This is a genomic window from Cupriavidus sp. UME77, from assembly GCF_014170355.1.
Taxonomy (GTDB): Bacteria; Pseudomonadota; Gammaproteobacteria; order Burkholderiales; family Burkholderiaceae; genus Cupriavidus; species Cupriavidus basilensis.
On sequence record NZ_LZZU01000074.1, the window covers coordinates 1 to 112863 of the forward strand.

General features: G+C 62.9%; 106 protein-coding genes and 1 riboswitch (1 of these 107 only partly in view). Of the genes, 58 read left to right on the plus strand and 48 right to left on the minus strand.

All coding sequences use genetic code 11. The annotated features are described in order from the left end of the window. Nucleotides 1–82 precede the first annotated feature (82 nt). Nucleotides 83–1051: a tripartite tricarboxylate transporter substrate binding protein gene (locus A9975_RS28965; RefSeq protein WP_183035740.1), complete on the plus strand. Its 969-nt coding sequence runs from the start codon at nt 83–85 to the stop codon at nt 1049–1051. A gap of 141 nt (nt 1052–1192) precedes the next feature. Next, nucleotides 1193–2164, plus strand: a complete 972-nt coding sequence (locus A9975_RS28970; RefSeq protein ID WP_183035741.1) for a M14 family metallopeptidase — start codon at nt 1193–1195, stop codon at nt 2162–2164. 73 nt (nt 2165–2237) lie between these two features. Here A9975_RS28970 and A9975_RS28975 read toward each other — a convergent pair whose 3' ends face one another. The 7 genes from A9975_RS28975 to A9975_RS29005 all read right to left on the minus strand — a co-directional run bounded on the left by A9975_RS28975 (nt 2238) and on the right by A9975_RS29005 (nt 7752). Beyond that, complete coding sequence (locus tag A9975_RS28975) at nt 2238–2765, minus strand: Sbal_3080 family lipoprotein (protein WP_183035742.1); 528 nt, start codon at nt 2763–2765, stop codon at nt 2238–2240. Between the two features lie 161 nt (nt 2766–2926). Continuing rightward, complete coding sequence (locus tag A9975_RS28980) at nt 2927–3160, minus strand: hypothetical protein (protein ID WP_255503844.1); 234 nt, start codon at nt 3158–3160, stop codon at nt 2927–2929. Between the two features lie 296 nt (nt 3161–3456). Then, entirely contained in the window at nt 3457–3660 is a 204-nt protein-coding gene (locus A9975_RS28985) for a hypothetical protein (RefSeq protein ID WP_174424410.1), read from the minus strand. A gap of 45 nt (nt 3661–3705) precedes the next feature. Then, entirely contained in the window at nt 3706–4284 is a 579-nt protein-coding gene (locus A9975_RS28990) for an OB-fold putative lipoprotein (protein ID WP_183035743.1), read from the minus strand. Between the two features lie 351 nt (nt 4285–4635). Continuing rightward, nucleotides 4636–5049: a hypothetical protein gene (locus tag A9975_RS28995; protein ID WP_183035744.1), complete on the minus strand. Its 414-nt coding sequence runs from the start codon at nt 5047–5049 to the stop codon at nt 4636–4638. Between the two features lie 118 nt (nt 5050–5167). Further along, on the minus strand, nt 5168–6385 hold the full coding sequence (locus A9975_RS29000; RefSeq protein ID WP_183035745.1) for an acyltransferase: 1218 nt from the start codon (nt 6383–6385) through the stop codon (nt 5168–5170). Between the two features lie 191 nt (nt 6386–6576). Continuing rightward, a complete protein-coding gene (locus A9975_RS29005; RefSeq protein ID WP_183035746.1) occupies nt 6577–7752 on the minus strand; it encodes an acyltransferase in 1176 nt (391 codons plus the stop codon). A 245-nt stretch (nt 7753–7997) separates the two neighbouring features. Between A9975_RS29005 and A9975_RS29010 the strand changes: the two genes are divergently transcribed. Next, the gene (locus A9975_RS29010) at nt 7998–8675 is read left to right on the plus strand and encodes an isoprenylcysteine carboxylmethyltransferase family protein (RefSeq protein ID WP_183035848.1); all 678 of its coding nucleotides are present in this window, start codon (nt 7998–8000) and stop codon (nt 8673–8675) included. Between the two features lie 100 nt (nt 8676–8775). On the opposite strand, the gene A9975_RS29015 is transcribed toward A9975_RS29010, so the two are convergent. Then, the gene (locus A9975_RS29015; protein WP_150986431.1) at nt 8776–9228 is read right to left on the minus strand and encodes a PA2169 family four-helix-bundle protein; all 453 of its coding nucleotides are present in this window, start codon (nt 9226–9228) and stop codon (nt 8776–8778) included. A 415-nt stretch (nt 9229–9643) separates the two neighbouring features. Between A9975_RS29015 and A9975_RS29020 the strand changes: the two genes are divergently transcribed. The 3 genes from A9975_RS29020 (at nt 9644) to A9975_RS29030 (ending at nt 13108) form a co-directional block, all read left to right on the plus strand. Beyond that, nucleotides 9644–10483, plus strand: a complete 840-nt coding sequence (locus A9975_RS29020; RefSeq protein ID WP_183035747.1) for a GyrI-like domain-containing protein — start codon at nt 9644–9646, stop codon at nt 10481–10483. 709 nt (nt 10484–11192) lie between these two features. After that, nucleotides 11193–11732 carry a hypothetical protein gene (locus A9975_RS29025; RefSeq protein WP_183035748.1) on the plus strand — a complete coding sequence of 180 codons (540 nt, stop codon included), beginning with the start codon at nt 11193–11195 and terminating at the stop codon, nt 11730–11732. Nucleotides 11733–12397: 665 nt separating this feature from the next. Continuing rightward, complete coding sequence (locus tag A9975_RS29030) at nt 12398–13108, plus strand: hypothetical protein (protein WP_183035749.1); 711 nt, start codon at nt 12398–12400, stop codon at nt 13106–13108. A 155-nt stretch (nt 13109–13263) separates the two neighbouring features. Here A9975_RS29030 and mnmE read toward each other — a convergent pair whose 3' ends face one another. Together mnmE and A9975_RS29040 are read right to left on the minus strand one after the other, a co-directional pair. Next, nucleotides 13264–14718, minus strand: coding sequence for a tRNA uridine-5-carboxymethylaminomethyl(34) synthesis GTPase MnmE (gene mnmE / locus A9975_RS29035; protein ID WP_183035849.1), 1455 nt, complete (start codon nt 14716–14718; stop codon nt 13264–13266). Between the two features lie 14 nt (nt 14719–14732). Continuing rightward, on the minus strand, nt 14733–15605 hold the full coding sequence (locus A9975_RS29040; protein WP_255503846.1) for a CHAD domain-containing protein: 873 nt from the start codon (nt 15603–15605) through the stop codon (nt 14733–14735). A gap of 278 nt (nt 15606–15883) precedes the next feature. Here A9975_RS29040 and A9975_RS29045 point away from each other — a divergent pair, with 278 nt between their 5' ends. Then, nucleotides 15884–16321, plus strand: a complete 438-nt coding sequence (locus A9975_RS29045) for a PaaI family thioesterase (protein WP_183035751.1) — start codon at nt 15884–15886, stop codon at nt 16319–16321. 76 nt (nt 16322–16397) lie between these two features. Further along, nucleotides 16398–16784: a VOC family protein gene (locus tag A9975_RS29050; protein ID WP_183035752.1), complete on the plus strand. Its 387-nt coding sequence runs from the start codon at nt 16398–16400 to the stop codon at nt 16782–16784. 238 nt (nt 16785–17022) lie between these two features. On the opposite strand, the gene yidC is transcribed toward A9975_RS29050, so the two are convergent. From yidC to rpmH, 4 genes are all read right to left on the minus strand, one after another. Further along, on the minus strand, nt 17023–18693 hold the full coding sequence (yidC, locus tag A9975_RS29055; RefSeq protein ID WP_183035753.1) for a membrane protein insertase YidC: 1671 nt from the start codon (nt 18691–18693) through the stop codon (nt 17023–17025). Between the two features lie 22 nt (nt 18694–18715). Continuing rightward, nucleotides 18716–19000: a membrane protein insertion efficiency factor YidD gene (yidD, locus tag A9975_RS29060; protein ID WP_082054956.1), complete on the minus strand. Its 285-nt coding sequence runs from the start codon at nt 18998–19000 to the stop codon at nt 18716–18718. Between the two features lie 15 nt (nt 19001–19015). Continuing rightward, on the minus strand, nt 19016–19477 hold the full coding sequence (rnpA, locus tag A9975_RS29065) for a ribonuclease P protein component (protein WP_150985330.1): 462 nt from the start codon (nt 19475–19477) through the stop codon (nt 19016–19018). Nucleotides 19478–19595: 118 nt separating this feature from the next. After that, entirely contained in the window at nt 19596–19730 is a 135-nt protein-coding gene (gene rpmH, locus A9975_RS29070) for a 50S ribosomal protein L34 (RefSeq protein ID WP_017229861.1), read from the minus strand. A 1021-nt stretch (nt 19731–20751) separates the two neighbouring features. Between rpmH and dnaA the strand changes: the two genes are divergently transcribed. The 6 genes from dnaA to A9975_RS29100 all read left to right on the plus strand — a co-directional run bounded on the left by dnaA (nt 20752) and on the right by A9975_RS29100 (nt 30033). Next, nucleotides 20752–22557: a chromosomal replication initiator protein DnaA gene (gene dnaA / locus A9975_RS29075; RefSeq protein WP_183035754.1), complete on the plus strand. Its 1806-nt coding sequence runs from the start codon at nt 20752–20754 to the stop codon at nt 22555–22557. A gap of 457 nt (nt 22558–23014) precedes the next feature. Beyond that, nucleotides 23015–24139: a DNA polymerase III subunit beta gene (gene dnaN / locus A9975_RS29080; protein ID WP_150985332.1), complete on the plus strand. Its 1125-nt coding sequence runs from the start codon at nt 23015–23017 to the stop codon at nt 24137–24139. A gap of 227 nt (nt 24140–24366) precedes the next feature. After that, a complete protein-coding gene (gene gyrB, locus A9975_RS29085) occupies nt 24367–26904 on the plus strand; it encodes a DNA topoisomerase (ATP-hydrolyzing) subunit B (RefSeq protein ID WP_183035755.1) in 2538 nt (845 codons plus the stop codon). Nucleotides 26905–27048: 144 nt separating this feature from the next. Next, nucleotides 27049–27909: a DUF6216 family protein gene (locus tag A9975_RS29090; protein WP_183035756.1), complete on the plus strand. Its 861-nt coding sequence runs from the start codon at nt 27049–27051 to the stop codon at nt 27907–27909. 118 nt (nt 27910–28027) lie between these two features. Continuing rightward, the gene (locus tag A9975_RS29095; protein ID WP_183035757.1) at nt 28028–29242 is read left to right on the plus strand and encodes a DUF262 domain-containing protein; all 1215 of its coding nucleotides are present in this window, start codon (nt 28028–28030) and stop codon (nt 29240–29242) included. A gap of 2 nt (nt 29243–29244) precedes the next feature. Continuing rightward, nucleotides 29245–30033, plus strand: coding sequence for a HEPN domain-containing protein (locus A9975_RS29100; RefSeq protein ID WP_183035758.1), 789 nt, complete (start codon nt 29245–29247; stop codon nt 30031–30033). A gap of 859 nt (nt 30034–30892) precedes the next feature. Here A9975_RS29100 and A9975_RS29105 read toward each other — a convergent pair. The 5 genes from A9975_RS29105 to A9975_RS29125 all read right to left on the minus strand — a co-directional run bounded on the left by A9975_RS29105 (nt 30893) and on the right by A9975_RS29125 (nt 35381). After that, entirely contained in the window at nt 30893–31315 is a 423-nt protein-coding gene (locus A9975_RS29105; protein WP_370565735.1) for a very short patch repair endonuclease, read from the minus strand. Between the two features lie 59 nt (nt 31316–31374). Beyond that, a complete protein-coding gene (locus A9975_RS29110) occupies nt 31375–33027 on the minus strand; it encodes a hypothetical protein (protein ID WP_183035759.1) in 1653 nt (550 codons plus the stop codon). Nucleotides 33028–33037: 10 nt separating this feature from the next. Further along, nucleotides 33038–33280: a helix-turn-helix domain-containing protein gene (locus A9975_RS29115; protein WP_183035760.1), complete on the minus strand. Its 243-nt coding sequence runs from the start codon at nt 33278–33280 to the stop codon at nt 33038–33040. 106 nt (nt 33281–33386) lie between these two features. Further along, nucleotides 33387–34205 carry a hypothetical protein gene (locus tag A9975_RS29120; protein ID WP_183035761.1) on the minus strand — a complete coding sequence of 273 codons (819 nt, stop codon included), beginning with the start codon at nt 34203–34205 and terminating at the stop codon, nt 33387–33389. Nucleotides 34206–34337: 132 nt separating this feature from the next. Next, nucleotides 34338–35381 carry a DNA cytosine methyltransferase gene (locus A9975_RS29125; protein ID WP_183035762.1) on the minus strand — a complete coding sequence of 348 codons (1044 nt, stop codon included), beginning with the start codon at nt 35379–35381 and terminating at the stop codon, nt 34338–34340. 704 nt (nt 35382–36085) lie between these two features. Between A9975_RS29125 and A9975_RS29130 the strand changes: the two genes are divergently transcribed. After that, nucleotides 36086–36640: an HNH endonuclease signature motif containing protein gene (locus A9975_RS29130; protein ID WP_183035763.1), complete on the plus strand. Its 555-nt coding sequence runs from the start codon at nt 36086–36088 to the stop codon at nt 36638–36640. Nucleotides 36641–36782: 142 nt separating this feature from the next. Here the strand turns inward: A9975_RS29130 and A9975_RS29135 are convergent, their stop codons facing one another. Continuing rightward, the gene (locus A9975_RS29135; protein WP_183035764.1) at nt 36783–37052 is read right to left on the minus strand and encodes a DNA-binding protein; all 270 of its coding nucleotides are present in this window, start codon (nt 37050–37052) and stop codon (nt 36783–36785) included. A 615-nt stretch (nt 37053–37667) separates the two neighbouring features. Here A9975_RS29135 and A9975_RS29140 point away from each other — a divergent pair. The 7 genes from A9975_RS29140 to A9975_RS29170 all read left to right on the plus strand — a co-directional run bounded on the left by A9975_RS29140 (nt 37668) and on the right by A9975_RS29170 (nt 40932). Beyond that, nucleotides 37668–37961 carry a DUF1484 family protein gene (locus A9975_RS29140; protein WP_183035765.1) on the plus strand — a complete coding sequence of 98 codons (294 nt, stop codon included), beginning with the start codon at nt 37668–37670 and terminating at the stop codon, nt 37959–37961. 188 nt (nt 37962–38149) lie between these two features. Then, the gene (locus tag A9975_RS29145) at nt 38150–38491 is read left to right on the plus strand and encodes a DUF1484 family protein (RefSeq protein WP_183035766.1); all 342 of its coding nucleotides are present in this window, start codon (nt 38150–38152) and stop codon (nt 38489–38491) included. A 305-nt stretch (nt 38492–38796) separates the two neighbouring features. Then, the gene (locus A9975_RS29150; protein ID WP_183035767.1) at nt 38797–39090 is read left to right on the plus strand and encodes a DUF1484 family protein; all 294 of its coding nucleotides are present in this window, start codon (nt 38797–38799) and stop codon (nt 39088–39090) included. Between the two features lie 423 nt (nt 39091–39513). Continuing rightward, nucleotides 39514–39711, plus strand: coding sequence for a type II toxin-antitoxin system VapB family antitoxin (locus tag A9975_RS29155; protein WP_183035768.1), 198 nt, complete (start codon nt 39514–39516; stop codon nt 39709–39711). Continuing rightward, the gene (locus A9975_RS29160; protein WP_183035769.1) at nt 39708–40079 is read left to right on the plus strand and encodes a type II toxin-antitoxin system VapC family toxin; all 372 of its coding nucleotides are present in this window, start codon (nt 39708–39710) and stop codon (nt 40077–40079) included. Before A9975_RS29155 ends, A9975_RS29160 begins: the two co-directional genes overlap by 4 nt. A gap of 240 nt (nt 40080–40319) precedes the next feature. Next, the gene (locus A9975_RS29165; RefSeq protein ID WP_183035770.1) at nt 40320–40505 is read left to right on the plus strand and encodes a hypothetical protein; all 186 of its coding nucleotides are present in this window, start codon (nt 40320–40322) and stop codon (nt 40503–40505) included. A gap of 34 nt (nt 40506–40539) precedes the next feature. Then, the gene (locus A9975_RS29170) at nt 40540–40932 is read left to right on the plus strand and encodes a hypothetical protein (RefSeq protein WP_183035771.1); all 393 of its coding nucleotides are present in this window, start codon (nt 40540–40542) and stop codon (nt 40930–40932) included. A 230-nt stretch (nt 40933–41162) separates the two neighbouring features. Here the strand turns inward: A9975_RS29170 and A9975_RS29175 are convergent, their stop codons facing one another. Then, nucleotides 41163–41537, minus strand: coding sequence for a hypothetical protein (locus A9975_RS29175; RefSeq protein WP_183035772.1), 375 nt, complete (start codon nt 41535–41537; stop codon nt 41163–41165). A gap of 293 nt (nt 41538–41830) precedes the next feature. Here A9975_RS29175 and A9975_RS29180 point away from each other — a divergent pair, with 293 nt between their 5' ends. Then, nucleotides 41831–42196: a helix-turn-helix transcriptional regulator gene (locus A9975_RS29180; RefSeq protein WP_183035773.1), complete on the plus strand. Its 366-nt coding sequence runs from the start codon at nt 41831–41833 to the stop codon at nt 42194–42196. A gap of 8 nt (nt 42197–42204) precedes the next feature. Here A9975_RS29180 and A9975_RS29185 read toward each other — a convergent pair whose 3' ends face one another. From A9975_RS29185 to A9975_RS29210, 6 genes are all read right to left on the minus strand, one after another. Beyond that, nucleotides 42205–43479, minus strand: a complete 1275-nt coding sequence (locus tag A9975_RS29185; protein WP_183035774.1) for an MFS transporter — start codon at nt 43477–43479, stop codon at nt 42205–42207. Between the two features lie 81 nt (nt 43480–43560). After that, nucleotides 43561–44640 (minus strand): ACR3 family arsenite efflux transporter, encoded by a 1080-nt coding sequence (arsB, locus tag A9975_RS29190; protein WP_183035775.1) that lies wholly within the window; start codon nt 44638–44640, stop codon nt 43561–43563. A gap of 3 nt (nt 44641–44643) precedes the next feature. After that, nucleotides 44644–45138, minus strand: coding sequence for an arsenate reductase ArsC (locus A9975_RS29195; protein WP_183035776.1), 495 nt, complete (start codon nt 45136–45138; stop codon nt 44644–44646). Between the two features lie 19 nt (nt 45139–45157). Further along, entirely contained in the window at nt 45158–45652 is a 495-nt protein-coding gene (locus A9975_RS29200; RefSeq protein ID WP_183035777.1) for an arsenate reductase ArsC, read from the minus strand. Between the two features lie 10 nt (nt 45653–45662). Continuing rightward, on the minus strand, nt 45663–46145 hold the full coding sequence (locus A9975_RS29205; RefSeq protein ID WP_183035778.1) for an ArsI/CadI family heavy metal resistance metalloenzyme: 483 nt from the start codon (nt 46143–46145) through the stop codon (nt 45663–45665). Nucleotides 46146–46179: 34 nt separating this feature from the next. After that, a complete protein-coding gene (locus tag A9975_RS29210; protein ID WP_183035779.1) occupies nt 46180–46506 on the minus strand; it encodes a helix-turn-helix transcriptional regulator in 327 nt (108 codons plus the stop codon). Nucleotides 46507–46746: 240 nt separating this feature from the next. Between A9975_RS29210 and chrA the strand changes: the two genes are divergently transcribed. Further along, nucleotides 46747–47973, plus strand: a complete 1227-nt coding sequence (chrA, locus tag A9975_RS29215) for a chromate efflux transporter (protein WP_183035780.1) — start codon at nt 46747–46749, stop codon at nt 47971–47973. 26 nt (nt 47974–47999) lie between these two features. On the opposite strand, the gene A9975_RS29220 is transcribed toward chrA, so the two are convergent. From A9975_RS29220 to A9975_RS29245, 6 genes are all read right to left on the minus strand, one after another. Then, the gene (locus A9975_RS29220) at nt 48000–50486 is read right to left on the minus strand and encodes an arsenate reductase (azurin) large subunit (RefSeq protein ID WP_183035781.1); all 2487 of its coding nucleotides are present in this window, start codon (nt 50484–50486) and stop codon (nt 48000–48002) included. Between the two features lie 15 nt (nt 50487–50501). Next, a complete protein-coding gene (locus A9975_RS29225; protein ID WP_183035782.1) occupies nt 50502–51020 on the minus strand; it encodes an arsenate reductase (azurin) small subunit in 519 nt (172 codons plus the stop codon). Between the two features lie 450 nt (nt 51021–51470). After that, the gene (locus A9975_RS29230; RefSeq protein WP_183035783.1) at nt 51471–52214 is read right to left on the minus strand and encodes a hypothetical protein; all 744 of its coding nucleotides are present in this window, start codon (nt 52212–52214) and stop codon (nt 51471–51473) included. Between the two features lie 13 nt (nt 52215–52227). Next, complete coding sequence (locus A9975_RS29235) at nt 52228–53805, minus strand: hypothetical protein (RefSeq protein ID WP_183035784.1); 1578 nt, start codon at nt 53803–53805, stop codon at nt 52228–52230. A gap of 58 nt (nt 53806–53863) precedes the next feature. Further along, the gene (locus A9975_RS29240; RefSeq protein WP_183035785.1) at nt 53864–54370 is read right to left on the minus strand and encodes an SMI1/KNR4 family protein; all 507 of its coding nucleotides are present in this window, start codon (nt 54368–54370) and stop codon (nt 53864–53866) included. Continuing rightward, nucleotides 54367–54546: a hypothetical protein gene (locus tag A9975_RS29245; RefSeq protein ID WP_183035786.1), complete on the minus strand. Its 180-nt coding sequence runs from the start codon at nt 54544–54546 to the stop codon at nt 54367–54369. Before A9975_RS29245 ends, A9975_RS29240 begins: the two co-directional genes overlap by 4 nt. 56 nt (nt 54547–54602) lie before the next feature. Here A9975_RS29245 and A9975_RS29250 point away from each other — a divergent pair, with 56 nt between their 5' ends. Then, nucleotides 54603–55355 (plus strand): hypothetical protein, encoded by a 753-nt coding sequence (locus A9975_RS29250; protein WP_183035787.1) that lies wholly within the window; start codon nt 54603–54605, stop codon nt 55353–55355. An 8-nt stretch (nt 55356–55363) separates the two neighbouring features. Here A9975_RS29250 and A9975_RS29255 read toward each other — a convergent pair whose 3' ends face one another. Further along, nucleotides 55364–56446, minus strand: coding sequence for a YafY family protein (locus A9975_RS29255; RefSeq protein WP_183035788.1), 1083 nt, complete (start codon nt 56444–56446; stop codon nt 55364–55366). A 260-nt stretch (nt 56447–56706) separates the two neighbouring features. Between A9975_RS29255 and A9975_RS29260 the strand changes: the two genes are divergently transcribed. The 3 genes from A9975_RS29260 to A9975_RS29270 all read left to right on the plus strand — a co-directional run bounded on the left by A9975_RS29260 (nt 56707) and on the right by A9975_RS29270 (nt 58062). After that, on the plus strand, nt 56707–57030 hold the full coding sequence (locus tag A9975_RS29260; RefSeq protein WP_183035789.1) for a hypothetical protein: 324 nt from the start codon (nt 56707–56709) through the stop codon (nt 57028–57030). Nucleotides 57031–57061: 31 nt separating this feature from the next. Continuing rightward, nucleotides 57062–57340 (plus strand): hypothetical protein, encoded by a 279-nt coding sequence (locus A9975_RS29265; protein ID WP_183035790.1) that lies wholly within the window; start codon nt 57062–57064, stop codon nt 57338–57340. 212 nt (nt 57341–57552) lie between these two features. Further along, complete coding sequence (locus A9975_RS29270) at nt 57553–58062, plus strand: DUF6882 domain-containing protein (protein WP_183035791.1); 510 nt, start codon at nt 57553–57555, stop codon at nt 58060–58062. A gap of 52 nt (nt 58063–58114) precedes the next feature. Here A9975_RS29270 and A9975_RS29275 read toward each other — a convergent pair whose 3' ends face one another. Further along, nucleotides 58115–60421: an EAL domain-containing protein gene (locus A9975_RS29275; RefSeq protein WP_183035792.1), complete on the minus strand. Its 2307-nt coding sequence runs from the start codon at nt 60419–60421 to the stop codon at nt 58115–58117. A gap of 674 nt (nt 60422–61095) precedes the next feature. Between A9975_RS29275 and A9975_RS29280 the strand changes: the two genes are divergently transcribed. From A9975_RS29280 to A9975_RS29335, 12 genes are all read left to right on the plus strand, one after another. Then, the gene (locus A9975_RS29280; protein ID WP_370565767.1) at nt 61096–63612 is read left to right on the plus strand and encodes a filamentous hemagglutinin N-terminal domain-containing protein; all 2517 of its coding nucleotides are present in this window, start codon (nt 61096–61098) and stop codon (nt 63610–63612) included. A gap of 119 nt (nt 63613–63731) precedes the next feature. Continuing rightward, nucleotides 63732–65468: a ShlB/FhaC/HecB family hemolysin secretion/activation protein gene (locus A9975_RS29285; RefSeq protein WP_255503894.1), complete on the plus strand. Its 1737-nt coding sequence runs from the start codon at nt 63732–63734 to the stop codon at nt 65466–65468. A gap of 104 nt (nt 65469–65572) precedes the next feature. Next, nucleotides 65573–66379 carry a peptidyl-prolyl cis-trans isomerase gene (locus A9975_RS29290; protein WP_183035793.1) on the plus strand — a complete coding sequence of 269 codons (807 nt, stop codon included), beginning with the start codon at nt 65573–65575 and terminating at the stop codon, nt 66377–66379. A gap of 78 nt (nt 66380–66457) precedes the next feature. Continuing rightward, nucleotides 66458–74563, plus strand: coding sequence for a filamentous hemagglutinin N-terminal domain-containing protein (locus A9975_RS29295; RefSeq protein WP_183035794.1), 8106 nt, complete (start codon nt 66458–66460; stop codon nt 74561–74563). A 96-nt stretch (nt 74564–74659) separates the two neighbouring features. Then, a complete protein-coding gene (locus A9975_RS29300) occupies nt 74660–75358 on the plus strand; it encodes a hypothetical protein (RefSeq protein ID WP_255503901.1) in 699 nt (232 codons plus the stop codon). 554 nt (nt 75359–75912) lie between these two features. Next, nucleotides 75913–76206: a hypothetical protein gene (locus A9975_RS29305; RefSeq protein WP_183035796.1), complete on the plus strand. Its 294-nt coding sequence runs from the start codon at nt 75913–75915 to the stop codon at nt 76204–76206. 61 nt (nt 76207–76267) lie between these two features. Further along, nucleotides 76268–76678, plus strand: coding sequence for a hypothetical protein (locus A9975_RS29310; protein WP_183035797.1), 411 nt, complete (start codon nt 76268–76270; stop codon nt 76676–76678). Continuing rightward, nucleotides 76675–77133 (plus strand): DUF2846 domain-containing protein, encoded by a 459-nt coding sequence (locus A9975_RS29315; RefSeq protein ID WP_183035798.1) that lies wholly within the window; start codon nt 76675–76677, stop codon nt 77131–77133. The genes A9975_RS29310 and A9975_RS29315 overlap by 4 nt, the downstream gene beginning before the upstream one ends. Nucleotides 77134–77491: 358 nt before the next feature. Next, entirely contained in the window at nt 77492–77986 is a 495-nt protein-coding gene (locus A9975_RS29320; RefSeq protein ID WP_183035799.1) for a hypothetical protein, read from the plus strand. A gap of 58 nt (nt 77987–78044) precedes the next feature. Beyond that, nucleotides 78045–78638 (plus strand): hypothetical protein, encoded by a 594-nt coding sequence (locus A9975_RS29325; RefSeq protein WP_183035800.1) that lies wholly within the window; start codon nt 78045–78047, stop codon nt 78636–78638. Nucleotides 78639–79075: 437 nt separating this feature from the next. Further along, a complete protein-coding gene (locus tag A9975_RS29330) occupies nt 79076–79618 on the plus strand; it encodes a hypothetical protein (protein WP_183035801.1) in 543 nt (180 codons plus the stop codon). Beyond that, entirely contained in the window at nt 79611–81959 is a 2349-nt protein-coding gene (locus tag A9975_RS29335; protein WP_183035802.1) for a DEAD/DEAH box helicase family protein, read from the plus strand. The genes A9975_RS29330 and A9975_RS29335 overlap by 8 nt, the downstream gene beginning before the upstream one ends. Before the next feature lie 27 nt (nt 81960–81986). Here the strand turns inward: A9975_RS29335 and A9975_RS29340 are convergent, their stop codons facing one another. Genes A9975_RS29340 through A9975_RS29355 form a run of 4 tightly spaced genes read right to left on the minus strand, consistent with a single transcriptional unit; the run spans nt 81987 to nt 88666 of the window. Next, entirely contained in the window at nt 81987–83165 is a 1179-nt protein-coding gene (locus A9975_RS29340) for a Wadjet anti-phage system protein JetD domain-containing protein (RefSeq protein ID WP_183035803.1), read from the minus strand. Then, a complete protein-coding gene (locus A9975_RS29345; RefSeq protein WP_183035804.1) occupies nt 83162–86536 on the minus strand; it encodes an ATP-binding protein in 3375 nt (1124 codons plus the stop codon). The genes A9975_RS29340 and A9975_RS29345 overlap by 4 nt, the downstream gene beginning before the upstream one ends. Next, nucleotides 86529–87200 carry a DUF4194 domain-containing protein gene (locus A9975_RS29350; protein ID WP_183035853.1) on the minus strand — a complete coding sequence of 224 codons (672 nt, stop codon included), beginning with the start codon at nt 87198–87200 and terminating at the stop codon, nt 86529–86531. The genes A9975_RS29345 and A9975_RS29350 overlap by 8 nt, the downstream gene beginning before the upstream one ends. 11 nt (nt 87201–87211) lie before the next feature. After that, the gene (locus A9975_RS29355) at nt 87212–88666 is read right to left on the minus strand and encodes a DUF3375 domain-containing protein (protein ID WP_183035805.1); all 1455 of its coding nucleotides are present in this window, start codon (nt 88664–88666) and stop codon (nt 87212–87214) included. 522 nt (nt 88667–89188) lie between these two features. Here A9975_RS29355 and A9975_RS29360 point away from each other — a divergent pair. The 5 genes from A9975_RS29360 (at nt 89189) to A9975_RS29380 (ending at nt 92928) form a co-directional block, all read left to right on the plus strand. Beyond that, the gene (locus tag A9975_RS29360) at nt 89189–89455 is read left to right on the plus strand and encodes a type II toxin-antitoxin system ParD family antitoxin (protein ID WP_183035806.1); all 267 of its coding nucleotides are present in this window, start codon (nt 89189–89191) and stop codon (nt 89453–89455) included. Beyond that, entirely contained in the window at nt 89455–89757 is a 303-nt protein-coding gene (locus tag A9975_RS29365; protein WP_183035807.1) for a type II toxin-antitoxin system RelE/ParE family toxin, read from the plus strand. Before A9975_RS29360 ends, A9975_RS29365 begins: the two co-directional genes overlap by 1 nt. Before the next feature lie 63 nt (nt 89758–89820). After that, nucleotides 89821–89934: riboswitch (SAM-I-IV-variant riboswitch) on the plus strand. Between the two features lie 28 nt (nt 89935–89962). After that, the gene (locus A9975_RS29370; protein WP_183035808.1) at nt 89963–91087 is read left to right on the plus strand and encodes an ADP-ribosylglycohydrolase family protein; all 1125 of its coding nucleotides are present in this window, start codon (nt 89963–89965) and stop codon (nt 91085–91087) included. Nucleotides 91088–91228: 141 nt separating this feature from the next. Next, a complete protein-coding gene (locus A9975_RS29375) occupies nt 91229–92500 on the plus strand; it encodes a DUF445 domain-containing protein (RefSeq protein ID WP_183035809.1) in 1272 nt (423 codons plus the stop codon). Nucleotides 92501–92592: 92 nt separating this feature from the next. Beyond that, on the plus strand, nt 92593–92928 hold the full coding sequence (locus tag A9975_RS29380; protein ID WP_183035810.1) for a nucleotide pyrophosphohydrolase: 336 nt from the start codon (nt 92593–92595) through the stop codon (nt 92926–92928). Between the two features lie 65 nt (nt 92929–92993). Here A9975_RS29380 and A9975_RS29385 read toward each other — a convergent pair whose 3' ends face one another. Continuing rightward, nucleotides 92994–93488: a hypothetical protein gene (locus A9975_RS29385; protein ID WP_183035811.1), complete on the minus strand. Its 495-nt coding sequence runs from the start codon at nt 93486–93488 to the stop codon at nt 92994–92996. 273 nt (nt 93489–93761) lie between these two features. Here A9975_RS29385 and A9975_RS29390 point away from each other — a divergent pair, with 273 nt between their 5' ends. Then, entirely contained in the window at nt 93762–95243 is a 1482-nt protein-coding gene (locus A9975_RS29390) for a M81 family metallopeptidase (protein WP_183035812.1), read from the plus strand. 71 nt (nt 95244–95314) lie between these two features. On the opposite strand, the gene A9975_RS29395 is transcribed toward A9975_RS29390, so the two are convergent. From A9975_RS29395 to A9975_RS29405, 3 genes are all read right to left on the minus strand, one after another. Further along, a complete protein-coding gene (locus A9975_RS29395) occupies nt 95315–95866 on the minus strand; it encodes a glutathione peroxidase (protein WP_183035813.1) in 552 nt (183 codons plus the stop codon). A 120-nt stretch (nt 95867–95986) separates the two neighbouring features. Continuing rightward, the gene (locus A9975_RS29400) at nt 95987–96379 is read right to left on the minus strand and encodes a type II toxin-antitoxin system RelE/ParE family toxin (RefSeq protein WP_183035814.1); all 393 of its coding nucleotides are present in this window, start codon (nt 96377–96379) and stop codon (nt 95987–95989) included. A 23-nt stretch (nt 96380–96402) separates the two neighbouring features. After that, nucleotides 96403–96696, minus strand: coding sequence for a type II toxin-antitoxin system Phd/YefM family antitoxin (locus tag A9975_RS29405; RefSeq protein WP_183035815.1), 294 nt, complete (start codon nt 96694–96696; stop codon nt 96403–96405). A 228-nt stretch (nt 96697–96924) separates the two neighbouring features. Here A9975_RS29405 and A9975_RS29410 point away from each other — a divergent pair, with 228 nt between their 5' ends. The 5 genes from A9975_RS29410 (at nt 96925) to A9975_RS29430 (ending at nt 101764) form a co-directional block, all read left to right on the plus strand. Next, the gene (locus A9975_RS29410; RefSeq protein ID WP_043342689.1) at nt 96925–97194 is read left to right on the plus strand and encodes a MoaD/ThiS family protein; all 270 of its coding nucleotides are present in this window, start codon (nt 96925–96927) and stop codon (nt 97192–97194) included. 43 nt (nt 97195–97237) lie between these two features. Then, nucleotides 97238–98392, plus strand: a complete 1155-nt coding sequence (locus tag A9975_RS29415; protein WP_183035816.1) for an exo-alpha-sialidase — start codon at nt 97238–97240, stop codon at nt 98390–98392. A gap of 64 nt (nt 98393–98456) precedes the next feature. Beyond that, on the plus strand, nt 98457–99329 hold the full coding sequence (locus A9975_RS29420; RefSeq protein WP_183035817.1) for a DUF72 domain-containing protein: 873 nt from the start codon (nt 98457–98459) through the stop codon (nt 99327–99329). Nucleotides 99330–99429: 100 nt separating this feature from the next. Then, nucleotides 99430–100851, plus strand: a complete 1422-nt coding sequence (gene dbpA / locus A9975_RS29425) for an ATP-dependent RNA helicase DbpA (RefSeq protein WP_183035818.1) — start codon at nt 99430–99432, stop codon at nt 100849–100851. Nucleotides 100852–100915: 64 nt separating this feature from the next. Then, on the plus strand, nt 100916–101764 hold the full coding sequence (locus tag A9975_RS29430; RefSeq protein ID WP_150985410.1) for a PA4780 family RIO1-like protein kinase: 849 nt from the start codon (nt 100916–100918) through the stop codon (nt 101762–101764). A gap of 16 nt (nt 101765–101780) precedes the next feature. On the opposite strand, the gene A9975_RS29435 is transcribed toward A9975_RS29430, so the two are convergent. Beyond that, on the minus strand, nt 101781–102347 hold the full coding sequence (locus A9975_RS29435) for an acyloxyacyl hydrolase (protein ID WP_183035819.1): 567 nt from the start codon (nt 102345–102347) through the stop codon (nt 101781–101783). 174 nt (nt 102348–102521) lie between these two features. Then, entirely contained in the window at nt 102522–103691 is a 1170-nt protein-coding gene (locus A9975_RS29440) for a DUF2855 family protein (protein ID WP_220810935.1), read from the minus strand. A gap of 50 nt (nt 103692–103741) precedes the next feature. Here A9975_RS29440 and A9975_RS29445 point away from each other — a divergent pair, with 50 nt between their 5' ends. Then, the gene (locus A9975_RS29445; protein ID WP_183035820.1) at nt 103742–104461 is read left to right on the plus strand and encodes a TetR/AcrR family transcriptional regulator; all 720 of its coding nucleotides are present in this window, start codon (nt 103742–103744) and stop codon (nt 104459–104461) included. On the opposite strand, the gene A9975_RS38310 is transcribed toward A9975_RS29445, so the two are convergent. Further along, nucleotides 104436–105083 carry a CDGSH iron-sulfur domain-containing protein gene (locus A9975_RS38310; protein WP_183035821.1) on the minus strand — a complete coding sequence of 216 codons (648 nt, stop codon included), beginning with the start codon at nt 105081–105083 and terminating at the stop codon, nt 104436–104438. The genes A9975_RS29445 and A9975_RS38310 overlap by 26 nt on opposite strands. Nucleotides 105084–105338: 255 nt before the next feature. Between A9975_RS38310 and A9975_RS29455 the strand changes: the two genes are divergently transcribed. The 3 genes from A9975_RS29455 (at nt 105339) to A9975_RS29465 (ending at nt 108668) form a co-directional block, all read left to right on the plus strand. Beyond that, nucleotides 105339–105788 carry a CBS domain-containing protein gene (locus tag A9975_RS29455; protein ID WP_183035822.1) on the plus strand — a complete coding sequence of 150 codons (450 nt, stop codon included), beginning with the start codon at nt 105339–105341 and terminating at the stop codon, nt 105786–105788. Between the two features lie 675 nt (nt 105789–106463). Next, nucleotides 106464–107954, plus strand: a complete 1491-nt coding sequence (locus A9975_RS29460) for an MDR family MFS transporter (protein WP_183035823.1) — start codon at nt 106464–106466, stop codon at nt 107952–107954. Nucleotides 107955–108029: 75 nt separating this feature from the next. Then, entirely contained in the window at nt 108030–108668 is a 639-nt protein-coding gene (locus A9975_RS29465) for a glutathione peroxidase (protein WP_183035824.1), read from the plus strand. 14 nt (nt 108669–108682) lie between these two features. Here the strand turns inward: A9975_RS29465 and A9975_RS29470 are convergent, their stop codons facing one another. Then, complete coding sequence (locus A9975_RS29470; RefSeq protein ID WP_183035825.1) at nt 108683–109957, minus strand: MFS transporter; 1275 nt, start codon at nt 109955–109957, stop codon at nt 108683–108685. 169 nt (nt 109958–110126) lie between these two features. On the opposite strand from A9975_RS29470, the gene A9975_RS29475 reads away from it, so the two are divergent. Both A9975_RS29475 and A9975_RS29480 read left to right on the plus strand, forming a co-directional pair. Further along, nucleotides 110127–111080: a LysR family transcriptional regulator gene (locus A9975_RS29475; RefSeq protein ID WP_183035826.1), complete on the plus strand. Its 954-nt coding sequence runs from the start codon at nt 110127–110129 to the stop codon at nt 111078–111080. 62 nt (nt 111081–111142) lie between these two features. Next, entirely contained in the window at nt 111143–111934 is a 792-nt protein-coding gene (locus A9975_RS29480; protein ID WP_183035827.1) for an MBL fold metallo-hydrolase, read from the plus strand. A 21-nt stretch (nt 111935–111955) separates the two neighbouring features. On the opposite strand, the gene gstA is transcribed toward A9975_RS29480, so the two are convergent. After that, a complete protein-coding gene (gene gstA, locus A9975_RS29485) occupies nt 111956–112582 on the minus strand; it encodes a glutathione transferase GstA (protein WP_150985417.1) in 627 nt (208 codons plus the stop codon). 147 nt (nt 112583–112729) lie between these two features. On the opposite strand from gstA, the gene A9975_RS29490 reads away from it, so the two are divergent. Further along, nucleotides 112730–112863, plus strand: the beginning of a protein-coding gene (locus tag A9975_RS29490; protein WP_183035828.1) for a LysR family transcriptional regulator. The gene runs 778 nt beyond the window's last position; 134 of the gene's 912 nt are visible here — the first part of the coding sequence; its start codon is at nt 112730–112732; its stop codon lies off the right edge, out of view.

A 112863-nucleotide genomic window follows, 5' to 3' on the forward strand; every position in this document is an offset into this window, starting at 1 on the left:
TGCATGCTCTCTAAGATCGCCGCATGCCTGCATACCTTGCCTGTCTGCATACGGCGCAAATCTAGAAACGGAGAGACCTGCCATGAACAAACTGCTGCGTGCGGCTGCTGCCGCATCCTTCTGCCTGCTTGCCGGCGGCGCTAGCGCCTCGGGCTGGCCGACCAAGCCGATTTCCCTGGTGGTGGGCTACACCGCGGGTGGCAGCGTCGACCTGGTGGCGCGCACCATCGCGCCGGAACTGGGCAAGCGCCTGGGCCAGAGCGTGGTGATCGAGAACCTGGGCGGCGCGGGCGGCACTATCGGTGCGTCCAAGGTGGTCAAGGCCGACGCCGACGGCTACACGCTGCTGATGGGCTCGGGCAGCGAGGTCTCGATCGCGCGCCTGACCAACCCCGCCGTGCGCTACGACGGCGAGCGCGACCTGGCGCCGATCACCTTCGTCGGCACCCAGCCGATGGTGCTGGTGGGCAAGTCCACGCTGCCGGCCAAGAACGCCGATGAGCTGATCGCGCTGGCCAAGGCGCAGCCGGGCAAGCTGGCCTATGCCTCGTCCGGCGTGGGTACCCCGCTGAACCTGGCCGGCGAGCTGATCAAGCAGCAAGGCAAGGTCAACATCACCCATGTGCCCTATAAGGGTGCGTCCGCCATGTCCACCGACCTGCTCGGCGGCCAGATCGACCTCGCTGTGATGGTGCTGTCGTCGGCGCTGCCGCATATCCAGGCTGGCCGGGTCAAGGCCTACGGCGTGACCGAAGGGCGCCGCGCCCAGGTGGCGCCCAACGTGCCCGCGCTGGCGGAAAGCAGCGCGCTCAAGGGTGTGGACATGGGCGTATGGTTTGGCCTGATGGCGCCGGCCAATACGCCGCGCGCCGTGGTCGATCGCCTGAACACCGAGATGCAAGCCGTGCTGGCCATGCCCGACGTGAAGAAGAAGCTGGCCGAGGCCGGCGTGGAAGTGGCGCCGGGCGGCCCGGGCCAGTTCGCCAGCTTTATCAAGCGCGAGACGGTGAAGTACAAGAGCATCGTCCAGACTGCCGGCATTCACGAGTAAGGGGACGGCGGCAGGCGTACCATTTGCTTGTCGCAAGCGGCGGTGCGGGCGGTTGCCGCCCGCCTTCCCCCGCTTCATTTGCTACTTTCTCTACTTTCGCTGTTCAGTCGCTATCACTGGCACGCTTGCCGACCAAAAAACATGACGACCACTGCCCCCAGCTTCGACGCTTACCCGGTTGAAGTCGAATTCCCCGATATCTCCGCCTACGCCGCCGGCAACGCCGGCGTGCCCTACGTCCACACCTTCGACAGCGGCGTGCCCGGCCCGCACGTGATGGTCAACGCGCTGACCCACGGCAACGAGGTGTGCGGCGCCATCACCGTCAAGGCGCTGCTGGACCTGGGCCTGCGCCCGCGCCGCGGCCGCCTGACGCTGGCCTTTGCCAACGTCGACGCGTACCACAGCTTCGATGCCGCCCGCCCGGATGCATCGCGCTATGTCGACCAGGATTTCAACCGCGTGTGGACGGCCGCCGTGCTGGACGACACCACCCGTGACTCGTCCGAGCTGCGCCGTGCGCGCGCCATGCGCCCGGTCATCGACACCGTGGACCTGCTGCTCGACCTGCACTCCATGCACGAGAAAAGCCTGCCGCTGATCGTGTCCGGCCCGCTCGACAAGGGCATCGCCCTGTCGCGCGCCGTGGGCGCGCCCGCCAACGTGATCGTGGACGAGGGCCATCCGGAAGGACGGCGCATGCGCGACTACGAAGGCTTTGGCGACCCCGCCAGCGCCAGGAACGCGCTGTTGATCGAATGCGGCCAGCACTGGGAAGCCGCTGCCGTGGGCGTGGCCCAGGACAGCACCGCGCGCTTCCTGCTCCATGCCGGCGTGATCGATGCGGCCGACGTGCCTGCGGGCTGGCTCCTGCCCGTGGCGCCGCAGCGGGTGGTACGCGTGACCGAGCCCGTGGTCGCCAGCAGCATGGATTTCCGCTTCGCCGGCCCATACACCGGGCTGGAAACCTTTGCCGAAGCCGGCACCGTGATCGGCTGGCGCGACGGCGAGCCGGTGGTCACGCCGTATCCGGATTGCGTGCTGGTGATGCCGTCGCTGCGGCAACTGCGCCCGGGCGTGACCGTGGTGCGGCTGGGGCAGCTGGTAGGCTGACTGGCTGATGTAAGTGCGCAGATGCGCACTTATCGCTGTATTGGGTACGCCGTCGTCAAGGCGGCGGAGGTGCTCAGGCTGGCGTAGCTGGCGATTGCGGCGCGGCCGGCGCACCTGGCGTGCCTGCCGTGGACGGCTTTGGCCGCATGCCGGGCAGCAATTGCTCGAACAGCTCGTCGATCTTCATCTCGGGCGGGACCAGGTTGCTCAGGTTGATGCCACCGGCGCTGCGCAGGGCATCGTAGTTCGCCTTGCCGGCGCGCTCGCCGTTGATATAGACGATGATCTCCGCCGTACTCAGGAAATCGCGCCAGTAGGTCTGGCGTTGCATGTAGACCGTGGCGGTATAGGGGCACGACGCCACCGACGATCCGGGCGACAGCATCTTGAACTCAAAGCCGCGCTGCTGCACCGAGTCGCGGATGAATTCCGCATAGGCATTGCCGCCGCTGCCCGGGTTGGCGATCACGCAAAACAGCGTGCCGTCGGCGGGCTGCATGGAGGCGATACGGTCGCCGCGGTCGACCGGGACGACGGCCTGGTACGTGGCGCAGCCGGTGACCAGCAAGCCAAGGCTGGCGGCTAGCAGTGCTTTTTTCATGATGTTCCTGGAAACGCTGGTGCAAGGGTGCCGAACCGTGTTGTCGGCAAGCGCGCCAGGCAACTTTAGGCCATTGCGGCGGCGGCAATCGTTCGAACAGAACGGGTAAACCGGTCCTGTGCCGGTTCTGCGCCGGTTCTGCGGCTCCCCCGAGCTTTGCCTCAGAGCACAATGGCCTGGCGGCAGCGTAGCGCCATCACCTGCGCCTCGAAGGCGCGCGCCGCGCGCTGCGCTAGCTGGTCGCGGCGGCAGCCCGGGCGGCCATGATCCACGGCGAGGTGACCGAGGCCGGACACCTGCCACTCGCGGCGCGTGATGGCGAGGATGTTGGCGAGCGCCTGGGCTTGCTGGACTTGGCGGGCAGGCAGCGTGCCCCGGGAGAGATCTTCCATCATGATATTCAGCGCGGCCCTCGCTCCAGGGGAGCTTCGGGCCGCTTTGGGCCTTGTCCCGTCGTTGACGTTTGTTCGTATCGTGATGGAAAGATAGACAACGCCGGAACGCGCCACTATCGATAGCGCACCGATCCTGCTGTGGGATGTGTCCTACATGCCGCCGTGCTGGAAAAAACAGTGGGCTTCGCTTCAAGTGGCTCCTGGCTAAGCCACCCCTCTCCCCGGCCCTCTCCCCCTGAGGGGAGAGGGAGAGACAGCCGTCGTCATGGCGCGCGGTCTTGGCCCGGTCGGCGGCCTCAGGCCTTTGCCGCCCCCCCGCTGGCCATCGTGCCCACCACCATCAGGCAGATCGCGGCAAGGAACACCCCCACCAGCAGGATCTGCAGGCGCCCCACCGGGCGGCCCTTCAGGAAGGCGTTGCTGATGAACGGTGGCGAGACCAGGCCCACCACGGTGACGATCAGGATGGTCAGGGCGAGTACGGAAAGCAGGGTTTGCATGCTGGATATCGATCTGGGTAAATCCGGGTAAGTCAGTGCTCGCGCTCAGTTGGCGCCGCCACGCACAAGGCAATCTTCGAGGATCGGCGAGCCCTCCACCTGGCCCGCCCCAGTGCATTCCACGGCCACCTTCTGTCCGCGCCGGACCATGGTGCCGCGTGCCTCGACCTCGCAGGTGCGCCCGGCGGGGCCGCAGATCTGGATCGGCAGGAGCTTGGCGCGCACCACCAGGGTCGGGCTATTGGAGCGGATATCCAGGAAGACCGTGTCATTTCCCTCGCGCCGCACGCCGCTGGCCACGCCCTCCACGATGAAATACTTGCCCAGGTAGCGGTCGTTGGCCGCGCCAGCGTTCTCCTGGTAATCGTCGACAAGGGTGTCCGCCTGGTATTGCGGCAGGATGTCGGTGGAGCGGTTCGGGTCGATGCTGATCGGGTCCAGCGTGCCGTTCTTGGGCACGCCGCGCGCGCCGGCGTTGGGCTCCGGCACCGCCGCGGACGCTGCCGCGACCGGCTCGGGGGCCGGCTCTTCCTGCTGCGCTTCATGGTTGCCGGTGAGCCACAACATGCCAAGGACGGCAAGGGCGACAACGCCGATAAGGATTTGCTGGGTACGGTTCAACATCCGGGGTTTCCTGCGATAGAAATAGGCCATTGCGCTGGCAGGCACCGGCCGCGCGCATCAAGCGCGCGCGCTGCGTGCCGGCGCACTCGGCTCGGCTGCCAGCCCGCCTGTGGCAAGGCCTGGCGGTGCCAGGCCGGGCGCTCGGGCGGGGCTTGCCAAAAAAGTTGCCCACAGCTTTGCCCACAGGGTTGTTCGGTCTTCTCCACAGACTTGTCCACAGCTTGGGCTGGGTGCCGCGTGGGGATCCGGGTGGGCATGCGCATGCACTTCATGGCGGTGGCGTGACGTAAGGCTGGCTTGCTACGGCGCTGCCGGGCTGCGCCGCATCAAGCCGCAACCGGCAAGCCGCGATCAGTGAAGGTGCCGCAGCCCGGTTTCGTCATCGTCTTCGTCCTCGTCTTCCCAGTCTTCATGTTCGACCGGGGTGTCCGGCGCCATGTCGAACACCATCGAGTGGTGCTGCACGGTGAACCAGTCACGGAACTGCTGTAGCGTCAGCGTTTGCGGCCACAGGCTCTCGTCGAACCACTCCCCCAGCATGAATTCGAACAAGCCGCGCCAGCGCTGTTCTACCCATTGCAGCGCTTCCGAGGTGGTCGAGACATCGTCCGGCACCAGGAACACACTCTGGTCTTCGCGTACATGCTCAAGGGTCAGCGTGGCTACCGGGTCGATATCCACGGCCATGATCCATTCGAAGAAAGGCTGCTGCGGCACCAATACGACGAGCGAGCGATTGAGGGTAAAGCGGGGATGATCGGTCATGGCAGGGGCTCGTTCGCTGAAACGGCCCATTGTAGCGGTTGGCCGTGCCCGCATGCGATTCATCGGTGGGCCGGCGGCCCGGCACTGCCAGGCCGCCGCCCGCCGCGGATCAGCGCGCCTAGATGATGGGCCGCCCGCGCCTGGCGGGGTCGGCCCCAAATGTGTCCCGCGCCGGCAAGGCGGCCGATGGCGGGGGCGGCGCTGGTGTGGGAACCCGGTTGGGGAACAGCGTGTCCTTGAGCCCCAGGAAGCGTTTTTCGATCAGGTGCCAGCTCAACAAGGCCGCTGCGATGGACGCGCACAGGCACGCCGCCGAAAAGCCCAGCTGCCACGGGATCTGGCTGCCAAACAGCAGGCGCGGCTCGCCGAACGCCTTGACCGCCGCCACGCGGATGATCGGGTGGAACACGTAAAGCGCGTAGCTGTACTTGCCCAGGAACACCAGGTACCGGTTGCTGAACACGGCGTGCCGGTCCGTTGCGCAGGCCGCGTAGACCAGGCCCACCGCCACCACGGCAACCACCGAGAAGCCCACGGTATAGATCAGCGGGCTGGATTCCAGCCGGGAACCCATGGCCGCCAGCCCGCCCGCCAGCACCAGCAGCGCCAACGGCGCCGCCTTCACCAGCCAGGGCTTGAAGTGCAATCCGCGCCGGACCGCCATCGCCAGCAACGCGCCAGCCACCAGGCCATCCAGCCGGGCCGGCGTGAACACCGAAATGGCGTCCGCGCTATAGCCTTGCAAGACCATGCCGACGCGCACCGCCAGCGTTCCCGCCAGCAGTACCAGGCAGAGCCGGCGCATGGCGCCCAACGGCAGTAGCAGCACCAGCAAGGGCCACACGGCGTAGAACTGCTCCTCGATGGCAAGCGACCACAAGTGCCCCGCGCCCGCCCCGAAGAACGTGCCGGTCAGCGCCTGCTTGAGGTTGGACAGATACAGCACGAACCACGGCCAGCTGGCCTGCACCGCCTCCAGCTTGGCCTGCTCAATGGCGCCGATGCGGTGCGAGATCAGCGGGAACAGCAGCAGAAACAGGACGGCCAGGTAGAAGTAGTACAGCGGAAAGATGCGCAGCACGCGGCGCCCGTAGAACGCGCGCAGGTAGTTGGGCGCGCCCTTGGTGCGCAGCAGGATGCCCGTGATCAGGAATCCCGACAGCGCAAAGAAGATATCCACGCCGATCCACCCCGTCATCGACAACTGGTAGAACAGGCGGTCGAGCGGCAGGTCCGACACCAGGCCCACATGGGCAAAGTGATAGAGCATGACAATCAGGACCGCCAGGCCCCGCACACCGTCGAGCGCGCAAACGTGTGTACCGTCTCGGTTCATGTTCACTCCCTGCCTGGGATGGCCACGCCCGGCGCGGGCGGGCCCACCGGGCTGCCGTGGTGCAATGTCAAAAGGTACCGCGCGGCCTGGCCTGCGTTGGTGTGGCAGCCAACACAGGCCAACACGGCTCAATACGGCTCAACCCACAGGCCAGCGCGGCGCAATGCCCGCTTATGCCCGCTTATGCCCGCTTACAAGGCCTGCTGCGGCAAGTCCTGGAGCGGTTCGGCCTCGACGCTGCGCGCAGGCGCGCCGCCCTCCTCGCTCACCGTCTCCAGGGCTGTTGCCCGCGCTCGCTTGCCAAGCCAGCTCCTGAGCCGCAGGAAAGGCGCTTCAACCAGCAAGTAGCTCAGCGCCGCGGCTGCCAGTGCCTCCAGGATGCAAAAGGGAAAGCGCATCGCCAGCGGCGATGCCGTGCTGGTAAACAGCTGCTGCCAGACGTACAAGCTGAACGAGATCGTGCCCACGAACACAAAGGCCTTGCTCCTGAGCAGGCGCGATATCCACAACTCCGGCCGCTCCACCACGGCTAGGATCAGCAGGCCGACCGCCGCCGCCAGCGCCACCGGGCCATAGGTCGCCGTCCAGATGCCGCCGGCCAGGGTGCCGATGAGCGGCAGGCCAAGCAGCAGTACCAGGATCAGCGCCGGCAGCGCGAACGCGCCGGCGAAGCGTGCGTTCAGTTGCGCCTTCAGCCGCTCGCGGTCCAGCGCGATATAGCATCCCATCAGCACCGGGTCCACGCCCGTGTGCAGCATCAACCCCAGTTGCCCGCGCAACGAAGGCGTCGTGAAATAGCAGAGCACCCGCACCAGCGGCATCAGCATGATCACCAGCACCAGCCAGCGCGGATCCTTGCCGCGCAGCAGCAGTAACAGCACTGGCGGCCATAGCCAGTAGAACTGCTCGTCCAGCGCCAGCGTCCAGAAATGGCCGAGCAGCCACGCGCCGGCGGGATGCGCCATGTTGACGTTGCCCAGCCCGAGCATCTCGGAGTAATTCCAGAGGTGCGCCGCCGCAAACAGGAGCTGCCGCGCATCCACATCGATCAGCCCGACAATGCCAAACAGGCCCATCGCGATCAGGTAGACATAAAAAGCCGGCCAGATGCGCAGCGCGCGGCGGCCGTAGAAACGCATCAGCTTGATGGATCCGCAGGCCCGCCACTCGGCCTGCAGCAGCTCCGTAATCAGGAAGCCGCTCAGCACGAACGAGATAAACACGCCGACGCCGCCGTTCGCGAAATACCGCAGCGGCGCAAGCAATCCCGTGTACCCCCCCTTGGTCATATGCTCCGCATGGCTGATGACCACCAGCATGACCGCGACGCTGCGAAGCCCGGTCAGCTCTAGAACGCGACGGCTCATCTGTCTCACCCCCTCAAGGTGTCGGGGGAGGCGCGGTACTCTGCCATGCTCCCTCGCTTGCCGCCGCGCCATGACGCTCTGCGGCGTCGCGGTGGCCGCGCGCGGCGCGCGCAACCGGTGGGCATGCGGGATGAAATCTAGCTTGCCCCGCGGGCGCGCTCTGTGCGCCGGCATACCAAGTGCGTGCTAACGTGCAAGCATGACAAATGCGCGGCTACCGGTTCGGCGGCAAGGAGGCAGGCGCCATGGGATTCAAGGTCGGAATGACGCTGGCGGCGGAGGGCCTGCTCTTTGCGGCCCTGCTGTTCGGCGCGGCGGGCACGCTGGCCTGGCCCGCCGCCTGGGCCTATCTCATCCTGTTTTTTGGCGGCGGCTATTGGCTCACGCAACGCCTGGCGCGGCATGACCCCGCACTGCTTGCCGAGCGCATGAAGATGCCGCTGCAACGCGGCCAGCCGTTCTGGGACAAGATCCTGCTGCCGTTCGTGCTCGTGGCGTGGATCGCCTGGATGGTGCTGATGGGCCTGGATGCGGTGCGCTTTCACTGGTCCGCGATGCCGTTGTGGCTGCAGTGCCTGGGCGCGGTGCTGGTGGTGCTGTCATTTCTCCTGATCGACCGCGTGTTTCACGAAAACACCTTCCTCGCGGCCGTGGTCAGGATCCAGGCCGAGCGCGGGCACCAGGTGGTGTCGAGCGGCCCCTACGCCGTGGTTCGCCACCCGCTCTACGCCACCATGCTGGTGTTCCTGCCGGCCAATGCGCTGATGCTCGGCTCCTGGTACGGCGTGGCCGCATCGCTGCTGCTCATTGGCGGCATCGTGCTTCGCACGGCAATGGAAGACCGCGAGCTGCAGCGCGGCCTCAAGGGCTACGCGGCCTATGCGGCCCGGGTGCGATACCGGCTGGTCCCCTTCGTCTGGTAGTACGTCAGGCGTCAGGCAGGCAGCCGGTCTTTGCTGCGGTCTTTGCTACGGTCTTTGCCACTTATTGCAGGGGATTGCCGACGATCAGCGCATCGCAGCCTCAATGAATCTGCATCCCGCGCATGGCGTGGATGCGATCGTGGTGCCACTGTATGCCCTCGTACTGGCGCTGCACCACCGCGCGGATCTCGGGCGGCATGTCCTTCGTCAGTGCCGACTGGTACTCGCGCTTTGCCGTTTCCTCATCGCGCTCGCACAGCTGCAGCACCGCATCGTCGTTGTGCGGCGCGATCACGTGCAGCACCTCCATCCAGCCGCGATGCAGCGTGCCACCCATGCTGCCGCGATCCCGGGGCTCCGCGCCCAGCGATGTCACCAGTGCCTGCAACTCCATCACCGAGGCGCGGCACGATTCCGCCGTGCCCGTGAGGATCGCGCGTATCTCGGGGTTATGCACCTCGCGGGCGCCGGTCGTGCAGCTGAGCTCGCCATCCTTGCCGACCTCGATCAGGTGGTTCAGGGTGCCGACGATTTGTCCTTGCGCGTTGGTCATGATGATCTCCTTGCCGGTCTTGCATGGACAGGAGCCTGTGTGAATTCTCGTGCGAATTCTGGTGTGAACCCCCGCGTACATCCGCGCCGCACGCTACACGCCTGGCGTCGATGCCGCTGCGGGATTCAGGCCCCTGCTTCCTGTGCTTGCCTTGCCTGGTTGGCTTGCCGCGCGGCACTTCTGCTATGGGCTCGCGCGCTGGCAGCCGCGTGGACCAGCGCCGGGCGAGATGGGGGTGGGATTTCAGTATAGGAGGGTGTGCGGACTCATAGGGGCGAGGGCTGACCGGTTTGTGCACCGCAGCTTGCCGGAACCGACCCGCATGCGCTTGCCTGCACTTTGCGCTAGCCAAGCCACAAAAAAACCGCAAAATCTGCAAACCGGCTGCCGGTAGATTGCACGCCATGGAGACCACATGAAACCCGAGACCCGAATCCAGTACGCCCAACGCATGGAACCCGTCCTGCGCTGGCTGGCAAGCCACCCCGACGCGGACCCGGAGTTGTACCAGCTGGCCGACCTGGCCTGCCTGTCGCCGTATCACTTCCATCGCGTCTATCGCGCCATGATGGGAGAAACGGTGAACGCCACGGTACAACGCCTGCGCATGCACCGTGCGGCGATCGCGCTGGCGGGTACCGAAGCTTCATTGCGTGATGTGGCGCTGCGCGCCGGCTACGAGTCGGACGCGGCGTTCAACCGGGCATTTGGCGCGGCCTTCGGCATCCCGCCGGGGCGGTATCGCGCAGCCCGCTCCGGTCCCTTCAACCCTCAGGAGCTAGGCATGTATCCCATCACGATCGAGACCTTTCCCGGCACCGTGCTGGCCACGCTGCCCCATCTTGGCAGCTATCAGGAAATCGGCCCGGTGTTCACCCGCGTCTTCATGCTGGCGGCCAGCCGGGGCCTTGCCAGCCCCGACGCCACCGGCTTTGGCGTGTACTTCAGCGATCCCGAGCAGGTGCCGGCAGCGCAATTGCGTTCGCTGGCCGGCATGCCGGTTGCGCCGGATGCCGACTTGGGCGAGGAACTGGAGCGATTCGAAATCCCGGCGGGCCGCTGCGCGATACTGACTTACACAGGTCCCTACAACGAGATGGGCAAGGCGTACAACTGGATGTTCTCGGAATGGCTGCCGAACAGCGGGGTCGTGCCGGCGGACTTTCCCATGTTCGAGCAGTACGTGAACGATCCTCGCACCACGCCGCCCGCGCAGTTGCAGACGCGGATCTGCCTGCCGGTGAAGCAGGGCTGACGCGCACCGCACAGGCACGCCCGCTTGCGCGCGCTGACATTCCCCCCGCGCCGGGGTAACGACGCCTGCCGGGGTGATCATGCGGATTTCAGAATTTCCGCTATCGGCCACGTACAGGTAGCCGCTTGCATCGAGCGCCACGCCAAACGGGTTCTCGAACGAAGCGGCGGTCCCGGTGCCGTCGGCGGACCCCGCCTTTGTGGAGCCCGCCAGGGTGGACACCCGCGCTTGCGCTGCGCCGCAGGAAATCGTCACGTTCGTCACCGCTGCTGTGGCGACGCCGCTGCCATTGCTCACCGAGCAGGTTTGCCCAAGCCGCTGCGTACCGATCGTGACCGCATAGGCGCTGTTGAGCGCAACGGGGGTGGCGAAGGTAAAGGCGCCATTCGCGGTCAGCGTCAGCGGGGCGGCGCCGTTGTTCAGCAGGTTCCATGCAAAAAATGGGAAATTTCGCAATGACAATGAGTGCGATTCGCATTTATGATCTGAGCGTTAGGTTATCCAACGATAAGCGCTTACCTCAGCAGGCCTAACACGCAGATTTATTGCTCGGTGTTGGATATGGTCTTTGCGAAGGAAGACGCCACGAATCTCACATTCAGGAGCAACGCTTCGGGCCGGGACGGAAGCGAAACCAGGTTCAATGGCCTGTGCATATTTCAAGCCATTGCTGCCGGTTCCTTGGTTTTCAACTATCGGAGGTTTCAAAATGATCCGCCATTCTTTCGGCTTGGTTCTGCTTCGTAAACTGCCAATCCAGTGTTTTAGTTTCCCCCGGTGGAAATCAGTGCTTGCTGTCACCTTTGTCGGATTTTTAACTGGATTGTCGCTCGCAGAGAACGGGACGGCCGACGCAGAAAACCTCCCTCTTCCAGTAGCTATTGCCGCAGGCATCGTTGCATCGTGGGCCGCTTTTATTCTTATCTACGCAATTCTCAATTGGTGGGTTCGGCGCGGTGCTCGATGGGATGGCAAAGGGGACCTGTTTAATCTTCTGGCAGCCGCCACTCTGTTTTCTGGAATTATTTCAGGTGTACTATTTTTGTTTATTGATTCGCCTGTCGTCATGCTTGTGGTTTGGTTGTACTCGATCTTGATTGCCGTGGAGGCTCTAAGTACGACCATGGAAAATGTGACCCGCATTTATTCACTCTGCGGAGTCTTGATGGCGCAGGCCATTTCCATGTTATTCTGCGCACTTATTCTTACGACCCTCTTCTCCATATTCCTCAGATTTATCAAGAACTGATCGATCTGAGGCAGATCAGCTATGCCAGCCTTATCTGCCAAGTAAATGAAGGAAACCGATAGTGCGGTGTTCCCCGCCGCTGTATGGGGTGGAATGATGCTGGAGGAAGGTTAATCCCCACATTGGTTGCGAGTATGCCGTATATGCCGGCATACCATTTCGTCAGCGTCGTGTCTCACCATATTAACCGGAGGTAAGGTTAGCAAAGTGTCAGTGCGACTACTGTTTAGTCTCGCCGACTCTTTGGGAGATTCCCTTGGAAAAACTAAAGACCGTCATTGGATCCCTGATTTATTTCCTGTTCGAGGTTTGTGTGGGGATGATAGCCGGGTATCTTCCCGCTATCATAATCGGCCTTGCTTTGTATTTCCTTGGGATGGAAGCCAAGGATTGGATAGAGAGAATACTCTCGAGGTCATGATCAGGCGATCTTGGAGAGATAGATTGAAGCGTTTGATGGTTATCCATCCTTGCGGTGCTCAGGCTATCCGCTAGCGTAGTCGCGGTATCTCACGATGCATAGCCTGGCCGGGCTACGCCCACTCGGCAGACTGCCGGAGCGCTCGACCAGTTACCAGTTGACTATCCAGGTACGCCGCTAAGTCCCCTCGCTTTGGCATCCCCTCTTCTTCTTTCTTGCCGGCTGTCCTTGCTGCCCGCCATCCATGTCAGTCCGCTCCGCCAGCACCTTCTTCGCCAGACTCATTCCCTCGATCATCGCCGACCTGCGCAGAATAGCGAGCCGTTCCCGCGGCGAAACGACGGTTGAGGACTTGCAGGCCGAGGCCTGGCTGGTGGCGAATGAACTGAGCAGGGATCGCGACCCACCTCCGGACGCGGGGGACACAGGATTTCATCAGCAGATCCTGGGGAGGCTCTACAACCGCTTCGTGAAGTTCGCCGACAAGCGATTTCGCTTTGCGGTGCGCCTGGACGAGCAGCGCGAGGACGACGACGGCGGGATGCGAGAGAACCCTATTGCCACCGCTCTGGCGGCGCCAGAAGACTCGGACCCGTCCTTCGCTCTGGCCGCGCGAGAGGAGGAGCACTCGCAGGAGCAGAAAGTACTGGGCCGCTTTGCCGAGGCCGTTGCCTACCTCCGGGTCTTCGCGAACATGGGGGACGACCGAGCTGCCATCGCAGACCACTTTGCGATTGCAGCCCGTACCCTTCGCCGGCGACTGCGGCGGGCAGAGTACACGGTGAAGCTGCAGACGTCCCTGTTCGACGGTATCACATCCATTCCCGATGACTTCGTGCCGCCCCGGCAGGCGCGGAAGTACCCGCCGGGAATCCATGATGCCGAGGGTCCGCCAACGGCTCGCGGGCAGGGCCGGTTGTTTATTCGCGCCTACATCCCGATACGCAGGTGTTGATGGCGCCCCCTCAAGCCGCGGAAGGTTGTCGCGGAAACCGCATAGCGTTCAGCTTCATGTGCGCAAAGATCTGCCCGGGTCATGAGCCCGGCACCTTGCCGCACAAGGGTTTGGCGGCCCATCATTGGCGTCGCTTGGCAACCCTTGCCATGCGGCTACTTGCCAATACAAAACCGCGTAAAAATCGTCCCCAGCAGATCATCGCTGCTGAACTCGCCGGTGATGCTGTTGAGATGGTCCTGCGCCAGGCGCAGTTCTTCGGCGAACAGGTCCAGCGCCTGCGCCTCTTGCGCCGCGCGCTCTTCGGCCAGGTCCAGGTGCGATTGCGCGTTGCGCAGCGCGGTGAGGTGCCGCTCGCGTGCGAGGAAGGTGCCTTCGTTGCCGGATTGCCAGCCCACCAGCCGCAGCAACTGGCTGCGCAGCAGGTCGATGCCGGCGCCGGTGCGCGCGGAGATCCATACCTCGGCCGGGTTCGGGCCGATGGCGGCTACCACGTGCGGGCGATCCGCGCCGAAGTGGCGCTCGCCAACCTTGGGCGCCAGGTCGATCTTGTTGACCACGCGCAGGATCGGCGAGCCCGGCGGCAGGTGGCCGGAGAGGCGGTCGTCGATGGCGTCGTCGATCTCCGACAAGCCGTGTTCCACGTAGTCGGCCGCGTCCACCAGGTGCAGCACCAGGTCGGCGCGGCCCACGGCTTCCCAGGTGCGCTCGATGCCGATGCGCTCGACTTCGTCGGTGGCGTCTTCGCGCAGGCCGGCGGTGTCGATGATATGCAGCGGGATGCCTTCGATCTGGATGGTCTCGCGCACGCGGTCGCGCGTGGTGCCGGGAATCGGCGTGACGATGGCGAGCTCCGCGCCGGCCAGCGCGTTGAGCAGCGACGACTTACCCACATTGGGCTGGCCCGCCAGCACCACCGACAAGCCCTCGCGCAGCAGCGAGCCCTGCTTGGCCTGCGCCAGCACGCCGGCCAGCGCATCACGGATATTGGCCAGCTGGCCGCGCGCGTTGGACGCTTCCAGAAAGTCGATCTCTTCCTCGGGGAAATCCAGCGTGGCTTCCACCAGCATGCGCAGGTGGATCACCTGCTCCACCAGCGCGCGGATGGCGTCGGAGAACACGCCCTCCATGGAGCGCGCGGCCGAGCGCGCGGCGGCTTCGGTGCTGGCCTCGATCAGGTCGGCCACGGCTTCCGCCTGGGCCAGGTCGAGCTTGTCATTCAGAAAGGCGCGGCGCGTGAACTCGCCGGGCTCGGCCAGGCGCAGGCCCATCTCGCGGCCGGCATCCAGGCAGCGCGCCAGCAGCATCTGCATCACCACCGGGCCGCCGTGGCCCTGCAGCTCCAGCACTTCCTCGCCGGTGTAAGAGTGCGGCGCGGGGAAGTACAACGCCAGGCCGTGGTCGATCGCCTTGCCGTGTGCATCCAGGAACGGCAGGTAGGTGGCGTGGCGGGCTTTCAGCGCCTGGCCACACACGGCCTGCGCAATCGTGCTCACGTCGGGGCCGGACACGCGTACCACGCCGATGCCGCCGCGCCCGGGCGCGGTAGCAATGGCGGCGATGGGCGTGGTGCGAGCGGAGCGAGGCTGGAGGGAGTGGGTTGCGGTCATGGCGGTCGTGGCAGTCATGCCGATATTGTCGCAGATCGATCCGGCGCAACCGTGGCATCCGGCGCATCCGACACATCCGGCGCATGCGCTGCATCAGCTACATCTGCTGTATCTGCCGCATCCATCGCGGGCATGTTCAGGCACTCCATCATCAGGCGGCGTGCCACCGCGCCGTCGATCAGGTCGCCCAGGCTGCCTTGGCGCTTCACCAGCTTGCGGTGCAGGCGCTTGGCATAGCGCTTGGCCAGTACCGGCTCCAGGGCCTCGATCACATAGCGCAGCCGCTTGCTGCCAATGCGAAAGCGATGCACGCGCGCCAGGTCTTTCGAGCGCGCGGCGCGCGCCAGCGACTTCACGCGCTTGCTTGCGCGGCGCACCCGCCGGCGCGCGAAGTCTGCCAGCCGGTCCTGCGCGGCGGCGCCCGCGCGCTGCGCGCCGCCATCGCCCAGGTGCATGAGGTCGCGGTGCAGCACGGGCAGCGGCCAGTGCTGGTGTTCGGTGAGCTGCGCCAGCATGGTGGCGCGTGCGTAGTGGCGGCGCGTAATTGCGGTGTCAAGCACCGCCAGCAGCACCGGATCCTCAGGCTGCAAGTCCAGCGCCGGGCGCAAGGTCGTGCTGACGAACACGTCCCAGTCGCGCACGTCGCTGGCGGCCTGCGCCAGCTTGCGCAGGCAATCATCCCAGCGCGCGCGGATGGCCTTGGGCAAGGCCGGGGCAAATGCCCAGCACACGGCGCGCAGACGCCGCACCGCTACACGCAACGCATGCACATCGTCGGGATGGTCGCGCCGGTGCAGGGCATCCAGCTGATCGGCAACCGCCACCAGGCCCGCATCGCCAAGCGCGATGAAGGCATCGATGGCGCGCATGCGGGGGTGCAGCTGCATGGGAAGGTTGGCGGCGCGCATAACGTATCGGCGTGGGCATAGCTACCGGAACAGCCTGATCTTGCGCAGGCCAGCTTCAGGGCATGTTTCCGGGCGCGGTTCAGGGCATGTTTCAGGGCACGTCTAATCAGTGTAGGCGATTGTGCCGGTTGCGCCGCACTCCATTGACAGCCCGCGCGCTTCGGGTTGCAATGCCTGCTGGCAACGCCAGCCGGCCAGCCATCACAACAGCCATCACAAGGCCGTACCCGATCACCACCCGTGCGAGGAGCAGCGCCATGTCCACCGAACAAGAACGGCTTTTGCTGCGCGACACCATCGAGGCCGGCTTTCGCCAGGCTGCCTTTGTCGCAGACGTAGGCATCCGGCTGGTGGATTGCGGGCCGGGCTGGTGCGAGAGCGAACTGCTGGTCACGCCCCGCCACCTGCAGCATGGCGGCATCGTGCATGCCGGCGTGCAAGCCACCATGGCCGACCACACCGCCGGCGCGGCCGCCAGCACCATGCTCGACGCCGGGCGCCATGTGGTCACCGCCGAATTCAAGATCAACCTGCTGCGCGCCGCCCGCAGCGATCGCCTGACCTGCCGCGCCGACGTATTGAAATCCGGCCGCACCATCATCGTGGTCGAGGCCGATGTCTTCGCCAGCGTGCACGGCGAGGCGGTGCTCGTCAGCCGCTTCAACGCCACCATGAGCGTGCTCGACCTGGCCTGAGCCAACACTGTGCCAATACCGGGCCAACCCTGCGCCAACGCCGGACGACAAAAAACACCCAAGGAGAAACAACAAGATGATCGATCACACAGGCGTTGTCGTCAGCGATTTCGCGAAGAGCCGGGCCTTTTACACCGCCGCGCTGGCCGCGCTCGGCTTCATCAAGAACATGGAGTTGCCCGCCAGCGTGACCGGCTACGCCGACGTGGCGGGCTTCGGCCCGCCCGAGAAGCCCGAGTTCTGGATCAGCAGCGGCACGCCCAACCAGCCACCGCTGCATATCGCCTTTCGCGCGGACTCGCGCTCGCAGGTGGATGCCTACTACAAGGCCGCGCTGGCGGCCGGCGGCCGGGACAACGGCGCGCCGGGTTTGCGCCCGCACTATCACCCGAATTATTACGGCGCCTTTGTGCTGGACCCGGACGGCCACAATATCGAAGCGGTGTGCCACGCGCCTGAGTGATACGGGGGCGCCTGCGCCAGCCACATCGTGCTGCACTTCACGCGGCTCCTAGCTAAGCCACCCCTCTCCCCCTGAGGGGAGAGGGATTAACTGCCGTCGTCATTCCAAGCGGCTTTGGCGCATCGTCGGCTTCGTTCAGGCGCCGCCGGAAGCAAAAAAAAGCCCGGTGCATCGCACCGGGCTTTTTTGTCGCCAGCGGGTTTGCCACCCGCCGGCACGATTCACTGCAACTTCAACTTCAGCCCTTGGCCACCGCGGCGGTCTTCGCCTTGTTCTTGCCAAGCATCCGGTTGATCTGCCATTGCTGCGCGATCGACAAGACGTTGTTGGTGACCCAGTACATCACCAGGCCAGCCGGGAAGAAGAAGAACATGAACGAGAACACCAGCGGCATGATCATCATGACCTTGGCCTGCACGGGGTCCGGCGGGGTCGGGTTCAGCTTGGTCTGCACGAACATCGACACGGCCATCAGCACCGGCAGGATGTAGAACGGATCCGGCACCGACAGGTCATGGATCCAGCCCAGCCAAGGCGCGCCGCGCATTTCCACCGACGACAGCAGCACCCAGTACAGCGCAATGAACACCGGGATCTGGATCACGATGGGCAGGCAGCCGCCCAGCGGGTTGACCTTCTCGGTGCGGTACAGCGCCATCATCTCCTGGTTCATCTTCTGCGGATCGCCCTTGTGGCGCTCGCGCATCGCGGTCATGCGGGGCTGCAGGTCCTTCATCTTGCCCATGGACTTGTAGCTAGCCGCCGACAGCGGGAAGAACACCAGCTTGATCAGCACGGTCAGCGCGATGATCGACCAGCCCCAGTTGCCCAGGAAGCCGTGGATCTTTTCCAGCAGCCAGAAGATCGGCTTGGCCAGGATGGTCAGCCAGCCATAGTCCTTCACCAGTTCCAGGCCCGGGGTGATCTTCTCGAGCATGCGCTCTTCCTGCGGGCCGGCGAACAGGCGCGCATCGGTGGTCACCGTGGCACCCGGGGCGATCGAGCCCAGCGGCTGCTGCACGCCCACGCGGAACAGGTTGTTGTCGATCTTCTCGACGTAGAAGCTGTGCTCCTTGCCCGATTGCGGAATCCACGCCGAGGCAAAGTAATGCTGCACCATCGCCACCCAGCCGCTGGTACCGGCCGCGGGGACCGAAGCCTTGCCCTTGCCGATGTCGTCGAAGGTGATCTTGTGGTACTTGTCGGCGTCGGTGTAGATGGCCGGGCCGGTGAAGGTGCTATAGAACTGCGACTGCTCGACCTTGCTGCCGTCGCGCGTCAGTTCCATGTACAGCGTCGGCGAGATCGGCTTGCCGCTGTCGTTGGTCACGGCAAATTTCGTGTCGACAACGTAGCTGCCCTTGTGGAAGGTATAGGTCTTGTCCAGCTTGACCCCGTCCTTCTCCGCCGTCAGCGTTACCGAGACCTTGTCCGAGCCAGCCAGGTCGCGCGGGCCCGCCGAAGCGGTAAACACCGTGGTGTGGTTGGGCAGGTCGCCACCGATCAGGCCGGAGCGGGCCATATAGGTGCGGGTCTGGTCACGCTCGAACAGCACGACCGGCTTGCCGTCGTGATCTTTCTGGTTGAGCAGTTCCAAGCGCGTCAGGATGCCGCCGGCGGTATCGATCTGGGCACGCATCACGTCGGTGCTGACCACGATCTTCTCGCCGCTGGGCTGGGCCGCGGCTACCGGGACGGACGCCGGAGCGCCTGCGGCGGCGCCGGCAGTTGCATTGGCCTTGGGCACATCGCTTTGCGGGGCCGAAGCGCCGCCTGCGGTTGCCGGAGCCTGCTGCGTCGCGCTCGGGAAGAACATCGACTGGTGACCGTTGGCGCGCTGCCAGTTGTCGTAGAGCAGCACGAGGGCCATCGAGAAGATGACCCAGAGTATGGTGCGTTTGATATCCATGTCTCGCTGTGGTCGGGGGAAATCAGGGGCGGGGTAGCCGGATCGTGACTGGATGGCCAGTCGCGGGGCGAGCCCGGTCTTGCTTGGTTGCCGATGCCGGTGGCACCGGATCATACCCGCCATCCGTGAACGGATGGCAACGGCATAGCCGGCAAGCGGCCAGCCAGCTGCCGCGCCCTGCGCCATGGCACAGGATCGCTTCGCGGGCGTAATCGGAACAGGTGGGCAGGAAGCGGCACTGCGAGCCAAAAAACGGGCTCAGGGCGATCTTGTAGATGCGCAGCAGGGCAAGCAGGATTCGCTTCATGGCAGCGGGCCGGTGTCAGGCAGGAGCGCCCGAGGGCGGGACTTCCGTGGGCGCAGCCTCGGCGGACTTCGGCGGCGACACCCCGGAAGGGGCAGCAGGGCGCGGGGCAAGCGGCTTTACCGCTACCTCGAACAAGCCGGTCAGCTCGGCCAGGCACACCCGGCGTATCGCGGTGCGGCTGGCAAACTCCGCGCGCGGAAACTTGGCTTGCAGGCGCAGCAGCACATCGCGGCCCGCGAGTTTGTCCTGCCGTTGGCGGAACAGTTCCCGCACCATGCGCTTGACCAGGTTGCGCTCGGCGGCACGCGCCGCGAACTTCTTGCCAACCACCACGCCCAGGCGGGCTTGCGGCAGGCCGTTCTCGCCCACATACAGCACGAAATGCTGGCTGCGTCGGCGCGGACGCAATGCAAAAACGGATGAAAACTCATCCGTTTTTGTGAGCCTCGCGGCTTTAGGGTAGGCAAAGGTAGTCACGCTAGGCAAAGCGAGCGGAAAAGCTGTGCTTGGCTGCTGGCTACCGGCCGTCCAAAAGGCGAGGCGAGTGGCCAAGGCGGCGCAAGCTGCTGCACCGCCGTGGCCGGTCGCCAGGCCCTTAGACTGCCAGGCGCTTGCGGCCCTTGGCGCGACGCGCGTTGATGACGGAACGGCCGCCGCGGGTCTTCATGCGCACGCGGAAACCATGGGTACGCTTGCGGCGGGTAACGGAAGGTTGGTATGTACGTTTCATGTTGCACTCTCTGGTTGATCTGGGCTCGCCCGGCTTCCGGCGTTAAGCCGGGCGCCGCCGCGTATGGTTCGCATGGGGCTGCCGCGGTTTGCGGTGTTGCCGACTGCTGTGGTGATCTTGCTGCCGGCCGTGTATCTCGCGAATCGATGGCACCGACGAATCGGACATCGACGCCGCGCGAAGCAGTTGTGGGAGGGAATCTTGCCGGAGCAGAAGCGTAAAACCGTAAAACCAACGCATCCGTTCCAACCCCATCAGCCTGCCCGGCCCGCTGCCTGTTCCGGCCAATCCAGCTGTTTCCGGCGCGTCTCAGCTTAGTCAAAAACCAAGGATTCGCACCAGTCTTGCACGGAACAGGTCAGACCCGGCGATGCGCATACGTGATCCCCTGCGGCATCGCAGAACCCGCCATTTAACTGAGTTTCGCGCGACGTGTCAAGACTGCAGATGGATTAGCGCCTTGTGAAGCACCCCTGCCTTAAAAACACGCAACAGGCCGTTGTATTTCATTGTCCACAATCGCCAGTGGGTAAGTTTTTTTTCTTCAGGGGTGCCACCCGGGGTTGGCCAAGGTGAGCGAAGTCACTGTTTCGACTAGGTTTTCCCGTGTTTTGGCTACCCGGAAACCCGCGCCAGAACTAGGGTTGTGCACAACAATCCACTGCTTTTTCACAACTTATCCACAGACTTATCCTTTGTGGATAACTTAGGGCGGGGGGTACAATCCGGGTCCAAACACCACACGGGCTGCGTGGCGCAAGCGCAACCCGGGCAACACCCCTGGCATGCCGGACAACGGACGCGCAACGGGCAAGCGGCGATTTCATCGCCTCGCTCGTCAGCGGCTCCCGCTTGTCGCGTCGATCACCATGGGGGCCCGGGCTGCGGGGTCAATTGCGGATCGCTTGGCGATCGCTTTCAGGTTGCATGGACTAACGGCAGGGATGCATCACCGATCCTTGCCTGTCGTCCATTCGGCCGGACTGTCCATGCACCGTGGCGAACACCGAACAACAAAACAATGCAAGATTTCTGGCAGGCAGCAGCCGCGCAACTCGAGCGCGAACTGACGCCGCAACAGTTCAAGACCTGGATCAAGCCGTTGGCGCCTGTCGCCTTCGACGAGGAAGCGCACGCGCTGCGCATCGCCGCGCCCAACCGCTTCAAGCTCGATTGGGTAAAGAGCCAGTTTTCCGGCCGCATCACCGCGCTCGCCTGCGAATACTGGGAAGCCAACGTCAGCGTTCACTTTGTCCTGGACCCCGCCGCCTCGGGCCGGGCTGCCGCCGGCTATCCGCAGCAGGCCGGCCAGCCGGGCCAGCCCGGCATGGCGGCGCAGCACGCCGGCCCCGGCTATCCGTCCGGCCAGCCGCTGTCGCAAAACTTCGGCCAGCCCGGCATGCAGCCGGGCCAAGGCGGCCAGGGCTATGGCCCCATGAACCAGGCCGGCGGCCAGCGCGGCGGGCAAGCGCCCTACCCCGGCAACCCGGGCAATGGCAGCAACGGCGGCAATGGCAGCAACTACCCCGGCAGCGCCAACCAAAGCAACATGGGCGGCATGGGCGGCGAGATCGTCGACATCGACGTGCCGCAGCTGGACCCGGCCGAAGCCAGCGCCCGCTCCTACCGCGTGCAGCCGTCGCAGCAGCCCATGCAGGGCGGCCACCCCGGTAACCAGGGCGGCCATCCGGGTCATCAAGGTCATCCGGGTCATCAGGGCCACCAAGGGCACCCGGGCCAGCAAGGCCACCAAGGCCACCCCGGCAACCAGCATGGCGGCCAGCAGCAGAACGACTCGGTGCACGAGCGCTCGCGCCTGAACCACATCCTCACCTTCGACAACTTCGTCACCGGTAAGGCCAACCAGCTCGCGCGCGCCGCCGCCATCCAGGTGGCCAACAACCCCGGCAAGTCCTACAACCCGCTCTATCTGTATGGCGGCGTAGGCCTGGGCAAGACCCACTTGATCCACGCCATCGGCAACTTCATGTTGCTGGAGAACCCGCGCGCCCGCATCCGCTACATCCACGCCGAGCAATACGTCTCCGACGTGGTCAAGGCCTACCAGCGCAAGGCGTTCGACGAGTTCAAGCGCTACTACCACTCGCTGGACCTGCTGCTGATCGACGATATTCAATTCTTCTCCGGCAAGAACCGCACGCAGGAAGAGTTCTTCTACGCCTTCGAAGCCCTGATCGCCAACCGGGCGCAGGTGATCATCACCAGCGATACGTATCCCAAGGAAATCAGCGGCATCGACGATCGCCTGATCTCGCGCTTCGACTCCGGCCTCACGGTCGCCATCGAGCCGCCCGAGCTGGAGATGCGCGTCGCCATCCTGATGAAGAAGGCCGCCGCCGAGAATGTGAGCGTACCCGAGGAAGTCGCCTTCTTCGTCGCCAAGCATTTGCGATCCAACGTGCGCGAGCTGGAAGGCGCGCTGCGCAAGATCCTCGCCTTCTCCAACTTCCACGGCAAGGACATCACCATCGATGTCACCCGTGAAGCGCTGAAGGACCTGCTGACGGTGCAGAACCGCCAGATCTCGGTTGAGAACATCCAGAAGACCTGCGCGGATTTCTACAACATCAAGGTCGCGGACATGTACAGCAAGAAGCGGCCCGCCAATATCGCGCGGCCCCGCCAGATTGCCATGTACCTGGCCAAGGAACTCACGCAGAAAAGCCTGCCGGAAATCGGCGAGCTGTTCGGCGGGCGCGATCACACCACCGTGCTGCACGCGGTGCGCAAGATCGCCGACGAACGCAGCAAAGACGCGCAGCTCAACCACGAGCTGCACGTGCTGGAACAGACGCTCAAGGGCTGACCCCGAGCGTCGGATCGTAGCGAAACAGCAGTGAAGCAATAGTGAAGCAGCATTTGCCAGCCCGGTCACGCCGGGCTGGCATACTGTAGGGTACGCGCCGGGCAGGATCCGGCGCATGAATCAATCGGAAAGCAACACCGGGGCATTGCGGAACATTGCCATGAAAACGGCCTGGGCTAAGGCTTTGCGGTGAGTCGGGACGAGCGGGCGGAGGGGGCGGCCAGCGACAACAGTCGCCAGCCACCGAAGAAGTCTGAATTTGTGTCGTTTTGCGCACAATTTCACCCTCCGATCGCGCTTCTCCCGCTTCACCGCAGCGGCTTATCCTTGGTACAATGGCGAATTAACTTGTTGATTCCAAAGCGTTTTGGAAGCAGTTCTGAAAACTGCGCAGCAAGTTAGTGCCAGTCAGTGCGCACCCGCGGTCGCTTACTACAAACGACGAAGGATAAATTCAATGCAATTGGTCAAAACCTCGCGAGACAATCTGCTGCGTCCGCTGCAAATCGTGAGCGGCATCGTGGAGCGCCGCCACACACTCCCGATCCTGGCCAACCTGCTGATTCGCAAGTCCGGGTCCAACGTATCCTTCCTCTCGACCGACATCGAGATCCAGATCACCACGCACGCCGAATGCGGCGTAGGCAGCGACACCGTGGCCACCACCGTGGCCGCCCGCAAGCTGCTCGACATCCTGCGCGCCATGCCCGACGGCGAAGTCGCCCTGTCGCTCAACGACAAGCGCATGACCGTGCAGTCCGGCAAGAGCCGCTTCGCGCTGCAGACCCTGGCCGCCGAAGAATTCCCCACGGTAGCCGAAGCCAGCGAGTTCGGCGCATCCGTCAGCCTGCCGCAAAAGACCTTCAAGCACCTGCTCGCCATGGTTCACTTCGCCATGGCCCAGCAAGACATCCGCTACTACCTCAACGGCATGCTGCTGGTGGTAGACGGCAAGAAGGTCATGGCAGTCGCCACCGACGGCCACCGCCTGGCCTACTGCGGCGTGGAGCTGGATGCCGAAGCCACCAGTGGCGAAGGCGCCCCGTCGCGCCAGGAAGTGATCATCCCGCGCAAGACCATCCTCGAGCTGCAGCGCCTGCTGGAAGACAACGACGATCCCGTGCAAGTGCAACTGGCCGCCAACCAGGTCAAGTTCACCTTCGCCAATATCGAGCTGATCTCCAAGCTGGTCGAAGGCAAGTTCCCGGACTTCCAGCGCGTGATCCCCAAGGGCTACAAGAACGCCTTCGCCATCGACCGCGTCAAGCTGCAGCAAGCCCTGCAACGCACCGCCATCCTGACCACCGACAAGTTCAAGGGCGTGCGCTGCATCCTGGATACGCACGTACTCAAGATCAGCTCCACCAACGCGGATCAAGAAGAAGCGCAGGAAGAACTCGAACTTGATTATTCGGGCGACGCGCTCGACATCGGGTTCAACGTCACCTATTTGCTGGACGTGCTCGCCAACCTCAAGAGCGAGCAAGTCCAGGTCAGCCTCGGCGACTCCAATTCGAGCGCGCTGATCACCGTGCCGGAAGACGACAACTTCAAGTACGTTGTCATGCCGATGCGCATTTGATGAGCCGGTAACAAGGACCACAAGATACGCAAAACCGGAGCATCTAACGGCACACCACGGCTTGCGCAGCAGCCCCAGGGGCCCCGCGCAAGACCCGCCGCACCAGGGGCCGGATCGTCGAGATCCGCCCCTTTTGCCGTTTTTATGTAACCCGCTATGCGGCCCGATCCGGGCGCGCCCATCCGGGCGTGACGAGAGATCGCCGCATTCGCCGTGAGTAAGAGAACATGACCGAAGAGCAACAACCGCAATCGCAACCGCAACAGCAAGACAGCTACGGCGCAGGCTCGATCCAGATCCTGGAAGGCCTGGAGGCGGTGCGCAAGCGTCCGGGCATGTACATCGGCGACACGTCCGACGGCACCGGCCTGCACCACCTCGTATTTGAAGTGCTGGACAACTCCATCGACGAAGCCCTGGCCGGCTGGTGCACGGAAATCACCGTCACCATCCACAGCGACAACTCGATCTCCATCACCGACAACGGCCGCGGCATTCCCCCGCTCGTCAAGTTCGACGACAAGCACGAACCCAAGCGCAGCGCGGCCGAAATCGCCATGACCGAGCTGCACGCCGGCGGCAAGTTCAACCAGAACAGCTACAAGGTCTCCGGCGGCCTGCACGGCGTGGGCGTGTCCTGCGTCAACGCCCTCTCCAAGTGGCTGCGCCTGACCGTGCGCCGCGACGGCCAGGCCCACCTGCTCGAGTTCGCCCAAGGCGCCGTGCAAAACCGCGTAGTGGAAACCGTGCCCGGCCCCGACGGCGTGCCCGTGGAAGTCTCGCCGATGAAGGTCATCGGCCCCACCGACAAGCGCGGCACCGAAGTCCACTTCCTCGCCGACGAAGAAATCTTCACCAACGTCGAGTTCCACTACGAGATCCTGGCCAAGCGCATCCGCGAGCTCTCGTTCCTGAACAACGGCGTGCACATCCGCCTGGCCGATCAACGCACCGGCAAGGAAGAAGACTTCGCCTTCTCCGGCGGCGTCAAAGGCTTCGTTGAGTACATCAACCGCGGCAAGAGCGTCCTGCACCCCAACATCTTCTACGCCAACACCGAAAAAGACGGTATCGCCGTAGAAGTGTCCATGCAGTGGAACGACGGCTACAACGAACAAGTACTCTGCTTCACCAACAACATCCCGCAGCGTGACGGGGGCACCCACCTCACCGGGTTGCGCGCCGCCATGACGCGCGTGATGAACAAGTACATCGAAGAAAACGAGATCGCCAAAAAGGCCAAGGTAGAAACCACCGGCGACGACATGCGCGAAGGCCTGGCCTGCGTGCTCTCCGTCAAGGTGCCCGAGCCCAAGTTCAGCTCGCAGACCAAGGACAAGCTCGTCTCCTCCGAAGTGCGCCTGCCCGTGGAAGAACTCGTCGCCAAGGCCCTGGGTGACTTCCTGTTGGAAACCCCGGGCGACGCCAAGATCATCTGCGGCAAGATCGTCGACGCCGCCCGCGCCCGCGAAGCCGCCCGCAAGGCCCGCGAAATGACCCGCCGCAAAGGCGTGCTCGACGGCATGGGCCTGCCCGGCAAGCTCGCCGACTGCCAGGAAAAAGACCCCGCCCAGTCCGAACTCTTCCTGGTGGAGGGTGACTCCGCAGGCGGCTCCGCCAAGCAAGGCCGCGACCGGAAGTTCCAGGCCATCCTGCCGCTCAAGGGCAAGATCCTGAACGTGGAACGCGCCCGCTTCGACAAGATGCTCTCCAGCCAGGAAGTGCTCACGCTGATCACCGCGCTAGGCACCGGCATCGGCAAGGACGACTACAACCTCGAAAAGCTGCGCTACCACCGCATCATCATCATGACCGACGCGGACGTGGACGGCTCCCACATCCGCACGCTGCTGCTCACGTTCTTCTACCGCCAGATGCCCGACATCATCGAGCGCGGCCACGTGTATATCGCCCAACCGCCGCTGTACAAGATCAAGCACGGCAAGGAAGAGCGCTATATCAAGGACGACAACGAGCTCAACGCCTACCTGCTGCGCCTGGCCATGGAAAAGGCCGCCCTGGTCAACCCCGACGGCAGCGAAGTTGCCGGCGACGCCCTGACTGAGCTGGCCCGCCAGTACCAACTGGCCGAAGCCGTGATCGGCCGCCTGGCCCGCATCGTGGACAGCGACGCCCTGCGCGCCATTGCCGACGGCATCGAGCTGGACCTGGACAGCGCCGCCGCCGCCGAAGCCTCAGCCACCGCGCTCAAGGCCAAGCTGTCGGAAATGCACGCCAAGACCCTGCTGGGCGCCGCCGTGAATGACGACGGCACGGCAGACGTCTATGCGCAGTTTGACGAGAAGACGGACAAGCACCGCCTGATGATCGCCCGCCGGCATCACGGCAACGTGCGCCTGTCTCACCTGGACGCAGACTTTGTGCACGGCGCAGATTACGCTGCGCTGTCGCTGGCCGCCAAGACCTTCCAGGGCCTGATTGCGGAAGGCACCAAGGTGCGCCGTGGCGAGGGCGAAAAGATGCGCGACCAGACGGTGAATGACTTCCATGCTGCCATGCAGTGGTTGTTGTCTGAGGCCGAGCGTGGGGTGTCTCGTCAGCGCTATAAGGGGCTGGGGGAGATGAATCCTGAGCAGCTTTTCGAAACCACCCTTGACGTGACTCAGCGCCGTTTGCTGAAGGTGCAGATTGAGGATGCTATTGCGGCGGATCAGATTTTCACCACCCTTATGGGGGATGAGGTTGAGCCGCGTCGGAATTTTATTGAGAGTAATGCGTTGGTGGCTCGGAATATTGATGTTTGAGCGGCATCGCTAAAAATCCCTAATAAAAGAACCAATCTCTATATGAGGTTGGTTTTTTTTGTCAAAAATACTATCAAGTGATGTTTTCGTTGCCCGCCTCTGTGTCCAGAGGATTGCTGGCGATCTCGTATAACGGAGAGTGAGTTGGAAATATTTGAAGGGGTGAAAGGACTGGTAAGCCTAGGCACCGCACTAGGTATCTCATCGGTGATGCTCGGGTCCATCGTGGTGGCATGGTTGGTCTGGCGGCGGACGAGGTCAACCCATAGTCTAATGACGAGGCTATGGCTCCGGTTTGACCGAAATTCAAAAAATACTGATCAAATTATTGCCGGTTTTTTAAGCGGACAAACGAATCTAATGCAATTTAGATTCACGACGGGAGTGCCTGCCAGAACCCTTTTGCAGGCGCAAAATCTTATCAAGTGGACCAATTCCAACGATGAAAATATCGATACGGTAAAGGCATGTGGGGAGTATTTTGATATTGAGTTGCCTGGATTAAAAGGGAAAGCCCATTTGCCCGGAAAATGTAAGCAGAGATTTCTGTTTTTAATCTTTATTTCCCTCTTTGTAGCCGCTGCACTTGTTGCCGTCGGTGCAATTCAATCCTCGGCAATTTTGCGCACGAAGGATAGTGGGCTTACCTTCCTGTTGTCGCAAGATAGCGCGGTGATGTTCTGGTCGAATGCCTCCTTTGGGGCAAAACAGTGCAAGGAAGACCGCACCGATATCGCGCTGGCAACTAAATTCAAAGGGTTCGAGGTCGAAGCGATATGCGATCTCCTTGTTGAGGGGCGGGCTTCGGAGTATGTGCGCACGAACGTGCAGTTGCAGCGAGTAATGCTTCCATTCATTTCGGGATTTATGGCAACAATCGCCTTTATGTGCTTGGCTTCTGTATCGTGTGGCATTAATGCCCTCGCAATGTCGGGCAGGTTGGAAAAGAAAAAGGGCCTGGCTCTTGCTTTAGCCGACGATGGAAAGAAGTCAGTTCAGCCGTAGATCAGGCGGAAACTAATATGCGAGTTTGATTTGTTAATGTGCATGTCCGAGATGTACCTCTTGAAAAGTAGCGGGTATCTGCTGTTACAATCTAACTAACAACATGTAAGGTGACAAAATGGTCGACGGCCCTGACGAATTAGTTGATGAGATCGAAGCATCAGAAGATGATCCTTCGAGTGAGGATGTGCGGGAGGCAACCGATGAGAGCGTTGAAGACGAGTTGGTCAGGCAGCCCTTTCGTGTTGTTTATCAAACGAATAATTTCTTGCTTCCACAGATTCGCGATCTGATTATCGTTGGGGACGATGTAAATCTTCGCCCGGAATATCAACGCCGACTCAGATGGAGCAATCAGCAAAAGTCGCTTCTAATCGAGTCGCTTTTGCTAAATGTACCTGTCCCTCCGGTGTTTTTCTACGAGAACGATCTAGCCCGATACGAGGTTATGGATGGCCAGCAGCGATTGAATGCCATCAAGGAATTTCTGAATAATGAATTTCAACTCCGTGGCCTTCAGATTATATCTTCCTTGAATGGCCGGTCTTACGCAAAGCTACCGCCCAAAGTCAAGCGAAGTCTCGATCGCGCCTCAATATCTGCCATCGTCTTGCTTCAGGAGTCTCAAGGGAAAATAAAGAAAGCTGGCTCATCTCGATTTTATGAACTGAGGCGATTTGTTTTTGAGAGGCTGAATACAGGAGGGAAGAGGCTTAGCGCGCAAGAGATTAGAAATGCCATTTATGGGGGCGAATTCAATGATCTTATTGTTCGTCTTTCTCGTAATGAAATTTTCACTCGAGTTTGGGGGATTCCTGCGTATACAAATGCAGATCCAAACGAATATTACGAGGAAGAGAGCCGGCAGAAAAACAGTCTTTATAAAACCATGGGGGACTGTCAATTGGTGCTTCGTTTCTTTGCGCTTGACAATGATGAACACATTCACGGTTCAATGAAATCCATGCTCGATCGTTGCATGGAGCGCAATCTCGATATCACGCGCGACGAGGCAAACGCTCTCGGTGAGCGCTATGTTTTACGCCTTGCACTTGTTGATCAGCTATTCGATGGCGTTCCTTTTCGGCTAAATCAGAAGTCAGGAGATAGTCGGCCCATCGCTGGTGTTTACGACGGGGTGATGATCGCCGTGGATCAGTTCTGGCGGAAGCGCACCAAGCTGCTGGCAAACAAGCAGGCAATACAGAATGACTATGCCGCTTTGACCAGAAAACTCGCCAAAACGGGGACACTTACCGGTGCGGCAAACACGGCGGCAGATATTAAGGAGCGAATCGCTCTCTTTCGCGATCTTTTTAAGGCATACGTGTAGTCATGGCAGCAGCCGATCTTCAAGGACCATTGGATGATTTTATTGGCCGAATTTTTCATATTCGTGCTGCCATGGTCGCTATCGAGTCCGCCGCGAAATCTCCTGGAACGCTAACAACAGCACGCAGCGAAGTTGATTTAAGTAAAATTGGTTTGCAAACTGGCAACACCGTAAATGCTATGGCATTAATTTTTCTGGCGTCAAGCTTTGAGGAATTTGTTCGTGAGGAGATAGTGCAGTGCGCTGGCTATCTTTCCGAACGTTATGCCCATCTAAACGATGATGTTCGTCATGGAATCAGAAATGCATATTGGGGGGCTGCGTTAGATAAGCTCAGATTCAATTCATCCATCTTGACAAAGCGAAAGCCAAAAGTCCCGGATGTGAATGTCATCGGGAAGGCGCGCGCTCTGCTGGATTCCTTGCAAGGGTTCGCAATTAGTGACGATGCAAGCAAACTTGAAGGATCATTGTTTGGTCAGCACTCCAATAATTTTCGGCCGCACGTAGTTAATGAAATCGCTCATCGTCTGGGGATAAAGGAAATATTGCTTAGCGTAGCCGAAAATACGAAGATAAAATCTTATTTTGGCGTAACCGTAAAGAGTATCGCAGCTGAGCGGCTCAAGGCGAAGCTCGACGAATTTTATGATCGTCGCAACGAAATTGTGCACTCGTTGACTGGCAACACCGGATATGCGGTTGACGTTGTGATGGATTACATAAAGATGTTCGAATTGACCGCTGAGTCAATGACGAATGTTTTAACTAAGGAGTTGGCGAGTTGGTAGGCGATGAGGTCCTATTTTTATAATTTCCAATTCATATCCGCTGTGGTATGAGTGCTCGTTGGATCCATGAAGACAGCCTTAGCTAGGTAAAGGCGTTTGGCAGCGCAAGCGCCGGCTGGTGAAGCTATTAAATATGGAGCGGAACGAGGGATGAATCGAATATCTCGTGATGGCGCTCACACTGCCTTCACGGACTCCCCCTTTCCTTTCGATCCCCCTTCCTGCAGTACCAAACAGTCCGCAGTCCTCATCGTTCCGGCGTGCGACGCTTTTGCTTAGCCTGACACGTTGCGTACCGCGATCACTTGCCATGCCGCCGATGTTGCTACATTGGAAAGCCCTAGACGGGAAACCCCACCTCACGGGGGTGTTGGATTGCATCGCCTGAGTCGTTAATTTGTCGGATCCACCGTCAATGATGGTGGTGTCGGGGAATTTTGACAGTTCTCACCTCCGTATTCGATGCTGGCGCTACTCGCCCGGAGGAATCAATTCAAATAAGGGTAAAGAATGAGCGTAATGTGGGGGATCTCTTTGTTTCTAATCGCGGTGGTTGGGCTTTGTGGAACCATCGCGACGGCATCAAAAGAGTTTAGAGGGATTTTCCTACCGGGCAAATTTGCTAAGTTAGGCGTATTGACAGGGAAAGCAAAGCAAGAAATTGTCTCCAAAGTCGGTCCACCAACGCATGTTAGTGTGCAGCCGGAGGGAAAAATGCTCTTGCAGTGGATTTTCAAAGATTATCATATAGCGCTCTTGTTTGATGGGGACGTATGTGAGGGTATTACGCACGAAATGGCGTCTAGGTAATAACGATGGACCATTACCAGTGGCGGCCCCGGGGCAGGTTGCCGTTTCCTTAGTCACTTGCCATAAAGGCCGTTAAACGGACTATTAAGGACGATGAATCTCTTAGCTCGCATTCCCAGACAACGAGGACGCGCCAGCCTAATTTTTCGAGCGCCGTTTTCGTATTGAAATCCCGTTGCTTCGTTCGTTCTCGTTTAGGGAGCCAATAGTCGCAGTTGGTAGTCGGCAGCCGTCGTCCCGTTTTACAGTCATGACTATGCCAAAAGCATCCGTGAACCAGGATTGCGCGCTTCCGCCCAAGATAGGCAATGTCGGGTGTCCCTGGCAAATCGCGTCGGTAAAGTCGATAGCCAGGATATCCGATCTCGCGCAGCAGCCTACGCACAGCCAACTCTGGCTTCGTATCGGTAGCCCGAATCGCCGACATGATTCGAGATCGTTCTGGAGTGGTAGAGAACTTGTAAGCTGCCACCCGCGATCCTTCTGGTGATCCTATGGGCAAGATACCAGAATCCCCCGCACGTTCGTCGCCTATATGGCGAGCGCCGGTTGCAACAACGAGTTAACAACTTGCCTAACTTCGTGCGGCATGCGCTTTGCAGATAGCGGCAGGCGCACATACTCTTCGAATTCGGCTTCAAGTGCACCGGGCGGGGGGCACGTTGCGAAAAAGTCACGAAAAGTGACCGCTGAAAGCTCAATCTTTACACCGTCGATTATTTCCAGCGGTCGTGGATGGTCAGCCAACTTATGGGCCACAAACACTATTCGAATTTTCCATCGATCAAGTTCAGCGATACCAATCAACTCTTCCTTGCGGCGCTTGAAGACCTTTCGAAGCGTGCGAACGTGCTCATCGATATACACGGTCGATAGCTCCCCGCCGTGGGCCTCATAAGCGACAATTTCCAGACTCGCCGCATGCTGGAAGTCGATGTCACCCAGTTTGCGTTGGCTCAGATTTGTAGCATTTACTGAGTCTTTCAGACCACGCCCGCGCCAGCCAGCCGCCTGCAGGTGTTTTCCCGACACGAGGGCGTCCAAGACCCTCTGTTCCAAGATGCCAAAGGTGCAGGTATTTCCCGTCGCCACGGCGTCCAATATCGATTTGATCTCGGGGCTGGCTAGCACCGCAGGAATTGGGTCGGCGAGCAGCTCCTTGAGTCGCATAAGTCGATGCAGAAGAAGGCGAACCCAGCGTGCAAGCTCCCTGCGGGCGGCGAAGCTCATTACCTCCATGCCCGAGAGGACAAAAACGAGCGCAGATGCCCCTGGCAATTCGGAAGGCTTCTTGCTCCTGGCCCAGGACTCGTCAATGCGTTCCACCGATTTTGCGTTGTTTAGGAATGGATTGCCGGCAGTGGCGAGTGCTGGCGGATACTGGTCGAAGAGCCACAGGGCTGCGCGGCCGCGCGGAGCGAATTCGTATAGATCAGTTATGGCGTGGTCGAAGGCATCTGCAATGACACACTGATAGTGCAGGATCTGGAGGTACGGTACGTACGCGAACGTCTCTTCTTGGCCGGCACTTATATTGACGCGCAACAAGTCCGTGAGAGCCATTTCCATGTTCCCCTCGAAACCGAGCCGACTGGCCTTATCCGAGACAAGCTGAATTGCCGTTGCTAAATCGGCATCCGCAAATGCCTTAAGCTCTGAGTTTTGGTCTCGAGTAAAGAGTCTCTGAACATTCTTAAGCTCTAATCCCGGCTCCAGCTTCACCGCTTGAAGTGCTGTGGCGATAGACTGACGGCTAAAGCCTACACGCGGATCAATCTCTGCAAGCAATTTGGCAATCTGAGCAGAGGAAAGTCCTTCATCTGCCGCGAGATCAACAATGAGAAAGATGTGGCTTAGAAAAGCTGTCGCCTGGAAATGCGACATCAAATGTGCTTCGACCAATTTACGGTGAAGCGTGAAATAACAATTCGCGACCGGCACTCCATGGGAGTTATCCGCTCTTTTTAGTACGGCAACCACAACGGTTTTAAATAGATCAGAGGGCAGTCCGCTTTCCTGCCACGCATCGATTTCGTTAGCAATCGAAGGCGAAAACTCGTGGAACGAAATACCTTTAGCTTTGAGTGCCTGTGCGAGTGCGATGCCACACGCGCACTCTTGCCCAGATCTAATCGGTAGCAAAAGGCTTCTCAGAAGGGGACGCAGTTGCCCTGCACTAGCCATTGATTGTCCGTTAGGTCTTGTTACTGTGCTGCGCTGTTAATAGGACAGCCGCCTCGATGCCCAGAGCATTGGCGAACTTATAAATAGTCTCCAAGCTGACATTTCGATGACCACGCTCGCAACTGCTCACATAGGTGTGGTCCAACTTTGCAAGAGCTGCTAATGCCTCCTGAGACAGTCCAGCCTCCAACCTGAGTTGGCGAAGTCGTTGGCCAAATGCCGTCTTAGGGGTGATCGAATTTTTGAGCGCCATGGTTCCCCAATCATGACTCGGATTTTGACTATGAGTCTACGGACTATGAGTCAAGTCTTCGAAATTTGAGCGCCTTGTGGCTCGCGTCTTGGGGATGTGCAATCGGCTAGTCAGCTGTTATCACGGAAGCTATTTTTTCTGCCAAAGCTCGGATTGAGCTTGTGCTAGTTTTAAGTTCAGCTTCTATTTGGTGGCGGTGGGCGACAATTTTACGGGGAAGGATATTCAGCAGATCGTCCTTGAGGCAAACAGATTCTGCATGGTTTTCGAGATACTTGTTGCGTATCTCGAGCCATGAGCGCTGCAAATAGGTGGGGCAAAATCTAGTGAGCTCTATGGATCTTGCGGGGTCATTATATCCAAAATCTTGGATATTCCATTCTGACGTTGATGCTATGGGAAACTTGGGCCCGGCGATGGCGATGTCTGAACCGATGGAGGTTATTATGGGAATATAACCCGATGCTTCCCGTTTGACGGATCGGGCATGCGCCTCATCATTGATCAGAAATAATCTCTTCGACGCATCCCAAATTAGGCACTTGGCCTCAAGGCGCTCGGTTCGATTATCCCACGACACGCTGATGTCCACATCGTCGACAGGGCCTCCTACTGAAAAGAGGTCGTGGCAAATTGCATCCAGGCCAAATGCCTTCTCAAGATGGATGATGGCGACTATTTCACCGAGAACACCTTGGACATCGTTCGCGCGATTGCCGGCCGGGCCGCGATCCCTGTTCTCTACACGAATTTTGTCGTTAGCAAGCGTTCTGAGTTCGGCGATAGCAACAGCTGTTACCCATAACGAACGATCGAGAGCGATCTTCCTCACTTCGTGCAGTCTTTCCACCCCTTCAGGGGCGGGAAGGCTGTTATTTTGCACCAGTGGCGCAGTTGCCATTGCGGCATCTGTCGGCGTAGTCATTCAATTCTCAAGATATTGCCTATGCAGAAGGCACATCTTAGTTGATCGTCTACTATTCGGGCAGCCACCCCAAGGGGGGGCTTGCCCGAAGCCAAGATCTATTGAGGGTGCCGCAGTTGGAGTCCGTCTAGACTAGGTCTTTTCGACCGTGCGGATTTTTGGCGCCCTTTTCTTTTGCGGCCGAACTGCATTCAACGACGACAAAACGGCTATTCCGACCATCTTCGCCAAGTCTGGCGGAACCGCGTTGCCAATTTGCGCATAGTGCTGATTGCGACGTCCGATGAACTCAAACCAATCGGGAAACGACTGCAATCTAGCTGATTCACGGACTGTCAAACGGCGGCATTCATTGAGTGTCCCGCTGCGTGGCCTTCCCCCGTTAGACAAATGGTCATGATATTTTCGAATTATGCCTTCGGGGTCGAGAATATGCGTCCTATTCCCCCCGGCGGTCGCGGGAATGGTGAGAGAAGGCGCATCCATGTTTAATGGGCGTCCCTTTCCATTGAGTAGCATCCCGGCGTATGGGCTTTTCCGGAGAATCGGATTCTTGGCGAGGACAACCTTTGCGCGATTCGGCTCATCGTGAGGAACGTCGGCGAGCGCTTGACGGACTGTCTGGTACTTCTTGCTGCCGTGTGGGCCATGCGTTGGGGATGGAAAGGAAAAAGGCGTTCCAGGAGGTACGCCGACAATAAACAATCGTAGTCGTTTCTGGGGAACACCATAATCAGCAGCGTTCAAGACCTTCCAATGTACGTCATAGCCCAGGACTTCTAGTTCGTGAAGCCTCGCGTCCAGGTAGGGTCGAAACCGTGCCATAGTCAATCCATTGACATTCTCCAGTAAGAATGCCTTAGGCTTGATTTCTCGAACCGCTCGAATGAATTCGGGGACCATGTCACGGACGTCGAGATGCCCCATTTGCTTTCCAGACACAGAGAATGGCTGGCATGGAGGACCACCTGCTACCAAGTCAATGGCGCTTGCGTACGTAGTAAAGTCAATGTCCCGAACGTCGTCGCAGACGTGTAGGACTTCCGGCATGTTCTTGCGATGCGTTTCAACGGCCGTTGCGTCATATTCCACTGCGACGCGCACGTCCCATCCAGCCATTTTTAGGCCCAATGAGAGGCCACCTGCGCCGGCGAAAAGGTCGATTGCTCGATTCATTCGTTCTCTAGTTCAATATCGCGAAGCGCGAGAGTTACTGCCAAAACCGCCGCTGGCGGCGCCTCGACGACTTTCCGGTCCAAGGTCAGCAGAGGATAGGGCCATGCGGAAATCTAGACGATGTTCTGCCATCTCACCCATCAAGATCGCCGCAACTGCGAAGTGCGTCGGGACCTCACCGGTCCGAGCATAGTTCGTCACGGAGTTCGGGTTGAGGCGTACCAAAGTGGCAAATTCCTTCACCGTAACTCCTGCTTTGCCTAACTGCCGGCGGAACTCGTCATATGTCATAGGCGGGATCATACCATGGGATTGCCGGCTGACGAACGCATATTTTTGTGTGTTGATCACATAAAGAAATGTGTTTGTGGGTGCTGAGGTATGGTCCGGGTTGAAGCGCGGAGAAATCGGTTTCGTCCAGCCGCAACTGCATTGGCACATTGCCCGACGGCACTCCTCCACCCTCCTAGCGAGCGTCACGTCTTAGGAAAAATCCTAAAGGATGTGGGAATATTCCTATTCGGACGGGAATTAGAACGAGGGGACCGATGGACGGATGGACGGATGCCGAACTTGCAGCGGCAGTCGACGCATACAGGGACATGGCGAGGCGTGAAGCTGCCGCTCAGCCTTACAACAAACGTGAAGTGTATCGGGCGCTTCAGCGTGCATATGGCCGTACCGAAAAGTCATACGAGTATCGGATGAAGAATATCTCCGCAGTTCTCCTGGAGATGGGTGAAGAGCCGATTCCGGGGTTGAAGCCGGCCGGCAATGTTGGGACCAACGTAAAGGTGCGTCTTATTTCGCTGCTTGCCGATCCGGGAGGGGAGCGCGTCCCCCGAACTCAGCCGAGTCCGAATGGCACGCGCTCTATCAGGAGGATCACGCAGACAACTGTGTATGACCGTGATCCAGACGTTGTGCGAAAAGCCAAGCAGCGTGCGAGCGACGGCAGATGCGAATGCTGTGGCGAACTCGGTTTTGAGACGGATGTTGGTGGCTATTACCTGGAAGCACATCACGTCGTGCCGCTGAACTGCGGCGGCCCTGATACGGTTTGGAACGTTGTGGCAATCTGTTCGAACGATCATCGGCGTGCGCACTTCGCGCAAAACAGGTCGGCCCTTCGTGATCAGTTGGTCGGTGTTCTTGGCAATCACTATCCCGACCGGCTCGGGGAACTGCTTGGACTCTGCCGCTCTATGGATGCGCTTCCGGATCTTGCTGAGCAGTTCGAACTAGATCCGAATTCCTGAGCCGACTGTTGGGCGTCCCCCTTCGTGCCGATGTTGTCCGCGGATTTGCTGTCAATGTTCCACCTAACCGGGCAACGTTGCGGGTGGCGCTTGTTTCTTGGTTCTGAGCCTGCGCTTGGCTGAATGCCTTGCCTGGCCCTTCTCACCGAACCTTCTTCAAATCCCTCTCAATTCGCTCAAGAATCGGCGACGTGTGCCCGTTGCCCTCGTCGGTCCGCCCGGTAACCAGCCAATACGCATACTGCGGCCAGATCTCCGCCATCTTCTCGATCATTTCTTGCGTGAAGCGCTGCTTCCCCCGGCAGGCGTTCTTCCAGCTGTCCGCCTTGATCCCAGTCAAGTCTTCCATGTGCTTGTACCGGCGATGGCCTTCTGCCACAAAATCTATCAATTCTTCGACGCGATTGCGCATTTCAATTAGGATAATTTATCCTTGTTGGGTACATTCGTGCACATGGCGCTTCGCCCGCATCGCAAGCGGATCGCGAGGCAGCATGGCTAGTAACGACCGCCCGTACTGGCTTCTTCGCCAGCGGCGAGGCGGAACTGTTCGCGCACTGCCACTAAGCCGCTGGCAGATATGGCCGTACCTCTGGCAAGAGTGCCAGATATGCGTAGGCGTCCACCAAGCAAGAGCTTGGAGGATGCGGCGCGGGCGTGAGCAAAGCGAGCCACGCTTCCAGAGGAAACAAGAGTCACATTATGGCTTATGCCCAAGCTTCCCATGGCGGTTTGCTGAGTCCTGCATCGCCAAACGTCGCGCTTGCTAGTGAGCCTTCGCAATATCGCTACCACTGAATCAAAAACGGGATCCCTGTAGCAGTCCCTCACCAGAGGGGACCTGCAGGACATAACCGGGGTAACCGCAGTGCCCAGCACCCCGCCAGTACCTTGGCGGGGAACGGGTTGTTAAGCGTTTGGGGAACGAGACGATCGCTGCCCCTTCTGCCGGTCGGCCAAATCCAGCAAGCCGACACGGGCGGGACGACCACTCAACACACCCCGCTATTCGCCAAAAGGTGATCCCATGACTGCACGTCTGAAAACTCTCGCTCCTGCAACCGATCCATCCGAGTTCAGCATGCTTGCCCAAGCGCTGCTGCCGGAGGAGTCCACGTCTGCACCGACTGACTCCACCCACGAAACCATCCACCAATCCTGCCACGACCTCCTGCGCGTCAGCGCAGGCCTGGAATCCCTCCTGCTCCTGCTGGAGCTACAGGCCGACGAGCAAGCCGCCAACAACGGCCTGCATGCCCTGCTGGCTCCGCTAAAGCAGCAGCTGGACCAGGCAGTGAACCGCGTGCAAGCGCTGTACTGAGCCACACCCGTTCCCCACACCCGCACCGCCGCCCGCAAGGCCGCAGGCGGTGGGGAGTCACACGCCGATCGACGCAAGCACCCACCGCCGCCGCGTGCCGGGACGATGGTCGCCAACGCCGCCCATCGCCATACCGATGTCCGCGATTGCAACCTGATCGCACCCCGATCACAAAACAGGAGGTACCCATGACCGTCCGCCAACGTCGCCCGCGCACCGCCGCCGAAGCACGGGAAGCCGCCGTGGAAGCCAGGCTGATCGCCGAGCCCTTGCTGCCGGGCAACGAAGCCGGTCCGAGCCACGACGCTACCCACCGAGGCTGCCATGAACTGCTGCGCATCAGCGCGCATCTGGAATCCGTCATCACGCTGCTGAACCTGCACGCGAGCGATAGCCGCCTGCATGCCTTGCTGATGCCGCTAAAGCAGCAGCTGGACCAGGCATTGAACCGGTGCCGGCGCTGTACCCGGGCCTGCGGGGTTCGTTCGCGGTCCGCGCCTGCGTCGCGGCCCGCTTCTGCCCCGACGTAGGCAAGGTCTCTGGCCGAACGGCGTAGCCACGTAAATCATGCCGTTGGCCCACTTGGCCCATATCACGACCACCGAATCAAAAACGGGATCCCTGTAGCAGTCCCTCACAAGAGGGGACCTGCAGGACATGACCGGGGTAACCGCAGTGCCCAGCTCTCGCCAGTACCTTGGCGGGGAACTGGGTTGTTGAGCATCTGGGGCGCGAGGCAATCGCTGCCCCCTCGCCCGGCCGGCCTAACCCAGCCAGCCGGCACGGGCGCGACGACCAATCAACACACCCTGTCATTCGCCAAAGAGGTGATCCCATGGCCGCACGTATGAAAACACTCGCTCCCACCGCCGATGCATCCACGCTCAGCATGATTGCCCAAGCGCTCTTGTCGGAGGAAGCGACACCCCCGCCGGATGACCCCAGGCGCGAAGCCATCATGCAGAGCTTCGACGAACTCCTGCGCGTCAGCGCGGGCCTGGGCACCATCCTGACGCTGCTCGATCTACAAGCCGACGCGGCAATCGATTGTGTTGGCCTGCATAGCCTGCTGGCGCCGTTGCGGCAGCAGCTTGACGCGAGCGTGAATCGCATCGACGCGTTGTTCTGAGAGCCGATGGCTGGGCGGCATCCGCTCAGCCGTCAACGTCGCGCAGGTTGCATGGCGGCGTAGTCGGGAAGCTGAACTAACACTGCCGTCGCTTTGCGCAGCGTCCAGATGAGAGCCCGCCTCTCAAATTCTCGACGCACTCCCGTACTAAGTGACATGTCTTCACGTCACTACGGACCTTTCCCAACGCCAATCAGGCGATCCGCAGGCACATTGGCAAGGCGTTCGAGCACGCCGAGTGTCGGCGACCTGACAAGCGACGGAAGGCATGCACGATGCGCTCGATCCGTTTGCCCGCGCCGTTTACTCCTTTCAAGACTCGGCGCAATGTTGCGGCAGATGCGCTCACCACGAGACCACGAAACGCACCGCTATAAGCATCAAACGATGCTATATTGAGTGCTCACACTTATGGAGGCTCCCATGCGTACGACGATTTCGCTTGATGACGACTTGATCGCCAAAGCTCAGGCTTATACGGGTGTGGAAGAAAAAACGGCACTCGTGCGCGAAGCGTTAAAGGCCTTGATCCAGCGTGAAGCCGCGAAACGACTCGCGAATCTTGGCGGTAGCCAACCGGGCATCAAGGGGGCGCCACGTCGTCGGTTGGACGTCGAATGATCCTTGTCGACACGTCGGTCTGGATTGACCATATCAACGCTTCTGATCCGATGCTGATTAGCCTGCTTGCCGAGGGGCGTGTGCTGGCTCATCCCTATGTGATAGGCGAGATCTCACTCGGTAGTTTGCGTGACCGTGACGTCGTGCTTGGCGCGTTGCTCGATCTGCCGCGCGCGCCAGTAGCCACACCGGAGGAGACGTTTTATCTGATCGAGCGCGAAGGATTGTTCAATCGTGGAATCGGATTTGTAGACACGTCGCTGTTGGCGTCTGCACGCCTACAACCCGGCATCACCATCTGGACGCGCGACAAGCGATTGAAGAAAGTTGCCGATGAACTCAATCTCAGCGCAGTGCTTGCGCACTAGAAAACGGAAATGGCGGGTGGGGAGGATCGGGCAGTCGGCAAGCTGAGCCCACACTGCCATCGCCCTGCGCGGCGTCCGGATGAGAACCCGCCTCCCAGCTTCATGTCGCATTCCCGCTCACTAAGGGAATTATCTTCGTGTTCTTGCAGAAATTTCCCAAAGCCGATCAGGCGATCCGCGGGCACATTGGCAAGGTGTCCGGCCACTTTGCGTGTCGGCGACCTGACAACGGAGGATGGCATGGACGATATGCGAGAGGCCCTGAAACATGGCGACAAGACCGGCACCGGCGGGGTGCTGATGTCCAATGCAATGGCGAAAAAGGATTTCTTCCATCAGCTATGCACCGCCGAACAGGAGGCTGCGGCAAAGAACCCGCAGGGCATTGAGAATGCTGATAACTTGGCCGCCTATGTCATTGTCTAAATGCTTCCGCACCGTTGCTGCAACAGCAGCGATCTTGGCGCAGCCTGCACTGGCTTGCAGCTTCGACATTTCCTTCAACAGCAATTTCGAGCCAGGCGCGGTTCGCCTGCCGGCGTCGGAAGTTCGCAAATTGGCGGAATGGATGGTCGACTCTCCCGGGAGATATGAGAACAAGGAGGAGTTTCACATTCTCGTCTACGAGGCCCCTACCGTTGGTGTCAGTCATGCTCTCGCACGCAAGCGCGTATCTCACCTGGAGCATTTGCTGACGACTTTTGGTGTGCCGGTGAGCATGATTTCCATGGAAATCCCCCGCTACAAACCTGGCAAGTCGGCGGAACCGCCGAACTTTGCGCATATCAATTTCATGCCGGGGTGCCCGCACCCTTGCTGCCCAGCTCCGGAACCGACCTCGCAGATTCGCTAGGGGGGCGCTGGATGACGTCTCCCTGCCCGGCAGCCTCTTCGTCAAACGGCATCGAACTGGAGGCGCTGCGCGACGCAATTGCGGCGGGCATGGCAAGTGGCACCCCTAAGCCTGCTGAAGATGTGCTTGCGAGGCTGGAGAGCAAGTACCGCGCTGCGGGCACGAGCAAGCACCGCTGACGCGGCACACGATCACGCCGCGCGCCGGGCAGGATCTGGCGTCCACAGTCCTCACCGGCTTTTCTTCCTGCACCTGTCGATGTGAATCTTTCTCAGTTTCGCCGGCGATATCTGCGGCATGTCGTACGCAATGTTGGTCGCCTCGGTGGCCGTGGAGAGAAAGATCGGGTCGCCCCCGCCAACCTGACTCAGCTTTGTCAGCACATCTTGCCGGGGCACGCCCGTATCGCGTTGTTGCGCGGCCATGAAAAGGAGGTCGGCTACGCACTGGCAGACCGACATCCTTTGCGCCTTGCTGACGTCGTCTTGCCGCGCTGGCGTTTGCGCATAGGCTGCGGCAGCGGCAAACAGGGCCGCGAGAGACAGGGCCGCGACAGACATGGCAACGGCCGCAATCATTGCGGCTCGCACAGCTTGGTGATGCATATTGTTTTGCCCCCTCTTCTGTTGAGGTGGTCGGGTCCTGCACGCTGGCTCCGCGCTTGTGAAGATTATTCTCTTGTGCGGGAGGTGATCTGTGTGGCACCGAACCTTCGGCGTCGCTTTCCACGCGCAGGTCTTGTGAAGGGATGGGATTCCCGATGGCGCCGCTACCGGGGCGCATGCCGCATGAACACGCGCCCTGGACCGTGCCGCGTGAGGTTGGGATTGGGGATGCGGCCCGCTGGCCTTCGTTCTGGGGGAGAATACGCGGTAGCACCACTACCGCGAGCCTTCTGATGGACAGCGAAACCGCCGTAAAAGCCCTGGCCGCGCTGGCGCAGCAATCTCGCCTGGCGATCTTCCGCCTGCTGGTCCAGGCCGGTCCGCCTGGCATGTTTGCCGGCCGGATTAGTGAGGCACTCGGTTTGCCGCCGGCAACACTGTCGTTTCATCTCAAGGAACTGGCCAATGCCGGGCTGATCGCGAGCCGGCAGGAAGGCCGGAACGTTATCTACCAGGCCCAGTACCAACGGATGAACGAACTGCTTGGGTTCTTGACAGAGCACTGCTGCGAAGGGGATCCGCAGGGCTGCGGTGTTGCGGCGTCTGTGTGTCAGCCCGCGTTTCCTGCGCGCCCCGGCGCGCGGGCAGACAAGACCTAGCCCTGTCGTCACTGACCGGGACGATTCGCCTCGATCTTCGCCTTGCCTACCGTGGCCGCCGCGCCCCTCGGTTGCCGCGTCGCCGCAACGAGCAGCATCAGGGCGAGCGATGCCAGGCTAAGGAGTACCAGGACCAGCCCGGCAAACGCCACTCCGCTCGACGATACCAGCGAGAAGCACAGCGGCGCGATCGCCATGGACAACAATGTGGGCCGCGCCAGCCGGCCGAGCAAATTGCCTACCGGCACGCGGGGAAAGAGTTCGGCGGGTAGCGTGCCCCGCACAATCGTCAACAGGCCATTGCTCAGGCCGTAGACCACGGCAAAGGCCATGCCCGTCCCAATGCTACCCGGGCTGCTGGCCAGCAGCAGGAGCGCCACAACTAGCAGGCTGAGGGAGAGCCAGCCTACCTGCGCCGGCCGCAACCGTTTCGCGAAGACCAACTCCATCACGCGCCCGGTCACCTGCATTGGCCCGATGACGCTGGCCACCATCACCGCCTGGGCGGTGCTGAGCCCACCGGCCTGCAGCAGATTCAATAGGTGGACGGAGAGTGCACCGAAGACGAATAACGCCGCAGCAAAGGCGCCGGCAAGCAGGAAGAACGGCTTTCCTGCCACCGCCGAAGGTGACGCGCCAGTGGCACGAGCCGCGACCTGTGGCTGCGCGCGCGCTGATAGGCGAGGAAGAACCAGTCCATGCAGCGGCAAACAGACGGCGATCTGGATGCCGGCGAACACGAGGAGCGTCATGCGCCAGCCCAGCTCGGCGTTCAGAAAGGCGGTCAGCGGCCAGAAAACGGTGCTGGCGAACCCGCCGAACAGGGTCAGCGTCGACACGCTGCTGCGATAGCGAGCCGCATCCAGTTGATGCAGCGTGGCGAAGGCCGGGTCATAGAGCGCCATGGGCATGGCCAGGCCGGCTAGCATCCAGGCCGCATAGACGGTCCACACTTCCGTGACGCAAGCCATCGCCAGCAGTGCTGTCGCAGCGACCAGCGACCCCACGCAAAGGACCCGTTTCCCTCCGCGGCGGTCGATGGCTCTGCCGACACGCGGTGCGCACAGGGAGGACGTCAGCAGGGCGAACGTGAAGGCGCCAAAGATCTCCGGCTGGCTGAGATGCAGATCGGCCTGTATGGGCTTGGCGAGGACCGCGAACGCATAGTACAGGCTCCCCCAAGATGCAATCTGCGCGATGCCCAGCGCAGGGATCGTGTGAGCCAGCTTGGTAGGCGATACTGGCCTGCCCTCCAACCGCTCGCCGTCGGATGCCTCGTTCATGCCCATCCCTTGCCGAAAAAAGGAACGCCCGGCAAGTTGCAGTTGCCGGGCGTGGAGCGATTGTGCTGGTGCCTTATGCGCTCAGGCCTTCGCGCCTGCTTCGTACCACTTCTGGGTCCGATTGACGATACCGACGACCAGCAGCATCACCGGCACCTCGATCAGCACGCCCACCACCGTCGCCAGCGCGGCGCCAGACTTGAAGCCGAAGAGGCTGATAGCCGTCGCCACGGCAAGCTCGAAGAAGTTGCTCGCGCCGATCAGGCTGGACGGGCCGGCGACACAGTGGGCCACACCCAGCTTGCGGTTTAGCAGATAGGCCAGTCCCGAGTTGAAGAAGACCTGGATCAGGATCGGCACGGCCAGCAGTGCGATCACCAGCGGCTGGTCAATGATCGCCTTGCCCTGGAAGGCAAACAGCAGGATCAGGGTCAGCAGTAGCGCAGCGATGGAATACGGCCCAACTTTGTGGGCAACGCGCTGGAAGTACGCAACACCTTTGCTCAGCAGGAGCTTGCGCAGGGCCTGTGAAATCAGGACCGGCACCACGATGTACAAGCCAACCGACGTGAGCAGCGTGTCCCACGGCACGGTGATGGACGACAAGCCAAGCAGCATCGCGACCACCGGAGCGAATGCCACCACCATGATGGCATCGTTCAGGGCCACCTGGGAGAGCGTGAAATAAGGATCACCCTTGCAGAGCTGGCTCCACACAAACACCATGGCCGTGCACGGCGCCGCTGCCAGCAGGATCAGCCCGGCGATATAGCTATCCAACTGCTCGACAGGCAGCATGGGCGCAAATAAGTGTCGAATGAAGATCCAGCCGAGCAGCGCCATCGAGAACGGCTTGACGGCCCAGTTGATGAATAGCGTGACACCAATTCCCCGCCAGTGAGACTTGACTTGGCCCAGTGCGCCGAAATCGATCTTCAGCAGCATGGGGATGATCATCACCCAGATGAGAATCCCGACCGGAAGATTCACCTGCGCGTACTCCATGCCACCGATTGCCTGGAAAACGCCCGGCAACGCCTGGCCGAGCATGATCCCGACGACGATGCAAAGCGCGACCCAGATGGTCAGGTAACGCTCGAAGAACCCGATCGCCGGCTTCGTTGAGACGTGCGTTGAGGACGTTGCTTCGTGTGTGGTCATGGTTCAGCTCTGCGAGATGCGTTGCAGGGCTTCCTGCAATTGCGCATTGCTCAGTTCTTTGATCGGCAGCAATAGCAGTTGCAGCATGCGGTAGCCGATGGCTTGTCGCGTGAGCTCGAACGCAAGGCGCTTTGCGTCGTCGCCGCCCTGCGCGTGCGAGGGATCGGCATACCCCCAGTGCACCTTGACCGGGCTGCCCGGCCAGTATGGGCACGCCTCGGCCGCGGCGCTATCGCACACGGTGATCACGATGTCCATCTTGGGGGCATCGTCGCCGACGAACTCGTCCCAGCTCTTGCTGCGAACCCCTTCTACATCGACGCCGGCCTGGCTTAGCGCCTCGAGTGCAAACGGGTTGATGCGGCCGCTTGGGGCGCTGCCGGCGCTATAGGCCCGGACATCCTTGCCTAGCTGCTTTGCCAGATGGTTGAGCATGCCTTCGCTCAACACGCTGCGGGCCGAGTTGTGGGTACAAAGGATCAGGACGTTGGTTGTCATGGGAACCGCCTAGTGATGGTCAGCTTTGCCCGATATCGCGCACTGCCTTCTGGAGGGCAACGGCATCGAGCTTAGGGATAGGGAGGGACAGGAACAGTTCGATGCGTCGCTTCAGGGTGATGGCTGCATCGTTGATCGCCTGCTGCCTCTGCGCCTCAGTCCCTTCGCATGCGGCCGGGTCCGGCACGCCCCAGTGCGCCGTCATCGGCTGACCGGGCCATACCGGGCACATTTCTCCGGCGGCCTTGTCGCAAACCGTGAAGACAAAATCGAGTTGCGGCGCGCCGTCCTGGGAGAACTCGTCCCAGCTCTTGCTGCGCAAGGCTTGCGTGGGCAGTCCGTAGCGCCGCAGGGTCGCCAGCGCGAGGGGATTCACCACACCCGTCGGGTGGCTGCCGGCCGAGTAGGCCCGGAAGCGCCCCTTGCCCAGATGGTTCATCAGCCCCTCGGACAGAATGGATCTCGCCGAATTCCCGGTGCAAATGAAGAGCACGTTATAGGTCTTTTCGCTCATGTTGGCCTCTTCAGCAGCACGACGAGTTAGCCTTCACGGCGATGCCAATCGGCTTGCCCTGCGGGGCGCGCGGCGCGCAACATGCCGAGTCGGCGCTGGCGGATTCCACGGGCCGGCTTTCACTAAACACCGGTACGTTCCCGAGCGTATGGAAATGCTCCCAGGCGATGCCTTGGGGATCCGTGACCCAGTGCTTTTCGCTGCGTGCGTAGCAGCATGTTGTCTGCCCCTCATCCAGCAGCGCCATATCGGCGGCTTGCGCGCGGTCTTTCAGCGCCGCCAGCTCTTGCGCGTCGTCGGTCTGGAACCCCAGGTGATCCACGCCAGGCTCACCGCCGCGGGTGGAGATGGCGAAGTTCACTCGCGGGTCTTCCAGCATCCACTTGGCGTAGTCACTCTCGATCCGGGTCGGCTCGGCCGCGAACAGCTTCGTGTAGAAGGCAATGCTCTTGCCGAGGTCCTGGACATTGAGGTGGATATGAAAGCGCTTCATTGACGTTCCCCTTTCGTTCCCGTTTCGTTCCCATTTAGCACGCACAAACGGTAGTGGCGGCATTGTCGAGACAGGCCTCGCCTTGGCAGCAGTTGGCTGTCAGAAAGCCAAGCAGGTCATTCATGTGCGCAAACGCGGCGCGATAGATCAGACGCCTGCCTTCACGCTCTTGCGTGATCAGGCGGGCATGCATCAACTCCTTCAGGTGGAAGGACAACGTTGCGCCGGGCACCCCGATCTGTTCGGTCATGGCGCCGGGCGTCAACCCGGATGGCCCGGCCACCACCAGCAAGCGAAAAACCTGTAGCCGCAGGCCATGGGCCAGGGCGGCGAGAGAGCGGATGGCATCGTTTTCTTCCATATTTCCATAATATTGGAAATGTTGGCCAAAAACAAGGGCGACGAATGTGGGTGACGAATGGGGTGACGAACGCGGGCTAGGCGCGTGCCAAGTCGACGATAGGCGACGCCGGCTGGACGGTGGGCTGTGTCCGCTGGCGCGGTGGTTTGACGCTTGTCATCCAGGGTCGTTAGCATGGCGGGATGATCGATCTTCGATCGCGGAAATCGATTGTTTGCCAACCGAAGCGGAGTTGAATGGATGCTAGCCACCGAGAATGAGGTCAAGAGGGACAGGGATGCCATAGGCAATGCCTGGGCGGTGTTTCTCGCTTTCCTCCGGCTGGGCCTGACTTCCTTTGGGGGGCCGATTGCCCACCTGGGCTACTTCCGAGCGGAGTTCGTCACGCGTCGGCGCTGGCTGAGCGAGCGCAGCTACGCGGATCTGGTTGCCCTCTGCCAGTTTTTGCCCGGTCCCGCCAGCAGCCAGGTTGGCATGGCGATAGGCCTGTCGCGCGCCGGCTTCATGGGCGCGGTGGCGGCCTGGGTAGGGTTCACGTTGCCGTCCGCAGTGGCCCTGGTGCTGTTCGCGCTCAGCATTTCGACGTGGGGCGATGTGATACCGGCCGGTGCGCTGCACGGACTGAAGGTGGTGGCCGTGGCCGTGGTCGCGCAGGCCGTCTGGGGCATGGCCCGCAGTCTGTGCACGGACACTACCCGTATCACCATTGCGGCGTTCTCTGCCTGCGTGGCCCTGCTTTGGCCGAACGCGTGGGGACAGGTCGGCGTGATCGCTGCGTCCGCCGTGGTGGGCCTGGCGATGTTCAAGCCAGCGCGCGATATCACCCACGACCCGCTTCCGATCTCGATCAGCCGGCGCGTTGGGGGCTTGCTGCTGGGCGTTTTCTTTATCCTGCTGGCGGGTCTGCCTCTGGCCGTGCAAGCCTGGCCCAATCAGACGCTGGCGGTAGCGGGTGCGTTCTATCGTGCGGGATCGCTGGTCTTTGGCGGGGGGCACGTGGTGCTGCCGCTCTTGCAAGCCGCGGTTGTGCCCAGCGGCTGGGTAACCAATGACACCTTCCTGGCGGGCTACGGCGCAGCGCAGGCGGTGCCGGGGCCGCTCTTTACGTTTGCGGCGTTTCTCGGCGCGTCCATGACGGTTGCGCCGAGCGGGTGGGTCGGTGCGCTGGTGTGCCTGGTGGCTATCTTTGTCCCGTCGTTTTTATTGGTAGGCGGTGCGTTGCCGTTCTGGGAGCAGCTGCGCCGCAATGTGCGCACGCAGGCGGCGCTTGCCGGCGTGAACGCGGGCGTGGTCGGGTTGTTGCTAGCTGCGCTCTATCATCCCGTGTGGACCAGCGCCGTGCACGGGCCCGCCGACTTCGGGCTCGCGGTGATCGCGTTTGTGGCGCTCATGTTCTGGAAGCTTCCGCCGTGGCTGGTTGTCATCTGCAGCGGAGCGGCCGGGTGGCTGCTGAGCGTCGCGCTTTAACCTTCGCGCCGCCACCCGGGTTCGCGCTAGGTGCGGTCAAACCGTCGCCGCTTGAAGCTGACGGTGTCCTTGAAGTCCTGCATGCTGCCAACGCGGCGCAGGTCCGCCCAAGTGCCCTTGTAGTACGGCACCACATTGCGGTCGGTCCACGGCGTGGTCACGTTGCCCATGACCCCGTTGAAATGGCCAAACTGCATGAACGTCTGGTTGCGTTTGATGTCTGGCTCCAGGTAGGCAAGGGCATAGGTGGAGCCGTAGTCGTTATAGACTTCGACCACGTCGCCGGAGGCCACGCCCAGCGCCTGCGCGTCCGCTGGATGGATCTCCAGATAGGCCATGGGCACCCGCGCACGCACGAATTCGTTGAACTGGTCGTGGTACATCGTCTGCCACACCTCGTTGACCCGGCCGTTGTTGATCCAGAAGTGATACTTGGCCTTCTGCTCGGCGACTGGCTTCGGCAGCCCGGGCCAGGTCGCTGGCTTGAACTCGGCCTTGCCGTCGGGCGTATCGAACTTGCCGTCCATGTAGAGCATTTCGGTCCCGACCAACTTGCCGTTGCTGTACGTCTTCGTGGGCAGTTGCACGCCATTGTTGCCCATCGCGCGCAGGCGCTCGTAGGTGACCAGGTTGCCGGTCGCGCCGCCCTGGCTATCGATCGGGACGGCACCCGGCTGGCCCGCCTGGCGGAAGCCGTCATTGAAGGCGTCCTCTTCGGTCCGCCAGTCGAAGCCGCCAAAGCGCGCGGCCATCTCGCCCTTGCCCTCGGCCTCGTACAAGCGCTTGAGCGTATTGGCGATATCGGCGGCGATCAGGCAGTCCGGGCGCGCGGTGCCCGGTGGGTCCATGAACTTGTCCGATAGGCGCATCCGGCGCTCGCCGTTCATCGAGGTCAGGTGCATCTCGCCCGGATGCGCGGCCGGCAGCATCAGGTGGGCGGCGTCAGCCAGGCTGGTGGGATACAGGTTGATGTTGGTCAGGAACAGCCCGCCCTTGCTTTTCACGGCGTCGTAGATCGCATCCGCCATCTGCGCCGCGGTGGCCCCGCGCTGGCGTGCCATTGCCTCTCGCACAACCGCGGTGCGCCGCAGGATCACGGCGCGGTGCTCCTGCGCATTAAGTGTGGTCTGGAATGGGTTGGCGCCCCACGCCGTGTACATCAGCCCCTTGCCGTGGATGATCTCCTGGTCCACGTAGATCTTGGTGCTGCCAGGATAGGGCGGCCTGGCATAACCCTCCTGGTGCCCGCCCATGCGCACCACGCCCGTGCCGCGCCGGCCGACGTTGTGCGTGGCCAGGACCAGGTCCACCAGCGCGGACTGGATGAGGTAGTTGTCGTTGCCCCAGATGATGCCCTTCTCATAGGCATGCATCGTATGCGGCCGGTGGCCGGACGCCTTTGGCTTGTAGGCCCACTGCGCCGCAAGCCTGAGCTTGTCGACTGGCACGCCGGTGATGCGGCTGGTGTCTTCCAGCGACAACCGGTTCGCGCGCAGCGCCGCATCGAATCCCTTGGTATAGCCCGCTATGAATGCCTGGTCGTGCCAGCCCTGGTCGACCACATGGGTCAGCAACCCATCGAACAGGGCAATGTCGGTGCCGGGCTCGATATCCAGGTGCAGCACGTTGTCCTTGCCGGCCGCCTGCTCCGCCACCGCGATCGTGGTGGTGCGGCGCGGGTCCACGAAGATCACCTTGGCCGCGGCAATGCTCTCGCCCGGGAAGCGCGTCTTGCGCTTGTCCATGGTCTGGCCCTGCAGATTCGGCAGCCAGTGCGCCAGGAAGTAGTTGGTCTGGGTCTCGTAGGAGTTGCAGCCGATTGCCATGATCACATCGGCGAGTTCGGCATCCTCATAGCTGTTGTTGAGCTCGCCGATGCCCATCTCGCGGGTGGCATGGCATTCGGAGTTGTAGGCCGGCCGATTGTGGATCCGGACCAGCGGCGTCTTGAGCGCCGTGAACATCAGCTTGCCAGTGCCCCAGGTGTTCTCGAAGCCACCGCCCGCGCCACCGTGGTCAAAGCAATCGAACGCCAGCGCGGCGGGCCCGTCGCGATCCAGTATCCGCTTGGTCACGCCGGCGTACAGGGCCAGCGCGTCATCCCAGCTGGTATCGACCCATTGGTCGGCCATATAGACGCGCGGGCTGCGCAAGCGCGCCCTGGCCACGCCGTCCGGGTTGTACATCACCTTGGCCAACTGACCGCCTCGCGTCGACGACAAGCCCTGGTTCACGCTGCATTGCTTGTCGGGCACGATGAGGATGTTGTGGCGCTGGCCGTCCCGGTCGGTGACGGTGTTCTGCATGTTTGGCGTCATCACCACCGCCAGCGCAGGCAGCTGCTTGCGAAAGTCCAGCCCCAGCGCGTTCTGGCCGGGCGCGCGGCCCCCCTCGATGTTCTCCGGCCATTTGTAGACGTGATAGCCGCACCCGACGATGCAGAAATGGCAGGTCAGGTTGGTCCGCTGCGCATTCACGGGTGGCAGCGCCACCCGATCCTTGTTGGTTGCCATGGCAGTACGCCCCCTTCACAGCAGGTTGGCTTGACGCCCGTAGATCAGCCCCTCGACACCGATGGCTTTCACCGTGCCATCGCTGGCGTTGTACTGCAGCTGGACCATGGGCAGGTTTTCGGTGGCTTGTCCCGACACCATCTGGCCGCTTTTCTCGGGGTCGAAGATGCTGAAGTGGCAGGGGCATTTGAAGGTGCGCGCGCCAGCGTCGTAGGCGACCGGGCAGCCCATGTGCGTGCAGAGCGTGCTGTAGGCCACCACGTCGCGGTCGGGGCCGACCCCGCCTGGCACCGGCATCCCCATCTTGATGGCGACGCAGGGCGACGACGCGTCCGGGTAGAGGAAACTGACCGGCGTATTGACCCGCAGCTGTCCGATCTGCGCGACCACCCTAGGGGTGAAAGGCAGCGTCGTCCGGCCCGGATCGCCGGGGGGTGGCGCGGCTTGCGCCGGGGTGGGCAAGCTTCCAGAAACACCAATGCCGGCGGCCGCGCCGCCGGTGGCCTTCAGGAACTCTCTGCGCGTGATGGACATGATCACCCCCTCCTGCGGAATGCGATCGCGATGCCCGTCGCGGGTCGCCGGCATTCCGTGGTCGTTGGCATGGGGGCATGCTTGCGGCCGCAGCCCCGGTGGGGCCACGCGGCGATGACTACCGCCGATATTTTTGGAAATATTTAATTATTTCTAGAGCAACGGCGCGGCGAATGCAAGCTGCACTGCGGTACAGATACCGTCGCCATGGCCGCGGGAGTGAAAGGCTAAGCAAACAACGTTCAACGTTGCGCGAATCTCGACCCCCGTGGGCATGTCTGTCGTAAAGCACAACGCTGGTGTGTTCCCCTCTCCCATGAAATGGGAGAGGGGAACTACGGCAGCGCTGGATTGGGCCCAGCGATACATCGACCCACAAAAACGTCCGATGAACCGCTTTTTTTCAACCGGGGCACGCGCCGCCCGATCCGGCACCGCACTAGCCGTGACTTACCTGGCGCCGAAGTGCAGCGCCAACTGAAGCGCAATCGATAGCACGCTCAGGCTCAGCGCGGCCACGATGGCATAGCGGGTGCGCTTTGTGCTCTGCAGCTGCTCCGCACGGAGCTTGGCGAGTTGTGTCTGTGCGGCCTGGGCGAGTTGGCTTTCCATGCCTTGGAGCAGCACCTGGTTCGCCGATTCCATCTTGGCTTCGGCGGCTTCCACGCGTTGCACGCAGCCGATGAGCTTGAGGGCTTGTTCCTGGGACACGCCCTTGGCTTGCAGCAGGCCTTCGTTGGCGGCGTGGATCGCGGTTTGCTGCTGCGCCAGTTCGTCCTGCTGGGCGCGGATCTGTTTGTTCTGCTCGGCAAGCGCGGTGGCTTGCTGGCGCAGCTGTGATTGCTGCTCGAGCAGCACCTGCTGCTGGTCGCTGAGCACCTTGGAGATGGCGGTGTTGACGGCCAGCAGTTCCGCGGATCGCTGGGTCAGGCTGCCAATCGATTGGCTAAGGTCAAGGCTGGCATCCTTGATCTTGTCGTCGAGGTCGTTCCACCAGTTGCTGACAAAATTGCTGCTGGACTTCTCGCGGCGCAGGCGGGCGAGGCGATTGCCGTCGCCTTCCGTGGCGTTCTTGGCGTCTGCCATGCGGGCGACCAGTTCCTGGATCTTGCCGGAACTAAAAATATGCTCTGGCAGCTCCACCGAGGAGAATGCTTGAACGATCTGTAGATCCTGCTTGCCTGCGTAACTCATGCTGCTGTCCGTTTTAGAGATTGTTCAGGAATGCGTCGATTTGGTGCTGACGGCTTTCGATGCTGGCTACGCCGTCGTGGCTGCGGCGAACCTGCTCGCGCGTCTGGGCATTGGTGTGTTCCAGGCTGGCGAGGGTGAGCGCGCTGGCTTGCCCTGCCTGGCCATAGGCCGCGCCGATGTCGGCGTAGCCATGCATGGCCTGGGCGTACTGTTCGACATTGCGCAGGGAGGCGTCACACAGGGCGCACAGTTCTTCCGCGAACCGGGTGCGGCGTTGTGCGTCGGCCATCAGTTCGTCCAGCAGCTTTTCGTCGCGTGCCTGCCGGTCAAACGCGCTGTCGATCTGATAGGCGAGGTAGGCGGACAGCAGGCCACTGACAATGCCTACCAGCACCGGGGAGACCACATCAGCAAATGGCTTGAGCAAGGGGATGGTGAGCATGAAGGCTGACACACTCTCTTCGAGCAGCACGCCGACCGTGGTGGCGACGACGGTGGCAAGGATCTTCAGCGCGGCCTGCATGGCCTCGCGCGGCGTCATGTGTGCCGGCCGCATGGCGATGAGCTTGAACGCGCGGTAGAGGCCGAGCAGTACCTCGCGCAATGCGGTGACGATGCGTTTGGCCGTGGTGATGAACGAATTGATCAGGAACGTGAGCAGATTGCTCATGAAGCCGCTGACGCCGCCGCCAAGCAGTTGCCCCATGGCATCTGGCAGCTTTGCGGCCACGGTTTGGATGACGCGGCCAAGGCGCTCGCGAATGTCCTGGAAGAGCGTTTTGCCTGCCGCCACGCCGCGTTTGATCAGGACCTTGAACTCATTGAACAGGCCGTTGACCAGTTCGGTGAGCAGCAGCCCCAGCGCCTGGCGCACGGCCATGCGCGCGGCTTGGTCCAGGCCGGTGGTCAGGAGCTCGCCGGTTTGCTTTTTGAGCAGGCTGGTGTCGATCGTGGCGTTGATCTTGTCGGAGGCGGTGCGGTAGGCCTCGTCCATGCGCTTGGGATCTACTTCATAGTGCTCGGCGTTGGTTTTGTCGTCCTGGCCGGCTTTATTGGCACGGGCCCATTCCCGGGCATCCTTGTCGCTCTTGGAGCGGTTCAGGCTGGCGTCGGTGCCGACAAGGTTGGCGTCGTCGTTGAGGAGCGTCTTGATCTTGTCGACGCTGGCAGTGCCGTCCTTGACTTCGCCAAGCGCAAGGTGCGCGCGGGGATCGGTGGCAACGGCCTTGAGCGCAATGACATGGTCCAGGTCGAAGTCTTCGCTGAGTGGCTTGCCGGTGTAGCCATCGATGCCGCTTTGCGCCGCGTTGTCGCGCTTGCGTTGCCAATCGGTGGTGCTCGCCGCGTAGCTGGCGCGATCGAATTCGTCGGCGCTTTGCCGGAAGCGCGCGTATCGCGCCTGGTCGTCGTCCGTTGCGGTGGTGCCTTGGGCGAAGTTGTGGGTGGTGGTGACGTTGCCACCGGTCTTGTCCTGGAACATCGCCGTGGACAAGCCAAAGGGGCCGATGATCTGCGCAAGCACGTGCTGCTGACAATCGTCGAATAGGGTTTGAAGCCGTTGCTCACGCAGCTGCGTTGCGGATTCTCTCATTGCTTGTTCTCGCTTGTTCTTGCTGGCTTTTGGTTGGGCTTGGCTGTAGTTCGGTTGCCTATTGCTGGCGCGCGATGAGTTGCGAGAACCATTGGCCGAAGCTGTCCGCAATGCGCTCTCTCCTGGGGGCGTCGTGCCACAGGGCGATGACCTGGCCGTACTGGCCGCCGGTATCCGGGTCCAGGTCCAGGCAGAGGTGATCGCCGGCCCCGTTGTAGGTGAAGGGGATCCATTTTGGCGACCACCACAGTGGCTTCACCCCGGGATCGGGCCTTGCTGTCATTTCCGCGAACTCGCCGCTGGCCCAGAGCTCATGCCACACCTTCCACTCACGCAGCACGCGCGCGGTGCAGAGGAATTCGGCGCCGTCGAAGAGCCATTCGGCGTGGCGATCCTGGCCGTCGTGCACCAGCAGGCATTGCACGTAGTCATCGGGCAAGGACACGCCGAGCTCGCGCTCAAGGTCTGCCACCCGTTCGGCAGATGCGGATGGGTTGAGTCCTGCCAGACGGTCCGGGTGATGTGCTGTCAGCCGGGCTAGCAGGAGATGCCATTGCGTGTTCATCTTGAATTCCAGTAATGCGTGTTGCCGAGTGATGCGTTCGCCAATTCCAGATCGGCCATTCCTTCGATAACTTTAGGGAAATCTCGGATCTTTTTTTGCGCAGCCGGTTGAGGTTGCATGGGGGCATGGCATTCAACCGCACAACAGGCATGAATATTGGAGGCGACACCGGACATTGCACTGTCCGGTGCGGGCAGCAGACTTGCGGCTACCGATACACAGGAGCCAGCAAATGCATCAGAACGAAACCCTCGACATGACCATCGGCCACGACGTGCTGATTCCTATCAAGCCGCTGCGGCTTGCGATTCAGCGCTGGGGTTTCTCGGCGGAGGAAGTGCAGGGCGTGATCATGGATTGCCCGACGTTTGCGGGTGCTCTTGAATGGATGCAGGCCGGGCATCCCGGCGCGCGCGCCGATGTGGTTGTCCACCTGGTTGACGCGGCGCGCCTGACCGGCGCCAACGGGGGCGCGATGTGGAATGCCATGGGGCCGGTGCAGGCGATGAGGAAGGCGCGCAGCACCGGCAGCCTTGAGATTGCGCTTGTGCTCGGTTCTGCCAGCCAGCTGCCGTCCGTCCGCGCGGGCAGCTGGATCCTCGCTGGCTCGCGCAGCCTGGCGAGCGCGCTGGGCATTCTCTTGCGCTCGACGCTGGATCCGGCCGCGCTGTTGGCTGCGGGCAGCGAGCCGCTTAGCTGGCTGCGGGAGCTGGCATTGCTGGATACCACCTGCTTGCTGCTGCAGCAAACCGACCCCGCGCCCGAGCGCCTGGCCGGCAAGATCGAAGAGGATCTGGTCGCCCTGATCGGCGGAGGCTATGCGGCGCCCTCCTGGATCTCGATTGCGGGCCCGAGCGCGGCCATCGCCGCGCTGCGCCGGCGCACCGGGGTCATGGCCCGGCGCTTGAGGTACTCCGCGCGCCCTTTCGAAAAGGCGAGCGCCGATCTGGTGGTCGCGTTTCCCTGGCCGGATCTGGTGCGTTAAGGCTTCCCTTAGGTGACCGACCCCAAGGGCGATGGCTGCGGGGCTGTTGGCACGGCGGCGCTGCCATCGCTATCGCCATCGCTATCGTTGTAGTCGTCGTCGGCGTACATGGAAGCGGCTTCTCTAAGGAGCCTGCCGATCTCGCGCCGGACACTTGCCGGCGCAATGACTTCCACAAACGGCGAGCACTCCAGCAGCAGGTTGTTCAGCGCGATCGACGGCGCAACGGTTGCGGTCAGGACAAAGCCGCCCTCCTCTTCCGTGATGCACTGATCTTCGGAGAGCCGCACGGATCGGAACTGGCTCGGGACGGAACCACGCTCGCGCACGCGCAGAACGAGCGGCTCGGGCGTGCTGGCGAACCACTCCAGCGCCTTCTCCTCCTTGATAAAGGCCTGCAGGTCGAACCCGTGCTCACGCTTGAGCACGAAGCCGCGGTTCTCCACCGCAAGCATGCGGTCGAGCCGCATCAACCAGGGCGAGCCCTGCTTGCCGCTGGAGCGGCGGTGCTTAACCACCAGGTACCAGAACGAGCCCTTCTCGACGATGGCGTAGGGCAGCACCTCGTATTCCTTGGGCTGCGTGATCTCCCTGGCGGCCACCTGGTAGCGCACGAACAGCGTCTGGTCCAGGTACAGCGCGGCCCAGATGGTCTCGAAGACCTGTTCGTCGACGGTTGGCGGGATCAAGGGATAGCCGGCGTCCAGGCGCGCGGTCTTGCCCATCCACGCCAGCGCGCTCTCTGAGCGGCTGTCGATGGGGTTCGCGCGGAGCACGCGCGCAGCGCCTTCAAAGTATCCTTCGAGGTCGCCGATGATGCTATTGGGAAGGTGGTGTCGCGCAAGCTGCCGCAGCTTGAGCAGCGCCAGCGAAAGATCGATCGATGGCCGGACGGCCGCTGCCGGCCCGTTTGCCAGCAGTCTCCACCGTCTTGCGGAGCCATTGCCCTGACCCGCGAGGTAGTTTTGTTCTTCCAGCGCGGCGAAGGCACGGCGAACGTCCTTTTCCTGGTCCCCTGGCATCCCCAGCTTTGCCATGACTGCCCGCTTGAGTTCGGGAGACTTCCATGCATCGCGACGCTGCGAAGCCATGATGTCCAGGACAGCGCGTTGCACTTCGGCGGGAGTCGGCATTTGGGTGAGGCATGAGGTTTGTTGTCGCCGGTATCGTATTCGGACTGGACAAGCGTTGTCCAGTTACAAGCCCGCACGCTGATCGAGTCCAGCCTATGCCGGCTACGGCATAAACCTGTAAACTCGGCGCGGCTTCGATCCCGAAGCCTGCCTGCGGGATGTGCCGGGTTGGATTGGTTAGAAACGGCGGACGCGAACACGCCGACAAAGGAAATGCAATGCCACGATCTACGTCCGACCCGGTCACCACGGGCCGTGCTCTGCTTGGCGTCGGATCGCTACTGATCTTGACGGTGGGTGTGCTGCTCCTGGTGTTGCGGATCGCGCAGCAGAACTACATCATGGCCCTTGGCGTGGTCTGGGTGGCCAACGGCCTGACCCTGATCCTGCATGCGCTGTACTGGTGGCGCTATGGCTTGTCCAGGCGCTGGAAGGCGGCGGTGGTCCTCCAGGGCTTGCTGACGATCGCGCCGCTGCTGCTCGGAGAGTACGGGCTGGTCTTGATCTTTTTCATGCTGGGCGGGGCGATCCGCTTCTGGTAGCGCCAGCTTTTACCGAGACATCAGAATGGGTGTGGAATACAAGATCGTCGTTGACCTGCCGTCCGAAGACATCGCCGAGAAAATCCTCCGCCGCGCGGGCGGCGGGGCAGGCAAGAAGGGGGCCTCAGGTTTTGATTTCAGGTCGCCGGGGAATTCGGGCCAAATGCCCGATGCCATCGCCAGCGTGGCGCCCTACGGATTCTATTTTTGTAGTTTCTCGGGAATCAATGGCCTGAGCGCCGAAGTGCTTGGCTTCATCGTTGGCGCCGCCGCCGCATACGGAAAGGTGCTGGTGGAGGATCTTGAGTAACGCGGCTGCCGGAACCAATGCGCTGGTTTGCTCCCCTCTCCCATGAAATGGGAGAGGGGACGGGGGAGAGGGCGGGCGCTCGCTCAACGTGATGCACCTCGCTTTTGCGCATGCCCGCCCTCTCCCCCAACCCCTCTCCCGCCATGCGGGAGAGGGGAGCTGCGGCAGTGCCGGATTTAGCCCAGCGATGCATCGACCCACACGAAAATCGAATGAACCGGAAGTTTGAGATGCAACGCCACCCACATCACCAAGATCCTCTGGACGCGCAGTACGACAGGTTGAGCCGGAGCGCGCTCGATGCCTATCGCGCGAAGCAAGCGGCCTTTACGCGCGTTCTGGCTCGGTTCTCGCAATGGAGTATCGACCACGAGCCGATGCACTTGCATTTCACCGGGACAGAAGGCCAGGCTCAAACCTTTCAGATCACGCCGATCGGGACCTATCTACCCGCGCAAGAGGACTGGGCATGGGCCTGGGGAAATGATGCGTTCCCGGAGGCTTGTCGAAACAGTGCATCTCGCATCAAGGGTCTTCGCGAAATGACCGGGTACGGAATCTTTGAAACCCCGCACTTCCGTACCAGCCTCAACGAGGTTGATGCACTGTGCGCATTTTCCCTCCAGGTGCTAAACGGCATGGCTGTCTTCAAAGTCAAGGACGAAACGCCATGGGTCTACTATGTCGTCGAACCAGCGTTGGATACGCTGCCCCCAAAATAGCCCGAGGCGGGCGACGGTGCCGCGCAGAACTGTAGCCTTGGGAGATCGTGGCCTACTTTGCGTCCGCCGCCGAGCCAAGCTCGCGTAGCCGGCGTGCAAATTCCTCCGGCACCACGGGCCGGCAGAATAGAAAGCCCTGTTGTCTCTCGCAGCCTAAGGAACGTAGATAGGCTGCCTGTTCCGGGGTTTCCACGCCCTCCGCCGTGACGCTCATGCCGAGCGAATGCGCCATCGCGACAACGGCGTGGGTAATCGCGGTGGAGTCGCGATTGTCTGGCAGCCCGGCGACGAAGGATCGATCGATCTTGAGGTTATGAAGCGGGAAGCGCGTCAGATAGGATAGCGACGAGTAGCCCGTGCCGAAGTCATCGACGGAAATCCTCACGCCGGTACGGGCCAGCGATGTCAGCGCCGGCATCACGGTCTCGCTATCCATCATCAACAGCCCCTCTGTGATCTCCAGCTCCAGCGCACCGGGCTCGAGCCCCGCGCGCGCGAGGCAGCCCTGGACCATTTGCGCCAACCCCGCGTTGATCTGGCGCGGGGACAGGTTCACCGCAATCGATAGATCCGGTGCGATGGTTCGCCGCCATTCGGCTGCCTGCGCGCACGCTCGATCCAGCACCCACTGGCCAATGGCGACGATCATGCCTGTCTCTTCCGCGACCGGTATGAACTCCTCGGGCGAGACGTTACCGAGTTCGCTGCTATGCCATCGCAGCAGGGCTTCCGCGCCAACCGCGCTTGCGCTCTGGCTGTCCACGATGGGCTGGTAAACGACATTGAGTTCGCCTGCGCTCAGCGCGCGCCGCAAGGATTGCTCCACGGCAAAGCGGCGTTGCATGCGCAAGTTAAGCGAGGCCGTAAAGAACTGGAAGCTATTGCGCCCCAGTTGCTTGGCGTAGTACATGGCGGAATCCGCATTGCGCAGCAGCGTTGCGGCGTCACGGCCGTCTTCTGGGAACAGGCTGATGCCAATCGAAGCGCCAATAAAATACGCGTTCTCGCCGACCGTGAACGGCTGTGCAATGGACTCGAGAAGCTGCGTGGCCAGCGCGGCGAGCTCTTCGGCGCTGCGATAGCCGCGTATCACGATCACAAATTCATCGCCGCCCACACGTGCGAGCGTGTCGTCGTCTCGCACACAGCGGGTCAGCCGCTGGGCGACGCTGCGCAGCAGGGCGTCGCCGGTTTCATGCCCCGCCGAGTCGTTGACCAGCTTGAATCCGTCCAGGTCGACGTAGACGATGGCAACGCGCGGCGGGTCTTGTCCGTCGTTGTCGCCGGGCGCGAGTATTTCGGTCATCCGGTCGGCGAGATAGCTGCGATTGAATAGTCCCGTCAGGGAATCTCGCGTCGCGAGATACTTCAAGCGCTGGGTGGCGTCGCGTACCGGCCCGATATCCACAAAGGAGACCAGCAGGGAACCCGGTGCCGTCTCGCCGGGCTTGATGATCGGGACCACGTTCTCGCTGACCCAGATGATCTCGCCATTGATCAGTTCATGCCCGATGACCTGGCCCAGAACCGGTTGCCCCGTTGCTATCACGCGAGACGTTGGCAGGTCCTGGAACGCGATCGGGGATCCGCCGTCATGAAAGGACCGCGCAACCTTGCCGTAGATATTGCTGCCAACCAGCGACGTCGCCGAGCCGAACATGCGCTGCGCACTTGGGTTGCAGGCCAGCACGATGCCGCTTGGCGTTAGCACGAGGATGCCTTCGCTCAGAAGATCGACAACGAAGCGATGATGCTCTTCGCTCTGCGCAAGCCGTTGCGCAATCGCATCCTGATGCACGGCAAGGCCCACGCTCTGCCCGATGGTCCGGAGGATCGTCTCTTCCTTGGCCGTTGGTCGCCGCGGGACGCGATAGTAGACCGCAAACGCCCCGAGCACCTTCCCGGCATCGTCCAGGAACGGCATCGACCAGCAGGCGCGCAGCCCGACCGGCAACGCAAGCTGCCGATAGTCGTTCCACAAGGGATCCGTGGCGATATCCTCCACCACCACCATGCGCCGCTCGAACATGGCCGTGCCGCATGAACCGATGCCAGGGCCGATCTGGAGCCCGTCGATCGCCGCGCTGAACGCGTCGGGCAACGAAGGCGCCGCGCCGAATTTCGCGTGCGTGCCATCGGCATCGAGCAGGAGGATGGAGCAGGACGGCCCTTCGCCAAGCATCGCCTCGGCGCGGCGGCACACCTCGGCGAGCAGTGCCGGGAGAGGCATATTCCGCGTGATCAGCCGCAGCACCGTTTGCTCGAATGCCAGCATCTCGTCGGCCAGGTCGGCGGGAGGGCGACTGGTTGGTAGCGCTGCGGCATTGCCGGGATCGGCTGGCACCGGGCCTTCTTTCATTGCTGCGCTCCCTGGTTGAGGCTGGCGGGTGGGGACATTCTACGAACATTGGCTCGTTCTTGCGACCAAAACAGCTACCTCGGTGAAGTCGTTGTCATCGGCTGGCGCTAGCCTCGATACGCGATCTGCCTTCCTTCGCCCGCCTCTCTCTCTCGTCATCGGCCCACACGCTTCGCCCTCCCTACGTAGGGTGAAGCCTCGCGGTCAGGGCGCCGTTATAAACGGACGCCTTTCTTCCTTTCTTCCTTTCTTCCTTTTGCCCCTTCAGGAGCGATCACCGCCCCTGCGGAAAGCTCGGTTGAGACCATGAGTTCAGTTTCACTAACACCTGATTAAAGCATGGCCGTTGTTGCAGACACAATTGTTGAATCTTTGTTAGATCCATTGACTGATGCGTTTGCCGAGCCATCAGAAGCGAATACACACCAGAAGATTGGGAAATTTCCCAAACTTTTTCCGATGGCGCTCTGCTAATGTCGCGTCCAAATTCAGCGCGGCAGAATCGGCCGAATAAGCCGAATCGGCAGCATTGCAGTGGCGTTTCCTTGTTGAGCATGGGAAGCGTCTTACGCATCGTCTTATCCGATTTCGTCTGCGCGCACTTTGAGAATGGGAGAGGTCCTGTGCGGCTTGGCGAGATTGGGATGGAGCACCAAAAGACGACGGTCACCGCAATGGCGGCGCATGGCCTGCGCCTTTCCGCTCTGGCCTGGGGCGCGCTCCTGCTCGCGGGCACTTGCCTTGCCGCTGGCGTGGTGCCCGATGGCGGTGCCAATGCGCCCACGGTCACGGTGGGGGCCAATGGCCGCATCACGGTTGGCATCACCAATGCGGTTGGCGGCGTTTCCACCAACACCTACCGGGACTTCAACGTCCCGCGCGCCGGCGTGGATCTGGATAACCGCGCGGTGCTCGCCCGCACCATCCTGAATCAGGTCACGAGCACCAATCCGTCACTGCTCGAAGGGCCGTTGAATGTGCTGGGAAACCGCGCCAATGTCATTGTGGCCAATCCCAACGGGATCACCGTGAATGGCATGACGGTGCAGAATATTGGCAATCTCGCGCTGACTACCGGCCAGGTGTCGTTCAACGATCTTACCGTCGCCAACGGCCAGTTACAGCGCAATGTTGTCCTCACTACCAGCCAGGGGGCCATCGATATCGGCCCTGGCGGCCTGTCGGGCACCCTGCTGAACCTGGAACTGGTCGCTAAGCAGATTCGGGTGGGCGGTAAGGTCGAAAACCTTTATGGGGATGCCAACGCCAGGATCCGTGCAGTGGCGGGGACCGGTCGCGCCGAGATCGATACAAGCCTGTCCCCGACGGACAACGACCCTGACAAAAAGCATCCGTGGGTGACATACACCGCGCCCGAAGTGAACCCGGGCCAGGGCATCGCGCTGGACATCACGGCCGCGGGTAGCCTGAGCTCAGGGCGGATCGAACTGATGGTGACCGATCAAGGCGCCGGGGTGCGCCATGCCGGCTCGGCCTACGCCACCGCCGGCGATTTCGCGGTCTCCGGCACTGGTGATCTGCAGCTCGCCTCCGGAAAGATCCAAGCGCGGCAGGATGTGGTGATTGGCACTGGCGGCATGCTTGGCACGGGCGACCTGGATGCCGGCCGCCATCTGCAAGTCACCTCCGACCGCATTGACCTGCATGCCACCACGCTGGCCGCCGGTACCCACACAACAGGGGATCTGGTGATTGGCGCGGCAGGCCAGGCACACAGTGAGCCCATCAAGCTGACTGGCTCGGTGCTGAGCGCCAGTGGCGGCATCGGGCTCCTGGACGCGGGCGCGGGCATTGCGCTTGCCGGCACGCAGGCCTCGGCCGCGGGCAACCTCGTCATTGCCACATCGCGGCTCCAGACCACGCTGGCTGACAAGCGCACGGCACTGACTTCGCGCAATGGCTCGCTGCGCATCCAGGCAGACACGGCAGCGTTGTCCGGTACCGATGTCGACGGCGTAGCCGGCACCGGTATCCAGGTGCGTGGTCTTGCGTTGCAGGATACCGCCATACGCGCCTCCGGCGCCGCCGTGGCAATCGATGCCGCCGGCAGCTATGTCCAGCGTGACAGCAGTGTGCTGGCCGCAACCGATGTGCGGCTGCATGCGGGGTCGGTGCTGCTTGACTCGGCCGCCGCACAATCGACGCTGGTGGCCACCCAGGGTGGCGTGCTGCTGCAGTCCGACCGCGAGCTGACCAGCCAGGGCGCGCTGATCCAGGGGCAATCACGCATCGCGGGGCAGGCGCAGTCCGCCGGCGCCGTGACCGTGCTGACCGGCGGCACCGTGCTCAATACCTCCACCCCCGACTATCTTGGGATCTTCTTCGGTGCCGGTGACGATGTCACGGTCCGGGCCGGGGGCGATGTCATCAACCGCTATGGCCGCATGTTGTCGAACGGCTACCTTGCCGTGACGGCCGGCGGCGACCTGCGCAACGAGATCACCAAGCAAGCCGGCGCCAATGGCGAGCAGCCAAGCTACCAGACCGGCAGCGGCCAGCGCTGGCTGGTGCTGACCAAGACCAGCGCGCGCTTCGACGTGGACTATGGCCAGGTCGACCGGCCGGCGCAGATTGCCTATCTGCTCTCGGACAAGGGCACCACGCTCAGCGGGCGCAACGTCATCAATACCGGCGGGGAAATCTATGCCAACAACGGCGACATCAAGGTGCGCGCGGCTGACACGTTCCGCACCGAAGGCATCACCAGCGGCGCCGCGCATTATTCCCGCAGCTGCATGATCATCTGCCGCACCTCGGCGTCATCGACCACCACCGTGACGGGAGGCCTGTTGTCCGCCGGCGGCGATATCGACATCCAGGCGGGCAAGCTGGCCGCGAACGTAGGCGGGCGCGTGCTGGCGCTGGGTGACTTGACGGTCAATGCGCCACTCACCTATGCCGCCGGTGTGACCGGCTACTCGGCGATCGCGCGCGACCGGGGCTTCAAGGCCTTCTTTGGCGACACTTGGGCCAGGCTCTACGCCACGGACATCGGCGGCAGCTGGATGGCGGCGGGCCGCACGCGCATCAGCGGCAACACCGTAACGGATGGGGGCAGTTTCGAGGGTGACGTGGCCATTGCGGGCACCACCACGGTGACGCGCCCGCGCCAGCGCGTTCCCGTCACCGTCGAGAACCACCTCGGTTTCACTTCCTGGGTGTGGCAATGATGTGGCGCGCTTCCCGACTCCGACTCCGACTCCGATTCAGGCTCCGGCTTCGGCACCGGCTGTCCGTGACGGCCCTGGCGATCCTGTCTGCCGGCTCCGTGCAGGCTCAGGTACCGCCAATGCCGTCGCCATCGGCAGCGCCATTGCCTCAACTCACGCCGGAGGACCCGGCGCAGCGCCTGTTGCGCGAGCAGCGCCAGCGCGACCTTGAGCGTGAGGCCACGCAGCCACCGGCCCGGATCGAGAGCCAGCAGGTTCTGTCACCCGACACGCCCATCGAGGCGGTGCCCGAGACGTCGGCCACGTTCGAGATCCAACGCATCCAGGTGATCGGCAATACCGTGCTGTCCGATGCCGAGATTGGCGCCATCACGGCACCGTTCGTTGGCAAGTCATTGGGGACCAATCGCATCAACCTGTTGCTGCGGCGCTTTACCGAAGCCTTTGTGGCGCGGGGCTTGATCACCACGCGCGCTTATCTGGGCGAGCAGAACCTTGCCTCCGGCGTGCTGATGGTCACTGTTGTGCCAGGCACGGTCGAATCGATCCGTCTCAACGGGCGCACCATCCGCCCGCGCGGCAGCGAAGGCCGCGGTGATGGCAGAGATGGTGGAGATAGCAGAGATAGCGGATGGTTCGATACCGTGGGCGGCGGGCTGCTGACAGACGCTGGCACCGGCTGGCAATTTCCCGCGCCGGGCGACACCTTGCGCCTGCAGGACCTGGAGCAAGGGGTTGACCAGGTCAACCGCCTGCGCCGCAACCGCGCCGAGCTGCAGATACTGCCGGGGCAAACGCCGGGCAGCTCGGTGGTGGCGCTGGCCAACCAGCCCGGCGACCGATTCCGCTTCAATGCCGGCGTCGACAACTATGGCAGCCGCACCACGGGCATCTCGCGCACGCGGCTGGGCATCGATGCCGACAACGCACTGGGCTTCCAGGAGGCGGTGTCCGCCAGCTATGTGGGCACGCGCGACACCAATGCGGCCGTGCTCTCGGCGGCGGCGCCGTTCGGCTACAACACCTTCAGCTATACCGGCTCGATCTCCGAGTACCAGACCGCCATTGGCGATACCGCGCTGCTGTATGGCCGCACCTTTGGCCACACGTTGGGCTGGAACCGCGTCCTCACCCGCGACCGGAGCGGGCGGCAGGCGTTGGACCTGACCCTCACCTATCGCAAGAGCGAGCGCGAGATCAACAACCTGGAGCTGGATCCCCAGCGGCTCACCGTGCTGCGCGCGGCCTGGAGCGGATTGCGGCGCTTTGCCGCCAACGACCAGCAGGGCTATGCCACGGCCGAGGCCGGCGTCTCGCGCGGGTTGCGGCTGATCAATGCAAGCCGCGACCCCGCCGACATCCGCTGTGACGAAGCGCATGCGCAGTTCACCAAGCTCGATGCCAATGCCAGCCTGCAACTGCCGTTGCCGCGGGCCTTCGACACGGCCCTGCTGGCCTGGCGTGCGCAGCTCGTGGCGCAGTGGGCCAACGTGGCGCTGTTCGGCTCCGAGCAGATCTACGCGGGCGGCGTCAGCACTGTGCGCGGCTTCCGCGAAGGCGCCATCGCCGGCGACCGTGGCGCGTATCTGCGCAACGAGATGGTGTGGGCCAACGCGCCCGCGCTGGCCGGCATCCGCATGGAGCCGTACCTGTTCCTGGACGGCGGCCAGACCCAATCGGTCGCAACCCGTGACTGGCAATCGGTGGCCGGCACCGGCGCCGGCATCCGTCTCTCGGCCCAATGGGCCAAGCAAACATTCACCAGTGAACTGCTGGTTGGCGTGCCGCTTGCGCAGCCCAGCTATCTGGGCACAAAGGCGCCGCTCTTGTTGGCCACGCTCAACTGGACTTATTGAGCTGTGCCGATGAGTTGGGCTTGAAGCGGCCTGGCAGAGCTCAGAACGCAGAACACCGAACACAGAACTCCGATACCCGATATCCGATGTCAAAGGAAACCAACATGCAATCCCAGATCTTTCGCCTTATCGCCACCACCGCATTGGCCTTCAGCCTGCAACCTGTCTTTGCCGCTTCGGTCAACGGCGTGGCCATCCCCGATGACAAGATCACCCGTGCCATGCAGCAGGCACAACTCCCCGACAACGACGCAACACGCAACGCCATCAAGCAGCAGCTGATCGCGCGCGAGCTGTTCCGCCAGGAAGCGGCCAAGGCCAAGGGGCTGGAAGCGCGGCCCGATGTGCAGCAGGCCCTGCGCGAGGCGAAGGACGCCATCCTGACGCAGGCCTGGCTCAAGGACCAGATCAAGCCCGCACCGGTCACCGAGGAGCAGGTGCGCTCACGCTACAACGCCATCGTGGCAAGCCTGGGCGATAAGGAATACAAGGGCCGCCTGATCGAGCTCGCCGACGATGCCGCGGCCGCCGCCGCGCTTGCGCGCATCCAGGGCGGCGAGGACTTCGCCAAGGTGGCGCAGCAGGTGAGCCTCGCGCCGTCCAAGGCCAGCGGTGGTGCGATGGACTGGCTCAGCTTCAAGGTGCCGGCGCAGGAAGGCCAGACCCAGAACCTGCCCTTGCCGCTTGCGCAAGCGCTGTCCACCCTGCCCGCTGGCGCGGTGAGCGCCACCCCCGTGGCCTGGAACAACCGCCGCTTCCTGGTCAAGGTTGACGAAGTGCGCGCAACCCGTGTCCCGGCCTATGACACCGTCAAGCCCGGCATCCAGCAAGCGCTGCAGGCGCAGGAACTTGAGCGGGCCACGACCACGCTGGTCACGCAGTTGCTGGGCAAGGCAAAGATCACGCAGTAAGGCGGCCCGCAAAGGCCGCCCGCCCTCCTACGCAACCCGCCCCAAGACATCCAGCTCGACGCACTGCCAGGAAGCACCATGTACCGCGTGAAACAAGCCGCTCTACCTCAGGACAACGCACAACCCGATCCGTCGCCCGGCCTCTGCATGGCCGAGCGTGGCCGTCGCCGCTTGTGGGTGCGTGCGCTGGCTGGCGTGGTGGCCATCACGACCTGGATTGCGCCGCTGCAGGTGTCCTTGCAGCAAGCCCGGCAGGCGGCAGGGGCGTTGGCGGCGGGCGCCTCGGATCCGGCTAGTATCGCGATGCAGTCCGGCGCCGCGCGGCAAAGCCTGATGCGCTGGGCGGTCGCGCACTTGCCGGTGACGGTCAGCTTTGGCCCTGCGGCGGCCCATGCCGCGCCGGTCACCGACCCGAACGCGCCGGTGCGTTTCACCCCGTCGATTGGCACCACCAGCGGACCGGGCGCGCCGGCAGGCGGCGTGCCCGTGGTGGGCATCACCACGCCCAACGCAGCCGGTATCTCGCTCAACCAGTACCGTGCATTCGTGGTCGATCCGATCGGCCTGATCCTCAATAACAGCACTACCGGCGGCGGCACGTTCCTCGGTGGCCAGGTTGGCGCCAACGCCAACCTGGCCACCTCTGGCCCGGCTGGCCTGATCATCAACCAGGTCACCAGCCAGACGCCCGCCCAGGTCAACGGCACCATCGAAGTGTTCGGCGCCCCGGCCGGGGTTGTGATCGCCGCGCCCGGCGGGGTCTATACCCGTGGTGCGAGCTTCACCAACACCACCCAGGTCACGCTCACCACCGGCGTGCCGCAGTTCCTGTCGGGCACCGGGACAGCCACCAGCTTTGATGCTGCCACCGCCGCCGGCTTCCTCGTGCAGGGCGGGCGCGTACAGATCGCCAACCCGTCGCCGGGGAACCCAAACGGCGTGGGCATCGAGGGCACGGTCGGCAACATCAACCTGATCGCCGAGTCGATCGGCGTCGATGCCGCGCTCTACGCGGGCAACCAGATCAACCTGGTGGCCGGGCGCCAGTTGGTCACGCCCGCAGCTGTGTCCCCCGCTACGCCATCCGGCGGCGCCTTTGCCACCACGGCCACCGGCGCAAACAACGCGGCCAGCAACACCAGTGCCGCCAGCGGCCTGGCGATCGACGCTACCGCGTTCGGTGCCATGACTGCCGGCCAGATCCAGATCGTGAGCACCGCCGCGGGCCTGGGCGTGCGCACCGATGGCAATCTCGCCGCGTCGGCCAACAACCTGACGCTGGACTCCGCTGGTAACCTGAAGGTTGGCAGCACCTACGCCAAGCAGGCGGTCGCGCTCAATGCCGCCGGGGCCGTGGTGGCGTCGGGCAATGGCCACAGCGAGGCCGGATACACCCTCAACGCCGGGCAGGACGCCACACTGGGCGGCACGCTGAACGCGGGCAAGGCCGTGGCGGTGTCGGCAGGTGGCTCGATCAGCGGTGCCGGTGGCATCCAGGCGCAGAACGCCGTCACCCTGGCCGCCGGCGGCAGCGTGGATGTGGGCGGCGCGGTCAGTGGATCGCAGATCGCCATCTCGGCGGCGGGCAACGATGGCCGTGGCGATATCCATTTGCGCGGCGATGTCAGCGCACCAGGCACGATCCAGCTCAACGCGGCGCGCGACACCACCATCGACGGCAGCGCGGTCTCGGCGGCCGATCTGGACCTGTCCACGCAACGCCATCTCGCCATCAACGGCATGGCGGGCAGCACCGGCGGCAATGTGTCGCTCACCGGCGTCACCGGCAACGTCACCACCACCGGCAATGTCGTGTCGCCCGGCACGCTTGCCGTTACCGCGGGCACCGATGCCAATCTCGGCGGCCAGGTGCTCGCCACCGGCCCGGTTGGCGTCACCGCCCGCAGCGGGAGCATCACCACCAGCGGGCAGATCGGCAGCAATGCCGGCCTCTCCCTCACCGCTGCACAGAATGTCACGGTGGGCGGCCAGGCCCAGAGCGCGGGCAAGGCCACCATTACCGCCACCGCCGGCAGCGCCGCGATCAACGGTGCGCTGACCAGCGATGGCGATGCCACCATCGCGGCGGGGCAGAACGCCAACGTGGCCGGCAGCCTGGCCAGCGGTGGCAACGCCACGATCCAGGCTGCGGCCGGCTCGGCCACGGTGAGCGGAGCGCTCTCCAGTGTGGGCAGCGCCACCGTGAACGCGGGACAAAACCTCACCCTGGGCGGTAGCGTGCTGACCGGCGGCGATCTGGCGGCCACGGCCGGACAGACGCTCAAGGCGGGGCAGCTCACCTGGGTGGGCGGCAACGCGACGTTGCGCGGCACGGATATCCAGGTCGGCTCGGCGGCGGGTTCAGGCACAACCGGGGGCAATGCCGTCACCGGCACGCTCGATGCGTCGGCCACGCGCAGCCTCGCCCTGACCGGCGACACCACGGCCGCCAATATGACGCTGGGCGGCCAGTCCATTGCCAACAGCGGGGCGACGATCGCCACGCAGCAGCTCGCGGTCAACGGCGGTGCCGTGAGCAATGCCGGGACGCTCGCCGGCAACCAGGTCAGCCTGACTGCCTCCACCCTGACCAACCGCGGCACTGTCGGCGGCCAGACCGTCAACGTCACGGCGGCGAATGCCCTGGACAATGCCCAGGGCCTGATCGCGGGTGCCAGGAATCTCACCGTCACCAGCGGCGCGCTCGCCAGCAACCAGGGCGGCACCCTCTTCGCCGGCGACCTCACCGGACGCGCGCCCACGGTGGGCGACCTGACGCTGAGCATCACGGGCGGCAACGGGAGCTTCAACAACGCGGCGGGCCAGATCCTGGCGGGCAACAACCTCACGGTGAACACGCCGAACCAGGTGTTCGACCCATCGGCGGCCACCGCCGGCACGCTGAACGCCAACGCCACCCTCACCCTCGCCGCGCTGGCCATCAACAACACCGGCACATGGAACGTGCCGGGCGGCAACGTGGTGCTCAATGCCAGCCAGGGCATCACCAATACCGGCACGATCCAGAAATCCGGCGACCTGACCCTGGCCACCGGCGGCACGCTCACCAATGCCGGGCAGATCGTCAGCGGCAGCCATCTCTCGCTGTCCGCTGGCGCTTTGACGAACACCGGCACCCTGCACGCCAACGGCAATCTGGCGCTGGGCGGCAACGTGGCCAACAAGGGCACCGCCGAGGCCCTGGGCAATCTGACCGTTACCGGCGGCGACTACGACAACCGTGGCGGCACCACCCAGGCCGGTGGCGACATCAAGGTCGATATCTCCGGCACGCTCAACAACATCGGCAGCGTGATCGGCGCCAACGGCAACTTGCATATCGCTGCGGGTGCGGTCATCAATGACCGCACCGCGCCGGTTGATGCGGGTAGTTCCATCACCAAGGTGGTCAACGACAGTCTGCTCAACTCGACCATCATCGGCAGCTATTCGCCTTGGTTGCAAGGGGGGTCTTGCGACAACTGTCCCGCCTATGCACCAGGCGCGATTTCCAATATCACGCTGGCCGACGTCGCACGCAATCCCGACGGTTCCGTACTGCTGGTTCGCGGTGCGGAGATCATTCCCTCGAACGGGGACCAGCAGTACGGACAAGACCTGTGGCACCTGATCCCGGGTGCGGCTAGGGTGCCGCCCTTCCTGCTGACGCCCGGAAGCACCCTCAATATTGGCGTACCCACCGTAGACCATACGGTGGTGCGCCAGGCCGACGGGACCGCCGGCCAGATCATCAGTGGCGGGAACCTCGACATCGGCACGGCCTCGCTCTCGAACAAGGGCGGCATCATTTCAGCGGGCAGGAACGTAACGCTCAACGTTGGCAGCCTGGACAACAGCCGTTCTGCAACGCTGGTCAACAGTAGCGGGGATTCGGTGAACCAGGGCGAGCTCTCGGCCTTCATGGCGCAGCTCGCGGCACTCACAACGGGCAATACCGACGTCCTCGGAGCGGGGCCGCTGGTCTACGGCGTGCCGCCGAACATGAATGCCTGCGACAGCTGCTCCGCGCCGCCGCCATGGTCGCCGGTCGCGCAAGGCAAGACTGCCACTGGCGCGGCTGCCGCCGCGCCCAGCCAGGTCACTACCAGCTATCAACTCGGCAAAGCCGGCCAGATCACCGCCGGCGGCAACCTGAATCTCACCGGCACCGGCGACCTGACCAATGCCGGCGACCTGGCCGCAGCGGGCAAGGTCGCCATCAAGACGCCGGGCACGTTCACCAACAAGGGCGTCTACGACAGCAAGATCACCACAACGCCCGGCTGCGTGGCCGGCGCGCCGGACTGCCCTGACGACAGCAATCCCCGCGTGGATTCCCTTGCCTGGCAGCAGACGCCCAGCACGGTGGCCGCTGGCCAGACGCTCACGATCAGCGCGGCCAACATCCAGAACCTGAACGCAACGCTGGCCGCGCAGGGCGATATCACCCTGAACGCCACCAGCAACGTGACCAACCGCTCCGGCGCCATTCAGTCGCTGACGGGCGATGTATCGATTACCGCGCCGACGCTGGTCAACACCACCATGGATCCAGCGCGGCTGCACAAGAGCTACGGCGGCCAGAACCCGCCTTACGCCGGCGGCTGCAATCCCGGTGGCACCTACGGCAACAGCCAGTGCGCGGCGGATGAGGACGCCGCCGCCGGCCCGGCCGGCGTCATCTCCGCCGCGCGCGACGTCCAGCTGTCCGGCACGAACCTGACCAACAAGGGCGCGCTCATCACCGGCGGGCGCAACGTGACGGTCGGCATGGCCGGCAGCATCGACAACAACAGCATCCCGCTCAATGCCGACTGGGTGGGGCGCTGGCAGGAAGACCGCAGCGGCGGCGACCGCTGGCACGACACCGGCGGGCGCGCCACGCTCGGCAGCCTGGAATCCGGCATCCAGGCCAGCAACGCGCTGTCGGTGAAGGCCGGAGGCCAGGTGCTCAACACCGGCAACCTGATGGGCAGCCAGGTCGACGTCACCGGCGCCGCCCTGGTAAACGGCTACACCAGCCCCACGCAACCCACGCCGCCCGCAACCGGCGCGCAGCAAGTCATCCCGCTGGGCCCCGTGGCAACCCCCGGCGGCACGGTACCGGCCGCCACGCCGGTGAACAACCCGACCACCCCCTGGCAGTTCAACCCGGTCATCGTGGCCACGCCTGCAGCGCCCACCACCGGCAGCAGCCAGACCATCGACTGGCACTTCAACGCCAACCTCGCCGGCAACCCGGTCACCGCGCCCAACGGCACCACAGACCGCGCGCAATACCTGAACAACAGCCCGGCCACCGCCGTGCTGGCCGGCGTCACGCCCGACAGCCTGCTCGCGCAGCTGCCCGCCGAACTGCGCCCGGGCAAGGTCAGCTTCTACTACGACCCCTACACCGAAGGACAAAGGCTCCAGCAAGCCGCGCTGCAACAGACCGGCCAAGCCAGCTTCGTGAGTGGCCTGGCCTGGGACAGCCAGAACCAGCTCTCGGTCACCGACCAGGAAAAGCTCAGCCTCTACAAGAACGCGGCAGACTACGCCAAAGCGCACAACATCGCGCTGGGCACGGCGCTGACCCAGACGCAGGTCAACGAGCTCGACAAGCCCCTGCTCTGGTACGTGCAGCAAGCCGTACCCGACCCGAACTGCAACACCGTAGCCAGCACGGCATGCCCCACGGTGAACGCGCTGGTGCCGCAGGTGTACCTGCCCGAGGGCTACGCACAGGCGCTGACCAAGCCGACCGGCGGCACCATCGCCGGCGACAAGGTGAGCCTGGACGTAGCCGGCCAACTGCGCAACAGCGGCGCCATCACCGCAGCCGACACGCTCAACGTGAAAGCCGGCAGCATCGACGCCGGCCCCAACGTGGTCGACATCGGCACCTCGGCCTACAAGGCCCAGGGCGGCTGGAACGTGATCACCGGCACGGTGGTGCAGCCCGGCGGATTCATGAGCGCCATGCGCATGAACATCGAGGCCGACAGCATCCACGCGGTCAACAACGCGTTCCTGATCCGCAACGCCGACGGCACGGTCGACGAGGTCGCAACCGTGGCGCTGGTGAACCAGCTGAAGGCCAACCTGGGGTTGAACTACACCGAAGGCACGGTCGCTGACGATATTCATACGCGGTTTATTCAGGAGAAGAAGGGCGGGTTCGGCCCCATCGGCATGGTGGTGGCGATGGTGGCGGCGGTGGCGATTTCGATCGTGACGGCCGGGGCTGGGGCGGCAATCGTGGGCGCGGCGTATTCCGCCGTCATGGGCGCCACGGCCGCCGCCGGCGCGGCATTCGCGGCTGCGGGCATTGGGGCAGCGATGTCGCTGGCGGTGTCGGGGCTGATTGCCGGCACGCTGTCGAGTATGGCGAGCCAGTTGATTACCACAGGCTCGTTGAACATGGGAGCGGCGCTCAAAGCCGGTGTTGTCTCGGGGGTGACAGCAGGCCTCACGCAGGGCGCGCTGGGTGGGTTGGACCTGGGTGATGTGGGCATCAAGAGTATTGGCGAGAACCTTGCCAAGGGCACCTGGGATGCTGTTCAGTCCAACCTCGGCGGCTACGTCGCTGCGAGCGTGGTGCGCTCTGCCATCAGCGCCGGGGTCAATACCGTGGCCTACGGCGGCAGCTTTGGCCAGGCCTTTGCGAACGGGCTGGTGCGGGATGCGGCGGCGGTTGGGGCCAATGCCATTGGCGTGACGCTGCCGGGCATCGGTACCGTAGGCGCGGACACCAGCACGATCCTGGCTAACGCGGCTGGTCACGCGCTCCTTGGGTGTGCTGCGGCCAGCTTGAGTGGGGGCGATTGCGCGGGCGGTGCGGTTGGTGGGGCGGCGAGCGCAATTGCAGCACCGCTGATCCGCGACCAGATCTATGCCGATAGTTCGGTGTTGAACTACAGCGATGACAAGATCCGCTATGCGACCACGGTCGGACTGGCAACGCTGATTGGTGGCGCAGCCGGTGTACTGCTGGGCACGAATGCGACATCCGCCACGCTGGCAGCACAGAACGAGGTCCTGAACAACGCATTGTCAGGCAACCAAACGAAGCAGCGGGCCGATCAAATCGCGGCTGCAAAGACTGCGGCAGAGAAGCAGGCACTAGCCGCCAAGTGGGACAAGGTCGATCAAGCGCAAACCAAGGTCTACACCGATCTGACCAGTGCGAAGGACGCTTACGCAAAGGCATCGACGCCTGCTGACAAGGCGGCTGCCTATCTGAAGTTGCAGCAGGCTGTCACTCAGGCATCTGGCCTCTATGACACCTTCCAGGCTAACGGCGATAGCGGCGGCATGGGCGTTCTGGGCCGAGCGCTCCTCGGCGCCAGCATGACCATGCAGCAGGCCTCGACGGAGCTGGGAAAGCCGCTGGAACTGACCACCCAGCAGCGCGAGGCGCTTGCACAGACCTATATGCAGGTCGGCACCGCGCTGAGTGCGGCCGAGGGGTCGATGGCGAGCAGCAACACGAATCTGGCCAAGGGCGTTCAGTCTCTGGTAGATTTTGTGGGTGGCGCAGGTGCACCGTTCGGCGCGCCTGTTGGCTCGGGCAAGGTTCCCAATCTAACTGCGGAGAGTGGTCCTTACTCACCGGCGCAGGGTGGATCGCCGAGCACGGTGGTTAATGCGGGTCCGGGTTACAAGGCGGCGGATGTGTTGCCGACTGCAGTGCAACCAAGGGTCAGCAATGGGGTCGCGCTTGATCCGAATCTTCCCGACCCGGTGGCGGGGCTAGGCTATCAGCCCAAGGTGCTGAACTCATCCAATCCCAATATCGCCAACTCTCAGGTGAATGGCTATGTAGGCGAATTGCGTTTAGCCAATGAAGTGGCGAATCTGCCTAATCAAACGGTAGTAAGATATGGCGATACCGTTGGGACTCATGGCGCGGATGTAGTATCCGTGAACTCCAGCACGGGTGAAGTAGTCCTGTGGGACAACAAGTTCCGTAGCAATACGACTGGAGTACCGCCCTCGAAAACGTTTACACCGGGATCGAATGCATTAAACAGCGCGATTGAACAGGCGCGACAGAGCATAAATTTATCTCGCTTGCCTCAATCTGTAAAAGATGCAGCAATTCAAAATTTGAAAGATGGCAATTTCACGACTAACACTGTTGGATCCGGTTCCGCAAAGAATTCAACGAACGTTATATTTTGCAATGGAAATCCATGTTGATAAATTATGTTATATGACCCAGTGAGAATTCGCCAAGTTACCGTGGAGGGTGGCTTGGCTCGTGTTCTTAGAACCCAATATGACAAAAATCGTCCCATGGGTAACGTCGCGCAGTCTGATTTGGCGGATGTAATCTCCGCATGGCTCGTCAGTTTGCATGTCGACGTCGCTCCCGTCATTCCGCGATCCCTCAAATGGATAGAGCAAGCCATCGAGCAAGATGAAAAATTCGGGCCAGACCCCAACGCGCATCGCACAACCTTGCACTGGGCCAAAGCCTTGGGTGGGTGGCTGGACACAGGCTGGAATTATGAGGGCGAGTGGGATTCGGCTCGCGTCTATGAGGAAGCGCGGTGGCGTTATGAAAAGCGCCCATGGCCAGCCCACGAAATCATCAAAAGCGGCCTAGATGACTACATGGCTTTTGCGTACCAAGGCGGCGAGCATGATGAGGGATTCGAGGCCGGAATTGAAATGTACGAACGCTGGACAGGTAAGACGAGTGTATCTCTATCCAAAGCACTCAAACCACGTGACTTTGGCTATGCCCTGTGCTTACATCGAACGGCTCGCCAACAGTTTGACGAGGAGGACTTGTTCAAGGCTGGGCGCAAGATGCTGCAGACCAATTTGCAAGAAAACTGGCTAGGTGGTGGGCAGTATATCCGTGCGGCTACATGGCTAAAAATAGTGTACTGGCATCACGATGAGACTCTGACGCCCCTGCAAGTCGTATTGAAGGCGTATGACAACATGCCAAAGGTGCCACGTCCGGCGTTTGTGCCAGAAATTTAACTTCGTTTTACTTAGGCTAGTACCAGTTAGCATGAGCATCACAACTGAGAATAGCGGACGCTATAGACAGAACTGGAAAGGACCATGAGGTGCCCGATCGGCTTCTCGAGGATAAGAATGCCGAAATTTGCTTGCACATGTGGAACCGTGTTGAATCTATCAGGCGTTTGGCCGGAATGTGAATGGCGGCTGGTGCCGATGGCACGCGTGGGTGAAATAGCAGACAGGCTAGATGGCGGAGCAGGGCAAAGCGGGGAGGTGTTTTACGACATGATTGATGAAGGAAGTATCACCGTCTACCGATGTCCTGTATGTGACCGGCTGCATTTGGAGACGGGCAAAAACGCGTTTGACACGTACCCGAGGGAGTCGAGGGCGGGTTCGTAGTTTCTGAAGTGACGAGGTATTGAGTGGCGTTGGCTGAAACTTCCAACGTTGGTATCCCGGGAATCCACACACTCAAGAGTGGCATCCTTTCGGTGGAGGAGAAGGTCAAAAAGAGATCCGTTCAATTCTTTGCTCAAATATATTGAGCATGCTTTTGAGAGAAATTGATGAATCAGATCCTGGCAACCTTCGTGATCTCGGAGGATGTGGAAAGGCCAAAGACGGCGGGCGTGTGCAACGGGTATGCTCCACATCACAAGTTCGTGGCCGTTGACTACCTGGCAAGTGGAATACATTCCTATGAGGACAGCAATTTCCACTTTCCGGGTGAAAAACTCAAGGCAAAAATCAGCTTTGCAAGCTGGCAGTTCTTCTCAGACAAAATAAAAGTCGGAGACGAATTCGAGGTTCGCGAGAATGCCAGATTGATCGGCCATGGAAGAGTGGACGAGATACTTTAGAATACGCAGATTTCCGAATCGAGGCTCGGATTTCAGAAAATAAATAAAAATATACGCTTTCATGAACACCTTAGCGCCGATGCGTTTGCGTTACCTCTGGGTGCTATTTGCCTGCGGTGTGGCCTTGTCCGGTTGCGCCCCGATGATCGCAACAACACCATCTTCCGTCGAGCTTGCACAGGATGGCACTGCCGTGCGATCCATCACGATCCAGGCACCAGCAGTGATCCAGCTCGATACGGGGTACTCACGAACATTGGCCGCCAAATCCGTATGGAAGCCGGTTGGACGCGTGCCGCAAGGGGCCGTCTACCGGCCGGTCGGAACGATCTTCACGATCGAGGGCCGTCAGGTCCACGAAGCCTACCTTGTCCTCAAAGACAAAAAGCTGGTGGGCTTCTATTTGCCGGGGGAGCAGAACTATTCCCCGCTTTCAACCGCAGTACCGTTGACCTTTGGAGAGACTGAATGAAGCGAGTTGTACGTATGGCAATGGGTGGGATGGCGATGTCGCTGCTGATGGCGGGTTGCGCATCGGGTGTGAAGCATTCTGATATGGCGGCCTCGATCCCGACGATCAAGCCGGGCGAGGGGCGTATCTACTTCCTGCGCTCGGCGTCCATGTTCGGCGCCGCGATCCAACCGGACCTTCGCCTCAACAACCAGGTTGTGGGGGAGTCCAAGCCGGGCGGCTTCTTCTTCGTGGACCGGCCTGCTGGCAAATATGTGGCCTCGGCGGCGACGGAAACGGAGAAGACGCTCAGCTTCGCCCTGGATGGTGGGGAAACGAAGTATGTGCGCAGTTCGCCGTCAATGGGCCTGATGGTGGGCCGCGTGGTGCTGGAGCTGGAAACGCCCGACAAAGCCAAGGAGGAGCTGTCGTCCTTGAGCTATACCGGGGACGTGGTGAAGGCGTCGGCAAAGTGAGCTGGCAACTCAGGCTGGGCGGCGTCACGCTGGCATCGCTCGATTGATCGAGGAGCAAGGGTGGGCGAACAGCTTTTTTAGCGCCGTCCACTTCCCTCCGCTTTACGGGTGACGTTCCGCCGCGTCCTTCGTTGCGATCGCCCGGTGGCTGGAGGCTGCAATCCCGGTGGCACCTACGGCGACAGCCAGTGCGCGGCGGATGAGGATGCCGCCGCCGGCCCAACGGGCGTCGTCTCCGCTGCACGCGACGCCCAAATTCCCAATTATTCATAGTTTTCCCATGACATCTTTCTTGCCCCGCCGGTCATTGTTGGGTGCGCTGATAGCGCTACCGCTTTTGCTCACCGGATGTGCCGTAATGCCCGAATACGCGCCAAAAGGCGCCCCTGACACGCAGGCACGCCTGCGCATCAAAGCGATGGATATGTACGCGTATCCCGCTATCATCCTTGGGACCGTCGAGCAGGACAATGAACCCAAGCGGCAGGTGCTTGCCGTCTTCACGAAGGGATGGGCAGGGATCGGCAAGACCCCGAAGGAAAGCGAGCGCATCGGCATGCCGGCCTCGACAGATCAGGATACCAACATGCCCGTGCTCGAGCGCTACGTGAGCGCGGGACAGCCGCTCTCGCTAATGTTTGCGGCCACGCTTGACGGCACTCTTGTGTGTCGCGCGGCGGCAGTGATGACGCCCGAAGCAGGGCACGATTACGAGCTCGTCGTGCTGCTGCAAGCGACGTCGATTGGCGGCAATGGACGATGCGGACTGCTCGCGTATGAGCTCCAGCCTGGCGCAGGCCCGGACAACCGCGTGCCGTTCATGCTGCGGCCCCGCTCGGTGGCCGAACGCTAACTTCGCGGGCATGTAGCGCAGCCGCCGTATGCCTTATAGATTTCTTCATGTCGTGAATATGAGAACCACAACGCTTGTACTGACTTTGTGCGCCTGCGCGTTTGCGCTGGCCGGTTGCGCGGCCAAGTATCAGGAGCCGACGTCCGGAGAACGTGCAAGATTGCGCGTGGTCAACACCGGGCCGCGGGTCAACACGAACGTTTTCCTTTACCCGAATGCGCCGGCTGCCGCCACCTGCTTCGATTCGAAGGATACTATCGGGCGCATCAACATCGCTTTGCTCGATTGGGACAATGCGCTGCATAAGCACAAGCAGGGCGTCAGCATCGGTATTCCAGGCAATGAGGAGGAAAGGAGCGAACGCTTTGCAGAGACCTACATTCCTGCCAACCAGTCGTTCACTTTCGGCTTTGGTGGCGGCGGTACGCTGGTAGGTGTCGGCGGATCTATATCTGTGCGCGGCGGCTGTTCCAGTGAAGCATCGTGGGTCCCGCAGGCCGGAGTGGACTACGAAGCCAGCTACGACTGGAAATCCTGTCGCATGACGGTTTCAACGATTTCGACGCTAGACGCCACCAACCAGGTGGTGCGCGAACCGGCAAATGTGAAGTACCTGAGTTCGTGCAACCGCCTTCCCAAGCCAGCCAAGTGATTCGCCGTGCTGAACAATGCGAGCGGAGGCTGCGCCCATGTCTTTTCAGCTGAAGTGAGGATGCGACGCGGCATCTGGTTATCACCGAGGTGGATAACCTGTTGGCACGTGACCGCAACTCAGCGCCTTGGTCGCGCAGCACTCGCGATTGGATGCCCATTGGCGCCGTGAGCTGGGCGGCTTGACTTGCCCTGATGAGCCTGCTGCAATCACTGTTGTTTAGTGTTAGGTAGCCGCCTCGGACGAGGCGGGCTCGGATTTCGGGCTAACATTGCCCTCGCTACATCATGGATCGGAACAACCGATCGATTCCTGATTTCGAGGACGGGCTCATGGCGCCGCTCGGCATCAGTGTCCGATGCGGCGCCCGGCTAGGCAGCTGTTAACCTTTGGTTGACAACTGTCTCTGATCGTATGACGAAGACTAGTTGATAGAAATGGTGACCAAGAAAACCACGCCTAGCTGGAGCGATCTCAAAGCCAAACTGGCCGACCTCGACCGTGCTGGCATTGTGAGCCTGGTGCAAGACATGTACGCCGCCAGCAAGGACAACCAGTCCTTCCTGCACGCCCGCTTCGGATTAGGGGACGACGTCCTCAAACCATACAAGGCGACAATCGACCGCTGGCTGTGGCCCAAACCGTTCACGAACCATCGCCATTCGGTTGTGACTGCGAAGAAGGCCATCGCGGACTACAAGAAGGCCATCGGGCGGCCCGAGGGGCTTGCCGAGTTGATGGTGTTCTATTGCGAACGCGCGATCGGATGCGCCAACGAGGGCCTGGAGGATGAAAACTACTTCAGTGCGTTGGTGCGGATGTTTGAGCAGGCGTTGCTGGAGATCGGCAACTTGCCAGAGGCGCAGCGGCAGCCGCTGCGGAAACGGCTCAGGGCCGTAAGCAGCCTTGGACAGGATATTGGCTACGGCGTGGGCGACGACATGGGCGAGCTTCTTGCCGAGTTCGGTGTCGATGGATGAGCGTGATTCTGTAGCCGCACTACAGACTGAGAACGCTCGGCTGATTGCGCTGTTGCAGAAACACGGCATCGAGTGGCGCCTGCCGGCCGTGCGATTGCAGCCTCTGCCCGGAACAGAGTCGTCTCGTCTCTCCACGGACGACAAGGTCGCTCTTTTTCGCCGCTTGTTCCGCGGACGAACGGATGCTTATCCCATCCGGTGGGAGAGCAGGACTTCCGGGCGCGCGGGTTATGCGCCGGCGTGCGCCAACGAGTGGCGCACAGGCGTATGCGAGAAGCCACGCATCAAATGCTCGGACTGTGGCAATCGTCTGCTGATTCCACTGTCGGAATCGGTCATTTACGATCATCTGGCCGGTGCGCACACTGTAGGCGTCTATCCGTTGCTGGAAGACGACAGCTGCTATTTCCTCGCCGTCGATTTCGACAAGGCCGAGTGGCGCGAGGATGCGCGCGCATTCGTTCAATCGTGCGACGAACTGGGAGTCCCCATCAGCCTTGAAATTTCCCGCTCCGGCCAGGGCGTGCATGCGTGGGTGTTCTTTACGAGCAAGGTGTCCGCACGCGATGCCCGTCGCCTGGGTACGGCGATCATCAGCCATGCGTGCGCACGCACGCGGCAACTGAAACTCGAATCGTATGACCGGCTGTTCCCGAACCAGGACACGATGCCGAAGGGCGGCTTCGGAAACCTGATCGCCCTGCCCCTTCAGAAGAAGCCGAGGGAGAGCGGCTGCAGCGTGTTCGTCGACGCCAGCCTGCAGCCCTATCCGGATCAGTGGGCATTCCTGTCGTCCGTCCGGACAATGGCGCCACACGACATCGAGCCCGCCATCTTGCTTGCAACCGGTGGAGCGCATCCGCTGGACGTGACGTTCATTGATGAGGAGGACTTGGGAGCACCTTGGAAGTCCGCATCACCGTCCACCGGCAAGCTGTCCTTGCCGATGCCGGAGTCCCTCGCCGTGACACTGGCGAATCTCGTTTATGTCGAGAAGGCAGCCCTGCCGCAGCCGTTGGCGAACCGCTTGATCCGCCTTGCCGCATTTCAGAACCCGGAGTTCTATAAGGCGCAGGCCATGCGGATGTCGGTGTGGGACAAGCCGCGGGTGATTGGTTGTGCGGAGAATTATCCACAACACATTGCACTGCCGCGCGGTTGCCTCGATGCGGCGAAAGCGTTGCTCCAAGACAATGGCATCCGTGCCGATCTTCGCGACGAGCGACATGGTGGGGAGCAGCTTGAAGTGAAGTTCGCCGGCGAGTTGCGCCCGGACCAGGAGGCGGCCGTGGCCGCCATGCTGGACCACGAGGTCGGCGTGCTGTGCGCCCCGACAGCCTTCGGAAAGACGGTGACTGCTGCAGCGATGATCGCGCGGCGTGGCGTAAATACCCTGGTGCTTGTGCATCGCACTGAACTGCTCAAGCAGTGGCAGGAGCGTCTCCAGGTTTTTCTCGGTATCGGCAGGGACGTACTGGGTACCATTGGCGGCGGCAAAGCCAGGCCCACCGGCAGGATCGATATAGCAGTGATGCAATCGCTTTCGCGGCAACAAGAAGTCAATCCGCTGGTGGAGAGCTATGGACACGTTATCGTTGACGAGTGCCACCACGTCGGCGCGGTGTCCATCGACGCCATCCTGCGGAAGGTCAGGGCGAAGTACGTGCTTGGCTTGACAGCCACGCCGATTCGCCGGGATGGCCAGCAGCCCATCATCTTCATGCAATGCGGACCGATTCGGCACACAGCAGCTAGGCCAGCTAGCGCCCCCCATGATCTTGAGGTGATTCCGCGCATGCTGAGTACCCGCATTGACCTGCCGCAGGAGGCGGGGATTCAAGATGTGTTCAAGCACCTTGCCCAGGCTCAAGCAAGAACGGACGCGATAGCGGCCGAGGCCGAAGACGCGTTCGTGCAAGGTCGGAATGTGCTGGTGCTGACAGAACGTACAGAGCAACTCGATGCGATACGGGTTGTGCTGGAGGCGAAGGTGCCTGCACTGTTCGTCTTGCATGGCCGGATGTCGAAGAAGCAGCGTGCGACTGTTGTCAGCGAACTGGACGCGTTGCCTTCGGATGCCCCGCGCATTTTGTTGGCAACGGGCAAGCTGGTAGGCGAAGGCTTCGATCATCCAGCGCTAGACACATTGGTGCTGGCTATGCCAGTTTCGTGGAGGGGGACATTGCAACAGTACGCTGGCCGGCTGCACCGCGAGCACGCCACCAAGACTGACGTGCGCATCATTGACTTCGTCGACAGCGGCCACCCGGCGTTGTTGCGGATGTGGGAGAAGCGACAGCGGGGATATCGGGCGATGGGGTACCGGATGGCGCAGGGTTAGGCCTACCGGAGCGACCCACCCCACAAGCTAAGCCAGCGCAGCCAGTGCAGCCTCAAGCCAGCCATAACCAATTCTCTCCTGCTCCAGCCGCAGGTTCTTGCGCAACCTGTTGTCCCGCAAATCGTCATAGAGGGTGCGCTCTGCGCTGGTCAATCGAGGTAGTTCGCGTTGCGTTGGGCTCTCCTCGTCGCCCCACTGTGCTTCAAATGCCATGAGCGTGTCGCGGTCCATCAAGAATGACTCCACATGACCGAAACTGGCTCGAAGCTGATCGAGGATGGCAAATCCGTGTGTATCGATGTCTCCCCAGTAATGTAAGCGCCTGCGTGCCAGCCATGGCGCCATGCCCAGCATCTGGAAGCCATAGCCTGCGCCGAAGATGATGAGGCTGTCCGCTACCTGCGGGAATGCCAGGAAATTGATCTCGTTTTCAGTGATGAAGACGCGCGACGCCTCGGGCTCCAGTCTGGCGAAGCTGTCGACGTCGAGCGTGATGTCCTCGTAACCAAGGCCCATCGACAGCAGCGCGCAGCGCGGGTCGAGAACGCGCAAGCGTACCCGCAGGGGTTTGTCGCGGAAGCCGTAGCGCGCGGCAAATTGTTGGATGCCGATGCAGCTCCGGTCGATTGCTTCTTCGGGCAATACGCAATCGAGCAGCTCGGCTAGTGTGCCGCGGTGCTGCTCGATGAACTTGCTGTGCACCCCTGCGATGTCAACCTGCCTGAGGTAAACACCTGGGCGTGGGTGCGCCTGCAGCCAGGCAACAATGTCCAGCAGGCGTGGCCAGGCGTCGGCAAGCTCCAGTGCGCGCAGTGGCCGCTTGCCTATCCAGCTCATCAGTGCCGGCTCCGTTACGCGCGTTCTCTCCAGTATGGGCAGGAAGCGCGCCACCTCGCGGCGCTTGCCGAGCAGCGCCACGGCATCTTCCAGTGTGTCGACCCATGCTGCCGCGGGTACGGCATTGTTTCCGAAGACACGGTGCCGGAGCTCGCGCATCTCCAGCCGAATGTGCGGTACAGCCCGCAGTTCGGCGATCCACGCTCGAACGCTGTCGAAGTGTTCGGTGATTTCGGCCGAGCTCGGAGACCTGAGTGAAAGCCGCAGCGGGAAAAGGGGTTCGCCGCTGGTCAGGTTGGCCAGTAACGCGCCACGGTCCCATAGCTTTTGCACCTGGACACGCAGATCGGCGGCTGGGGTCCAGTTCATCCGAATTTCCTCGCTTTCTCCGCTTGATACTCTTCGATGGTGAGGTTGCGCAGCTTCGAGGCGCGTCCCTCCTCGTTGTGGACGAATCCCACACTGGAGACAAACGGCTCGATGATGTGGATCTTCTGTAAGGGCGTGACGATCAGCAACTGCAGGTTGAGTTGGGCGAACAGGCGCAGGCCGTACTGGGCGGACTCGTCGGAGCCACGGCCGAATGCCTCGTCAATTACCACGAAGCGGAAGGAGCGGGAACGCACAGCGCCCCATTCCAGCCCGAATTGATAGGCAAGGCTCGCGGCGAGGATGGTATAGGCCAGCTTCTCTTTTTGTCCGCCGGATTTGCCACCCGAATCGGAATAGTGTTCGTGCTCCTTGCCGTCCTCGCGCCAGCGCTCGCTGGCACCGAAGACGAACCAGTTACGCACATCGGTGACTTTCGCCGTCCAGCGCCGGTCGAGTTCACTTTGCCCTTCCCTGCCACGCAGGCGCTCAATGATCCGCTTCACTTGCAGGAACTTGGTCTCCGAATACTGTTGGTCATCCGAGCCAGTCAACGCGCCTTCGGTGCAGGCGCGCAGCTCGCTTTGGAAGTCACGAACGTCGGCGTCCGGCGTGGCTTGCGCTTCGAGTGCGATGTAGCGGCCCGGGTTGTAGTCGATCTGCGTGAGCGAGTCGTTGATGCGGGCAATGCGTTCCCTGATGGTCTCCCGCTCGCGGGACAGTTGCGATTGGAAATTGGCCACCTCGCGTATTGTGTTCTCGTTGAGCAATTCCTTGAAACGCGCCTCGAAGCGAGGCAGGTCGTCCGCCTTGAGTTTATCGAGCATGGCCTTGTATTCGGCGATTGCCTCGACTGCCACGTCGACCTCCTGCGTGTCTAGTGGAAAGGCCGTGCAGTATGAGAGCATCGCTTCGATAAGCTTATCTCGCAGTCGGTCGATCTTCTTGTTCTCAGCGTCGATTTGCGCTTGCAACCATTTGCGCATCTCGACCTCGTAATTGTCACTACTCTCGACCGTGAGCTGATGTTCGCCTAGCGCCTCGCCGCGTATGGCTGCGATGTGCTCGAAGTACGTGAGATGGGCTTCGGCGCCGGGCTCGTCTAGCGCGGCCTGGGTTTGTTCTCGGAGGGTTCCGGCATCGCTCTTCTTCTGCTCGGCCCGGGTACGCTTGTCCCTGTGTTCTTCCAGCTCGCCTTCGGTGTTCACCAGTGCCTGTTTTACCTCGCCAAGGCGCGCGGTCAATTGCTTGAGCACGTCGGAAGCTGATTCTAGCTGGTGCTTCTCTTCGGTCAGCCGGGCCACTTCGATCGCTAGGGGCTGCCAGTCTATCTCCTGGAAGTCCGTGAATACGTCCAGCTTCGACGTTGCCGTGAGCTGCTTCTTGAGTGCCGTCTGCTTGCCTTGCGTTTTGCCGATGGCAGCGCCTACATCGCCAATCTCCACTTCCAGCACTCTTGCCGAGCTTTCGAGTGTTGCAATCTTCGCGGCATTTGTCCAGCCGAGCACGTAACGGCTGCGATCGTCCAGGCGATGCCGGTCGTCCTTCTCGTGGCGCTCGCCGGGGGCCTTGATCTGGCCGGCGCGCGTGATGGCGCGCGTCTCGCGCCGGAATTGCTCTGGCGTGACGCAGCAGGCGACGTCGAAGCGGCGTGCCAGCTCGCGTTCCAGCCATGTGTAGAAGGTTGAGTCGGACTTGATGGCGAGCTTGCGCGCAAGTGAGTCGGGGCCCAGCTCTGGCAATTCCACGCGCGCTGTCTGGCGGACGCGGAAATAGACCAGGCGCCCCCGCAGGTGGGTCTTGTCCACCCATGCGGAGACGGCAGTGTAGTGTGCATCTGGCACCAGCAGTGACAGGCCGAAATTGCGCATCAGTCTTTCGGCAGCCCCCTCCCAGTCGCTTTCGTCTTCGCGCACCTGTATCAGTTCGCCGGCAAAGGGCATGTCGTCTTCGGCGAGATCCAGCGTCTGACACATGGCGCGGCGCATGGCGACCTGCTCGGCCGGGATGTTGCTGCGGCGGGCTTTCAGGCTGAGTATCTCCGACGTCAGGTCTTCGTGCTTTTTCCTGCTCTGAAGCAGATTGACGGTGTGGTTCGTGAGTTCGTTCTGTAGTTCGGCTTCCCGTTCGCTCAGGTGCTCAACTAGTTCGGCGAGGCGACGTCGCAAAGCGAGGAAGCCCGTCTCATCTTCCGGCGGGACTTCGCCAATGGCGGCGATCAGCGTTGCATATTGATCCGCCTTGTCCTTTCGCTTCTTCCCCTCGGCTTCAAAGCGCCGGATCTCGCCGGCAAGCCGCTCGATACGGTCGCCGCCGTTCTCGGCAATGCCGCGCTTGAGTTCGTCCTCTTCTTGGCGCTCCCTGTCCCGCAACGCCTCCAGGCGTTTGACGTGGGCATTCTGGCGATCCCACTCTTCGAGCAATCCGGCGATGCGCTTGTCGAGCAGGCCGAGCTTTTGCGTGGCGAAGTAGGACCGGAGCGCTTCACGGCAGGCCCGCAAGGCTTCCACCTCTGCGACGAGCGCCGAGTGTCGCTCGCCGTCGCTAATCAGTGGCGTGAGCAGTTCCTGCTGGCGCTTGGCTTTCAAGACAGCCTCGTGTGCGCGGTTCAGATCGTCGAAGTGCCCAATCAGGTCTAGGATGCGCTGCGCGACCTCGAACGGCTCCAGCATGTGGCTGCGAACGAAGTCGGTCAGGTTGCCGACCGACTTCATCGAGACAGTTTGGTGGAACAATTCCAGCGCCTGCTCGTTCTCGATGCCGAAACGGCGGCGGAACCAAGCCCCATATGGGGGAAAGCTGTCGAACACTTCCGCTTTGAGTGTGCGCAGCTTCTTGCGCAGGGCGGCGATGTCGGTGCCGAAGTCGGCAAAATCAACGGCAATGGAGAGATCGCGCTCAGCGCCGACATAGAAGCGGCCGGGCTGCCCTTGGGCGTCCTTGATCCAGAATACCTGGGCTAGCGTCACTGTCTGGTCATAGCCCGCGTTATGGAAGACGCCCAGGATGACGGAGTAGCTGTTGTGGTCGCGCAGCGCGACTGGCTTGGCGCTTCCGCTGATCTCATTGCGCTCCGATTTGTAGTGTCCTAGCACGTAAGAGCGCAGCGTGCGCTCCTTGGTGTCCGCGCCAGCAGCCTTGTTGTACGCGATGCGGTTGGCCGGTACCAGCAGCGTGGTGACTGCATCAACGAGGGTCGACTTGCCTGACCCAATGTCGCCCGTGAGCAGAGCGTTTCTGCCGTTCGGATTCATGATCCAGACGCGGGTATCGAACGTGCCCCAATTGAAGACCTCCAGCCGATGGAGGCGGAACCCGGAGAGTGTGTCGTCAGCAGCGAAGTCCAGGTTCTGGGACTGGGCATCATGCATCGTGTACCTCCGTCGAGATGACGCCCGCTTGTGCGCCGTAGGCGGCGAGCTGCGCGTCGAAGTCCGACAACCACTGTGCATCGACAAAGGCCTTAAGAATACGCCTGACCTCGAACTCGGCTACCTGGCCGCCGGTGGTCGACGTTGCCGATTTTAGGCGGCGCAGGAACCCCAGGTCCACGATCTTGTTCAGATGGTTCTCGATCTGATCTGTCAATTTGGCTTCGTTACTGCCGGCTGGCAGGAATACGCGCAACAACTCAACGATGTCATCCAGGCTAAGCACGAGCCGCGTATCGCCACCGCCCGCGTCAGACTCCGCCAGCTTCTTGCGTAGCAGGGCGAGCAGAAGGCTTACCGGGAAGGAAAGTGGGCGGCGAGCAACAAGGCGCGGCAGCCTCGGCTCGTTTTCGTTTTCGTTGTCCGTGCGTGAGCGCAGGAAGGCATAGCCTTCGGCCTCGTCTAGTATCAGCTCCAGGCCGAGCACCGTCACATAGTCACGGACGCGTGCCTGCAGGCCGAGCAGGACTTGCCAAAGCCGGGCGTCGCTTTCCCGGTAGATCACGCCCTTGAGCAGGGGAATCACCAACGCCGACAGGTCAGGGGCGCTAGCTGCATGTTCCGTGGCTTGCGCCGAGGCAGGCCCGTCCGGCTGAGTTTCCATGTGCTGCATGCTCACCTCACAAAAATGATTCGAGGCAGGCTCGCCTGTCTGATATGCCGACTGCCGTCCTGTGCTTCGACAGCCCAGCTCACGGACTCTGGCGTGCCTTCGTCCACGACCGTTTTGAATGCTTCCGCGCCGACCTGTAGATAGGCGACCAATTCGGCAAGGCCATGTTGCAACGGCTGGACCTCGCACAACTCGCGCAGGCTGATCTGGTTACGGTTTTGCAGGGCCTGGCGAATGTGGATGACTAAACGTGCCTTGTCGACAACCACTTGGGAGAAGAGCGCAGCGGCGTCGACGTCGGTATCGCCGGTCTCGAGCCTGGCGGCGTCGATGCGGGGTTTGACAGTGGGCGTGTATAGCGGTCGTTCCATGGGTAGTTCAATATCGGCCGCAAGCTCCGCAATCTGCATGAGTCCATCCGGCGGCGGAACTGCCCGCAGCAGCAGCGCCTTGGATTCGATACCGCGCAGTAAATCCATAATTCGACGGTTTTCCAACCACGCTTGGTCGTCCAGGAAGCGCCGCAGTTGCTGCGACAGTAGCGCCACGGTGCGCTGCGCGTGCTCGCCTGCCTCGAGCCAGTCATAGTGGACTCGGCGCATGCGCGGCTCTGGCCTGAGCTCTGCCACGGCGGGCAGGCTGAGCACGCTCTCGAGTAGGGAGGAAAGTTCCTCTTGCCGGGTGTTGGACATCAGGAAATCCCAGAACGCGCGAAAACTGCGGCCCTGGTCCGAGTCGGAGATGGCGTCGCGCTCGCCCATGATGTCGTGCAGCAATTCGCCCTTAGCTCCATCCCAGAGTGCAATTCGCTCACGCACGCGCCGGTCCAGTCCACGGAAGTTGTGCTCGACCTCGCGGAAATCTCCCAGCAACTCACGCGCCAGAGCCGTGAATTGCTGGAAGCGGTCCTTTAGTGCTGTATCGTCCAGCAATGCGATGTCGCCAGCAGCCACGCGGGAGATCTCCGCGTCTATCTCGTCGCGGCGCTTGTGCAAATCGGCCAGACGCGCTTGTGGATCGGCTTCGCTGCCTTCATTCATCTGTCTGAGTAATTCGAACAGCGTGAGTAGCCTCGATTCGGTCCCTACAAAGCTGCGTGCTGCGAGCGTGCCTAGCCACGTGATCGCCTTCTCGGTGGCAGGTGTCAAGTCAAAGTGCGGCTCGTCCGAACCCTGTGGGTAGAACTTGCGCAGCCAGCCCTTGTCGTTGGCGGCCCAGTCGTTCAGATACTCGAGCGCGGACTTTGGCAAAGCCTCGTCGCCCCGCTGTTCGCGCAGGGAGAACAATTCGTCCTCCAGCGCTTCGGCCAGGTCTGCCTGCGCCATCCCCCGTTGGTTGGAGGCAATGAACACGCGCTGGAGGAAGCTCGCGACTAGCGGCGCGTGCTCGGAACGCAGCAGCCGCCAGGCCGGATGGGCAAGGCGTAGCTGCTCGAGAGTTTCATAGTCGAGGATCATCAAGGCTCTCTGAAGTGGCCCGGGCAAATCGACGCATGCCCGTGCACTTGATTGCGCGTCATCAGTCTACCCCGTAAGTGACCAAATAGGCGCACAGATAATTCTCGATTTGCTGATTCCGCACGGCTTTCCGTTATAGGTCGGGAATTTCGGCAGGGCGATTGGGACGTGTCTGGCGAATGAGCGGATCAGTCGGATGGATGCTGCTGAGGGCGGGTTCAGAGCCGCCGTTTGCTGCAGGCCAACATCTGCATCGTGTCGCCGGGCGAAGCCGGCGATGGGCAAATCGATCACGTTGGCGAGGAAGTGGGCGATGCTCTCACTTTCCCGAGTCGCGGGGCGCACGGTTACCGCAGCGCCGACACCGGCGTAGTGCGGGTATTGTGGGTCAATTCACCGGCTCCCTTCTGGTCACCTGCTCACAGATAACTCAAAAGCACATTTATCAAGCTGGCAAACGTACATTGACGACTCCGGCTCAGCCTGATGTAATAACTGTTGTTAACAGTTAGGAGCGCCAGAATGCCAACCAGCGTTGCCCTTGGCAGTCACTTCGAGACCTTCATTCGTGAACAGGTGCAAAGCGGACGCTTCAACAATCTCAGCGAGGTTGTGCGCGCTGGTCTGCGATTGCTTGAGCAGCAGGAGCAGCGCAACCAGTTGGAACTGGAAGCGCTGCGTGCAGAGATCGCAGCGGGTAGATCAAGCGGCGAGCCTAAGCCTGCTGAAGACGTCTTTGCCAGGCTCGAGGCCAAGTATCGGTCCGCTGATAAAAGCAAGCATCGCTGATGCGGCTCACGATTACGCCGCTGGCCGAATTGGACCTGGAAGCCATTGCAGACTACATCGCAGCGGACAACCTTGAGCGTGCGCTGACCTTCATCGTGGAACTGCGCGAGCAATGCCGACGGATCGCGGGGAATGCTCAGGGATATTGCCGCCGAACCGAGCTGGGTAGTGACATCCGCTCTTGCGCCTATGGCAACTACGTGATTTTCTTCTCGGCTAGCCATGACGAAGTGACGGTTATTCGTGTCCTTCACGGTGCCCGCGATATCCCGACACTCTTTGGTTCCGGCGATGCCGTGTAGTTTCCGCGGGCTGACCCTGCTTGCCCCCACCCTTGACACCCCCCAACCCCCCATGTTCCAATCCGCCCACATTCTGATTTGGGTCGACGCCCAAGCCAACCTGCCTTCCCGGGCAAGGTGGATCGCGAAAGCGGATGTGGCTCCTTGATGCCTTGAGGAGCAACCAAACGGGCCATGCGTCGACCCTCCTTGCACGGAGGGTTTTTTGTTTTCTGCTTCGGACTTTGATCGCGAGATCACGCGCAGCCGCTTCCAGGGGTGCCTGCTGGGCGGCGCTGTTGGCGACGCACTGGGCGCTCCCGTGGAGTTCCTGTCGCTCGCGGAGATCCGCGAGCGCTTTGGCAAGGACGGCATCACCGGCTACGCCCCGGCCTACGGTGGCGTCGGCACCATTACCGATGACACGCAGATGACGTTGTTCACGGCGGAGGGCTTGCTGCGGGCGTGGGTGGGTGAGGCGAGCGGGGGCATCGGCGGTGTGCCTGGCGTGGCCTCGCGCGCTTATCTGCGCTGGTTGTTGACGCAGGGGATCCAGCCGGCGTTTCATCGTGATGTGCTGTCGGACGAGCCGGGATGGCTTTACCAGCAGGCGGCACTGCATAGCCGGCGCGCGCCGGGAAACACTTGTTTGTCGGCGCTGGAGGCGATGCTCAAGCTGGGAGAACCCGCGCGCAACGACAGCAAGGGCTGCGGGGGCGTGATGCGTGTGGCGCCGGCTGGTCTGTTTGTGTGGCGGCGCGCCGGGCAGCGATCGCCTCAGCATGCCTTTGCCTTGGGAACGGAGCTGGCCGCGCTGACCCATGGACATCCAAGCGGATCGCTGACGGGCGGCGTGCTGGCGGTGTTAATCCGCGAGCTGGCCGACGGTGCTGCGCTGCCTGATGCTTTGTCGAGCGCCAAAGCGTGCCTGTCCACGCAGCCGGATCATGAGCAGACGCTGCTGGCCATCCTGCATGCGCAGGCGCTGGCCGACTCCGGCGTGGCCGCCGATGACGCCATCGCGCGCCTGGGCGAGGGCTGGGTGGCGGAGGAGGCGTTGGCAATCTCCATTTACTGCGCGCTGGTCGCGCGTGATTTTCGTCACGGGGTTGTGCTGGCGGTGAATCACGATGGCGACTCGGATTCCACGGGTGCTATCACGGGAAACCTGCTGGGCACGTTGCTTGGTGTGGAGGCGATTCCGCCAGAGTGGCTGACGCCTTTGGAGCTGCGCGAAGTGATCACCGAGCTGGCTGACGACCTGAGCGTGTTCCCCGAGTGGGACTTGGGCATCGACCCGGCAGACGAGGCGCTGGTTCAGCGCATCTGGACGAAGTATCCTGGGCTTTGAATGTTGGGCGCTACGGCAGCATCGCCGATAGCCGATAGCCGATAGCCGATAGCCGATAGCGGGACCGGACATTGCCTTGTCCGGAATGCGATTTATGATGGCGCTCCCATCTCCAAGCCCAGCAGCAGGGGCCGGTATCCCATGCATCAGGAAGAAGAACTCAGGGTCGCGAAGCGCAAGGCATTGGCGTTGCTGCTGTTCGCGTTTGCCGTTTTCGTCACCACCGTGCTCCTGCCGCGCGCGCCTTTGACGGATGGCGTGCGGGCGGCGGCGGAGGCGGCGCTGGTTGGCGGGCTGGCGGACTGGTTTGCCGTGGCGGCGCTGTTCCGGCGGATTCCGTTGCCGGGCTTTGCGCGCCACACCAACATCATCATCCGCAAGCGGGACGATATCGCGGATGGCCTGGCGGTGTTCGTGAAGGAGAAGTTCCTGGACGTGCAGTCCGTGGTTGCGCTGATCGAGCGGCACAATCCGGCGCTGGTGGTCACCCGCTGGCTGGAGTCGCCCGCCAACGCGCGGCAGATCGGTGACGTGGTGGTGAAGTTCGCGAGCGGCATGCTGGATGTGATGGATGAGCGCAACATCCAGTCGCTGCTGAAGCGGGCGGTGGATACGATGATCGACAAGGTCGATCTGTCGGAGTCGGCGGGGACGATCCTCGACAGCCTGACCAGGGGCGATCGGCACCAGGCGCTGCTCGATGAGACGATTGCGCAGTTGATCGCCTTGCTGAACGAGCCGCCCGCCCGCGCTTTTATCTCGGAGCGGATCGTGGAATGGCTGAAGAGCGATCACCCTCGGAAGGAGCGGTTGCTTCCCACCGAGTGGATCGGGAGCAATGGCGCTGACATGATTTCCGCGGCGCTGAGCCGTGTGCTGACCCAGATCGAGGGGGATGCCGATCACGCGCTGCGCAAGCGCTTCGATGCGGCCGTGCAGCGTTTGATTCAACGGCTGAAGCACGATGCCACGTTCCACGCCAGGGCCGAGGCGCTGAAGGCGCACCTGAAGCAGGATGGGGCGCTGAACGCCTATGTCGGCGGGCTTTGGGCCGAGTGGCGCGATTGGTTCAAGCGCGACCTGGCGCGCGAGGATTCCGCCACGCACCGCAAGGTGGCGGCGGCGGGCCAGTGGATCGGTGCGGAGCTGGCGCGCAACGCGTCCCTGCGTGCATCGCTCAACGATCACCTGCACGATGCGGCGCGCAGCATGGCGCCGGATTTTGCGGAGTTCATCACGCGGCATATCAGCAATACCATCCGCAGCTGGGATGCGCGCGATATGTCCCGGCAGATCGAGCTGAACGTGGGCAAGGACCTGCAATACATCCGCATGAACGGCACGGTGGTCGGCGGGCTGATCGGCGCGGTGCTGTACCTGATCGCGCAACTGCCGGCGTGGCTTGGCCGCTAGGCGCCAGCAGGATCTGCGCGCCATTGACCAGGTCGTCCGGCTTGCATTCGTGGTTCAATAGGCGCGGTGCTTATTTTTCGCAGTGAACCATCATGACCCTGATCGACATCAAGACGCTCCAGCAAGCCGCCGCCGCATTTGGCGAGGCCCGCGGCTGGGGCAAGTATCACAGCCCCAAGAACCTGGCCATGGCGCTGAGCGTGGAAGTGGCCGAGCTGGTTGAGATTTTCCAGTGGAAGACGGAGGAGGAGGCGCGCGCCATCATGTCCACGGACGAGCGTGCGCACGTGGAGCAGGAGCTGGCGGACATCACGATCTACCTGGCGCAGTTGCTGACCGCGCTCGATGTTGACCTGAACGCGGCGGTGAAGGCGAAGATGGAGATGAATGCGGTGAAGTATCCGGCGAAGACGGGCGGCACGGATTGAGGTGAGGGGGCCAGGTGAGGGGGCCAGGTGAGCGGCGCCAGGGCAGCGGCGCCGCCTGAGAGTCTTCAGCGCGCTGGCGCACCCTTCTGCCCGCCAAGCCGCGGATTGGGATATTCGCAGCCCAGCTCGACCCGGCCCTTGTACTCGCGGGCCACGATCCACGCGCCGCGCGCGCTCTCGCGGGCCAGGCCCCGGCCGGCCACGCCGCGCAGGCCGAGCTGGCTGGCCACGGCGTTGAGGTCGGTGGCGCTGGTGATGCCATAGGCCGTGTAGTTGCCGAGCTGGTAGTCGCCGAAGCGCACGTCCGTGGTGGGCAGGCCGGCAACGCTGACGGGCTTGGGGGTGCGATACACGGCGGAGGCGAAGCCGCTCAGTTCATCGTTCTTGCTCCACCCGGGCAGCCCGCCGTCTTCCAGGGCATCGACATAGGCGGCCACGCCGCTGGCTTCGCCCTTGCAGTCGAGCAGGGCGGCTAGCGGTGGCAGGTTGGCCGCGTGGGAGATGGCGGGGCCGCCGACGGCCAGCAGGATAGCGCCCAGGCGCAGCAGTTGCTTCTTCATTGTTATTGTTCCGAGGTTGGGATTGGCGCGATATTGTCCGTCGTGACTGCATGACGCGCGATGGAATTCCGGTGCCCCTCTTTCTCACCGTTCCATCCTGGGCCACATGCCGGTAGACTTTGGCCGTTGCATCGAGGCCATGCCAGTCATTGGCCGCCGATATCGCCGATATCGCCGATATCGCGGATATCGCCGATGCCGCATCGCTGGTCCCCTTCCCCCGTTCCGGCCGGACATTTCCGGCCGCTTCCATGCTGGAGCCCCCGCACCGCCATGAAGATCCTGATCGCACGACTGAACCACGAAACCAATACCTTCTCGCCGGTGGCGACGCCGCTGTCGTCCTTTCATCCGCAATACGGCGAGCACGCGTATCGGGCGAGCAAGGGCACGCGCACGGCCATCGGTGCCTTTATCGACCTGGCCGAGGCGGCAGGCGCGGAGCTGGTGGTGCCGGTCACGGCCAGCGCCAACCCGAGCGGACGCGTCGCGGCCGATGCGTATGCGGCCTTGTGCGATGCCATCGTGAAGGCGGCGCCCGGGTGCCACGGCGTGATGCTCGACCTGCACGGCGCCATGGTGGCGGAAAACAGCGACGACGGCGAGGGTGAGTTGCTGGCGCGCCTGCGCGAAGTGCTGCCGCACGCGCCGATTGCCGTTGCGCTGGACCTGCACGGCAACGTGACGCAGGCCATGATCGATCACGCGGATATCGCGGTCAGCTTCAAGACTTATCCGCACGTGGACATGTACGAGACCGGCGAGCACGCCGGCCGCCTGCTGATGCGCATGCTCCAGCAAAACGCGCGGCCCGCGCTGGCCTGGCGGCGCCTGCCGATGGTCACGCACACACTGCGCAGCAATACCGGCGAAGGCGCCATGCAGCGCGCGGTGGCGGCGGCCAGGCAGGCCGAGGCCGACGGCATGCTGGCGGTGTCGGTGCTGGCCGGCTTCGGGCTGGCGGATATCGCGGCGCCTTGCCTGAGCGTGCTGGTGGTGGCCGACGGCAGCCAGGCTGAGGCGCAGGCAGCGGCCGACAAGCTTGCCGCGCAGATCTGGGCGGAGCGTGCGGGCTTTGTCTATGAGAGCGAGCCGCTGGCTGAATCGATTGCGCGCGCCGCGCAGCTGGCCGCGCAAGGCGGCAGCGGGCCGGTGCTGTTGCTGGACCACGGCGACAACTGCATGTCGGGCGGCACCTGTGACGATATGCAGGTCCTGCGCGAGGCCTTGCGGCAGGGATTGTCCGGCATCGCCGTGGGGCCGGTGTGCGACCCGCAGGCAGTCGCCGCGATGATCGAGGCCGGCGTGGATGCCAGCGTGACGTTGCCGGTGGGCAACAAGGTGCCGCTGACCCAGCTTGGCATCTACCCGACGCCGCTGACCCTGACCGGCCGGGTGGCCGCCATCACCAATGGCGAATACGTGATCAGCGGCCCGACCTACACCGGCGCGCGTATCCACATGGGCCGCACGGTGCTGCTTGATATCGGCGCGGCGCAGGTGGTGGTGACCGAGACACCGCAGGAGCACTGGGACCTGGGCATCTTTACCCATATCGGCGTGGATCCCCTGGCGCAGCGTTTCCTGTTGCTGAAGTCGCGCATGTACTGCCGGCCGGTGTTCGTGCCGATCGCAAAGGCGGTGGTGGAGTGTGATGGCGGCGGCGTGACGAGCTCGCGCTACGCGCAGTTCCCGTTTGCGCGCCTGACGCGGCCGGTGTATCCGCTGGAGGCGGACGTGACCTTGGCCGCGTAGCTGGCGGCCGGCGGCCGGAGCGGGCGAGTCCTGATGCCCTCCTCGTGCCGCCGCTAGCAAACGGCTACAGGTCAGCGGCCCTTGGCCAGCGCCGCATCGATCGCTTCAAGCAGGCGCGGATCGTTCGCGGCGACGTCCGGCGCGAAGCGCGCTACCACCTTGCCTTCCCGGTCGATCAGGAATTTCTCGAAGTTCCACAGCACGTCCGTGGTGTTCTCCGGGTTCACGCCGTAGCCCTTCAGGCGTTCACGGAAAGGGCCGTCGCCGATGGCGGCCGGCTGTGCCTGCGTCAATGCCGCGTACAGCGGATGCTGGTCCGGCCCGAGCACCGAGACCTTCGAGAACATCGGGAAGTGCACGTCGTAGGTCAGCTTGCAGAATTCCTGGATCTGCGCCTCGTCGCCCGGCTCCTGGCCTTTGAAGTTGTTGGCCGGGAATCCCAGCACCTCCAGGCCCTCGGCGCGCTTGGCCTGGTACAGCGCTTCGAGCCCTTCGTACTGGGGCGTCAGGCCGCACTTCGATGCCACGTTCACGACCAGCAGCACACGAGCGTGAAAATCCGCGAGCCGGCTGTCGGTGCCGTCGATGCGTTTCAGGGGAATGTCGTACAAGGTGCTTGCCATCTTTCGTCCTTACGTGAGTGGTATGGATGCCATGGAGCCGACAGTATGCGGGGCTTGGAAGATTCGTGCTCGGCGGGAGCGGAGCTCTTGCCGGCATGCTGCTAAAGCGCCATCACGTCCTCACCACTGGCCGGTGCCTGCCGCTCCCGGCCAAAAAGCGGCGAAATCAACTGAAAGCTGCCTGTGGTGCTTGATGGACAGAAGGTGGATTGCGGTAGGGGATACCGCATAGAGAATGAGATAGCTGGAAAGCACGTACTGCCTGAGTTGTGCATCACCCGCTTTCTTGCGCAGCGCCTCTTGCGCGCGCAACGATTCGATCGATCCGGCTCGCAATCCTAGAAGAGGCGGCCCTAGTTCCGGAAAGCGCTCCAGGGCCGGAATCACGTTGTCCAGCAATTCGTCGAGCAGCGCATCGAATGCCTGTGGCGCGTCTGCGTCAAGCAGGAACTGCTCAATGCTCTCCAGGTTGCGCTCGAAGTTTGCCGTTAGCCTGACCGTTATGCTTGGCATCCCACGCGGCTCTTTTGTCTGGCTCAGGCCGTGTTGCGCCGCCGCATGAGGGTGCGGATGGTGGCCTTGGCGTCCTTGGTGCGATCGGCGCTGACATCGTCCAGGCCCCTCGACGCTTCATCCAGCAGTAGCAGGTGCACCCGCTCGCTCTCAAGGCGGTGATAGTAGTCCAGCCGCTGCGCGTCAATGAGTGCGACGTAGCTTTCCCCATTCTTCGTGATGATCTTTTCCGCGCCTGCCTTGACTTGCTCAGCTAGCTCGGACAGCGTGGCACGGGCTTGCGACAGGGGTATTACATCACTCGCAGAGAATCCCATGGCGATCTCCGGTTGGTTGGGCTGTACAGAATATTGTACGTTATAGAAGTCGGACCGTTGCACGCAACGGGGGCTGTGGGCTGGCCAGTGCGGTATCTGGCGATCTGGCGTGCCACCACCCGAGCCACCGCCTCTGCGCGCAACCGCACACCCATTCCCCCGCAGTATTTCCTAAACTGCTAGACACTCGCCACCACGGCCGGCGGTCCCCGCGCTGGCCCTTCCACTATGCCGCGCCTTGTCTTTGCCTCTGCGATCCAGCGCCATATCCCGAGCCCGGAGCGGGAAGTGCCCGCGGCTACCGTCTGCGCCGCGCTGGAGATGGCGTTTCGGGAGCAGCCGGAGCTGCGCGGCTATATCCTCGATGACCAGGGCCAGTTGCGCCGGCACCTGGCGGTGTTTGTGGATGGCTCGGCCATTCGCGACCGCCGGCGCATGAGCGATCGCGTGGGCGCCAGCAGCCAGATCTTTGTGGTGCAGGCGCTGTCAGGCGGTTGACGGCTTGCCGCTGAAGGCTCGGCGCTCAAGCGTGGAGGTCAGCATGAACGATCAACTTCTCATTGGCACGCGCAAGGGCTTGTTCATGCTGCGGCGCGACAGCGCGCTCGGCTGGCTGCAGGAGTCGGTGCATTTCCTGGGCGAGCCCGTGAGCATGGTGCTGGGCGATCCGCGTGACGGTGCATTGTATGCGGCACTTAACCTTGGGCATTTTGGCGTCAAGCTATGGCGGCGCAGGGCGCGCGGCGTGGAGTGGGAGGCTTGCGCGGTGCCGGTCTATCCGCCCCAGCCAGAGCCGGATCCGCCCCGGGACGCGGCCGTGCCGGGCGTACCCATCCCTGCGCAAACCGGCGAACTCGAGGTGGCCGCGCCGCCGGTGGCGTGGTCCTTGCAGCAGATCTGGTCGATGGAAACCGGCGGGGCCGACGAGCCCGGCGTGCTGTGGGCCGGCACTTTGCCGGGTGGCTTGTTCCGCTCGGGCGACGGCGGCGCCAGCTGGGCGCTGAACCGGCCGCTGTGGGACCGCCCCGAGCGCAGCGAGTGGTTCGGCGGTGGCTACGATGTGCCGGGCATCCATTCCATCTGCGTGGATCCGCACGATAGCCGCCACGTCACCGTGGCCGTGTCGTGCGGCGGTGTGTGGCAGACGCGGGACGGTGGCAGGAACTGGGCCTGCACGGCGAGCGGCATGGTGGCCGACTACATGCCGCCGGAGCGGCGCGAGGATGGCAATATCCAGGATCCGCACCGGCTGGCGCAATGTGCCGGCCATCCGCATGCGATGTGGGTGCAGCACCATGGCGGGATCTTTCGCTCCGGCGATGCGGGCATGCACTGGCAGCGCTTGCATGCCAAGCCGTCGAGCTTTGGCTTCGCGGTGGCGGCGCATCCGCGCCGGCCCAATACCGCGTGGTTCGTGCCGGCAGTCAAGGATGAATGCCGCGTGCCGGTGGACGGCAAGCTGGTGGTCACCCGCACGCGTGACGGCGGGGTCAGTTTCGAGGCATTCTCCGAGGGGCTGCCCGCGGCGCCGTCGTATGACCTGGTCTACCGGCACGGGCTGGCGGTGGACCATACCGGCGAGCGGCTTGCCATGGGTTCCACCACCGGCAGCCTGTGGATATCGGAAAGCGGCGGGGAGCGCTGGAAGCTGTTCTCGGCACATCTGCCGCCGATTTACTGCGTGCGCTTCGTTTGAGTTGTCCGCGCGCTTAGGGCCCATCGATTCGGCCCATCGATTCACCTGGACAGGACGCGAACGCATGGCTGAAGCAAGCGCTAGGAGCACAAGCAAATCCCACGCAGCGCCCGTCGCCCGCGTCGGCATCGGCGGATGGAACTTCGCCCCCTGGCGCGACAACTTTTATCCCGCCAGGCTTACGCAGAGCCGGGAGCTGGAATACGCCAGCCGCCAGCTCACCGCCATCGAGATCAACAGCACTTACCACGGCACCCAGAAGCGCACCTCGTTTGCCAAATGGCGCGACGAGACGCCGGATGGCTTTCTGTTCTCCGTCAAGGCGTCGCGTTTTGCCACCAACCGCCGCGTGCTGGCGGAATCCGGCGAGTCCATCGCGCGTTTTGTCGACAGCGGCATCGCCGAGCTGGGCGACAAGCTCGGCCCCATCGTCTGGCAGTTCGCGCCCACCAAGCCGTTCGACCCGGAAGATTTCGAGGCCTTCCTGGCGCTGTTGCCGGCATCGGTCGAAGGCCGCAAGCTGCGTCATGTGCTCGACGTGAGGCACGAGAGCTTCATGACGCTGGACTATCTCAAGCTCGCGCGCAAATACAAGGCGGCCACCGTGTTCACGGACTCGGACAAGTATCCGTCCTTCGCGGATCTCACCGCGGATTTTGTCTATGCGCGGCTGATGCGATGCGCACAGACGCTGAAGAATGGTTACGCGCCTAAGGCGCTGGATGCGTGGGGCGAGCGCGTGCGGGCCTGGGCGGCGGGCGGGAGGCCGGAGGATCTGCCGCAAGTGGATGCCAGGGCACCTGCAAAGCGCAAGCGTGAAGTCTTCGTGTTCTTTATCAACGGCGCCAAGGAGCGCGCGCCGCCGGCGGCGCAGGCGCTGCTGGCGCGGCTGGGATGGCAGGCGCCGCCCTGGGACGGCGGCGCCAAGGGTAAATAGACGCCGGAGACGCAGGGAGACGCCGGGAGACGCCGGTAAGGACGACCGGAGGCGACAAATTGACGACAGAAGCGCGGCAGCCAGCCCGGTATAATCCGGCATGACCTCAAGCCCTACCCAATCCGCAGCGCCCGCCGCTGCCGGCGCCTCTTTCTCCAAACTGCCCCTTTCGCCCGCCACCCTGGCGACGCTGGAGCAGCTCGGCTACCAGACCATGACCCCGATCCAGGCGGCCAGCCTGCCGATCGCGCTGGCCGGCCAGGACCTGATCGCGCAGGCCAAGACCGGCAGCGGCAAGACCGCCGCCTTCGCGCTGGCGCTGCTGAACCGGCTCGATGCGCGCCGTTTCGACGTGCAGGCGCTGGTGCTGTGCCCCACGCGTGAACTGGCCGACCAGGTCACGCAGGAAATCCGCCGCCTGGCGCGCGCGGAAGAAAACATCAAGATCCTGACGCTGTGCGGCGGCTCGCCGATGCGCCCCCAGGCCGACAGCCTGGCGCATGGCGCACATATCGCCGTGGGCACGCCCGGCCGCATCATGGATCACCTGGAGCGCGGCACGCTGAACCTGGATGCGCTCAACACGCTGGTGCTGGACGAAGCCGACCGCATGCTCGACATGGGCTTCTTCGACGACATTGCCTATGTGGCGAGCCACTGCCCCAAGGAGCGCCAGACGCTGCTGTTCTCGGCCACCTATCCCGAGGGCATCGCCAAGCTCAGCCAGCAGTTCCTGCGCAAGCCGCGCGAGGTCAAGCTGGAAGAGCAGCACGACGACAGCAAGATCCGCCAGCGCTTCTACGAGGTGGCCGACAGCGACCGCCTGAACGCCGTGGGCCTGCTGCTCAATCATTTCCGCCCGGTCAGCACGCTGGCCTTCTGCAACACCAAGGCCCGCTGCCGCGACCTGGTCGACCTGCTGCGCGCGCAAGGCTTCGAAGCCCTGGCGCTGCACGGTGAGCTGGACCAGCGCGAGCGCGACCAGGTGCTGGTGCAGTTCGCCAACCGCAGCTGCTCGGTGCTGGTCGCCACCGACGTGGCCGCGCGCGGGCTGGACATTGCCCAGCTCGAAGCGGTGATCAACGTCGACGTCACGCCCGACCCCGAGGTCTACGTCCACCGCATCGGCCGCACCGGCCGCGCGGACCAGGATGGCTGGGCGCTTAGCCTGGCGAGCATGAACGAGATGGGCCGCGTGGGCAATATCGAGCAGGCCATGGGCGCCGAGATGGAATGGCAGCCCCTGTCCGAGCTGACGCCCGCCAGCAACGAGCGCCTGCTGCCCCCCATGGTCACGCTGCAGATCCTTGGCGGGCGCAAGGAAAAGATGCGCCCCGGCGACATCCTCGGCGCGCTCACCGGCGACGCAGGCTACACCAAGCACCAGATCGGCAAGATCAACGTGATGGACATGTCCACCTATGTGGCGGTGGAGCGTTCGATCGGGCGCGAGGCGATGCGCAAGCTGAATGACGGCACAGTGAAGGGCAAGCGCGTGAAAGTGCGCATGCTGACGGAATAACGGTGGCCGCGACGCTGCTGTCCCCGCGCATGGCGCGCTCGCCCTGCCCGCTTGGTGCTGCCCGATGAAAACGCCGAAGCGGCTGCAGCCGCTGGTCGAAGACGGCCTGGTCGATGAGGTGTTGCGCCAGCTGATGAGCGGCAAGGAAGCCACCGTCTACGTTGTGCGCAGCGGTGGCGAGATCCGCTGCGCCAAGGTCTACAAGGATGCCGCGCAACGCAGCTTCCGCCAGGCCTCGACCTACCAGGAAGGGCGCAAGGTCAAGAACAGCCGGCAGGCGCGCGCCATGGAAAAAGGCACGCGCTACGGGCGCAAGGTGGCGGAAGAAGCCTGGCACAACGCGGAGGTGGATGCGCTGTACCGCCTTGCCGCCGCTGGCGTGCGCGTGCCCACGCCGCACCTGTGCTTCGAGGGCGTGCTGCTGATGGAGCTGGTGGTGGACGCCGAGGGCAATGCCGCGCCGCGCCTGAACGACGTGGCGCTGAGCCCGGAGCAGGCGGTGGCATTCCACGACGCGCTGATCGAGCAGGTGATCTTGATGCTGTGTGCCGGCGTGGTGCACGGCGACCTCTCCGAATTCAACATCCTGGTGGATGCCGACGGCCCGGTCATCATCGACCTGCCGCAGGCGGTGGATGCCGCCGGCAACAGCGAAGCCAGCGCCATGCTGGAGCGCGATGTGGATAACCTGGCGTTTTACTTCGGCCAGTTTGCGCCGGAGCTCAACGGCACGCAGTACGGCAAGGAGATCTGGGCGCTTTACCAGGCCGGCTTGCTGCATCCTGGCGTGAAGCTGACCGGCCAGGTTGCCGTGGACGACACCCCGGTGGACGTGGAAGCCGTGCTGGCCGAAGTGGAAGACGTGATCCTGGAAGAAGAGGCGCGCCAGCGCTACCTGCAAAGCGCGGAGTAAGGCGGCCGCGCTGCGCTCAGAACTGCGCCGAGTACTGTACGAGCAGGAAGTTGATGCCGGGGTTGGGCCGCTTGATCCTGCCGTTGGAGTAGTGCTGCAGGCGCAGCGCGACTTCGGAGTGCACGGCATCGTCAAAGTGGTAGCCGATGGCGATGCGGTCGCCGAACTGGAACGCCGTGGAGAACACGGTCGTATCCGAGATGCGGGTGCGCGAGAGCAGGTGGGCGCCGATGGCGAGATCCGCGAAGGCTGACGCGGGGCCCGCACCCTGCAAGCGAAAGACGGGCGTCAGGCCGATGTCGCCCATTGCGCCGGCGCCGCCGCCATGCGGATCCCAGGCACCTGCGGAAATCTCCAGCCCCAGGCGCAGCCTGGCCGATCGCGTGGTGGAGGCCCACAGGTCCTGCCGCAGGTCCCAGCGCAGCTCGAGACGGCCCAGGTTGGCTTCGGGCGCGATGCCAAGCGAGACGCCGACGCGAACGGGTTCGAACCAGCCAGCGTCGGCGATGGGCGGCGGGCTCGCTTGGGCGTAGGTACAGGCGCCGTGCAGTGCGAGGACGCCGGCAAACAAAGAGACGCGCATCGAGGGGTCCTCGCAACGGACTGCAGGGCTCTCGTCCAACGCGTGGCTGCCCGGCTCTTCGTTGGATCATACACATTGGCAGCCCGGCTCGCCGGGCTTTCGTCTGCGAGGCGTCCGGCGCGGCCACTGGCGTGCAAGCCCGCCCGCGCACTGGCAAAAACAGGCATGCGGCGCTCAACCGAGCCGCACCACATACCCCGCCTTCGGCTCGCTCCCACCCGCCACCAGGCTCGCGATTCTCTCCTGCGCGGCGCCGAAGCCCTGCGCTTCGATCAGCGTCAGCCAGCCGTTCGCCGGCTCTTTCACATAATCGATAAACGCGCTCTGCGCTGCGTTGAAGCGCCGGTTCACGCCTTCGGGCCCCCAGTCGGCGTTGCGCTTGCGGATCTGCACCGGCGCGAAATAAAACTCGGGCTTGGGCCCGGGCAGGCCGGTATCGCGCAAGAAGCCCGTGTTCTGCGCCGAGCCGGCAAAACAGTCGTACACCAGCGCGCCGCCAAAGTGATGGTGCACGCGTGCGCGCAGCGCTTCGTCGCCGGAAAAGTCCACGTAGAGCGTGGGCGCGTCGGTGGCGAGTGTTTCCAGCCCGTCGTAGCTGACCACCTCCGCATAGCAGCCAAGGCCTTCGACAAAGGCGCGGTTGCGCTCCGAGGTGATGGCGGCCAGCGAGATGCCGGGGACGTTGCGCAGGCAGAACGCGGTGCCATAGGCGGTCTTGCTGGAGGCGCTGGACACCACCAGCCGCGTGGCGCCGAAGAAGCGGTTGTCCTCGAGGAAGTCAGCCAGCATGAACGACGTGATGAACAGCGGCCGGTACAGCATCTGGTAGTTTTCCAGCTCGGGCGCATAGGCGGTGTCATGCGTCACGCGGGTGTACTGGTTGTAGGCGGAGGTCAGGGGCCGGCGGTGCTCGATGGCATCGTAGAAGCCGCGCTCGGTCACGCGCTCGGGCTGCATGCGGATATGGCTGGCAATGGGGAAGTAGCCGTAGAAGCGCTCGCCCGCCGCCACGCCGGGCACCTTGGAGTCCACCACATCGGCAAAGCCCCACACCGGCATATGGCCCCAATCTTGTTGCCCGGTGGGAAAGAACTGCCAGTAGTTCATGGCGTCGCCGAAGGCGGCGTAGGTGATGTTGTTGGTGGTGAGCGCGAAGCGGTCGATCTTCAGCAGGACTTCGCCGGGGGCAGCGTCGGTGCGTTCCTGGCGCGCTTCCAGCCGGCTTTCATTTAGGGCATGCTTGCGTGTCAGCAGGCGGGTGACCGTGAGCGATTGTTCGGCGCTGTCGTCGCGGTTGCCGTGACTGCCGTGACTGCCGTGGTTGCCGTGCTTCGTCTGATCCATCGTCTGTCCCATTTTTTGTCCCTTTTTTACCGTCAAGGTCGATGCCACCAATGTATCGCCGCAAGCCGGCCGCCGGGTTCGGAAACGCGAGCGCCGCGGCCGAGCCGGCGCGGGCGCTTGCCAGGCCGCTGAAACGCCCGTCGCAGCAGCGCGCGCGCTTTACCGTGGCCGCCATCTACGAGGCGTTTGTTCGGATTTGGCGCGCGCGTGGCTGGGACGGCGTGACCACGCGCGCCGTGGCGCTGGAGGCCGGATGCTCCGTCGGCACCCTGTACGAGTACTTCCCCAACAAGGAGGCGCTGCTCTCCGGCTATGTGCGGCACACCATCGAGCTGTTGCTGGCGCGCATCGAGGCCGAGGTGGTGGCCGCGCCCGGGCTGGACTGGCGCACGCGCGTCCAGCGCCTGGCACGGCTGACCTGCGGCGCCGACGATGCCTCGCTGGAGGGCTTCGAACACGAGATGCTCATGCTGGAAGCGCGCATCGCCGAGACCAAGCATCACCGCCGTGTGTTCGATGAGTTGTACGCGGCCTGGCAGCGCGCGCTGGCGGCATGCCCGGATCTGCCGGGCGCGCCGGACGCCGCCACGGTGCGCAGCCTGCTGGAGGCGGTCTGGGGCGCGCGCCGCTATCGCCTGCTGCTGCGGGCTGCCGAGTCCTCGCGGGCGGCATGGGTGGCGCAGATGGAGCGGCTTTGCCTGCTGGGGCTGGGGGCCGCGCCGCTAACTTCGGATCCTACGGATGCTATGGATCCTGAGGGTCGCTCCTGAACCCCACCTTCTTGTGCGTGCCGTCGCAGAACGGCTTGTTGCACGAGTGGCCGCAGCGGCAAAACCAGGCCTCGGTCATGCGGGCGATGGTTCTGCCGGTGCCGCTGATGACTTCAAGATTGCCTTTGACGCGCAGCGGTCCGTTGGGGATGGGATGGATATCGAGGGGCCCGTCGCGCTGCGCCAGCGGCTCCGATGCCACGGTGGCGGCCTCGCCGGTGGCGACGAAACCCGCGCTGGCGTGGCTGCTGTCGCACAGGGGCTTGTTGCGCGAAGCGCCGCAGCGGCACAGCGTCAGGCGAAAGCCGGCGGGCTGGCCATCGATGGTGATGGCGGCGCGCAGCGCCAGCGGGCCGTTCTCGAGCACGCGCACCACATTGACCAGCGGCGCCGCCTCGCCGGGGGAATCGTCGACGTTCTGGTAGCTGATGGCGCCCGATGGGCAGTTGTGCGCGATCTCCGCGATTTCCTCGGCGCTGGCGTTGTCGGGGTGGATCCACTCGCCCTGTACGCCGGGCACGAACACGTCTGGGCGGTCCAGCACGCAGTGGCGCGAATGGATGCAGCGGCTGTCGTCGAAGAGCACGATGACGCGCTTGCCGGCAACGGACTCGGTGGCCATGGCTGGCCCTCCTGCGCATGGCGCGCCAGGTGGCGCGCTCCCTTTCCTTTATAGCGCTTGCCGGCGGGTTTGCGCAGTGCTTTTCAGCGGCTTTGTCTTTTTACAAAGATTCGTGTGCGTCACCCTGTAAGGCGCGCGCGCGTGGTGCTAATCTGAAAGCGATAGGCAGCGGCGCGATGCGCAGGTGCCCTGCCAGGCGCTCCCGCCATTGCGCGGGTCGTGTGCAATCCGTTGGGATCGAACAAGGAGTGGGTGATGAAAACTGCACGACAGGTTCTTGAGTCCAAACCGACTCAGGCTATCTACAGCATTCCCCCTGGCGCCACGGTTTATGCTGCGCTGCAACTGATGGCGGAAAAAGGCATTGGCGCGTTATTGGTGATCGAACGCGGCGATATCGTCGGTATCTTGAGCGAGCGGGACTATGCGCGCAAGGTGATCCTGATGCAGCGGACTTCGCGGGAGACCTTTGTTCGCGACATCATGACGTCGGCGGTGATCTATGTGCGCGGGGATCAAAGTACCGACGAGTGCATGGCGTTGATGACGCAGCATCGGCTGAGGCACTTGCCGGTGATGGACGGCGATACCCTGGTGGGGATGTTGTCGATCGGGGACCTGGTCAAGGATATTATTTCCGAGCAGAAATTTATCATCGACCAGCTGGAGCACTACATTAGCGGGACGCCGCATGCCAAGCTCTGATCGCTAAGGTCGCAAGCCCAAAGTCAAACTCAAAGTCAGTTTCATGACCCCTGCGGGGCGCCGGCCTGCGTTCTTGGTTTGCCAAAAAGGCAGGCAAGGAAGGCGCCCCGTACGGCCTTGGCACATCTTCACGGCTCGCTTCGCTGCGTGTGAAGGATGGTTTGTCGGGGCCCGCGCAATCTGGTCCCGCTGTATTGGGTACGCTCCCATCGCTTCCGTCGCTGCTGGCGACAAAAAAACCACAAGATTCCTGTTTTTTCGCTTCGTGCCGGCTTGCTGGCAGATAGCCGCTCGTACTTAGCAGAAGTACGCACGTTCCGGCAAAAGGCACATCTGCGCCGCATCAGAAACCAACTTAGTGCCGCACTCCATATTTGGTATCCGCATATAATTATGCATTCACTGAATTAGGCCCTCCCGGGCCGTGCAGGCGGCATCTGCCAGCTCGTGGCAGTTCTCGATTCGCGCAGCGCTGGGTACGCGTCAAATCGGTTGATTTCAATTTTGTGGCCATGTTCCCCGATGTAGGCTGACAAACGAAGTGGTTTGTTGGCGGTTGGGCGCAACGTTGGTTGCTCATGACTACGCGCCCTGCTGCCTCCGATGTCTTCCTCCGCTCCTGCTACATCTGCTGCTCCTGCTGTCGCTACCCCTGCCCTGAGCCATCAGGCCATCATGCGCGTGATCGGCGGGATCATCCTTTGCATCTTGCTGTCCGCGCTGGACCAGACCGTGGTGATTCCGGCGGTGCCGGCCATTGCCAATGACCTGAACGGGTTTGGCCATCTGTCGTGGATCGTGACGGCCTACCTGATCACTTCCACCGTTTCCACACCCTTGTACGGCAAGTTGTCGGATACCTATGGACGGCGCCGGCTGCTGATGCTGGCGATCGCGCTGTTCATCCTGGCCTCGGTGGCGTGCGCGATGGCGGCTACGCTGGAGCAGTTGATCCTGTTCCGCGCGCTGCAAGGCATTGGCGGTGGCGGCTTGATGTCGCTGGCGCAGGCGGCGATCGCGGATGTGGTGGCGCCGCGCCAGCGTGGGCGTTACCAGGGTTACCTGGCGACCGTGTGGGCGGTGGCTTCCATCGCCGGCCCGCTGGTGGGGGGCTGGACTTCGGATCATCTGTCGTGGCGCTGGCTGTTCTGGATCAATGTGCCGCTGGGGCTGCTGGCCATGTTCATGTGCTATCGGGGATTGAGCCAGTTGCAGGTGCGTGGCGGCTCGGCGCGGGTGGACTGGGGCGGCGCTGCGCTGCTGACAGTTTCCATTGTGGCCTTCCTGCTGGCGATGAGCTGGGGTGGCGATGTCTATGACTGGATCTCGCCGGAGATCGCTGGCCTGGCGCTGCTGGCCTTGGTGGCGGTGACCGCGCTGGTCTGGCAGGAGCGCCGCGCGGGCGACCCGATGCTGCCGCCGCGGCTGTTTCGCAACCGCGCGTATGTGCTGGGCGTGGCGGCGTCCGCGATGGCTGCGCTGAATATCTTCTTGTGCATCTTCGCGCTGCCGCTGCATTTCCAGTTGGTGCGCGGTGCCGATGCGTCGGAGTCCGGCTTGCTGGTGGTGCCGTTCCTGCTATCCACGGTGGCGGGCAATTTCATCGTGGCCGGGCTGGCGCCGCGCCTGGGGCGGATGCGCGGCATCCTGACCGGCGGCTTCATCGCGGCGGCGCTGGGCTTGCTGGCGCTCGTCGTGATTTCGCCGTCCACGCCGCTGGCGCTGGTGTTGCTGGCCATGATGGTGGCCGGCGTGGGGCTGGGCATGACCATGGTCGGCACCTTGATGACGGTGCAGAACGTGCTGGAGCGGCGCGATACCGGCGCCGGTACCGGCGCGCTGCTGGTGCTGCGCTCGCTGGGCAGCGCCTTTGGCGGCGCGCTGGCCGGCACCTTGCTGACGCTGCAATTCCGCAACGCGCTGCATGCTTCCGGCGTGACGCAGGTGCTGGACCTGGGTGCGCTGCGCCACGGCAGCGAAGCGCTGGCCCATCTCTCCCCCGCGGTGCGGGACGTGCTGACGGGCGGCGTGGAGTCGGGCTTCCGGCTGATTTTTGCCGTGGGCACCGTCGCCGCGTTGCTGGCGCTGGTGATCGTGCGCCGCATGCCGGACGTGGAGTTGCGCAGCAGCGTGACCGAGCACGCGGCCACGCTGGCCATGGAGTAAGCGGAGGGCGGCTTGCGCATCCATTTCACGCCCAACGGCGTAAACTAGGGACAGACCATCTCCGGAGTTTCCTACATGCGCAGCCTTCCCGAACAGCGCTCACGCGCCCTGCAACGCATCGCCTTGTCCGGCGCGTTGGTCCTGGCCGCTGCCGCCGCTGTTGTCACCGCGCCGCGTCTTGCGCAAGCCGCCGATACCCCGGCAGCCACCGCCGCCAAGCCGGCCGGCGCCTGCCCGGCCTCGCTCAACTTCAAGTTCCCCCGCCTGCAGGACGAAGCGCCGCAAAACCTCTGCCAGTACGCCGGCAAGGTCGTGGTGGTGGTCAATACCGCCAGCTACTGCGGCTTTACCCCGCAATACGAAGGGCTGGAGGCGCTGTACGCCAAGTACCGTGAACGCGGGCTGGTGGTGCTGGGCTTCCCGTCGAACGACTTTTCGCAGGAGCCGGGCTCTTCCAAGGAGATCGCCGACTTTTGCTACAACACCTATGGCGTGAAATTCCCGATGCTGGGCAAGTCGCACGTACGCGGCAGCGATGCCAATCCCATGTACGTGCTGCTGGCCAAGCAGTCCGGCACCACGCCCAAGTGGAATTTCTACAAGTACGTGATCGACCGCAACGGCCAGGTGGTGGGCAGCTATAACAGCATGACCAAGCCCGACGACAAGCAGTTCGTGAGCAAGATCGAGCAACTGCTGGACGGCGCGCGCTAAGCCGCCAGGCTATTCTATTGCGCAGCCATCGGCACCGCACGGCTTCGCAGCATGAAGCCGTGCGCCACCAGGTTGAGCGCGGCAAAGCCGATCCCGGCCAGGCACACCCCCTGCCAGCCGCCAACCGCCCAGGCGGCGCCGCCTGCCAGTGCGCCCGTCGCGCCACCCACGAAGAAGATCCCCACGAACAAGCCGTTGAGGCGCCCGCGCGCAGCCGCGTCCAGCAGGTTGATCTCGCGCCGGCCAAAGGTCTGGTCGGCGGTGACGCCGGCGTCCAGCACCATGGCCGCCATGACCAGCAGGCCAATTGCCAGCGTCCGGTGCGCTTCGGGCGCGAAGCTGAACCAGCCACCGGCGGCGGCGCCCGCCAGCAGCAACGACGCCAGCACGCACAGCTGCGACACCACGGTGCCGAACCTGCCGTGTCCTTGATCGCCGAGACGCCCGGCCACCGGCGCGGCCACCGCGCCAGCCGCGCCGGCCAGCGCGAACAGCGCCACGCCGTGGCTGCCTAGCGCAAATGGTGGCTGTGCCAGCCGCAAGCCCACCGCGGTCCAGAACGCGCTGAAGGCCGCCATCGACAGCGCCGCGGTCAAGGCGTGCCGGCGCAGCACCGGCTGGCTGCGCAGCAGCTGCCACATCGAGGCGATCAGGCTGGCATAGCGATGGCCGCTGTCCGGCCTGCGGCTTGGCAGCCAGCGCAGCAGCACGGCTGCCAGCAAGGCGTCCAGCCCCGCCAGCACGGCGTAGCAGGCGCGCCATCCGCCCGAGCCGGCCAGCAGGCTGGCCAGCGGGCGCGACAGCAGGATGCCCAGCATCAGCCCGCTCATCACATTGCCCACCGCGCGCCCGCGCCGCGCTTGCGGCGCCATCAGCGCGGCAAGCGGCACCAGCATCTGGATGGCGCAGGAACCCACGCCGGCGGCAAATACCGCCAGGAAGAACACCACGCCCGACCACGCCATCGCCGCCAGCGCGAGCATGGCCGCGCACATCAGCAACGTGCCGGCCACCAGCCGGCGGTTCTCCAGCAGGTCGGCCAGCGGCACCAGCAACAGCAAGCCCGTGGCATAGCCAAGCTGCGGCAGCATCGCCACCAGCCCGCGCCAGGCGGGCGGCAGGCCAAGCGCGGCGCTGATGGGGCCGGTCAGGGGCTGGGCGGCGAACAGGTTGATCACCATCACGCCGACAGCGGCGGCGAAGCACAGCGTCAGCGTGCCGGTCAGCTCGGGCATGCCGGGCGCGATGCCCGGCGGCGCGGTGTTCGAGGTGGAAGCAGGGCAAGACATGTGGGCTCCTGTAGCGCCGGCGGGCAAGGTTGAGTCGCCAATGCTAGGATCGCGCTGCCTATGCGGCAATTGAAAGATCGGGATAATCTTTATGCGAGTTTGTTTGTATTGCTCACTGCTGCCCGCTCAGCCGGCCTGATCAAGAACCCAAGAACCCCCAGAACTCGCCATGAACACCCGCGACATCGAAGCCTTTATCGCCGTAGTGGAAGCCGGCTCGATGGTGCGCGCCGCCACGCGCCTGCACCTGACCCAGCCCGGCCTGACCCGCCGGGTGCAAAGCCTGGAAGCGCTGATCGGCGTGGCCTTGCTGGATCGCCAGGCCAAGCCGCTGCGCCCCACGGCCGCCGGGCAGGAAGTCTATGCGTTGGGCAAGCGCGTGCTGCACGCCACCGACGACCTGATGTCGCGCGCCGCGCGCGGCGCACAGGTGGTGGGGGAGTTGCGGCTCGGCGTGCCGCCGTTCCTGTCCGAGATGGCGCTGGACCGTCCTATCGACCGGCTGCGCGAGCAGTTCCCCAAGCTGACCGTGCGCGTGACCGCGGGCTGGTCGCCGGGTTTGCTGGAGCAGGCGCAAAGCGGCAAGGTCGATGTGGCTGCCGTGTTGCTGCCCGATGGCGTGGCGCCGCCGGCCGCGCTTACCGCGCGCGAACTGGGCCACTACACCACACTGGTGGTGGCCGCGCGCGGGCTGGCCTTCCCGCCCAAGGGCGCGAGCCTGCGGGACCTGGCGGCGCACCCTTGGGTGCTCAACCAGGATGGCTGCGGCATGCGCTCGGCGCTGCGCCACGCGCTGGACGCCGCGCACCTGCCCTTCAACGTGGCCGTGGAAGCATTCGGGGCCGAGTTGCAGCTGTCGCTGGTGGCGCGCGGCATTGGCATCGGCGCGGTCACGCCGGAGGTGCTGGCGGGCAGCGCGCACCGCGATGCGGTACAGGTCGTGCCGCTGCGGGATTTTCGCGCGGGGCTCACCGCGTGGCTGCTGCACGCGCCGCTGCCGCGCAGGCTGGGCGCGCCGCTGGAGCTGTTGTTCAACGCGCTGCACGAAAGCATTGCCGCCACGGCGGTTGCGCCGGATGGCACGGCGCCCACGGCATCGGGGCACGATTCGATCTCTTCTTGACCGGCGTCAAGTCGCCGGGGCGCCGCCATCGCTACTTTCGCCGCTTTGGGGAGAGACAGACGATGGCCATCACGCTATACGACGCCGGCGGGCATACCTGCCTGCTGTTTTCGGACCTGGTCGAGGAGGAGCACGGCGAGGTGGTGCAGACCAACCAGTTCCTGATCGTCGACGCCGGCCACGGCGCGCTGATCGATCCTGGCGGGCACATGACCTACGGCGAGTTGTACCTCGCCATCAGCCGCTACTTTCCGCCCAAGCAGCTCGATTACGTGCTGGCGTCGCACGCCGATCCGGACATCGTGGCCTCGGTCGGGCGCTGGCTGACCGCCTCCGATAGCCGCATCCTGATCTCGCGCGTCTGGGCGCGGTTCCTGCCGCATTTCTGCCAGGCGGGCAAGACGGAAGGGCGCATCGTCACCATCCCCGATGCCGGCATGCCGATCGCGCTGGGCAACTGCAAGCTGCTGGCGGTGCCGGCGCATTTCCTGCACTCGGAGGGCAACTTCCAGTTCTACGATCCCATCAGCAAGATCCTGTTCTCCGGCGACCTGGGCGCGGCCATGACCAGCGCGCGGGAAGCCGGCGCGGTGGTGAGCGATTTTGCCGCGCATACCCATGCCATGCTGCCCTTCCACCAGCGCTACATGAGCGGCAACCGCGCCTGCCGGCTGTGGGCCAACATGGCGCGCGGGCTGGATATCGAGTGGATCGTGCCGCAGCACGGCCCGTCGTTTCGCGGCAAGGCAATGGTGGCGCAGTTCATCGACTGGGTCTCCACGCTGGAGTGCGGGCTGGACCTGCTCAGCCAGGACAACTACAGGCTGCCGCCCGTCACCACGACGGCAGCCTGAGGCCCGGCACCGGTTGCGCGATCAATCGCGCGCCAGCCCTTCGGCCACCAGCGCCTCGTGCACCTTCGGCCGCGCGGCCACGCGCGACAGGTAGGCCTGCAGCGCGGGGTAAGGGTTGAGCGGCATGCTCAGGAGATTGGCCCAGTTAGCGACGGCGAAGCAGTAGGCGTCGGCCACGGTGAACTGCGTGCCGCACAGGTAGTCGCGCGTGGCCAGGTGCCGGTCCAGCTCGGCGAAGCGCAGCGCCACCTTGGCCTTGCAATCCTCGCGCGTGCTCTGCGCGGTTTCCTTGTGCCACAGCCACGGGCTGAAGACCTTGTGCAGCTCGGTGGAGACCAGCGTCAGCCAGCCCACCGCTTCCAGGCGCGCCTGGGTGCCGGCCGCCGGCAGCAGCGCCTTGCCCGGGGCAAGGTCCGCCACGTATTGCAGCAGCGATGCGGCTTCGGTGTGGCGCGAGCCATCGTCCAGTTGCAGCATCGGCACGTAGCCGCGCGGGCTCACCGTGTAGAAGTCGTCGCTGCCGTTTTCCGGCTCGCTCAGCTTGTGCCTGGCCAGGTCGACCTTGGCGAGCGAAAACGGCAGGCCGGCTTCGCGCAGTGCAATATGGACGGCCAGGGAGCAAGCGCCAGGGGAGTAGTAGAGCTTCATCGGGTGGTCCTCGCTGTTTTGGGTTCGGGTTCGGGTTCGGTTTTTCAGGGTTTGCCGCCACGCCTTGTGGTGGCAGTGCAGGCAGTCTAGGATTGCGAAAGCGCAATCACAATGCGCGCTGGCGCAAGTCATGACTGCAAATCTGCAATGAACATACCCTACCAACTTTCCTCTCCCGATCTCGACGTGGTGCTGGCACTGGTGCGCGGCGCCACGCTGGCCGAAGCCGGGCGCCGGCTCGGGCTTGATGCCTCCACCGTGTTCCGCGCGCTGCAGCGCAT

Excerpts from the sequence above, each read along its gene's own strand:
- A9975_RS28965 (WP_183035740.1), top strand. The coding sequence starts at position 83 with ATGAACAAACTGCTGCGTGCGGCTGCTGCCGCATCCTTCTGCCTGCTT.
- A9975_RS28970 (WP_183035741.1), top strand. The coding sequence starts at position 1,193 with ATGACGACCACTGCCCCCAGCTTCGACGCTTACCCGGTTGAAGTCGAA.
- A9975_RS28975 (WP_183035742.1), bottom strand. The coding sequence starts at position 2,765 with ATGAAAAAAGCACTGCTAGCCGCCAGCCTTGGCTTGCTGGTCACCGGC.
- A9975_RS28980 (WP_255503844.1), bottom strand. The coding sequence starts at position 3,160 with ATGATGGAAGATCTCTCCCGGGGCACGCTGCCTGCCCGCCAAGTCCAG.
- A9975_RS28985 (WP_174424410.1), bottom strand. The coding sequence starts at position 3,660 with ATGCAAACCCTGCTTTCCGTACTCGCCCTGACCATCCTGATCGTCACC.
- A9975_RS28990 (WP_183035743.1), bottom strand. The coding sequence starts at position 4,284 with ATGTTGAACCGTACCCAGCAAATCCTTATCGGCGTTGTCGCCCTTGCC.
- A9975_RS28995 (WP_183035744.1), bottom strand. The coding sequence starts at position 5,049 with ATGACCGATCATCCCCGCTTTACCCTCAATCGCTCGCTCGTCGTATTG.
- A9975_RS29000 (WP_183035745.1), bottom strand. The coding sequence starts at position 6,385 with ATGAACCGAGACGGTACACACGTTTGCGCGCTCGACGGTGTGCGGGGC.
- A9975_RS29005 (WP_183035746.1), bottom strand. The coding sequence starts at position 7,752 with ATGAGCCGTCGCGTTCTAGAGCTGACCGGGCTTCGCAGCGTCGCGGTC.
- A9975_RS29010 (WP_183035848.1), top strand. The coding sequence starts at position 7,998 with ATGGGATTCAAGGTCGGAATGACGCTGGCGGCGGAGGGCCTGCTCTTT.
- A9975_RS29015 (WP_150986431.1), bottom strand. The coding sequence starts at position 9,228 with ATGACCAACGCGCAAGGACAAATCGTCGGCACCCTGAACCACCTGATC.
- A9975_RS29020 (WP_183035747.1), top strand. The coding sequence starts at position 9,644 with ATGAAACCCGAGACCCGAATCCAGTACGCCCAACGCATGGAACCCGTC.
- A9975_RS29025 (WP_183035748.1), top strand. The coding sequence starts at position 11,193 with ATGATCCGCCATTCTTTCGGCTTGGTTCTGCTTCGTAAACTGCCAATC.
- A9975_RS29030 (WP_183035749.1), top strand. The coding sequence starts at position 12,398 with ATGTCAGTCCGCTCCGCCAGCACCTTCTTCGCCAGACTCATTCCCTCG.
- mnmE (WP_183035849.1), bottom strand. The coding sequence starts at position 14,718 with ATGACCGCAACCCACTCCCTCCAGCCTCGCTCCGCTCGCACCACGCCC.
- A9975_RS29040 (WP_255503846.1), bottom strand. The coding sequence starts at position 15,605 with ATGCAGCTGCACCCCCGCATGCGCGCCATCGATGCCTTCATCGCGCTT.
- A9975_RS29045 (WP_183035751.1), top strand. The coding sequence starts at position 15,884 with ATGTCCACCGAACAAGAACGGCTTTTGCTGCGCGACACCATCGAGGCC.
- A9975_RS29050 (WP_183035752.1), top strand. The coding sequence starts at position 16,398 with ATGATCGATCACACAGGCGTTGTCGTCAGCGATTTCGCGAAGAGCCGG.
- yidC (WP_183035753.1), bottom strand. The coding sequence starts at position 18,693 with ATGGATATCAAACGCACCATACTCTGGGTCATCTTCTCGATGGCCCTC.
- yidD (WP_082054956.1), bottom strand. The coding sequence starts at position 19,000 with ATGAAGCGAATCCTGCTTGCCCTGCTGCGCATCTACAAGATCGCCCTG.
- rpmH (WP_017229861.1), bottom strand. The coding sequence starts at position 19,730 with ATGAAACGTACATACCAACCTTCCGTTACCCGCCGCAAGCGTACCCAT.
- dnaA (WP_183035754.1), top strand. The coding sequence starts at position 20,752 with ATGCAAGATTTCTGGCAGGCAGCAGCCGCGCAACTCGAGCGCGAACTG.
- dnaN (WP_150985332.1), top strand. The coding sequence starts at position 23,015 with ATGCAATTGGTCAAAACCTCGCGAGACAATCTGCTGCGTCCGCTGCAA.
- gyrB (WP_183035755.1), top strand. The coding sequence starts at position 24,367 with ATGACCGAAGAGCAACAACCGCAATCGCAACCGCAACAGCAAGACAGC.
- A9975_RS29095 (WP_183035757.1), top strand. The coding sequence starts at position 28,028 with ATGGTCGACGGCCCTGACGAATTAGTTGATGAGATCGAAGCATCAGAA.
- A9975_RS29100 (WP_183035758.1), top strand. The coding sequence starts at position 29,245 with ATGGCAGCAGCCGATCTTCAAGGACCATTGGATGATTTTATTGGCCGA.
- A9975_RS29110 (WP_183035759.1), bottom strand. The coding sequence starts at position 33,027 with ATGGCTAGTGCAGGGCAACTGCGTCCCCTTCTGAGAAGCCTTTTGCTA.
- A9975_RS29115 (WP_183035760.1), bottom strand. The coding sequence starts at position 33,280 with ATGGCGCTCAAAAATTCGATCACCCCTAAGACGGCATTTGGCCAACGA.
- A9975_RS29120 (WP_183035761.1), bottom strand. The coding sequence starts at position 34,205 with ATGACTACGCCGACAGATGCCGCAATGGCAACTGCGCCACTGGTGCAA.
- A9975_RS29125 (WP_183035762.1), bottom strand. The coding sequence starts at position 35,381 with ATGAATCGAGCAATCGACCTTTTCGCCGGCGCAGGTGGCCTCTCATTG.
- A9975_RS29130 (WP_183035763.1), top strand. The coding sequence starts at position 36,086 with ATGAAGAATATCTCCGCAGTTCTCCTGGAGATGGGTGAAGAGCCGATT.
- A9975_RS29135 (WP_183035764.1), bottom strand. The coding sequence starts at position 37,052 with ATGCGCAATCGCGTCGAAGAATTGATAGATTTTGTGGCAGAAGGCCAT.
- A9975_RS29140 (WP_183035765.1), top strand. The coding sequence starts at position 37,668 with ATGACTGCACGTCTGAAAACTCTCGCTCCTGCAACCGATCCATCCGAG.
- A9975_RS29145 (WP_183035766.1), top strand. The coding sequence starts at position 38,150 with ATGACCGTCCGCCAACGTCGCCCGCGCACCGCCGCCGAAGCACGGGAA.
- A9975_RS29150 (WP_183035767.1), top strand. The coding sequence starts at position 38,797 with ATGGCCGCACGTATGAAAACACTCGCTCCCACCGCCGATGCATCCACG.
- A9975_RS29155 (WP_183035768.1), top strand. The coding sequence starts at position 39,514 with ATGCGTACGACGATTTCGCTTGATGACGACTTGATCGCCAAAGCTCAG.
- A9975_RS29160 (WP_183035769.1), top strand. The coding sequence starts at position 39,708 with ATGATCCTTGTCGACACGTCGGTCTGGATTGACCATATCAACGCTTCT.
- A9975_RS29165 (WP_183035770.1), top strand. The coding sequence starts at position 40,320 with ATGGACGATATGCGAGAGGCCCTGAAACATGGCGACAAGACCGGCACC.
- A9975_RS29175 (WP_183035772.1), bottom strand. The coding sequence starts at position 41,537 with ATGCATCACCAAGCTGTGCGAGCCGCAATGATTGCGGCCGTTGCCATG.
- A9975_RS29180 (WP_183035773.1), top strand. The coding sequence starts at position 41,831 with ATGGACAGCGAAACCGCCGTAAAAGCCCTGGCCGCGCTGGCGCAGCAA.
- A9975_RS29185 (WP_183035774.1), bottom strand. The coding sequence starts at position 43,479 with ATGAACGAGGCATCCGACGGCGAGCGGTTGGAGGGCAGGCCAGTATCG.
- arsB (WP_183035775.1), bottom strand. The coding sequence starts at position 44,640 with ATGACCACACACGAAGCAACGTCCTCAACGCACGTCTCAACGAAGCCG.
- A9975_RS29195 (WP_183035776.1), bottom strand. The coding sequence starts at position 45,138 with ATGACAACCAACGTCCTGATCCTTTGTACCCACAACTCGGCCCGCAGC.
- A9975_RS29200 (WP_183035777.1), bottom strand. The coding sequence starts at position 45,652 with ATGAGCGAAAAGACCTATAACGTGCTCTTCATTTGCACCGGGAATTCG.
- A9975_RS29205 (WP_183035778.1), bottom strand. The coding sequence starts at position 46,145 with ATGAAGCGCTTTCATATCCACCTCAATGTCCAGGACCTCGGCAAGAGC.
- A9975_RS29210 (WP_183035779.1), bottom strand. The coding sequence starts at position 46,506 with ATGGAAGAAAACGATGCCATCCGCTCTCTCGCCGCCCTGGCCCATGGC.
- chrA (WP_183035780.1), top strand. The coding sequence starts at position 46,747 with ATGCTAGCCACCGAGAATGAGGTCAAGAGGGACAGGGATGCCATAGGC.
- A9975_RS29220 (WP_183035781.1), bottom strand. The coding sequence starts at position 50,486 with ATGGCAACCAACAAGGATCGGGTGGCGCTGCCACCCGTGAATGCGCAG.
- A9975_RS29225 (WP_183035782.1), bottom strand. The coding sequence starts at position 51,020 with ATGTCCATCACGCGCAGAGAGTTCCTGAAGGCCACCGGCGGCGCGGCC.
- A9975_RS29230 (WP_183035783.1), bottom strand. The coding sequence starts at position 52,214 with ATGAGTTACGCAGGCAAGCAGGATCTACAGATCGTTCAAGCATTCTCC.
- A9975_RS29235 (WP_183035784.1), bottom strand. The coding sequence starts at position 53,805 with ATGAGAGAATCCGCAACGCAGCTGCGTGAGCAACGGCTTCAAACCCTA.
- A9975_RS29240 (WP_183035785.1), bottom strand. The coding sequence starts at position 54,370 with ATGAACACGCAATGGCATCTCCTGCTAGCCCGGCTGACAGCACATCAC.
- A9975_RS29245 (WP_183035786.1), bottom strand. The coding sequence starts at position 54,546 with ATGTCCGGTGTCGCCTCCAATATTCATGCCTGTTGTGCGGTTGAATGC.
- A9975_RS29250 (WP_183035787.1), top strand. The coding sequence starts at position 54,603 with ATGCATCAGAACGAAACCCTCGACATGACCATCGGCCACGACGTGCTG.
- A9975_RS29255 (WP_183035788.1), bottom strand. The coding sequence starts at position 56,446 with ATGGCTTCGCAGCGTCGCGATGCATGGAAGTCTCCCGAACTCAAGCGG.
- A9975_RS29260 (WP_183035789.1), top strand. The coding sequence starts at position 56,707 with ATGCCACGATCTACGTCCGACCCGGTCACCACGGGCCGTGCTCTGCTT.
- A9975_RS29270 (WP_183035791.1), top strand. The coding sequence starts at position 57,553 with ATGAACCGGAAGTTTGAGATGCAACGCCACCCACATCACCAAGATCCT.
- A9975_RS29275 (WP_183035792.1), bottom strand. The coding sequence starts at position 60,421 with ATGAAAGAAGGCCCGGTGCCAGCCGATCCCGGCAATGCCGCAGCGCTA.
- A9975_RS29280 (WP_370565767.1), top strand. The coding sequence starts at position 61,096 with ATGGCGGCGCATGGCCTGCGCCTTTCCGCTCTGGCCTGGGGCGCGCTC.
- A9975_RS29285 (WP_255503894.1), top strand. The coding sequence starts at position 63,732 with ATGCCGTCGCCATCGGCAGCGCCATTGCCTCAACTCACGCCGGAGGAC.
- A9975_RS29290 (WP_183035793.1), top strand. The coding sequence starts at position 65,573 with ATGCAATCCCAGATCTTTCGCCTTATCGCCACCACCGCATTGGCCTTC.
- A9975_RS29295 (WP_183035794.1), top strand. The coding sequence starts at position 66,458 with ATGTACCGCGTGAAACAAGCCGCTCTACCTCAGGACAACGCACAACCC.
- A9975_RS29300 (WP_255503901.1), top strand. The coding sequence starts at position 74,660 with ATGGGTAACGTCGCGCAGTCTGATTTGGCGGATGTAATCTCCGCATGG.
- A9975_RS29305 (WP_183035796.1), top strand. The coding sequence starts at position 75,913 with ATGAATCAGATCCTGGCAACCTTCGTGATCTCGGAGGATGTGGAAAGG.
- A9975_RS29310 (WP_183035797.1), top strand. The coding sequence starts at position 76,268 with ATGAACACCTTAGCGCCGATGCGTTTGCGTTACCTCTGGGTGCTATTT.
- A9975_RS29315 (WP_183035798.1), top strand. The coding sequence starts at position 76,675 with ATGAAGCGAGTTGTACGTATGGCAATGGGTGGGATGGCGATGTCGCTG.
- A9975_RS29320 (WP_183035799.1), top strand. The coding sequence starts at position 77,492 with ATGCCCGAATACGCGCCAAAAGGCGCCCCTGACACGCAGGCACGCCTG.
- A9975_RS29325 (WP_183035800.1), top strand. The coding sequence starts at position 78,045 with ATGAGAACCACAACGCTTGTACTGACTTTGTGCGCCTGCGCGTTTGCG.
- A9975_RS29330 (WP_183035801.1), top strand. The coding sequence starts at position 79,076 with ATGGTGACCAAGAAAACCACGCCTAGCTGGAGCGATCTCAAAGCCAAA.
- A9975_RS29335 (WP_183035802.1), top strand. The coding sequence starts at position 79,611 with ATGGATGAGCGTGATTCTGTAGCCGCACTACAGACTGAGAACGCTCGG.
- A9975_RS29340 (WP_183035803.1), bottom strand. The coding sequence starts at position 83,165 with ATGAACTGGACCCCAGCCGCCGATCTGCGTGTCCAGGTGCAAAAGCTA.
- A9975_RS29345 (WP_183035804.1), bottom strand. The coding sequence starts at position 86,536 with ATGCATGATGCCCAGTCCCAGAACCTGGACTTCGCTGCTGACGACACA.
- A9975_RS29350 (WP_183035853.1), bottom strand. The coding sequence starts at position 87,200 with ATGGAAACTCAGCCGGACGGGCCTGCCTCGGCGCAAGCCACGGAACAT.
- A9975_RS29355 (WP_183035805.1), bottom strand. The coding sequence starts at position 88,666 with ATGATCCTCGACTATGAAACTCTCGAGCAGCTACGCCTTGCCCATCCG.
- A9975_RS29360 (WP_183035806.1), top strand. The coding sequence starts at position 89,189 with ATGCCAACCAGCGTTGCCCTTGGCAGTCACTTCGAGACCTTCATTCGT.
- A9975_RS29365 (WP_183035807.1), top strand. The coding sequence starts at position 89,455 with ATGCGGCTCACGATTACGCCGCTGGCCGAATTGGACCTGGAAGCCATT.
- A9975_RS29375 (WP_183035809.1), top strand. The coding sequence starts at position 91,229 with ATGCATCAGGAAGAAGAACTCAGGGTCGCGAAGCGCAAGGCATTGGCG.
- A9975_RS29380 (WP_183035810.1), top strand. The coding sequence starts at position 92,593 with ATGACCCTGATCGACATCAAGACGCTCCAGCAAGCCGCCGCCGCATTT.
- A9975_RS29385 (WP_183035811.1), bottom strand. The coding sequence starts at position 93,488 with ATGAAGAAGCAACTGCTGCGCCTGGGCGCTATCCTGCTGGCCGTCGGC.
- A9975_RS29390 (WP_183035812.1), top strand. The coding sequence starts at position 93,762 with ATGAAGATCCTGATCGCACGACTGAACCACGAAACCAATACCTTCTCG.
- A9975_RS29395 (WP_183035813.1), bottom strand. The coding sequence starts at position 95,866 with ATGGCAAGCACCTTGTACGACATTCCCCTGAAACGCATCGACGGCACC.
- A9975_RS29400 (WP_183035814.1), bottom strand. The coding sequence starts at position 96,379 with ATGCCAAGCATAACGGTCAGGCTAACGGCAAACTTCGAGCGCAACCTG.
- A9975_RS29405 (WP_183035815.1), bottom strand. The coding sequence starts at position 96,696 with ATGGGATTCTCTGCGAGTGATGTAATACCCCTGTCGCAAGCCCGTGCC.
- A9975_RS29410 (WP_043342689.1), top strand. The coding sequence starts at position 96,925 with ATGCCGCGCCTTGTCTTTGCCTCTGCGATCCAGCGCCATATCCCGAGC.
- A9975_RS29415 (WP_183035816.1), top strand. The coding sequence starts at position 97,238 with ATGAACGATCAACTTCTCATTGGCACGCGCAAGGGCTTGTTCATGCTG.
- A9975_RS29420 (WP_183035817.1), top strand. The coding sequence starts at position 98,457 with ATGGCTGAAGCAAGCGCTAGGAGCACAAGCAAATCCCACGCAGCGCCC.
- dbpA (WP_183035818.1), top strand. The coding sequence starts at position 99,430 with ATGACCTCAAGCCCTACCCAATCCGCAGCGCCCGCCGCTGCCGGCGCC.
- A9975_RS29430 (WP_150985410.1), top strand. The coding sequence starts at position 100,916 with ATGAAAACGCCGAAGCGGCTGCAGCCGCTGGTCGAAGACGGCCTGGTC.
- A9975_RS29435 (WP_183035819.1), bottom strand. The coding sequence starts at position 102,347 with ATGCGCGTCTCTTTGTTTGCCGGCGTCCTCGCACTGCACGGCGCCTGT.
- A9975_RS29440 (WP_220810935.1), bottom strand. The coding sequence starts at position 103,691 with ATGGATCAGACGAAGCACGGCAACCACGGCAGTCACGGCAGTCACGGC.
- A9975_RS29445 (WP_183035820.1), top strand. The coding sequence starts at position 103,742 with ATGTATCGCCGCAAGCCGGCCGCCGGGTTCGGAAACGCGAGCGCCGCG.
- A9975_RS38310 (WP_183035821.1), bottom strand. The coding sequence starts at position 105,083 with ATGGCCACCGAGTCCGTTGCCGGCAAGCGCGTCATCGTGCTCTTCGAC.
- A9975_RS29455 (WP_183035822.1), top strand. The coding sequence starts at position 105,339 with ATGAAAACTGCACGACAGGTTCTTGAGTCCAAACCGACTCAGGCTATC.
- A9975_RS29460 (WP_183035823.1), top strand. The coding sequence starts at position 106,464 with ATGCGCGTGATCGGCGGGATCATCCTTTGCATCTTGCTGTCCGCGCTG.
- A9975_RS29465 (WP_183035824.1), top strand. The coding sequence starts at position 108,030 with ATGCGCAGCCTTCCCGAACAGCGCTCACGCGCCCTGCAACGCATCGCC.
- A9975_RS29470 (WP_183035825.1), bottom strand. The coding sequence starts at position 109,957 with ATGTCTTGCCCTGCTTCCACCTCGAACACCGCGCCGCCGGGCATCGCG.
- A9975_RS29475 (WP_183035826.1), top strand. The coding sequence starts at position 110,127 with ATGAACACCCGCGACATCGAAGCCTTTATCGCCGTAGTGGAAGCCGGC.
- A9975_RS29480 (WP_183035827.1), top strand. The coding sequence starts at position 111,143 with ATGGCCATCACGCTATACGACGCCGGCGGGCATACCTGCCTGCTGTTT.
- gstA (WP_150985417.1), bottom strand. The coding sequence starts at position 112,582 with ATGAAGCTCTACTACTCCCCTGGCGCTTGCTCCCTGGCCGTCCATATT.